General features: G+C 71.6%; 83 protein-coding genes and 3 tRNA genes. 53 read left to right on the plus strand and 33 right to left on the minus strand.

What is annotated here, in order from left to right:
- The first annotated feature begins 129 nt into the window (after positions 1-129).
- The 6 genes from ACYVIP_RS26745 to ACYVIP_RS26770 all read left to right on the plus strand — a co-directional run bounded on the left by ACYVIP_RS26745 (position 130) and on the right by ACYVIP_RS26770 (position 6091).
- Entirely contained in the window at positions 130-666 is a 537-nt protein-coding gene (locus ACYVIP_RS26745) for a hypothetical protein (RefSeq protein WP_460401128.1), read from the plus strand.
- 82 nt (positions 667-748) lie between these two features.
- Positions 749-1921, plus strand: coding sequence for an efflux RND transporter periplasmic adaptor subunit (locus tag ACYVIP_RS26750; protein WP_460401130.1), 1173 nt, complete (start codon positions 749-751; stop codon positions 1919-1921).
- Entirely contained in the window at positions 1921-2592 is a 672-nt protein-coding gene (locus ACYVIP_RS26755) for an ABC transporter ATP-binding protein (protein WP_460401132.1), read from the plus strand. Before ACYVIP_RS26750 ends, ACYVIP_RS26755 begins: the two co-directional genes overlap by 1 nt.
- Positions 2589-3803, plus strand: a complete 1215-nt coding sequence (locus ACYVIP_RS26760) for an ABC transporter permease (RefSeq protein WP_460401134.1) — start codon at positions 2589-2591, stop codon at positions 3801-3803. Before ACYVIP_RS26755 ends, ACYVIP_RS26760 begins: the two co-directional genes overlap by 4 nt.
- Before the next feature lie 11 nt (positions 3804-3814).
- Positions 3815-5254 carry an efflux RND transporter periplasmic adaptor subunit gene (locus ACYVIP_RS26765; RefSeq protein ID WP_460401136.1) on the plus strand — a complete coding sequence of 480 codons (1440 nt, stop codon included), beginning with the start codon at positions 3815-3817 and terminating at the stop codon, positions 5252-5254.
- Positions 5255-5347: 93 nt separating this feature from the next.
- A complete protein-coding gene (locus ACYVIP_RS26770) occupies positions 5348-6091 on the plus strand; it encodes an AraC family transcriptional regulator (RefSeq protein ID WP_460401138.1) in 744 nt (247 codons plus the stop codon).
- Here the strand turns inward: ACYVIP_RS26770 and ACYVIP_RS26775 are convergent.
- Positions 6085-6996, minus strand: a complete 912-nt coding sequence (locus ACYVIP_RS26775; RefSeq protein ID WP_460401140.1) for a helix-turn-helix transcriptional regulator — start codon at positions 6994-6996, stop codon at positions 6085-6087. The two genes, ACYVIP_RS26770 and ACYVIP_RS26775, sit on opposite strands and share 7 nt — an antisense overlap.
- Positions 6997-7056: 60 nt before the next feature.
- On the minus strand, positions 7057-8277 hold the full coding sequence (locus ACYVIP_RS26780; protein WP_460401142.1) for a L,D-transpeptidase: 1221 nt from the start codon (positions 8275-8277) through the stop codon (positions 7057-7059).
- Between the two features lie 354 nt (positions 8278-8631).
- On the opposite strand from ACYVIP_RS26780, the gene ACYVIP_RS26785 reads away from it, so the two are divergent.
- On the plus strand, positions 8632-8835 hold the full coding sequence (locus ACYVIP_RS26785; RefSeq protein WP_075127229.1) for a cold-shock protein: 204 nt from the start codon (positions 8632-8634) through the stop codon (positions 8833-8835).
- 111 nt (positions 8836-8946) lie between these two features.
- On the opposite strand, the gene ACYVIP_RS26790 is transcribed toward ACYVIP_RS26785, so the two are convergent.
- Both ACYVIP_RS26790 and ACYVIP_RS26795 read right to left on the minus strand, forming a co-directional pair.
- Positions 8947-9282, minus strand: coding sequence for a hypothetical protein (locus ACYVIP_RS26790; RefSeq protein WP_460401145.1), 336 nt, complete (start codon positions 9280-9282; stop codon positions 8947-8949).
- Positions 9283-9596: 314 nt separating this feature from the next.
- Positions 9597-9809 (minus strand): heavy-metal-associated domain-containing protein, encoded by a 213-nt coding sequence (locus tag ACYVIP_RS26795; RefSeq protein ID WP_460401273.1) that lies wholly within the window; start codon positions 9807-9809, stop codon positions 9597-9599.
- 747 nt (positions 9810-10556) lie between these two features.
- Between ACYVIP_RS26795 and ACYVIP_RS26800 the strand changes: the two genes are divergently transcribed.
- The 4 genes from ACYVIP_RS26800 (at position 10557) to ACYVIP_RS26815 (ending at position 12757) form a co-directional block, all read left to right on the plus strand.
- A tRNA-Glu gene (locus ACYVIP_RS26800) sits at positions 10557-10632 on the plus strand.
- A 441-nt stretch (positions 10633-11073) separates the two neighbouring features.
- A complete protein-coding gene (locus ACYVIP_RS26805; RefSeq protein ID WP_460401147.1) occupies positions 11074-11355 on the plus strand; it encodes a sigma factor in 282 nt (93 codons plus the stop codon).
- A gap of 66 nt (positions 11356-11421) precedes the next feature.
- Positions 11422-12078, plus strand: coding sequence for an antibiotic biosynthesis monooxygenase (locus ACYVIP_RS26810; RefSeq protein WP_460401149.1), 657 nt, complete (start codon positions 11422-11424; stop codon positions 12076-12078).
- Positions 12071-12757: a hypothetical protein gene (locus tag ACYVIP_RS26815; protein WP_460401151.1), complete on the plus strand. Its 687-nt coding sequence runs from the start codon at positions 12071-12073 to the stop codon at positions 12755-12757. The genes ACYVIP_RS26810 and ACYVIP_RS26815 overlap by 8 nt, the downstream gene beginning before the upstream one ends.
- Here the strand turns inward: ACYVIP_RS26815 and ACYVIP_RS26820 are convergent.
- Positions 12730-13149 (minus strand): hypothetical protein, encoded by a 420-nt coding sequence (locus ACYVIP_RS26820; RefSeq protein ID WP_460401153.1) that lies wholly within the window; start codon positions 13147-13149, stop codon positions 12730-12732. The two genes, ACYVIP_RS26815 and ACYVIP_RS26820, sit on opposite strands and share 28 nt — an antisense overlap.
- Positions 13150-13306: 157 nt before the next feature.
- Between ACYVIP_RS26820 and ACYVIP_RS26825 the strand changes: the two genes are divergently transcribed.
- The gene (locus ACYVIP_RS26825) at positions 13307-13678 is read left to right on the plus strand and encodes a YciI family protein (RefSeq protein WP_460401155.1); all 372 of its coding nucleotides are present in this window, start codon (positions 13307-13309) and stop codon (positions 13676-13678) included.
- Positions 13675-14901 carry an RNA polymerase sigma factor gene (locus tag ACYVIP_RS26830; RefSeq protein ID WP_460401157.1) on the plus strand — a complete coding sequence of 409 codons (1227 nt, stop codon included), beginning with the start codon at positions 13675-13677 and terminating at the stop codon, positions 14899-14901. Before ACYVIP_RS26825 ends, ACYVIP_RS26830 begins: the two co-directional genes overlap by 4 nt.
- Here the strand turns inward: ACYVIP_RS26830 and ACYVIP_RS26835 are convergent.
- Positions 14872-16338 carry an MFS transporter gene (locus tag ACYVIP_RS26835; protein ID WP_460401159.1) on the minus strand — a complete coding sequence of 489 codons (1467 nt, stop codon included), beginning with the start codon at positions 16336-16338 and terminating at the stop codon, positions 14872-14874. The genes ACYVIP_RS26830 and ACYVIP_RS26835 overlap by 30 nt on opposite strands.
- Positions 16339-16396: 58 nt before the next feature.
- Complete coding sequence (locus tag ACYVIP_RS26840) at positions 16397-17293, minus strand: ABC transporter substrate-binding protein (protein WP_460401161.1); 897 nt, start codon at positions 17291-17293, stop codon at positions 16397-16399.
- 202 nt (positions 17294-17495) lie between these two features.
- On the opposite strand from ACYVIP_RS26840, the gene ACYVIP_RS26845 reads away from it, so the two are divergent.
- Genes ACYVIP_RS26845 through ACYVIP_RS26860 form a run of 4 tightly spaced genes read left to right on the plus strand, consistent with a single transcriptional unit; the run spans position 17496 to position 22519 of the window.
- Positions 17496-19061, plus strand: a complete 1566-nt coding sequence (locus tag ACYVIP_RS26845; RefSeq protein WP_460401163.1) for an ABC transporter substrate-binding protein — start codon at positions 17496-17498, stop codon at positions 19059-19061.
- Positions 19058-20035 carry an ABC transporter permease gene (locus ACYVIP_RS26850; protein ID WP_460401165.1) on the plus strand — a complete coding sequence of 326 codons (978 nt, stop codon included), beginning with the start codon at positions 19058-19060 and terminating at the stop codon, positions 20033-20035. The genes ACYVIP_RS26845 and ACYVIP_RS26850 overlap by 4 nt, the downstream gene beginning before the upstream one ends.
- A complete protein-coding gene (locus ACYVIP_RS26855) occupies positions 20028-20891 on the plus strand; it encodes an ABC transporter permease (protein WP_460401167.1) in 864 nt (287 codons plus the stop codon). The genes ACYVIP_RS26850 and ACYVIP_RS26855 overlap by 8 nt, the downstream gene beginning before the upstream one ends.
- Positions 20888-22519, plus strand: coding sequence for an ABC transporter ATP-binding protein (locus ACYVIP_RS26860; RefSeq protein ID WP_460401168.1), 1632 nt, complete (start codon positions 20888-20890; stop codon positions 22517-22519). Before ACYVIP_RS26855 ends, ACYVIP_RS26860 begins: the two co-directional genes overlap by 4 nt.
- Before the next feature lie 3 nt (positions 22520-22522).
- Here the strand turns inward: ACYVIP_RS26860 and ACYVIP_RS26865 are convergent, their stop codons facing one another.
- The 3 genes from ACYVIP_RS26865 to ACYVIP_RS26875 form a co-directional block, all read right to left on the minus strand.
- Positions 22523-22966, minus strand: a complete 444-nt coding sequence (locus ACYVIP_RS26865; RefSeq protein ID WP_460401170.1) for a hypothetical protein — start codon at positions 22964-22966, stop codon at positions 22523-22525.
- 95 nt (positions 22967-23061) lie between these two features.
- On the minus strand, positions 23062-23415 hold the full coding sequence (locus ACYVIP_RS26870; protein WP_460401172.1) for a transposase: 354 nt from the start codon (positions 23413-23415) through the stop codon (positions 23062-23064).
- Between the two features lie 74 nt (positions 23416-23489).
- On the minus strand, positions 23490-24431 hold the full coding sequence (locus ACYVIP_RS26875) for a peptidoglycan-binding protein (RefSeq protein ID WP_460401174.1): 942 nt from the start codon (positions 24429-24431) through the stop codon (positions 23490-23492).
- 298 nt (positions 24432-24729) lie between these two features.
- Between ACYVIP_RS26875 and ACYVIP_RS26880 the strand changes: the two genes are divergently transcribed.
- The 6 genes from ACYVIP_RS26880 (at position 24730) to ACYVIP_RS26905 (ending at position 28565) form a co-directional block, all read left to right on the plus strand.
- Entirely contained in the window at positions 24730-25848 is a 1119-nt protein-coding gene (locus ACYVIP_RS26880) for a sensor histidine kinase (protein ID WP_460401176.1), read from the plus strand.
- Positions 25841-26956 carry a hypothetical protein gene (locus tag ACYVIP_RS26885; protein ID WP_460401178.1) on the plus strand — a complete coding sequence of 372 codons (1116 nt, stop codon included), beginning with the start codon at positions 25841-25843 and terminating at the stop codon, positions 26954-26956. Before ACYVIP_RS26880 ends, ACYVIP_RS26885 begins: the two co-directional genes overlap by 8 nt.
- Positions 26935-27609: a response regulator gene (locus tag ACYVIP_RS26890; protein ID WP_460401180.1), complete on the plus strand. Its 675-nt coding sequence runs from the start codon at positions 26935-26937 to the stop codon at positions 27607-27609. Before ACYVIP_RS26885 ends, ACYVIP_RS26890 begins: the two co-directional genes overlap by 22 nt.
- An 89-nt stretch (positions 27610-27698) precedes the next feature.
- Positions 27699-27772 (plus strand) — tRNA-Asp (locus ACYVIP_RS26895).
- Positions 27773-27786: 14 nt separating this feature from the next.
- A tRNA-Phe gene (locus ACYVIP_RS26900) sits at positions 27787-27860 on the plus strand.
- Between the two features lie 126 nt (positions 27861-27986).
- On the plus strand, positions 27987-28565 hold the full coding sequence (locus ACYVIP_RS26905; RefSeq protein WP_460401182.1) for a VOC family protein: 579 nt from the start codon (positions 27987-27989) through the stop codon (positions 28563-28565).
- 126 nt (positions 28566-28691) lie between these two features.
- On the opposite strand, the gene ACYVIP_RS26910 is transcribed toward ACYVIP_RS26905, so the two are convergent.
- Positions 28692-28964, minus strand: a complete 273-nt coding sequence (locus ACYVIP_RS26910) for a hypothetical protein (RefSeq protein WP_460401184.1) — start codon at positions 28962-28964, stop codon at positions 28692-28694.
- Between the two features lie 596 nt (positions 28965-29560).
- On the opposite strand from ACYVIP_RS26910, the gene ACYVIP_RS26915 reads away from it, so the two are divergent.
- The 11 genes from ACYVIP_RS26915 (at position 29561) to ACYVIP_RS26965 (ending at position 41376) form a co-directional block, all read left to right on the plus strand.
- Positions 29561-31051, plus strand: coding sequence for a sugar transferase (locus tag ACYVIP_RS26915; RefSeq protein ID WP_460401186.1), 1491 nt, complete (start codon positions 29561-29563; stop codon positions 31049-31051).
- On the plus strand, positions 31048-32283 hold the full coding sequence (locus ACYVIP_RS26920; protein ID WP_460401275.1) for a class I SAM-dependent methyltransferase: 1236 nt from the start codon (positions 31048-31050) through the stop codon (positions 32281-32283). Before ACYVIP_RS26915 ends, ACYVIP_RS26920 begins: the two co-directional genes overlap by 4 nt.
- Complete coding sequence (locus ACYVIP_RS26925; protein WP_460401188.1) at positions 32280-33065, plus strand: glycosyltransferase family protein; 786 nt, start codon at positions 32280-32282, stop codon at positions 33063-33065. Before ACYVIP_RS26920 ends, ACYVIP_RS26925 begins: the two co-directional genes overlap by 4 nt.
- Positions 33062-33706, plus strand: a complete 645-nt coding sequence (locus tag ACYVIP_RS26930) for a PIG-L deacetylase family protein (RefSeq protein ID WP_460401190.1) — start codon at positions 33062-33064, stop codon at positions 33704-33706. Before ACYVIP_RS26925 ends, ACYVIP_RS26930 begins: the two co-directional genes overlap by 4 nt.
- A gap of 3 nt (positions 33707-33709) precedes the next feature.
- The gene (locus ACYVIP_RS26935) at positions 33710-34735 is read left to right on the plus strand and encodes an NAD-dependent epimerase/dehydratase family protein (protein ID WP_460401192.1); all 1026 of its coding nucleotides are present in this window, start codon (positions 33710-33712) and stop codon (positions 34733-34735) included.
- Entirely contained in the window at positions 34732-35997 is a 1266-nt protein-coding gene (locus ACYVIP_RS26940) for a DUF4910 domain-containing protein (RefSeq protein ID WP_460401194.1), read from the plus strand. Before ACYVIP_RS26935 ends, ACYVIP_RS26940 begins: the two co-directional genes overlap by 4 nt.
- A gap of 196 nt (positions 35998-36193) precedes the next feature.
- Positions 36194-37390, plus strand: coding sequence for a hypothetical protein (locus ACYVIP_RS26945; RefSeq protein WP_460401277.1), 1197 nt, complete (start codon positions 36194-36196; stop codon positions 37388-37390).
- Positions 37387-38337: a glycosyltransferase family 2 protein gene (locus ACYVIP_RS26950; RefSeq protein WP_460401196.1), complete on the plus strand. Its 951-nt coding sequence runs from the start codon at positions 37387-37389 to the stop codon at positions 38335-38337. The genes ACYVIP_RS26945 and ACYVIP_RS26950 overlap by 4 nt, the downstream gene beginning before the upstream one ends.
- Positions 38334-39509 (plus strand): polysaccharide pyruvyl transferase family protein, encoded by a 1176-nt coding sequence (locus ACYVIP_RS26955; protein WP_460401198.1) that lies wholly within the window; start codon positions 38334-38336, stop codon positions 39507-39509. Before ACYVIP_RS26950 ends, ACYVIP_RS26955 begins: the two co-directional genes overlap by 4 nt.
- Complete coding sequence (gene rfbC, locus ACYVIP_RS26960; RefSeq protein ID WP_460401200.1) at positions 39506-40060, plus strand: dTDP-4-dehydrorhamnose 3,5-epimerase; 555 nt, start codon at positions 39506-39508, stop codon at positions 40058-40060. The genes ACYVIP_RS26955 and rfbC overlap by 4 nt, the downstream gene beginning before the upstream one ends.
- Positions 40057-41376 (plus strand): glutamate-1-semialdehyde 2,1-aminomutase, encoded by a 1320-nt coding sequence (locus tag ACYVIP_RS26965; RefSeq protein ID WP_460401202.1) that lies wholly within the window; start codon positions 40057-40059, stop codon positions 41374-41376. The genes rfbC and ACYVIP_RS26965 overlap by 4 nt, the downstream gene beginning before the upstream one ends.
- Before the next feature lie 84 nt (positions 41377-41460).
- On the opposite strand, the gene ACYVIP_RS26970 is transcribed toward ACYVIP_RS26965, so the two are convergent.
- Genes ACYVIP_RS26970 through ACYVIP_RS27025 form a run of 12 tightly spaced genes read right to left on the minus strand, consistent with a single transcriptional unit; the run spans position 41461 to position 58380 of the window.
- The gene (locus ACYVIP_RS26970) at positions 41461-42105 is read right to left on the minus strand and encodes a phosphatase PAP2 family protein (RefSeq protein ID WP_460401203.1); all 645 of its coding nucleotides are present in this window, start codon (positions 42103-42105) and stop codon (positions 41461-41463) included.
- A gap of 59 nt (positions 42106-42164) precedes the next feature.
- On the minus strand, positions 42165-43373 hold the full coding sequence (locus ACYVIP_RS26975; RefSeq protein ID WP_460401205.1) for a glycosyltransferase family 4 protein: 1209 nt from the start codon (positions 43371-43373) through the stop codon (positions 42165-42167).
- 1 nt (position 43374) lies between these two features.
- Positions 43375-44043: a class I SAM-dependent methyltransferase gene (locus tag ACYVIP_RS26980; protein ID WP_460401207.1), complete on the minus strand. Its 669-nt coding sequence runs from the start codon at positions 44041-44043 to the stop codon at positions 43375-43377.
- A complete protein-coding gene (locus tag ACYVIP_RS26985) occupies positions 44040-45275 on the minus strand; it encodes an O-antigen ligase family protein (protein WP_460401209.1) in 1236 nt (411 codons plus the stop codon). Before ACYVIP_RS26985 ends, ACYVIP_RS26980 begins: the two co-directional genes overlap by 4 nt.
- Position 45276: 1 nt before the next feature.
- Complete coding sequence (locus ACYVIP_RS26990) at positions 45277-46791, minus strand: right-handed parallel beta-helix repeat-containing protein (RefSeq protein WP_460401211.1); 1515 nt, start codon at positions 46789-46791, stop codon at positions 45277-45279.
- 14 nt (positions 46792-46805) lie between these two features.
- Positions 46806-48752 (minus strand): alginate lyase family protein, encoded by a 1947-nt coding sequence (locus ACYVIP_RS26995; RefSeq protein WP_460401213.1) that lies wholly within the window; start codon positions 48750-48752, stop codon positions 46806-46808.
- A 3-nt stretch (positions 48753-48755) separates the two neighbouring features.
- Positions 48756-51038 carry a bi-domain-containing oxidoreductase gene (locus tag ACYVIP_RS27000; RefSeq protein ID WP_460401215.1) on the minus strand — a complete coding sequence of 761 codons (2283 nt, stop codon included), beginning with the start codon at positions 51036-51038 and terminating at the stop codon, positions 48756-48758.
- A 15-nt stretch (positions 51039-51053) separates the two neighbouring features.
- Positions 51054-52967: an asparagine synthase (glutamine-hydrolyzing) gene (gene asnB, locus ACYVIP_RS27005; protein ID WP_460401217.1), complete on the minus strand. Its 1914-nt coding sequence runs from the start codon at positions 52965-52967 to the stop codon at positions 51054-51056.
- An 11-nt stretch (positions 52968-52978) separates the two neighbouring features.
- Positions 52979-54511: a Wzz/FepE/Etk N-terminal domain-containing protein gene (locus ACYVIP_RS27010; protein ID WP_460401219.1), complete on the minus strand. Its 1533-nt coding sequence runs from the start codon at positions 54509-54511 to the stop codon at positions 52979-52981.
- Positions 54508-55869: an exopolysaccharide biosynthesis protein gene (locus tag ACYVIP_RS27015; protein ID WP_460401279.1), complete on the minus strand. Its 1362-nt coding sequence runs from the start codon at positions 55867-55869 to the stop codon at positions 54508-54510. Before ACYVIP_RS27015 ends, ACYVIP_RS27010 begins: the two co-directional genes overlap by 4 nt.
- Before the next feature lie 2 nt (positions 55870-55871).
- Positions 55872-57068, minus strand: coding sequence for a glycosyltransferase family 4 protein (locus ACYVIP_RS27020; protein WP_460401221.1), 1197 nt, complete (start codon positions 57066-57068; stop codon positions 55872-55874).
- Positions 57049-58380: a nucleotide sugar dehydrogenase gene (locus tag ACYVIP_RS27025; RefSeq protein WP_460401281.1), complete on the minus strand. Its 1332-nt coding sequence runs from the start codon at positions 58378-58380 to the stop codon at positions 57049-57051. The genes ACYVIP_RS27020 and ACYVIP_RS27025 overlap by 20 nt, the downstream gene beginning before the upstream one ends.
- A gap of 248 nt (positions 58381-58628) precedes the next feature.
- Between ACYVIP_RS27025 and ACYVIP_RS27030 the strand changes: the two genes are divergently transcribed.
- The gene (locus tag ACYVIP_RS27030; protein WP_460401223.1) at positions 58629-59933 is read left to right on the plus strand and encodes a UDP-glucose dehydrogenase family protein; all 1305 of its coding nucleotides are present in this window, start codon (positions 58629-58631) and stop codon (positions 59931-59933) included.
- Between the two features lie 89 nt (positions 59934-60022).
- On the opposite strand, the gene ACYVIP_RS27035 is transcribed toward ACYVIP_RS27030, so the two are convergent.
- On the minus strand, positions 60023-60847 hold the full coding sequence (locus ACYVIP_RS27035; protein WP_460401225.1) for a hypothetical protein: 825 nt from the start codon (positions 60845-60847) through the stop codon (positions 60023-60025).
- A gap of 62 nt (positions 60848-60909) precedes the next feature.
- Here ACYVIP_RS27035 and ACYVIP_RS27040 point away from each other — a divergent pair, with 62 nt between their 5' ends.
- A complete protein-coding gene (locus tag ACYVIP_RS27040; protein WP_460401227.1) occupies positions 60910-61119 on the plus strand; it encodes a helix-turn-helix domain-containing protein in 210 nt (69 codons plus the stop codon).
- A 2-nt stretch (positions 61120-61121) separates the two neighbouring features.
- Positions 61122-61664, plus strand: a complete 543-nt coding sequence (locus ACYVIP_RS27045) for a Clp protease N-terminal domain-containing protein (RefSeq protein ID WP_460401229.1) — start codon at positions 61122-61124, stop codon at positions 61662-61664.
- A gap of 32 nt (positions 61665-61696) precedes the next feature.
- Here ACYVIP_RS27045 and yczE read toward each other — a convergent pair whose 3' ends face one another.
- Positions 61697-62341: a membrane protein YczE gene (yczE, locus tag ACYVIP_RS27050; protein WP_460401231.1), complete on the minus strand. Its 645-nt coding sequence runs from the start codon at positions 62339-62341 to the stop codon at positions 61697-61699.
- Positions 62342-62394: 53 nt separating this feature from the next.
- Between yczE and yczR the strand changes: the two genes are divergently transcribed.
- The gene (yczR, locus tag ACYVIP_RS27055) at positions 62395-63843 is read left to right on the plus strand and encodes a MocR-like transcription factor YczR (RefSeq protein ID WP_460401233.1); all 1449 of its coding nucleotides are present in this window, start codon (positions 62395-62397) and stop codon (positions 63841-63843) included.
- 337 nt (positions 63844-64180) lie between these two features.
- Here the strand turns inward: yczR and ACYVIP_RS27060 are convergent, their stop codons facing one another.
- Positions 64181-65032, minus strand: a complete 852-nt coding sequence (locus ACYVIP_RS27060) for a hypothetical protein (RefSeq protein WP_460401235.1) — start codon at positions 65030-65032, stop codon at positions 64181-64183.
- A gap of 263 nt (positions 65033-65295) precedes the next feature.
- Here ACYVIP_RS27060 and ACYVIP_RS27065 point away from each other — a divergent pair, with 263 nt between their 5' ends.
- The gene (locus ACYVIP_RS27065) at positions 65296-65835 is read left to right on the plus strand and encodes an RNA polymerase sigma factor (RefSeq protein ID WP_460401237.1); all 540 of its coding nucleotides are present in this window, start codon (positions 65296-65298) and stop codon (positions 65833-65835) included.
- A 29-nt stretch (positions 65836-65864) separates the two neighbouring features.
- Here ACYVIP_RS27065 and ACYVIP_RS27070 read toward each other — a convergent pair whose 3' ends face one another.
- On the minus strand, positions 65865-67037 hold the full coding sequence (locus ACYVIP_RS27070; protein ID WP_460401239.1) for a pyridoxal phosphate-dependent aminotransferase: 1173 nt from the start codon (positions 67035-67037) through the stop codon (positions 65865-65867).
- Between the two features lie 98 nt (positions 67038-67135).
- Here ACYVIP_RS27070 and ACYVIP_RS27075 point away from each other — a divergent pair, with 98 nt between their 5' ends.
- On the plus strand, positions 67136-68344 hold the full coding sequence (locus tag ACYVIP_RS27075) for a DUF445 domain-containing protein (RefSeq protein ID WP_460401283.1): 1209 nt from the start codon (positions 67136-67138) through the stop codon (positions 68342-68344).
- A gap of 60 nt (positions 68345-68404) precedes the next feature.
- On the opposite strand, the gene ACYVIP_RS27080 is transcribed toward ACYVIP_RS27075, so the two are convergent.
- Positions 68405-68887, minus strand: a complete 483-nt coding sequence (locus ACYVIP_RS27080; RefSeq protein WP_460401241.1) for a CGNR zinc finger domain-containing protein — start codon at positions 68885-68887, stop codon at positions 68405-68407.
- A 71-nt stretch (positions 68888-68958) separates the two neighbouring features.
- On the opposite strand from ACYVIP_RS27080, the gene ACYVIP_RS27085 reads away from it, so the two are divergent.
- From ACYVIP_RS27085 to ACYVIP_RS27130, 10 genes are all read left to right on the plus strand, one after another.
- The gene (locus tag ACYVIP_RS27085; RefSeq protein WP_460401243.1) at positions 68959-69330 is read left to right on the plus strand and encodes a VOC family protein; all 372 of its coding nucleotides are present in this window, start codon (positions 68959-68961) and stop codon (positions 69328-69330) included.
- Between the two features lie 68 nt (positions 69331-69398).
- A complete protein-coding gene (locus ACYVIP_RS27090; protein WP_460401245.1) occupies positions 69399-69923 on the plus strand; it encodes a PadR family transcriptional regulator in 525 nt (174 codons plus the stop codon).
- The gene (locus ACYVIP_RS27095; RefSeq protein WP_460401247.1) at positions 69920-70594 is read left to right on the plus strand and encodes an ABC transporter ATP-binding protein; all 675 of its coding nucleotides are present in this window, start codon (positions 69920-69922) and stop codon (positions 70592-70594) included. Before ACYVIP_RS27090 ends, ACYVIP_RS27095 begins: the two co-directional genes overlap by 4 nt.
- Positions 70591-72906 (plus strand): ABC transporter permease, encoded by a 2316-nt coding sequence (locus ACYVIP_RS27100; RefSeq protein ID WP_460401249.1) that lies wholly within the window; start codon positions 70591-70593, stop codon positions 72904-72906. Before ACYVIP_RS27095 ends, ACYVIP_RS27100 begins: the two co-directional genes overlap by 4 nt.
- A 55-nt stretch (positions 72907-72961) precedes the next feature.
- Positions 72962-73330, plus strand: a complete 369-nt coding sequence (locus ACYVIP_RS27105) for a TFIIB-type zinc ribbon-containing protein (protein WP_460401251.1) — start codon at positions 72962-72964, stop codon at positions 73328-73330.
- 31 nt (positions 73331-73361) lie between these two features.
- Positions 73362-74000 carry an AAA family ATPase gene (locus ACYVIP_RS27110; protein WP_460401285.1) on the plus strand — a complete coding sequence of 213 codons (639 nt, stop codon included), beginning with the start codon at positions 73362-73364 and terminating at the stop codon, positions 73998-74000.
- A 95-nt stretch (positions 74001-74095) separates the two neighbouring features.
- The gene (locus ACYVIP_RS27115) at positions 74096-74554 is read left to right on the plus strand and encodes a helix-turn-helix domain-containing protein (RefSeq protein ID WP_460401253.1); all 459 of its coding nucleotides are present in this window, start codon (positions 74096-74098) and stop codon (positions 74552-74554) included.
- A gap of 5 nt (positions 74555-74559) precedes the next feature.
- On the plus strand, positions 74560-75222 hold the full coding sequence (locus ACYVIP_RS27120; RefSeq protein ID WP_460401255.1) for a hypothetical protein: 663 nt from the start codon (positions 74560-74562) through the stop codon (positions 75220-75222).
- A 106-nt stretch (positions 75223-75328) separates the two neighbouring features.
- Positions 75329-75622 carry a DUF2516 family protein gene (locus tag ACYVIP_RS27125; RefSeq protein ID WP_460401257.1) on the plus strand — a complete coding sequence of 98 codons (294 nt, stop codon included), beginning with the start codon at positions 75329-75331 and terminating at the stop codon, positions 75620-75622.
- Positions 75616-76161, plus strand: a complete 546-nt coding sequence (locus tag ACYVIP_RS27130) for a YbaK/EbsC family protein (RefSeq protein ID WP_460401287.1) — start codon at positions 75616-75618, stop codon at positions 76159-76161. The genes ACYVIP_RS27125 and ACYVIP_RS27130 overlap by 7 nt, the downstream gene beginning before the upstream one ends.
- Here ACYVIP_RS27130 and ACYVIP_RS27135 read toward each other — a convergent pair.
- The 5 genes from ACYVIP_RS27135 to ACYVIP_RS27155 form a co-directional block, all read right to left on the minus strand.
- Positions 76158-76532 carry a hypothetical protein gene (locus tag ACYVIP_RS27135; protein WP_460401259.1) on the minus strand — a complete coding sequence of 125 codons (375 nt, stop codon included), beginning with the start codon at positions 76530-76532 and terminating at the stop codon, positions 76158-76160. The two genes, ACYVIP_RS27130 and ACYVIP_RS27135, sit on opposite strands and share 4 nt — an antisense overlap.
- 32 nt (positions 76533-76564) lie before the next feature.
- Positions 76565-77512 (minus strand): isopenicillin N synthase family dioxygenase, encoded by a 948-nt coding sequence (locus ACYVIP_RS27140; RefSeq protein ID WP_460401261.1) that lies wholly within the window; start codon positions 77510-77512, stop codon positions 76565-76567.
- Positions 77512-78378, minus strand: coding sequence for a formyltetrahydrofolate deformylase (gene purU / locus ACYVIP_RS27145; RefSeq protein WP_460401263.1), 867 nt, complete (start codon positions 78376-78378; stop codon positions 77512-77514). The genes ACYVIP_RS27140 and purU overlap by 1 nt, the downstream gene beginning before the upstream one ends.
- Complete coding sequence (locus tag ACYVIP_RS27150; protein ID WP_460401265.1) at positions 78375-79121, minus strand: maleylpyruvate isomerase family mycothiol-dependent enzyme; 747 nt, start codon at positions 79119-79121, stop codon at positions 78375-78377. The genes purU and ACYVIP_RS27150 overlap by 4 nt, the downstream gene beginning before the upstream one ends.
- Positions 79122-79188: 67 nt before the next feature.
- Positions 79189-79962: a MerR family transcriptional regulator gene (locus ACYVIP_RS27155; protein ID WP_460401267.1), complete on the minus strand. Its 774-nt coding sequence runs from the start codon at positions 79960-79962 to the stop codon at positions 79189-79191.
- 100 nt (positions 79963-80062) lie between these two features.
- Here ACYVIP_RS27155 and ACYVIP_RS27160 point away from each other — a divergent pair, with 100 nt between their 5' ends.
- The 3 genes from ACYVIP_RS27160 to ACYVIP_RS27170 form a co-directional block, all read left to right on the plus strand.
- Entirely contained in the window at positions 80063-80359 is a 297-nt protein-coding gene (locus ACYVIP_RS27160; RefSeq protein ID WP_460401289.1) for a DUF6403 family protein, read from the plus strand.
- Positions 80352-81695 carry a hypothetical protein gene (locus ACYVIP_RS27165; protein ID WP_460401269.1) on the plus strand — a complete coding sequence of 448 codons (1344 nt, stop codon included), beginning with the start codon at positions 80352-80354 and terminating at the stop codon, positions 81693-81695. The genes ACYVIP_RS27160 and ACYVIP_RS27165 overlap by 8 nt, the downstream gene beginning before the upstream one ends.
- A partial coding sequence (locus tag ACYVIP_RS27170) for a hypothetical protein (RefSeq protein ID WP_460401271.1) occupies positions 81692-82311 on the plus strand: 620 nt, incomplete at its 3' end. The genes ACYVIP_RS27165 and ACYVIP_RS27170, both read left to right, overlap by 4 nt.

Consider the following 82311-nt stretch of genomic DNA (forward strand, 5'->3'; position numbering starts at 1 on the left):
GGCCGCGCGGCCGGCCGACCCGCCGGCAGGCGCGGCGGGCGCGTTCGCCGGCGCCATGGCCGGCGGGTTGCGCCCGGCCGGTGAGCTGATCGTGTTCGGCGAGCGGCCGTTGCGCCAGGGTGGGGGCTCGTGAGGCTCGCGGCGGTCCCGGGAGTCACGCCGGTGCCGGTGGGTTCGGTCGACCAGACCGCGCGGGCGCTGGCCGACCTGATGGTCCAGCGGCGTGGCCAGGACTTCGCGCACGATCCCGGGATCGCCATCGCCGCCAGGGACGCCGCGGAGCTGGCGCTGGCCGGCGGCGCGGGCCTGGTCGCGGTCGTCAACCACCAGCAGGCCGACCCGGCGACGCTCGTCGGTCAGGTGCTGACCACCGACAACCCGCTCGGCGACCCCGATGGCGACGAGTTGGCCGCCCACCTGTCGGCAGGCGCGGAGCTGCGGGAGGTGACCAGGTCGCGCACCGAACGCGGGTATCCGGTGGTGCTGGCCGAACGGCTCCTGCTGGCCGGCTGTCAGCTACAGGCCGTGGTGATCGACCCGTCCGGGCGCAGGCTGGCGGTGTTCACCCTGCACTCGACCACCGGCCGCGGCTGGCTGGAGCTGGCCGCGGTCCTCGGCCACCTGGTGTCCTCAGTGGACTTCGAAGTGGTGCCCGCTCATAGGTAATCCATAGGTTTCCCGTAGGTCCAGCACAGCCCGGCGCTCCAGGCTCACGACAGGACGGCGTCGAGCCGGGAGGAGCGTGCTGGTGGGATTTCGGTTGCCGCGCAAGCGAAGGCGGGTGGTGTGGCTGGTCGTCGCACTGGTGGTGCTCGCCGCCGGGGGGACGGGCGGGTGGCTGCTGTTGGCGCCGGCCGAGGAACCGGCGGCCGAGCCGGTCACCGCGACGGCCACCGTGGACACCCAGCGCGAGACGGTCGCCGCGACCGGCACGGTCGAGCCGGCGGCGCAGGCCGACCTCACCTTCGCGGTGTCCGGCGAGGTCACCGACGTGCGGGTGGCCGAGGGCGACCAGGTCACCGCCGGCCAGGTACTCGCGGTCATCGACGACGAGCTGCTCGCGGCCGAGGTCACCGCCGCCGAGTCCGAAGTGGACGCCGCGGCGGCCAGGCTCGCGGACGAGACCGCCGCCGGCGCGGCCGACACCCAGCTCGCCGCGGCGAACGCGCAGGTGACCGCCGCGCAGAGCAGGCTGACCACCGCGCGGGACGCGCTCGAGGACGCCGAGCTGACCGCCACCATCGCCGGCACCGTGGTCGCCGTCGAGCTCGCGGTCGGCGACCAGGTCGGCGGCGGCGCGGACACCGGGTCGGACACCGGCGACCAACCGCAGCAGGACGACTCGACCGGCGCGATCACCGTGGTGTCGACGAACAAGTACCAGGTGTCGGCCAAGGTCGCCGGCGCGGACCTGCGGCGGATCAAGGCCGGCATGGCCGTGGAGGTCACCACCGCCGACGCGACCGAACCCGTGCCGGGCACGGTCACCACCGCCGGGCTGGTGGCGCAGGCCGACGAGTCCGGCGCGGTGACCTTCCCGGTGACCATCGCGGTCACCGGCGAGCAACAGGACCTCTACGCCGGCTCGTCGGCCACCGTGACGATCGTCGTGGCCGAGCGCGCGGACGTGCTCACCGTGCCGACCTCGGCGGTGCGCGAGGACGGCGACACCACCTATGTCGACAAGATCGTGGCCGGCAAGCCGGTGCGGACCGAGGTCGAGCTCGGCACCACCTACGGCCCACTGACCGAGATCACCTCCGGCCTCGCCGAGGGCGACCAGGTCGAGCTGCCGGCCTTCATCCGCCGGCCGGGTGGCGGCGACAGTGGACCGGGTGGTGGCGACGTGATCCGGATCCCGTCCGGCGGCGGTGGTCCAGCGCCTGTGGGCCCCGGCGTCGTCCAGGGCGGTGGCCGGTGATGGGCGCGCTCATCGAGCTGACCGACGTACGCAAGACCTACAACACCGGCGCGCTGGCGGTCGAGGCGCTGCGCGGCGTGTCGATCGCGATCGACCAGGGCGAGTTCGTCGCCATCGCCGGCCCGTCCGGGTCCGGCAAGTCGACCCTGATGCACATCCTCGGCTGCCTCGACGTGCCGACCTCGGGCAGCTACCTGCTCGCCGGCGGCGATGTCGGCGCACTGCCGGCCAGCCATCTCGCGACCATCCGCAACCGGCGGATCGGCTTCGTGTTCCAGCAGTTCAACCTGTTGGCGAGCATGACGGCGCTGCGCAACGTCGAACTGCCGCTCGCCTACGCCGGGGTGTCCAGGTCACGGCGCCGGGAACGCGCGGCGGCCGCGCTGGACCGGGTCGGCCTTGCCGACCGGCACGCGCACCGGCCCGGCGAGCTCTCCGGCGGCCAACAGCAACGGGTGGCGGTTGCCCGCGCGCTGGTCACCGACCCGGCGCTGCTGCTGGCCGACGAGCCGACCGGCAACCTCGACTCCGCGTCCTCGGCCGAGGTGCTCGGGCTGTTCACCCAGCTGCACGCGGCCGGGCGGACGATCGTGCTGATCACCCACGAGCCGGACGTGGCCGCGCTGGCGCAGCGCACGGTGGTCATGCGCGACGGGGCGCTGGCGTCGTGAACTGGTCGGACACCTTCGCCAGCGGGCTGGACGCCATCCGCGCGCACCGGCTGCGCTCCGCGCTGACCATGCTGGGCATCGTGATCGGCGTGTCGTCGGTCATCCTCACCGTCGGCCTCGGTCTTGGCGCCCAGGACCAGGTGCGCAAGGAGATCGACGCACTCGGCAGCAACCTGCTGATCGTCTCGCCGGGCAGCAGCACGTCGGCCGCCGGCATGCGCGGCGGCCTCGGCTCGGCCTCGACGCTGACCGTCGGCGACGCCGCGGCACTGGCGGATCAGTCGGTCGCCCCCGACATCGCCGAGGTCGCGCCGGTGACCGGCGGCCAGCTGTCACTGGTCGCCGGCACGACGAACTGGACGACCAGTGTCGTCGGCACGACCACGGCCTGGACCTCGGTGCGCGGCCGGACGTTGTCGACCGGCCGGTTCCTCACCGAGGACGAGGTGACCGGCGCGGCGGACGTGGTGGTGCTCGGCCCGGACACCGCGGCGGAGCTGTTCGCGGTCGGCAACCCGGTCGGCGCGACGGTGACCGTCGGCGGGGCGCCGATGACGGTGGTCGGGGTGCTCGAGCCGACCGGGGCCAGCGGCGACAGCGCGGACGAGGACGACGTCGCGGTGGTACCGATCGGCACCGCGAAGCGGCTGTCCGGCTCGGCGACCGCGTCGGTGTCCACGATCTACGTGCGGGCGGCGTCCTCGGAGGTGCTCAGCGCGGCCCACCAGGAGATCAGCGCGTTGCTGACCGTGCTGCACGAGGAGGAGGACTTCACCATCGCCAGCCAGGAGTCGTTGCTGGAGACCGCCAATGCGACCAACCGGACGCTCACCGTGTTGCTCGGCGGGGTGGCGGCGATCTCGCTGCTGGTCGGCGGGATCGGGGTCATGAACATCATGTTGGTCGCGGTCACCGAACGGGTGCGCGAGATCGGTCTGCGCAAGGCACTCGGCGCGACCTCACGGGCGATCCGCCGGCAGTTCCTGGTCGAGGCCGGGGTGCTTGGCGCGGTCGGCGGGGTGGCCGGGGTCGGGGTCGGGATCGCCGGGGCGTTGCTGCTGCCGGGGCTGATCGACCAGCCGGTGAGCGTCTCGGTGGTCGCGGCCGTGGCGGCGATCGGGGTGGCGCTGGTGATCGGGCTTGGTTTCGGGGTGTATCCGGCCGGGCGGGCCGCGCGGCTGACACCCATCGACGCGCTTCGCGGCGAGTGAGAAGAGGGCAGATGCGTTCGGTGTACGGGTGGGTCGCGGGCGTGCTGCTCGTCGGGGTCGGCAGCGCGGTGGTCGTGCTGTCGCCAGCGGACTCCGCGCAGCGGTACCGGCTGGCGGCCGCGGCGGCCGGCGACGTGGCGCAGACGGTGTCCACCAACGGGACCGTGGATTTCGTCAACCGGGCGGACGTGTCGTTCGGCGTCGGCGGCACGCTGGCCGAGCTGACGGTGGCCCAAGGCGACCAGGTGACCGCGGGGCAGCGCCTCGGCACGGTGGCCGACGCGCAGGCGCGGGCCGCGGTCGACGCCGCCGAGGCAGACCTGGCCGAGGCGCGGGCGACGTTGGCGAAAGACCAGCAGTACCAACAGGAATCGGTCGACTCACCGGACTCGTCTGCCGGGCTGAGCAAGCAGCAGGGCGCGGTCAGCGCCGCCCAAACCGCGGCCAGCAAGGCCATCGCGGCGGCGAAGACGGCGTTGGCCGCACAGAAACAGGCCTGCACCGGCGAAACCCCACCCGACCCGACCCCGGACCCACGCGCGGCACCAACCGAGTCCGCGCCCGCGACCGACCAGGCGCCGGCGGACTCCGCGCCGGCCGCCGACACCGCCGCCTGCACCGCGGCGCTTGCCACCGCGATGTCCACCCAGGACAAGGTGGCCGCCGCGCAGACGACCCTCCAGCGCCAGATCGACGCCCTCGCCGCCACACTGTCCGAACAGGACAGGGCAGCCAGCCCGCCGGCACCGGAGGCGCCAACCGCGGCCACCATCGCCGCCGACCAGGCGGCCGTCGACCGCGCGTCGGCCGACCTGCTCACCGCCAAACGGTCCCTCACCCAGGCCACGCTGACCGCCCCGATCACCGGCACCGTCGCCTCGGTGACCGCCGCCCCCGGCGACCAGGTCACCGCGGCCGACCCCGTCCTCGTCCTCATCGGCCCCGGCGCCGCGCTGGTCGAGACCACCATCCCGGTCGACCAGATCGACACCGTCGAGGTCGGCCAGCGGGCCACCGTCACCCCGACCGGCTCGGCCACCTCCGTCGAGGGCACCGTCACCCGCATCGGCCGCCTGGTCGACGCCTCGGCCGACCCGGCGGCCTACCCCGTCACGGTCACCGTCGAGGAGCCGCCCGCCGCCATGCCCGCCGGCACTCCCGCCGGCGTCGACATCGTGATCAGCACCGCCACGGACGTGCTGACCGTGCCGACCTCGGCCATCAGCAAGGACCCCGCGCCGTCGGTGACCATCCTCGCCGGCACCGAGACCACCGTCCGCGAGGTCGAGCTCGGCGCCGTCGGCAGGCTGCGCACCGAGATCCGCGCCGGCCTGACCACCGGCGACCAGGTCGTCCTCGCCGACCTGGACGCGCCACTGCCCACCGAAGACCAGCCGATCGGCCCCCGCGGCGGCATCATGCCCGGCCAGGTGATCCGCATGGCCGGCTGAGCACCGCGCCCACCAGCCGCAATGCCCTGAATGAGGCATTGGCGACGTTCAACGTCCCGAATGGGGCATTCAGGGCCCGCGTAGACTCGCGCCGTGCCTCGGGACACGCGCGAGCTCGCCGGGGCGTGGACGCGGTACCAGCGGCACGCCTCCGTGCGCCCGTCGCCCGATCTGGCCGACTGGGTCGAGAAGTACTGGATCGTGTCCTGGGACTACGCCGAGCCCTACCGGCAGAAGATGGTCCCGTTTCCGAACGTGCACCTGACCTTCCGCGAGGGCGTCGCCCAGGTACGCGGCGTCAGCTCCGGTCACCGGATCGAGGTACTGGCCGGCGCGAGCGGCGTGTTCGGGGTGGCGTTCCGCCCTGGCTGCTTTCGCCCGTTGCTCGACGCCCCGGTCGCCACCATCACCGACCGCGCCGTGGCCGCCGCCGAGCTGTTCGGCCCCGGGCTGCCCGACCAGCTCGAGGTGCCGGCCGTCGAGGACTACCTGCGCGCCCGGTTGCCCGATCCCGACCCGCGCGGGCTGGCGGCAGCCGAGATCGTCGCCACCATCGCCGCCGACCAGCGGATCACCCGGGTCGACCGGCTCGCCGCCGACCTCGGCACGAGCATGCGGCGACTGCAGCGCCTGTTCGCCGAGTACGTCGGCATCGGCCCGAAGTGGGTGATCCGCCGCTACCGCCTGCGCGAGGTGACCGAACGCCTCGCCGCCGGCACGCCGACCGACCTCGCCCGGCTCGCGGCCGACCTCGGCTACGCCGACCAGGCGCACTTCACCCGCGACTTCCGGGACATGTTCGGCGAGCCGCCCGCCTGGTACGCCAAGCGCTACTGAGCGCGGGCCAGCGCGCGGTCGCGGTACTCGCGCGGGGTCTGGCCGACCGTCCGGCGAAACGTCCTGGAGAAGTGCGCGGCGTTGGCGAAGCCGCACTGGCGGGAGATCTCGCCGATGCCGCGTACCGCGTGCGCCGGGTCGCCGAGCAGCTCCCTCGCCAGGTCGATACGCAGCGCGCGGATCCGGCCGGAGACCCCGTCGCCGTCGTCGAACAGCTGGTAGAGGCGGCGGCGGGAGATGAACAGCGCGTCGGCGATCCGGTCGGCCGACAGCGCGGGATCGGCCAGGTTCTCCTTGATGAACTCCACCGCGTCCCGGCGCCTGGTGGCGATCGTGTCGGCCCGGTTGAGCTCGGTGTGCAACGCGCTGCGCAGTACCAGCTCGGCCAGGCCGGTGAGGTAGGGCTTGATCCCGTGCTGGTCGAGGGAGTCCGACACCATCAGCAGGTGGGCCACCGCCGAGCCGAACAGCGCCTGCAGCGGCCGGTCCACCGGGACCGGGCGGAACAGCAGCGGGCGCAGCTCACCGAAGCTGATGGACAGCTTCGCGGTCGCCACGGTCAGCACCACGGCGCCGGCGCGCTCGCCGGGCACCGCCCGCAGCGCGCACTCCGGGTAGGTCAGCGCCACCCCGCCCACCGGCAGGTACTTCGGCAGCGTCGCGCGCATCACCAGCTGGAGTTGGTCCGGTTCGGCCCTCGGCCTGGCGAGTGCGGGCTCCCGGATCGCGTCCATCGCCATCCTGGCGGCGCTGGCCCCGGACGCGCGGACGACGAGATGGCCCGCTGCCACCTCGTCGCCCGCTGGCGGCTCCGGCTCAGCCAAGGCCCCGGACTGGCCGAGCACGGAGTAAAGCGCGGCGAACCCGCCGTCGGGTTCGGCTCGCTGCTGGGCCCCTCCCCGCATCGACGCACCCCCGTACACCCAGCTGTTCCGCGTCAGCTTATGCCGGTAAGGCGCAGGTCACTAGGCGATCGCGGACATGGTGAGCCACTTGTGCCACGGCACCGCCCAGTCGTAGTAGTCGCCGTCGGTCGGGTCGAGTTGCTTGTTGCTGCCGGTGATCTCCACCGGGTCGCCGACCAGCGCGGTGTCGAAGTACTTCCTGGCGTTGTCCGGGGAGAGGTTCACGCAGCCGTGGGACACGTTCTCCTTGCCCTGCGACGGGATCGACGGCGCGTAGCCGTGCACGAACTCGCCGTTGTTGGAGATGCGCACCGCCCAGGGCACCACGACGTTGGAGTAGTTGTACTGCTCGCTGGACATCGCGTAGGACTCGTGCTTGGACATCACCACGTGGGTGCCGCTGTTGGTCACCCGGCCAGGGTCGGACTCGAGGCCGAAGCTCGCCGGGAAGTCCGCGGTGAGCTTGCCGTTCTGGAAGACCTGCAGCCGGTGGGTCTGGGTGTTGCCGCGCACCACCTGGTTGCGCCCGATGGTGAACTGCGAGGTCAGGTCGTTCTGGCCGTAGACGCCGTCGCCGAGGTGCACGCCGTAGAGGCCCAGGTCGACGTTCACCGTGGTGTTCGGCGGCCAGTAGGCCTTCGGCCGCCAGTGCGCGCGGGTGTCGTCCAGCCACGCCCAGGTGCCCTCGACCGGCACCGAGGTCTCCACGATCATCGCGCGCTGGGCGGCCGCCCGGTCGGGGACCGGGGAGTCGAAGGTGACCGCGATCGGCATCGCGACGCCGTAGGTCTTGCCGTCACCGGTGTTGATCTGCGCGCCGATCGTGCCGCTGGGGGTGGCCGTGGTGAACGCGCCGGTGATCGGCTGCTGCTCGCCGTTGGTGCCGAGCGCGGTGCCCGACCAGGTGTAGGTCTTGCCGAAGCCGAGTGGCTCGCCGACGGTCCAGGTCGTCCGGTCGGGGGTGAGCTTGCCGATGACCTGTTTGCCGGTCGGGTTGGTCAGCGTGAGTGCCTCGATGGTGCCGTCGGTGACCTTCACCGAGATCGGCGCGACCGGGCTCACGTCGGTGAGCGCGTCGGCGGGCGTGAGCGCGATCTTCGCCGGCGGCTTCGGCGCGGCCTGTGCGCTTGGACTGTGCCCGCCCGTGCCGGGCGCCTTCGGCTCGCCCGCGAGATCGGCGCTGCACGCGGTCAGCCCCACTGCCGCGACGAGCCCCGCCGCGAGTACGCCGAGCCGCCACCGCGACCGGCCGTGCCCCCGCCCCGCTGGACGTGCACCCATTGGTGTTCCCCCTGTCGATACCCCTGCCCGTACTCCCACACCCATTCGACGCCGTGGGTAGGTGTGACGTTGGCTCGATCGAGTGTGGTACGGATCACATTCGATCATCCACGTCCAGCCTGCGGAGATCGTTCGGCGGGTGTAATCAGTCGAGTGCAGGTGGTAGTGCCGGGGTGCTTTTTCGCGCTAGGCTTTGCCGCGCAGGCCGCAGTTTCTGTGTTCGTGCTTTCCACGCTCGCGGAACGAAAACGCGGGCGTGCAGCACTTTCGTCGCTGGTTGACGGAGGCAACGCCCGAGGGCTGCCGGGGTTGCACGGTGTAACCCCATGCTGATCCTGCGACGGAGGCAGGTACATGGCACAGGGCACTGTGAAGTGGTTCAACTCCGAGAAGGGCTTCGGCTTCATCGCGGTCGATGACGGCGGCGCCGATGTCTTCGTGCACTACTCGGAGATCCAGGGCAAGGGCTTCCGCACCCTGGAGGAGAACCAGCGCGTCGAGTTCGAGGTCGGTCAGGGCACCAAGGGCCCGCAGGCCACAAACGTGCGCGCACTGTAGAGATCTCAGCGTTTTACTAAGGGCCCCGGCCGGGTGACCGGCTGGGGCCCTGCTGGTTTGTCGGGGGGTCAGGTCGGGGAACCGGCTCTCCAGCCGGTGGTCAGCGTCGGCTCAGCGCCGGTTGAGGTGCTGGGACTCCCACTCGAGGCGCTGCAGGACCCATTCCTGGGCCAGTGCCATGGGCGAGGTCTGGTGATGGGCGGCCAGCTCACGGAGCTGTTCGTTCGCCATCAGGGAGAGGCGCAGTTGGTAGACCTCCGCGCCACCAAACCGGCGCCCGGAACCCGTGGTCTCGGGGTCGCCTTCTGGGGAGAGAGCCGCCAGGTAGGACTCGAGCTCGTGGTCGGGCAGGTCGGCCTGCTCCGGAGCTTCGGTCCGATGACGCCCAGCGTTGGCGAGCTCATCGCTCGCCTTGACAGTCGGTCGACTACGTCCGGTGAAAAGCACCAGCAGAGGATAACGAACCGATTGCGGTCGAGCTACCGAATGCCCGATATTTCCAAAGTAAGGGTATGGGCACTGTGGGTAGCGCGAACCGGGTGCCGGCATGGAGAGGCCCCCGCGCCAGGGGGAGGAACGCGGGGGCCGGAGGGGATCTCCACAGGCGCTGACCGGGGGTGTGTCAGCGAGTCGATTGTTGCACGCGCACGCGCTTCGTGGGAGTGGGTAAGCATGAAAAATTGAGAGAACTCTTCACCTAACCCGTCCGCGCGAGCTGACTTCTCCACGACAACGATCCTGGTGGCGGCCCCGGCGGGCGGTCAGTCGGCGAGTTGGTGGCCCGCGTGGGCCAGTGCCGCCGCGATGTGGCGCCGGTTCAGTTCGCTGGCGCTGGCGACGGTGACGTTGCCGGTGGTGAGGTTCACCGCGACGTCGGTGACGTGGTCGAGCTCGGAGAGGCCTTCGGTGACCGTGGCGGCGCAGCGGTCGCAGGTCATCCCCTCGACCCGGTAGACGTTGTAGATCGTGTGCATCGGCACTGCAGCGCTCCTCCTGGGGCGACTCGTGATCTTCTTTCCTGAGTCTTCGGACCGAGGGGTGCCGTGCTTGAGGGATGCCTGGTCGCTCATCCGGGTCGGCTTGCCTGATTTGACTGTTGTCGCAGGTCAGGGCCCAGATCGCGGGGTTTGCGGCCGGTCAGCCGCTCCCCTGAGTGGTCCCCGAAGGACTTGAGTGACCAAAGTGCGTCCGATCGAGTGATCACTGGCCCGCTACACGAATGGTCTCGGTCGCACGAGTGGCGATCCGCTCGGTCACGACTACTAAACGTGTGTACAGGATTCACTCCTCGGGGGGCTGTGGTTGGCGGCTTCTGGCTCATAGTCTCTCCGCCAACACCTGAAGGTCGGGGAGGCGAGACATGAGCGGACCGGTCGAAGTTCGTGACTTCCTGCTACAGCAAGAGACCCGAGACACCTCTCTCGGGTTCGGTGGGGTGCCGGCTCCTCGCAACGGTGAGACATCCCGGGTGACGGACGAGCAGGTGCGTCGCGCACAGCTCGCGGTCGCCCACAGCGCCCGAGATGTTGACGACTGCCGCGAGCTGCTGGAGATGCTGGGCCTGGTCCCGGGCGATGATGGCGAACCACCGGTGAGGAGGTAAGCCCCGAGCGGCGGTTGGATGGCCCGGCTTGTCCAAGCCAGGGCAGCACGCGATACCCGCTCTCGGGCGGGCGCGGGTGGTGTCCTATGCTTTGCGTGCTCCGAAGCGGGCAACCCGGGCTCCCATCGTCTAGCGGCCTAGGACTCCGCCCTTTCAAGGCGGCAGCGCGGGTTCGAATCCCGTTGGGAGCACCATCCCTGATCAGGCATTTTCTGCCGGTGGTGCGTTGTGAACGGCTACGGCGGACCGGTGGTGTCGGCTAGCCCGCCCATGTTGAGCCGAGTTCGATGGCGACTCCGTCGCCGCCAAGGAACAGGGACTCGGTATCCAGGGACTCGTGCCTCGGCGCAGGCGTAGTCCTCGCCATCCAGTGAGACCGTCTCTGTCTGGCGGGTCCGGAGGGCGTCCACCAGGGGCAGGTAGTACGCGAGTGTCAACGCTGCCGGGTGCACATAGGTCGCGGTCAACGGATGCCCGTTGATCGCCGGCACGCTCTGGGCTTGCTTCTTGGCCCGTTCGACCAACCCGCGCCTGAATCCGTTCGGAGAGCGCCCTTTCGCCTCGAAGCTGACTGCCCCCTTCTCCGATGGGTCCAATCGCGCATAGATCGTCCGTGGGCGAGGTCTTCAGTAGTGATGGCTGACTACGACGACTTCGTCCGAGCGCACCTGCCGCGGCTGCTGCGCTACGCGGCGATGCTCACCGGCGAGCGGGAGCAGGCCGCCGATCTGGTCCAGGACGTGCTGGTCAAGGTGTATCGCCGCTGGGCCCGGATCAGCGAGGTGGACCACCCCGACCGGTACGTCGTGCGCATGGTCACCAACGGCTACCTGTCCTGGCGACGCAGCAGGTCGGCGCGACTGATCGTCGCGGGTGACCTTCCTGACGAGGTGCGACCGGACGACTGCTTGACATGAACATATGTTGAAGTTTCATCCTTCGGTTGGCCGCGCTGATCCGGGACCGCAGGGAGACAAACCGACATGCCCATTGACCACGATGTGTTGCCCGACATCACCCGTCCCGACGCCGACACCGTCCTGGTCGTCGAGACGCAGGCCATGCCGGCGGACATGTTCGCCGAACTGGCGCGCGATCCGTGGCCGGCGGGGCTGGTCTCGGTCAGCGCGTTCGTCGACACCGACGGCGGCGAGACCGCGCTGACCTACACCCAGTGGTCGGCCGGCGCGGTCGACCGCGCGTTTCTTCGTGCGCGCACCGGCGCCGAGCCGGTGGAGTATCGGCGATACCGCAGCGGAACCCGGGAGAACCCGCCGGTCCCCGGATGCGTTGTCGTCGTCAGTGTCGAGTTCGACGGACCTGATCACCAGCGGCAACGACGCTGGGTGGACACCGTGTTCGAGGCGCTGGCAAGCGAGACCGAACCGCATCCCGGCGGGATCTCCGCCCACTTCCATGCCAGCACCGACGGCACCCGGGTGCTCAACTACGCCGAGTGGACCGACGCGCAGGCGCATCGCGACGCGCTGGCGAACTCCGGTCAGGGCACCGTGGGATCCGCGCCAGAGTGGCGAAAGGTCATCGACTTCCCCGGGGTGGCCGACAGCGGATTCCAGCGTTATCGCCTGCTGCGAAGCCTTTCCAGCACACCGGCTCCTTATGATCACGCCCATGCGTGACTGGGAGCGGTTCAGCGAGCGGGTTCCGTGGTTCACCGGACCCGGGGATGTCGTTGTGGTCGGCGACGAGGGTCCGTGGACGCGCGGGTCGCTCGACGGGCTGCCTCGGCTCTCCGCCCTGCTGACCGGCGCGCGCGTCACCCCGGTGTCCGTGTCGGGCCGGGCCTACGAACTGCTTGCCTGGGGACCGGCCGACAACCGGCGGGGCTGGCTGTGCGAGCCGCCGCCGGTGTCCCCGCCGGGCGAGGTCCCCGAGATCCACCGCCTGTTCTGGTCGGTGTGCGGCGGCATCGTCGAGCGGTTCGGCGAGCCCGCCAGCTGGTGGCTGAACCAGGACGACGTGCTCACCGTCGAGGCCGCTGGCCACCGCGTCGCCGGCCAGCTCGAGGACTACCGGTGGATCTGGGCGGACGCCGGGCTCGACGTACCCATCGAGCCCGACGCCTACTACCCGGTCGCGATCGAGGCCAACGGCAACCTCACCATCGCCGGCCGGCGCGGTGGGGAACTGCTGCTGTTCGCCCCGGACCACGCCTTCGCCGGGGTCAGGCCCCTGGCCGGCTGCCCGCCGGAGTCGCTGCTGACGATCGACGGCGTGCCCGACCTGGGGTCCTGGATCGAGGCGTGCGCCGGGGCCTGGCTGGACGCCGGTCAGCTCCGGGTCATCGTCGACTCGTAGCCGCCGCCACCGGGGTAGGTCCAGTCGCCGGTCATGGTGTCGCCGGCGGCGTTGAACGTCCCCTGGAAGTAGGCCGGGCTGCCCTTGGCGCCCGCCCAGATGGTCAGGGTGTCGCCGGTGAGCTCGTAGACGTAGTCGAACGTGTTGCCCGCCGAGTCGTAGAACCGCGACACCACGTCGGCGCCGACCGGCTCGCCGAACGGGTGCAGGTGGCCGATCACCTCCATGCCGGTGACCGACTCGCCGTACTGGCTCAGCTCGACGTGCTGGAGCAGGAAGAACCGGCCGGGCAGCCACTCGTACCGCACGGTCCCCTCGGCCCCGCCGGTCACCTTCCAGGTGCCGACCAGGCGGTCCAGGGCCGTCAACTCGGTGCTGGGGATCTCAGTCATGTCGTCTCTCCGTTTCTCGGTGTGTGCCGGTACCTCGGAGGCGGGCGACGCGCTTTGACACCTGATCAGAGTGTCCTGGGTCACATTTCGGGTCGGCGGATCGGTCGGGGCGCACGTACGTTGTTGCCAAGCGGACGATCACATCGAGGGGATCGAGATGAAGTACCTGCTGCTCGGCTACACCCCGGCGGCCGAATGGGACGCGGCCACCGCCGACACCATGAGCGAGGAGGCGCGCACCGCGTTCGTCACCTACCAGCGGTTCGAGCGCGAGCTGGTCGAGAGCGGCGAGTTCGTCGGCAGCGAGGGCCTCGGCCACCCGGCGGTCAGCACCACCGTCCGCCGGACCCCAGACGGCGTGGTGGCCACCGACGGACCGTTCGCCGAGCTCAAGGAGGTGCTGGCCAGTTTCGCGATCATCGACGTCGCCAGCCACGAACGCGCGGTCGAGATCGTCGCCAGGATGGTCGCCGTGCTCGGTGAGCCGATCGAGATCCGCCCGATCATGGGCGGGGACTTCTCGGCATGACCGCGCAGGTCGAGCACCTGCTGCGGACCGAGGCGCCGCAGGTCCTCGGCGCGCTGACGCGCCGCTTCGGTCGGTTCGACCTGGCCGAGGACGCGGTGCAGGAGGCGCTGCTGGCCGCCAGTCAGACGTGGCCGGCCGCCGGCCTGCCGGACAACCCCCGCGGTTGGCTGATCCGCATCGCCTACCACAAGATGGTCGACCTGCTCCGGTCCGACCAGGCCCGGCATCGCCGTGAGCACGCCGTCGGCGTGGCCGAGCTGGCCATGGGCGAACCGGCGCGTCGACCGTCCACACAGGACGCCGATGACAGCCTTACCGTGCTGCTGCTGTGCTGCCATCCGGCGCTGAGCGCCACCTCCCAGGTCGCGCTCACCCTGCGCGCGGTCGGCGGGCTGACCACCGCCGAGATCGCGCACGCCTACGGCACGACCGAGGCCACCATGGGCGTGCGCATCAGCCGCGCCAAACAACAACTGGCCCGCGCGGGCGCCCGGTTCCACCCGCCCATCGACGCCGACCGGGACGCGCGGGTGGCCGCGGTGCTCCGCGTGCTGTACCTGATCTTCAACGAGGGCTACACGGCCACCGAGGGCACCGAACTCGTCCGGGCCGACCTGACCGGCGAGGCGATCCGGCTTACCCGCATGCTGCACGACCGCTTACCCGACCCGGAGGTCACCGGCCTGCTCGCGTTGCTGCTGCTCACCGAGTCGCGCCGGGCCGCGCGCACCGACGACGACGGCCACCTGGTCCCGCTGGACGACCAGGACCGCGCCCGCTGGGATGCCGGCCTCATCAGCGAGGGCACCGCACTGCTGGCGCCCCAGCCCGAGCCAGGCCCCTACCGGCTGCAGGCCGCGATCGCCGCGGTGCACGCCGCCGCCGCGTCGGCCGACCAGACCGACTGGCACCGGATCGCCGCGCTGTACCGGTCCCTGGAGCAGCGCACCCCCACCGCCCCGGTCCGGCTGAGCCGCGTGGTCGCGGTGGCCAAGGCCGACGGGCCCGCGCACGGTCTCGCCCTGCTCGACGCGTACAACCGCGAGTACGGGCTGGACCGGGAACCCCTTACCCGCCAACGGGAACGCGCGGTGCGCGGCCATCTGCTCGACCTCGTCGGCGATGCCGGCGGCGCGGCCGCCAACTATCGCGCGGCCGCCGGCCTGACCAGCAACGAGGTCGAGCGGCGTTACCTACTTGACCGCGCCGACCGCCTCGGCTGACGCGGGCGTCCTGCGCTGGCGGCGCAGATCAACCACCACCACGGTGACCGCGGCGGCGAGGAACAGGCACGCGACCGTGGTGGCCAGGTCCAGCGCGTCGCGGTGCAGCGCGCCGGGCGCGTCGGTCAGCGTGAACCCGGTGCCGTAGATCGTCGAGTAGTACGCCATCGACGCGGTCGCCACCCCGACGCTGTTGCTGATCCGCTGCCCGAGCTGGCCGATCGCGCTGGCCGCGCTGCCCTGCGCGGCCGGCACGTCCATCAGCATCATCGAGTGGTTCGGCGAGACCACCAGCCCGCCGCCGAGGCCGTAGGCCAGCTGCAGCACCGGAATGCCCACCAGCACCGCCGCGGTCGGCAGGTCGGTGTGCAGCAACGCGAGCGTGCCCAGCGTGGCCGCCAGCACCAGCACCATGCCCGACCCGGTCAGCACCCGGCCGAGCCGCTGCACGTACCGGCCGCCGAGCCAGGCGCCGAGCACCGAGGTCGCCGACGCCGGCAGCAGCACCACCCCGGCCACGAACGGGCTGACCCCACGCGCCTCCTGCAGGTAGATGGTCAACGCGAGCGCGATGCCCGGCCCGGCGGCGAACCAGGTCAACGACACCAGCACGCCGTTGCGGAACGACCCGACGCGCAACAGGTCCGGGTCGATCACCCCGGAGCGACCGGCCGCGACCCGACGCCGGCTGCGGGCAACGAACAGCACCGCGAGCCCGGCCGCCGGGACCAGCGCCAGCCAGCGGGCGTCGAGGTCGCCGGGGCGGCCGGTGGTGAAGATGAACGGCGTCAGCAGCGCGACCAGGGCGAGGCTGCCGAAGGCCAACCCGACCACGTCGATGTCCGGTCGCCGCCGGTCACCCTGCTCCTGGCCGGCCGGCAGCAGCGCGTGCGCGGCGACCAGCACGGCCACCCCGACCGGCACGTTCATCACGAACACTCCCCGCCAGCCGAGCAGCGGTGTGCTGACCAGCAGCCCGCCCATGCTCGGGCCGAGTGCGGTCGCCAGGCTGACGCACATGCCGTAGACGCCGAAGGCCCGGCCGCGCTCCGGCGGGGCGAACAGCTGCTGCACGAGGCCCATCAGCTGCGGCATCAGCAGTCCGGCGGCCACCCCGAGCACCGCCCGGCCCGCGATGACCAGCCCGGCGGTCGGCGCGACGGCGCACAGCACGCTGGCGGCCAGGTAGAGGTACATGCCCGCGAAGGTGAGCGTGCGTCGTCTGCCGGCGTCCCCGATGCGGCCGGCGGGCACCAGGGTGACCGCGAAGCAGACGACATAGGCGGCCTGGATCAGCTGGATGCCGGCCGGGCCGGGGTGCAGCGCGCGCTCGATCGACGGGATGGCGATGGCCACCTTGTGGATGTCCAGCAACAGGAACCCGGCCGTGGTGCCGCACAACAGCAGTACGGCCCGGCGGTTGGTGGCGGCGGGCATGACGGGAACGGGCGACGGCGGCGCGACCGGGATCGCGCCGCCGGTTCGCCGAGGTTCCTCAGGCCCCCTGGAGGATCTTGGTGGAGTCGACCAGCGTGCCGAACTCGTTGTCCGACTCGATCAGGCCCCAGCTGGCCACCCAGTCCATGGTCCGGTTGAAGTGGTCCTCGGGGTAGGGCCCGGGGTGGATGTAGCGCAGCCGGCCGAGCGTGAAGTCCGCCGGGACCAGCTCGGCGACCGGCGCGGCCTGCTCGATGAAGTACTTCAGGTAGGGCCGGATGTCCTCGTGGATCCGGTCGACGCCCCGGGTGACCGCGCTGTTGATCCTGGTGAACGTCTCCGCGTCGAGTGCGTCGTTGGCGATCTCCGCGCCGTAGTAGTGCCCCTCGGCGAGCACCTTGAAGCCCTGCTTCTCGGCCACGGTGATCCACGGCTCCATCACCGCGACCGCGTCGATGTCCCCGTCGCGCAGGGCTTCCAGGCGTTCCTTGCCCTTGATGCCGACCAGGTTGATGTCCGCGCGCGGCAGGAAGCCCTCCAGCGTCTGCAGGACGAGGTAGTGCGAGCCGTGGTGGAAGTTCACGCCGACGCGCACGCCGGCCAGGTCGCCCGGCACGTTGTGGGGCGAGTCGGGGCGCACGATGATCGCCTGGCTGGCGACCGCGGCCCGGCGGGCGACCACCTTGCCGTTGACCTGGCTGTCCTGGGATCGGCGCAGCTGACCCCACTCACACGCGTTGTACAGCTGCGACCCGCCGGACTCGAACAGCTTGAAGCTGCTGAACGAGGAGACCCGGCGCGGGTCCTCGATGAACCGCAGCCCGGTTTCCTCGGCCTGCCGGTAGCGGATGAGCTCGACGTCGAGCCCCTCCTCGGTGAACAGGCCCTCTTCCTCCGCCACGTAGTACGGCAGGTAGAAGACGGCGCTCGTCGCCTCGATCTTGATCTTTGACATGCGGACTTCCTCGTGGCCGGCTATTAGAAGTTCTACGTAGAGCTATGGCATCACAGTAGGTTCTCGAACGGCTCCGTCGTAGAAGTTTCACATAGCGGGACGCTATCCCACACTAGTGGTTGGCGACTTAACGTGAGGACCACACGCGGTCCGAGACGAGAGCGAGCCACCAACGATGAAGCGCCATCCACGTGCCACGGCAATGCTGACCGCCCTGGTGGCGGCCGGCATCGCGCTCAGCGGGTGCGCCGCTGGTGCCGCCGGCGGTACCGAGAGCTCCAGTGGTCCGCCGGAGCGGGGCGGGGTGCTGAAGTACCGGGCGGCCGGCGGCGGCAAGTCCTTCGACCCGGCCACCACCACCGGCTACGGCCTGGCCGTGCCGGTGCGCGGGCTGGTCGACTCGCTGGTGTTCAACAAGGAGGACGGCTCCTTCGCCCCCTGGCTGGCCACCGAGTGGACGGTCAACGACAACGCCACCCAGTACACCTTCACGCTGCGCGAGGACGTCACCTTCAGCAACGGCGAGAAGCTCGACGCCGCCGCGGTCGCCCTGAGCTACCAGGCCCTGCGCGACGGCGGCGCCAAGTACGCCGTGGCCAACCAGTGGATCGGCGCGCTGCGCCAGATCACCACCCCCGACCAGCACACCGTGGTGTTCGACCTGGCCAAGCCCAACTCCTCGTTCCTGCAGGCGGCGTCGAGCACCGTGCTCGGCATCGTGGCGCCGGAAACCGCCAAGCTGCCCTACGAGAAGCGCCAGGAAGGGCTGGGCATCATCGGCTCCGGCCCGTTCGTGGCCGACGAGAGCCGCGGCGAGGAGGGCTACACGCTCGTGCGCCGGGACGACTACGAGTGGCCGCCGGCGCCGGCGGAGAACCAGGGCCCGGCCTACCTGGACAAGATCGAGGTACACAACATCCAGGACAACAGCATCGCCGCCGCCGAGCTGCGCTCCGGTGGCCTCGACCTGTTGCACAACACCGAGCCCGCGGACAAGACCGAGTTCGCCAACAGCGCGGAGGTCACCATCCGGCGCGAGCCGCTGCCCGGCTCCGCGTTGGGCTTCGCGGCCAACATCGAGGCCCCCGGCCTGGACGACGTCGAAGTCCGGCGCGCGCTGTCGCTGGCCATCGACCGGGACGCGGTGATCGCGCGGGCCTCGGCGATCGACATCGCGCCCAAGGGCGCCTACACCGCGAGCAACCCGTACTTCACCGACCAGTCCGACAAGATCAGGACCGACGTCGAGGACGCGAAACGACTGCTCGACGCTGCCGGCTGGCGGCCGGGCGAGGACGGCGTGCGCGCCAAGGACGGCCAGCGGCTGTCCTTCGAGCTGGTCTACAGCCCGTCGACGATCTCCCACGAGCCGAACATCGCCGTGGTGCAGTCGCAGTGGAAGGACATCGGCGTCGAGCTGACCTTCGGCAGCCTCACCCAGGCCGAGCTCAACCAGCGCCTGCAGTCCGGCGACTACTCCTTCTCTTGGGGCTCGGGCACCCGGCCCGACGCCGACGTGCTGCGCTCCACCTACGGCGGGCTGGACGAGGAGCTGGACGCGGTCTTCGAGCAGATCCTGGCCGAGCCGGACATCGCGCAGCGCAAGACGCTGGCCGCCCGGGCCTCGGAGATCATCCTGGACGAGGCCTACTACCTGCCGCTCTACGACTTCATCCAGCCACTGGCCTACCGCAACAGCACCCACCTGCCGCTGCTGGAGGCCACCCACATCCCGTGGCTTGGCGACGCCTGGGTCGAACAGCGGTGAAGGCGGCGGTCAGGCCGGTGGCGGCCAAGCTCGGGCGCGCCGTGGCGGTGATCCTCGCGGCATACTCGGCCTCGTTCTTTCTGCTGTTCGTGCTGCCGGGCGACGCGGTACTGGCCCGCATCGGCACCACCGACACCATCGGCACGGCCGACGTCGCCGACCTCAACCTCGCCGCGCTGCGCGACGAGGTCGGCCTGTCGGACAGCCTGTGGACCCAGTACCTGGACGGGGTCACCGGCCTGCTGCGCGGGGACCTCGGCCGGTCGCTGGTCACCGAGCAGCCGGTCACCGAGATGCTGGGCGAGGTGCTGCCCAACACCATCACGCTGGCGGCGTTGTCGCTGGTCATCTCGGTGCCGCTGGGCTTTCTGCTGGCCGTGCTCGCGGTCAACCCGCGCTCACGGGCGATCCGGTCACTGGCGTCGCTGGTGCCCTCGGCCTACGTGAGCCTGCCGGTGTTCTGGGTCGGCATCCTGTTCGTCTACCTGTTCGCGATCACGCTGGGCTGGTTCCCGTCCAACGGCAGCCAGGGCGCGGCCTCGCTGGTGTTGCCCACGGCGGTGCTCGCGCTGCTCGGCTCGGCGCAGTTCGCCCAGGTGCTGATCAGCAGCCTGCGCACCGAACTGGGCAGCACGTACGCGGCGGTCACCGCACCGGCCAAGGGCGCGGGCCGGTTCTACACCCTCTACCGGCACTGTCTGCGCAACGCCGCGTTCCCGTTCCTCGCGGTGTTCGGCCTGCGGATCGGCCAGCTGCTCGGCGGCGCGGTGGTGGTGGAGATGGTGTTCTCCCGCGTCGGGCTCGGCCGGCTGATGGTCGACTCGGTCAAGGCGGTCGACCTGACCGTCGTGCTCGGGCTGGTGGTGGTGCTCGCCGTGGTCTACGTGGTGATCAACGCCCTGGTCGACATCGGCTACGTGCTGCTCGACCCCCGGCTGCGCCGCCGCGACGTGGTGGAGGCCGGGAATGACTGACCTGGTCACCGCCACCCGGCCCGCACCCGCCGTGCCGGCCGCCCCCGTGCGCGCCACCGGCCGGCGGCGGATCCGTGAGCTGCACGTACACCTGGTGATCCTCGCGCTGCTGGTGCTGATCGCGATCGTCCCCGGCCTGGTGACCTGGCACGACCCCTACGAGCTTGACGGGCTGCCGTTCACCGCGCCGACCGGCGACTTCTGGTTCGGCACCGACGAGATCGGCCGCGACCTGTACTCCAGGGTGGCGCACGGGCTGCGGATCTCGCTGTTCTCCGCGCTGCTCGCGGTGGCCGTCGCGCTGGTCGGCGGCGCGGTGATCGGCGTGCTGTCCGGGCTGCGTCCCGGCGGGCTGCTCGACCGGGTGCTCGGCGTGCTCACCGAGGCGGTGATGGCCATTCCGGCGGTGCTGCTGGCGCTGGCGGTGATCACCACCTACGGGCGGGGCGCGTTCGTCGCGGCGATCGCCATCGGGGTCGGCGAGGCCACCGGGTTCGCCAGGCTGATCCGCGGCTGCGTGATCCAGTCCGGCACCCTCACCTACGTCGAGGCGGCGCGCACCTGCGGCGCCGGTCCGCTGCGGGTGATCGCCCGGCACATCGTGCCGAGCGTGTTCCACCCGGTGCTGTCCTACACCGCGCTGCACTTCGGCCTGGCCATGCTCGCCATCGGCTCGCTGAGCTACCTCGGGTTCGGCGAGGCGCCGCCGTCGGCGGAGTGGGGCGTGCTGATCGCGGGCGGCCAGAAGTACCTGGCACACGCCTGGTGGGTCGCCATCATCCCCGGTCTCGCGCTGACCGCCGTGGTCGTGCTGCTCAGCCGGATCGCCTACCTGCTCCAGGAGGACCACACGTGACGCCACTCGTGCGGGTCACCGACCTGACCGTCGGCTACCGCAACACCCGCGACACCAGGGACACCGTGCTGGACACCGCGCTCGACTCGGTGTCCCTGGACATCCCGCGCGGTCAGGTGACCGCGGTGATCGGCGAGTCCGGCTCCGGCAAGAGCACCCTCGCGCACGCCATCGTGCGGCTGCTGCCGCGTGCCGGGCACATCGCCGCCGGCCGGATCGAGCTGGCCGGCGAGGACGTGCACCAGCGCGGCGACAAGGCCTTCCGCGCACTTCGCGGCCGGCACATCGGGTTCGTGCCGCAGGATCCGATCGCCTCGCTCAACCCGACCAAGTCGGTCGGCGCCCAGCTGCGCGAGGCGTTCACGCTGGCCCGCTCGCCGCTCTCGCCCGCGCAGGTGCAGGAGCAGCTGCGCCAGGACCTGCGCGACGTCGGGTTCGCCGACCCGGACGCGCTGCTGGCGCGCTACCCGCACGAGCTGTCCGGCGGGATGCGCCAGCGGGTGCTGGTGACCATCGCGTTCTCCCAGCGGCCGGAGCTGGTCATCGCCGACGAGCCGACCAGCGCGCTGGACGTGCTGGTCGGCCAGGAGGTGCTCGGCGCCATCCACGCCGCGCGCGCCAGGCACGACACCACGGTCGTGCTCATCACCCACGACCTCGCGCTGGCCAGCCGCAATGCGCAGACCGTGGTGGTGCTGGAACGCGGCACGGTGGTGGAGACCGGGCCGATCGCCGAGGTGTTCGCCGATCCCCAGCACGACTACACCCGGGCGCTGCTGGCCAGCTCCGCACGGGTGGCCAACGGGCGGGTGCTCAGCATCGCGCAGGCCTACCGGGAGCGGGCCGGCCGGCGGGTCGCCGAGCCGGCCGACGAGGAGGATCCGGCGATCGAGCTGACCGGGGTGGCCAAACGGTTCGGCACGGCCAACCGCGGCACCCAGGCCGTGGACGACGTGTCGCTGACCGTGCCGCGCGGCACGACCTTCGCGTTGGTCGGCGAGTCCGGCTCCGGCAAGACCACCACCAGCAGGCTGATCCTTGGCCTGGAACGGCCGGACCGCGGCACGGTCCGGGTGCTCGGCCAGGACGTGTCCGGGTTGGGGCGGACGGGAACGCGGGCGCTGCGCCGGGAGATGCAGGTGGTGTACCAGAGCCCGTTCGACTCGCTGAACCCGCGATTCTCCTTGCGGGGCATCGTGCGCGAGCCGCTGGACGCCTACCGGATCGGCACCCGCGCGCAGCGGGAGGCCCGCGTCCGCGAGCTGTTCGACCTCGTCCGGCTCCCACAGTCCTATTTGGACAGAAAGCCGGGCGCGCTGTCCGGCGGTCAGCGGCAACGGGTGGCCATCGCCAGGGCGTTGGCGCTCAACCCGAAGCTGCTGGTGCTCGACGAGCCGGTGTCCGCTTTGGACGCCACCATCCAGGCCGCGGTGCTCGACCTGCTGACCGAGATCCAGCGCGCGCTGAACCTGACCTACTTCCTGGTGACCCACGACCTCGCGGTGGTGGCCGACGTGGCCACCCGGGTGGCGGTCATGCGGGCCGGCCGCATCGTCGAGGACGGCCCGACCGCCGAGGTCGTACTGACACCGAAAGCGGACTACACCAAGGCGCTACTGGCGGTGTGAACCTCAGGCGGCCACTGTGGTGGACGCGACCGCGCGGATGTCCACGTCCAGCACGGTCGACAGCGCGGGCAGCACCCGGCAGCCTGCGCGGTACTGCTCGATCAGGACGTCGACGTCCGGCTCGGCCAGGCCGTCGATCCGCACCTCGACCAGCGCCCGGCCGACCTTGACCCGGTTGGGCGGGTAGCGCGAGGTGCGCGCCCGGACGTGCACGGCGCGGGCGTTCGGGTTGTCCGCGTCCGGGTCGCCGTCGGCGCGTAACACGTTGAGCAGGTTCACGACCATGGCCGAGACCAGCAGATCCAGCGGGCCGGGCGCCCGGCCGGGCCCACCGGTGGCGACCGATCCGTCCGCGAGCAGTTCGAACGACGGGCCACGCACGGCGAACCGGCCGCGGACCTCGGTGGTGCATCCGGTGATGGCACTGATGTAGTCGTATCCGGTCATCTGCGCTCCAGCAGGCATGAGGTGGCGCGTTCAGTGTGCGCCGGGCGCCGGGCCACGAGCAGTGCCGTACCGCCATCTGGACACTGTGGACTTGCTCACCTCTTGGCGAGCTCGGCGGCGAAGATCGCGGAGGCCTTCTTCAGCACCTCGATCTCCTCCCGCATGGTCTCGATCAGCCCGTTCGCGGAGTCGAGCTCGGCCTCCAGCTCGGCGATGCGGGCGAGCAGCCGCTCCCGGGGCGCCTGGCGCAGCGCGGCCACCTGACCGGCGGTGAACATGCCGTCGTCCAGCCGTTTCACCCAGATCCGCAGCGACTGCTCGCCGACCTCGAACTGCTCGGCCACCTCACGCAGGATCGACCGGTTGCCGGGTTCGGCCTGGCGACGCTCGACCACCCGGCGGACAGCGGCGTCCCGCACCTCGTCGCTGTACTTCCGCTCGAACGCCATGGCCGCCCCCCTTCCGCCGTTCGGACACAGCGTAACGACCACGGAGCACGATCACCGGCCCGCCGGTGCCGGGCTCAGCCCACCAGCGCGCGCCAGGTGACCGGACCGGCGTTGCCGTCGACCGCCAGCCGGTTGACGGTCTGGTAAGCGCGGACCGCCGTGGTGGTCACCGAGCCGAAGTCGCCGTCCACCACCAGGCCCGCGCTGCGCTTGTTGAGCGCGACCTGGAGCCCGCGGACGTGGTGGCCGTTGTGCCCCTGCCGCAGCGAGTACACCAGGTGCGGCCAGGTCAGCGGGCCGATCTGGCCGTCGGCGACCAGGCCGTTCGCGGTCTGCACCCGCTTGACGGCGGCCACCGAGAGCGCGCCGTAGGCGCCGTCGACCACCAGGCCGGAGCCGCGCTGGTTGAGCAGGTGCTGGCAGGCCGACACCGTCGCGCCGCCGGCGCCGGGATCCAGCCGTGACCAGCCGCCGCCGAGGTCGACACCGCGGGCGGTCAGGTAGGTGACCGGGTTGACCGTCGAGCCGAGCGCGCCGGTGTGCGTCTCGAAGTGCAGGTGGGGCCCGGTGACGTTGCCGGTCGCGCCCATGTCGGCGATCCGCTGGCCGGCGGTGACCGCCTGGTTGAGCGCGACCCGGTAGACGTTGAGGTGGCCGTAGTAGGTGTAGACGCCGCCGCCGTGGGAGATGACCAGCGCGTTGCCGGTGCGCCCGCCGAGCCCGCCGCCCCACTGGCGACGTACGACGGTGCCGGCCGCCGCGGCGTAGACGCCGGTGCCGGTCGAGTTGGTGACGTCCTGGCCGGCGTGCGCGCCACCGGGCCGGGACGCGCCGTAGTGCCCACCGGAGGGGAAGTAGCCGAGCGCCGGGTTGCACCACGCGCCGTTGCGCGCCGTGGCGGCCGCCGCGGGCGCGGCCATGGCCGCCGTCCCGACCAGGGCCGCGCCGAGGCCAAGTCCGAGGCCGGCGAACAGCTTCCGCCGGGACAGTCCCGGGGTCACGCACGATTCACACATGTCGCTCCTCAATGGACCGTGGAGAACTGGACGGGCGTACCAACGGTCGCTTGTGGATGCTGACAGTGCATGTGAGAAAAGGCCAGAACCCTTGGGTAACTGGTAATAGATTGACCAATTTGGCCGATGCGCCGCTACACCGGGGTGGTCGGTAACGGTACGGTCACCCCGGTGCTCCCCCCTGCGGTCCAGGCCACGTTAAGGGGCCGGGAAACGAGGTGGGGTCAGGCGAATACCCGACAACGACAGATTGGCCCGACTGTTGGTTCCGGTGAGGTGACGGGTGGCGGGTGAAGCCGTGCGGGTCCTGGATCGGTTCGGCCGTCGGTACGCGGCCGCGGTCCGGGTCGTGACCCTGCCGCCGATCGCCGCCATCGCCCTGCTTCGCGCGTCCGGGGACGAGTTCACGGCCGTCGCGCCGACCGCGGTCGCCGTCGCGGTGGCGGTCGTCTGGTCGGCAGGCTACGCGTGGTGGCTGCACCGGGCGGAGATTCCGCGTACGGGCGCGCTTCCGGTCGCGTTGGACGTCACCGTGCTGATCGCGGTGTGCCTCAGTGTCTTCTGGACGGATCCGGCGGCGAACACCAACACCGGGTGGATCCGGCTGCTGATCACCTTCGCCTGCGTGACCATGCAGTGGCACACCGCGCCGGTGACCGGTGCGGTGGCGGCGTTCGCGGTCTGCGGCGTCATGGTCGTCGTGTTCCTGGCCGTCGACGTGTCGCTGACCATGTCGCATGGCTGGGTGCTGGTGGCGGCGGTGCTCTCCAGGGCGGTGTGGGTGCTGGTCGCCAGGGCGGCCGCGCGCGCCGACCGGATGGCGCTCGAGGCCGAGCAGGCCCGCCGGGACTCGGCGGTGGCGGCGGCCGAGCGCGCCGAGGAGCGCGAGCTGGCGAACTCGTTGCACGACACCGCGGCCACCACGTTGCTGATGGTCGGCACCGGCCAGGTGCCGCCCGGCGCTGACTGGCTTGCCCCGCAGGCCCGCCGGGATCTGGCCAGACTGCGCGCCGACGGCGGACCGGTGCCCGAGCGCGCCGACCTGATCGACCTGCTGCGCGCCGACCTGGACGCCACCCACCTGAACGTCGAACTCGAAGCCCCGCAAGCACTTCCGCTGCCGTTCGAGGTCGCGTCCGCGCTGGCCGGCGCGGCCGGCGAGGCGCTCAACAACGTCCGCCGGCACGCCGGCACCGACCGCGCGACCGTGCGCGTGCGGGGTGACGCGGGGTCGGCGCGGGTGGAGATTGTCGATCAGGGCAAGGGATTCGCCGCCGCCGACAGCTCGGCGACGCGCCGCGGGCTGCGCGAGTCGATCCACGGCAGGCTGAGTCGGATCGGTGGCCGGGCGACGGTCTCGTCCACCCCGGGGTCGGGCACGACGGTAAGTCTGGAATGGCGGGCGCCCGGTGAGTGACGACGAGATCGACGCGCAGACCAAGGCGCAGCTGCAACGCGGGCTGCGGATCGCGACGACGATCGTCGCGGTGGCGATCGTGTGCGGGCTCGGCCTGCTGAACCTGTTACGCCGCCGCGACTCCTTCGATCTCCTTGCCGCCCAACTGATCGCCTTCGCGGCACTGGTCGCGGTGCTCGCGGTGACGGTGGTGCTGGTGGTCCGGCGCACGCAGTGGGGGCCGATGCGCCGGGTGGCGATCGGCGTGGTGTTCGCCGCGGCGGCGCTGTCGTACCTGACCCTGCCCGATGGCCGGACCTCGACCGCGACGGACTGGATCTTCGGCGCGGCCAACTGGGTCGGCCTGGTCGTCCTGCTGGACCGTCCGTTCCGGACGACGGTGGCGTTCCTGGCGGCCCACGAGCTGCTCGCGTTCGCGAACCTGTTGCTGTTCCACGACGTGACCAGGTCGTCACTCGCGCGGTTCGCCACCGGTTCGGTGTCCGTGCTCGGTTTTCCGTTGTGTGTCGCGGTGGTGGCGGCGGTGCTCGGCCGGATCGGCAAGGAGGCCGCCGCGGCCACCAGGGAGCTCGAACGGGTGCGGACCGAGGAGGCGGTGGCGGTCGCCACCCATCGCCGGCGCGGGCAGCGGTTCGCCGAGCTCGCGGACACCGCGGTGCCGCTGCTCGAGGGCCTGGCCGACGGCTCGCGCGCGCCGTCGGACCCGGTGGTGCGGCGCGACTGCGCGATCGAGGCGTCCAGGATGCGCAGGCTGTTCGCCGAGACCGACACCGTGGAGAACCCGTTGCTGCATGAGCTACGCCACTGCGCCGACATCGCCGACCGCAAGGGCGTCGAAGTCGAGCTGGACGCGCGGGGGCAGGCGCCGCGGCTGCCGGTGGCCGTGCGGCGTGACCTGACCGACGCCGCGCTCACCGCGCTCGCGACCGCGAGCTCGTGGGCCAGGGTGACGTTGGTCGGCAGTGCCGACCTGGTGTCGGTCAGCGTGGTGGCCGACTGTGCGGAGGAGCGCGTGCCCGTGCCGGTGACCCCGGACGTGCGGATCGAGACCTTCGGGAGTGGCGGGACGATCTGGACGGAGGCGCAGTGGCAGCCAACGATGACCTGATCACCGCCGTGATCGTGGACGATCACGCGGCGATCGCGGCCGGTGTGCGGTACTGGTGTGACCAGGCGGTGCCGCCGATCACCCTGATCGACGCCGGCGACCGGATGGCCGGTGTGTGGACCGGACCGGGCGCGGACGCCGACGTGGTGATCTTCGACCTGGAACTGGTGCCGAGAAACCCGGACTTCGGCGAGTTACGCCGGCTGGTGGACAGCGGCCGGCGGGTGGTCGTGTACTCCCAGCACGCCGACAACGCGACCGCGATCAAGTGCATCGACCTCGGTGCGCTCGCGTACCTGACCAAACGCGAGGGCCCGGACCATCTCGTGCCCGCCATCCGGGCGGCGGCACAGGGGCTGCCCTACACCGCGCCGTCGCTGTCCGGCGCGCTCGCCGCCGACGACGCCCCGGACCGTCCCCGCCTGTCGCCGAGGGAGACCCAGGTGTTGCGGGCGTGGTTCGCCTCCTCGTCCAAGGAGCTGGTGGCCACGAAGCTGCACATCACGGTCAAGACGGTCGACACCCACATCGCCAGGGTGCGGGTGAAGTACGCCAATGTCGGCCGGCCTGCCCGCACCAAGAGCGAACTGGTCACCCGTGCCCTGGACGATGGCGTGATCACGTTAGCCGAGCTGAACGACGTCGCACTGTAAGGCGTTCACCCGACATCGGTGCTGGTTGGGCGAGGGCAAACCCCAGTTAGGGCGGGGGTTGGCGTCTGCTAGAGTTCCCCACGTTGCAAGGCCCAGTGGCGCAGTTGGTTAGCGCGTCGCCCTGTCACGGCGAAGGTCGCGGGTTCGAGTCCCGTCTGGGTCGCTTTCCTTTTCTTTGGCCAGGTAGCTCAGTTGGTATGAGCGACCGCCTGAAAAGCGGTAGGTCGGCGGTTCGATCCCGCCCCTGGCCACTGTCCTGAACAGCGTAAGCGCCCCGTCCATGATCACGGACGGGGCGTTTTCGTCTCTGTAATCCCCTGTTCGCATGAGCAAATAGCTCCGTGTCGTTTCGGCAGGTCCGGGCTTAGCTTCGGGCGGTGGCGAACGAACTGACTATTCCGCTCCTGCCCTGTCCATCCATCGACGAGATCTCGTCGTTCTACGAGATGCTCGGCTTCGAGATCACCTATCGGCAGACGCGGCCGAACCCGCACGTCGCGGTGCGACGGGAGGACATCAACCTGCACTTCTTCGGGATGGACGGCTACGACCCGGCGCAGTCGTACAGCTCGTGCCTGGTCATCGTGGCGGACACCAGCGAGCTGTTCGAGGCCTTCGCGGCGGGGATGCGGTCCGTGCACGGAAAACTGCTCATCTCCGGCATCCCGCGCATGACCCGGCCGCGGCTGCGCAACGACCGGTACACCGGGTTCACCGTCATCGATCCTGGCGGCAACTGGATCCGGATCCACAAGGCCGCCAAGGAACCCGAGGCACGGACCAAGCTCGCCAAGGCCATGGAGAACGCCGCGAGGCAGGCGGACGCGCACGGCGACGAACGCCAGGGACTGAAGATCCTGGAAGGCGCGCTGAAGCGAGCGACCGGCGACGAACCGGAGTTCCAGGAGGTACGGGACTACCGCGACGAACTCGTCGAACGGATCAAGGGGGTCTGAGCCGGGTTGTATCCAGTCCTGTACCGGGTTGGCCTTCGCGGAGGAGCCGCACCCTTGACGGATACCGTCCGACGCGTTGACCGCGACCCGGCAGCGCTGACTCGGCGAGCACGCTGCCCACTTCGGTCAGCGCGTCGGCAAGAACGCGACCACCCCGGACGGCAACACGGTCTCGACCTCGTAGCCGTTGGCGAACCGGATCGCGTACTGGTGGCCGGCCCCGCTCACGGTGACCAACTCGATGACCTCCCCGACGTCGTCGGGACGTAGCTCCAACAGCTCCGCTGGCTGAGGCGGTCGTCGAGCCCCGCTGATGATCGCGCGGCGCTGCTCGGGAGGTATGAACCCGCGCTGAACGGGACCACGCCAGGCCACCCGCCGACCCACGAACGTCGGCACGGGGTTGTCTCCTGTCGGTGGTGAGGTCGTCGTGGAGTACGTCACATGATCTGGCCTCGGAGAGTTAGCCATGCTGTCCAAGCGTAATCAGCGCTTGGACAGCATGGCAGTGGGCTCGGCGCCGTTCGGGTGGCTGGGCGTGCCGTCGATCACCCCCATGTGACATGTCACGGTGCTGCTTGGTGCGAATGTCCTAGGCGGTGTTGGGCTGGTTGTCGGCGCGTCGGATTGGGCCGTCGGTAGGCAAAAGCCGTCGTCGCGGTCCGTGATCGATCGTTCCTGAGTCCGGAAACGACACCCGGTCGACGCAGGTCCGGGGTGCGGTCTTCCCCTGCGCGGGGGAGGTCGGTCTCACTGTCCGTGTAACGGTCCGCGTGAGGGAAGCGAATCAGTGAACGCGGCCACGGCTCGGCAGGGGCAATCCGATTCGTTGGGTCGCAAGCGAATCGGTCACACCACGGGCTCTCGGGGATGCCCTCAATCCCGTCGCGCGCGTCTGCGCGCGGCCGGGAGGGACTCACAATGTGCGAGCTTGCGAGCGAATCCAGGTCACCGGGCGACCGCGAGCGCCGACACCAGGCCTGCGCGGGGTCATCATGAGCGATCAACAGCTACATGCCCGCCGCCGGAGACCGGTGATCTGGCGCGGACTCACCAACCGTGACCACGGCACGGACGCCCAGTTACCCGTCGCGGTCTGGGAACCCCGCTATCGGCGCCTGGTGATCGTCAGCGACGTCACCGTCACCATCCTCACCTCCCTCATCCTCGGCGGCATCCTCAGCGTCAGCGGCGCCGCCCTCTTCAAGGACCTCACCCTCGGCTTCCTCACGGTCCTCGTCATCCTCTGCGCGCTCGCGGCCAGCCGGGCGTGGCATCCGGTCGTGCTCGGCCAGGGCGCAGAGGAGTACGTCCGGCTCGGTCGCGGGATGTTCGCCGCGGCGGTCACCATCGCCCTGGCCGGGCTGGCGACCGGGGTCGTGTCCACTCGGCCATGGGTGTTCATCGTCATCCCGGCGACGGCGCTGGTCGCGCTGTTCGCCCGCTATCTGCTCCGCCAGGTGCTGCACCGTGCCCGGCGGGTCGGCCGGTGCCTGCTGCCGGTAATGGCCGCCGGCGATCCGAACACCGTCCGTGACCTCATCCGACGCACCCGCGACAACCCGCACATCGGCTGGCAGGTCGCCGCCGTGTGCACCGTTGACGGCACCGGCGACTCGCTCGACGGCATCGGCGGGGTCTCGGTCGTCGGCCGGCTCGACGAGCTCGCCGAGCACGTCCGCCGGGGCGGCTACCGCATCGTGGCGGTCACCGCCGACCCCTACTGGACCCCGCGCCGCCTCCAGCGCCTGGCCTGGCGGCTCGAGGGCAGCGGCGCGGAGATGGTGGTCGCGCCGACGCTGATGGAGGTCGCCGGGCCCCGGCTGCACGTCTCCGGGGTGCTCGGGATGCCGATGCTGCGGGTCAGCGCGCCGGTGTTCACCGGTATGCGGCGGGTCGTCAAGGGCGTGGTGGACCGGGTCGGCGCGGTCGTGCTGCTGCTGGCCGCACTGCCGGTGATGGTGCTCGCCGCGCTCGCGATCACCATCGACAGTCGAGGGCCGGTGCTCTACCGGCAACGCCGGGTCGGCAAGTCTGGGCGGGAGTTCACCATCCTCAAGTTCCGCACGATGGTCCGCGACGCCGACCGGCTCAAGCAGCGGCTCGCCGGCGCCAACGAGGGCGCGGGCGTGCTGTTCAAGATGCGCAAGGACCCGAGGATCACCCGGGTCGGCGCGATCCTGCGGCGCTACTCGCTCGACGAGCTGCCGCAGCTGTTCAACGTGCTCTCCGGCGCCATGTCCCTGGTCGGTCCCCGGCCGCCGCTGCCGGAGGAGAGCGCCCGCTATGAGCCGGACATGCGGCGCCGGCTGCTCGTCAAACCTGGATTGACCGGATTGTGGCAGGTCAGCGGTCGAAGCGACCTGTCGTGGGAGGAGGCGGTCCGGTTGGACCTGCGCTATGTGGAGGACTGGTCGTTGGCCATGGACGCGATGATCCTGTGGAAGACGTTCCGCGCGGTACTCGGCGGGCAGGGGGCCTACTGATGAACTGCCGCCTGTGCGGGTCGACGTCCATGGTGAGCGTGGTCGACCTCGGCGCGACGCCGCCGTGTGAGCTGTTCCTCACCGCGGCCCAGCTCGACGAGCCGGAGACCACCTACCCGTTGCACCTGCGGGTCTGCACCTCCTGCTTGCTCGCCCAGCTGCCGCCGCTGATCACCCCGGAGGAGACGTTCACCGAGTACGCGTACTTCTCGTCCTTCTCCACCTCGTGGGTCGAGCACGCGCGCCGGTTCGTCCTGGGCGCGGTCGACCGGTTCGGGCTCGGCGTGGACTCGTTCGTCGTGGAGGTCGCCAGCAACGACGGCTACCTGCTCCAGCATGTGGCCGCCGGCGGCATCCGGTGCCTTGGCATCGAGCCGTCGGTCAACGTCGGCGCGGCGGCCAGGGAGCGGGACGTGCCGACGCTGACGGCGTTCCTGTCCCCGGAGACCGGCGCCGAGGTGCGGGCCGAGCACGGACCAGCGGATCTGGTGGTGGCCAACAACGTCTACGCGCACATCCCGGACGTCGTCGGGTTCACCACCGGCCTGCGCAACCTGGTCGCCGACGACGGCTGGGTGTCCATCGAGGTGCAGCACCTGCTCACGCTGATCGAGCAGAACCAGTACGACACGATCTACCACGAGCACTTCCAGTACTACACGGTCGCCTCCGCGCAGCGGGCGCTGGCCAGCGGCGGACTGTCCCTTGTGGACGTCGAGCTGGTGGCGACGCACGGCGGGTCGATCCGGCTGTTGGCCAGGCCGGCCGAGGTGGCCGGGCAGCCGAGCGCCGCGGTGCTCGACGTGCTCGCCAGGGAGAAGGCCGCCGGGCTGCACGAGCTGGCCGGCTACGCCGAGTTCGCCCGCCGGGTGGCCACCGTGCGCCGCGATCTGCTGAGCTTTCTCACCACGGCCGCGGCCGGCGGGAAGACCGTGGTCGGCTACGGCGCGCCCGGCAAGGGCAACACGCTGCTCAACCACTGCGGCATCCGGCCGGACCTGTTGGCGTACACGGTCGACCGCAACCCCTACAAGCACGGCCGGTTCACCCCGGGCACCAGGATCCCGATCCTGCCACCGGAACAGATCGCACAGGACCGGCCGGACTACGTGCTCGTCCTGCCGTGGAACCTGCGTACCGAGCTGACCGGCCAACTGTCCTATGTGGGCGAATGGGGCGGCCGGCTCGTCTTCCCGATTCCCAGTCTCGAAATCGTCGAGGTGAACCCATGAAGGTCGTCCTGTTCTGTGGCGGATACGGGATGCGGATGCGCAACGGCGCGGCCGACGACGTGCCCAAGCCGATGGCGATGGTCGGGCCGCGACCGCTGATCTGGCACGTGATGCGGTACTACGCCCACTTCGGACACACCGAGTTCGTGCTGTGCCTCGGTTACGGGGCACACCACATCAAGAACTTCTTCCTCAACTACGAGGAGACCATCTCCAACGACTTCGTGCTGCGCGGCGGCAAGGCCCACCTGCTGTCCACCGACATCGCCGACTGGTCGATCTCGTTCGTGCAGACCGGCATCTCCGCCGCGATCGGCGAGCGGCTGCGCCGGGTGCGGGATCACCTCGACGGCGACGAGATGTTCCTCGCCAACTACGCCGACGTGCTCACCGACGCGCCGCTGGACCTGATGGTCGACCGGTTCACCGAGTCCGGCGCAGGCGCGTCGATGATGGTCGTGCCGCCGCAGTCGTCGTTCCACTGTGTACAGATGGGCGAGGACAACCGGGTGGGCGCGATCACCGCGGTCAGCGAGCTGCCGCTGTGGGAGAACGGCGGCTACTTCGTGCTGCGCCAGGAGGTCTTCGACCACATCCCGGAGGGCGGCGACCTGGTCGCCGACGGCTGCGCCGAGCTGGCCAAGCGCGGTCGGCTGCTCGCCTACCCCTACCGCGGGTTCTGGAAGCCGACCGACACGGTCAAGGAACGGCACGCCCTGGACGAGGGCTACGCCCACGGCGAGCGGCCGTGGGCCCTGTGGGAACAGCGGGCACTGGTGTGATCGCACTGGGGGGCGACGTCGGCCGGATCGTGGCGCTCGGCGCGCACTGCGACGACATCGCGATCGGCGCTGGCGGCACGCTGTACTCGTTGTGCGCGGCCAGACCGGGCACGCGGGTGGACGCGCTCGTGCTCTCCGGCGGCGGCACCGACCGCGAGGCCGAGGAGCGTGCCGCGCTGGCCGCGTTCTGTCCAGGCGCGGAACTCGACGTCACCGTGCTGAAGCTGCCGGACGGCCGGCTGCCGGCGCACTGGGACGAGGCGAAGTCCGCACTGGAGGAGCTGCGCGCGCGCACCGACCCCGACCTGCTGCTCGCGCCGCGCACCGACGACGCGCACCAGGACCACCGGGGGCTGGCCCAGCTGGTGCCGACGGCGTTTCGCGACCACCTGGTGCTCGGCTACGAGATCGTGAAGTGGGACGGCGACCTCGCCCGGCCCAACGCCTACCAACCGCTGTCGGCCGAACTCGCCGGGAAAAAAGTCGAGTTGCTGCAACAACACTACCCGTCGCAGCGACATCGTCCGTGGTACGACCGGGAGGTTTTCCTCGGGCTGGCCAGGATTCGCGGCATCGAGTGCCAGTCCCGTTACGCCGAGGCGTTCCACGTCACCAAGCTGATCCTCGACCTGAAGGGCTGAACGATGCGAGTGCTGCTGACCGGCCACAAGGGCTACCTCGGCACCGTGATGGCGCCGGTGCTCCTGGCCGCCGGGCACGAGGTGGTCGGGCTGGACTCCGGCCTGTTCGACGCGTGCGTGCTCGGGCCGGCACCCGCCGACCCGCCCGGCCACACCGTCGACCTGCGCGACGTCACCGCCGCCGAGGTGTCCGATGTGGACGTCGTGGTGCACCTGGCCGCGCTGTCCAACGACCCGCTCGGCGCGCTCGCCCCCGAGCTGACCTACGACATCAACCACCGGGCCGCGGTCCGCCTGGCCCGGCTGGCCCGCGACGCCGGGGTCAGCCGGTTCCTCTACGCCTCGACGTGTTCGGTGTACGGCGCGGCCGGCGGCGACGGGCTGGTCGACGAGGACGCGCCGTTGCGCCCGGTCACGCCGTACGCCGAGTCGAAGGTCCGGGTCGAGGACGACCTGCACGACCTGGCCGACGACGACTTCACCCCGGTTTACCTGCGCAACGCCACCGCCTTCGGCTTCTCGCCCCGGCTGCGCGCGGACATCGTGCTGAACAACCTGGTCGGCCACGCCCACCTGTCCGGCGAGGTGCTGGTGCTCTCCGACGGAACGCCGTGGCGGCCGCTGGTACACGCCAGGGACATCGCGGCGGCGTTCCTCGCGGCCATCGAGGCGCCGAGGGAAGCGGTGCACGACAAGGCGTTCAACATCGGCACCGAGCGCAACAACGTGACCGTGGCGGAGATCGCGGCCGAGGTGGTCGAGGCGGTGCCCGGCTCCCGGCTGCGGATCACCGGCGAGGCCGGCGCCGACCCGCGCTCCTACCGGGTCGACTTCGCCCGCTTCCGCGCGGCGGTCCCCGGGTTCGAGTGCGCCTGGTCGGTCAAGGACGGCGCGGTCGAGCTGATCGAGGCCTACCAGCGGCACGGCCTGACCCGGCAGACCTTCGAGCAGCGGTACACCAGGCTGGCCTGGCTGCGGTCGCGCCGGGCCAGTCGTTCGGTCAGCGACACGTTGCGACACACCCGATGACCGCCGGCGCCGAGATGCACGCGCTGGTGCGGCGGCTGTATCCGTTGTGCCGCAGCATCACCGGCGACGGGGTGCGCGCGACGCTCGCGATCATCCGCGAGCACCTGCCGCTGACCGTGCACGAGGTGCCGACCGGTAGCCAGGTGCTCGACTGGACCGTGCCCCAGGAGTGGAACATCCGCGACGCCTATGTCGCCGATGCCAGCGGGCGCCGGGTGATCGACTTCCGGGAGTCGAACCTGCACGTGGTCGGCTACAGCGTGCCGGTGCACGCCAGGATGTCGCTGGCCGAGCTGCGACCGCACCTGCACACCCTGCCCGACCAGCCGTCGCTCGTGCCCTACCGCACCAGCTACTACGCGCCGAACTGGGGATTCTGCCTCGCACAGGACACATTGGACTCGTTACCGGACGGCGAGTACGAGGTGCGCGTCGACTCGACGCTGGCCGACGGCTCGCTGACCTACGCCGAGCACGTGGTGGCCGGCCAGGTCGAGGACGAGGTGATCATCAGCTGCCATGTCTGTCACCCGTCGCTGGCCAACGACAACCTGGCCGGGATCGCGGTGGCCGTGCGGTTGGCGCTCTCGCTGGCGAACCCGTACTACACCTACCGGTTCATCTTCGCGCCGGGGACGATCGGCGCGATCACCTGGCTGTCGCGCAACGCCGAGCGGATCGACCGGGTGCGGCACGGGCTCGTGCTGGCCTGTGCCGGTGACCGGGGGCCGTTGACGTACAAGAAGAGCCGGCGGGGCGACGCGGCCATCGACCGGGTGTTGGCGCACGTGCTGCGCGACCGTCCACACGAGATCCGCGAGTTCTCCCCGTACGGCTACGACGAGCGGCAGTACTGCTCGCCCGGGTTCGACCTCGGGGTCGGCTCGCTGACCAGGACGCCCTACGCCGGCTACCCGGAGTACCACACCTCCGGCGACAACCCGGACTTCGTCACCCCGGAGTCCATGGTGGACACCCTGGACGTGCTGCGGGCGGCGGTCGCCGTGCTGGACCGGGACCGGACCTACGTCAACCTCAGCCCGTACGGCGAGCCGCAGCTCGGCCGGCGGGGGCTCTACGAGTCGCTCGGCGGCCGCAGCGACGCCCAGGACGCCCAGCTGGCCATGCTGTGGGTGCTCAACCTCGCCGACGGCACCCGTTCCCTGCTCGACATCGCCGACCGCTCCGGCCTGCCCTTCACCGCCGTCGCCACCGCCGCCGACGCCCTGGAAGCCGCCGCCCTCCTCAAGGAAACCGGGTGACCACCCCGCCGCCCCCACGCAGCGAAGGGCTCCTTCACTGCGCTGGACGCAGCGAAGGGACCCTTCACTGCATTGACCGCAGCGATGGGGCCCTTCGCTGCGGTGTGGGGCGGGCGTGGGCTGGGCGTGGGGGGTGGCGGTGAGGGGGGTGGTTGGGCGGTTGAGCTGGGGGCTGGGGGACCAGGCGCTGTCGAGCATGACCAACTTCGTGGTCGGGGTGTTCGTCGCGCGGGAGCTCGGGGTGGCCGGGTTCGGGGTGTTCAGCCTCGCCTGGGTCACCTACGGCGTGGTGCTCAACGTCTCCCGGGGCCTCGCGACCGACCCCTTGGTGGTCCGGTTCTCCGGCGTCGACGCCGGCCGGTGGGGCGGCGCGACCGCCAACGCCGCCGGCACCGCGCTCACCGTCGGGGTCGGGTTCGGCGCGCTGAGCGTGTTCGCCGGGCTCGCGCTCGGCGGGCAGCTCGGGTCGGCGTTCGTCGCGCTCGGGGTGGTCGCGCCCGGCATGCTGCTGCAGGACAGCTGGCGGTTCGCGTTCTTCGCCAACGGCCAGGGGCGCAAGGCCTTCGTCAACGACATCGCCTGGGCGGCGGCGATGGTGCCGGCACTGCTGGCGGCCACCGCGCACGGCAGCGTCTGGGCGTTCGTGCTCGCCTGGGGCGGTTCCTCGATCGTCGCCGCCGGTTGTGGCTGGTGGCAGAGCGGGATCCGGCCGCGGCCGGCGGGCGTCGGCGACTGGCTGCGCGGGCACCGGGAGCTCGGGTCGCGCTACCTGGTGGAGAACGTCAGCAACTCCGGCGCGAGCCAGCTGCGGATGTACGGCCTCGGCGCGATCGCCGGCCTGTCCGAGGTCGGCGCGATCCGCGGCGCGGAACTGCTGCTCGGACCGTTCCTCGCGCTGCTCATGGGACTGAACCTGGTCGCCGTGCCGGAGGCCGCCCGCGTACTGCGCGATGCCCCGCACCGGCTGGCCCGGTTCTGCCTGGCACTGGGCGGCATCCAGGCCGTGGCCGCCGCCGCGTGGGGCGCGGTCCTGCTGTTCGCCGTGCCGGACGCGCTCGGCCAGGCCGTGCTCGACGACGTGTGGGGCCCGGCGTCGGAGCTGATCCTGCCGGTCTCGCTGTCGGTGACCGGGGCCGGCGTGTTCGCCGGCGCGACCGCCCGGCTGCGCGCGCTCGGCGCGGGCGGCCGGAGCCTGCGCGCACAGCTGCTCGCCTCGGCCGGCTACCTCGGCGGCGGGCTCGCGGGCGCGTTCGTCGCCGGCGCGCTCGGCGCGAGCTGGGGCTCGACCATCGCCATGTGGTGCGGCGCGCTTGGCTGGTGGCTGCACCTGCGGGCGGCGCTGCGCGAGCACACACCGGAACGACAAGCACTTGCCGAAGTGGGGACGACATGAACTTTGTGCCACGGCTGAGCATCGGCCTGCCGGTCTACAACGGCGAGGAGTTCCTGGCCGAGTCGCTGGACGCCCTGCTCGGCCAGACCTTCCACGACTTCGAGCTGATCATCACCGACAACGCGTCGGTGGACGCGACCGAGGAGATCGCGCGGAGCTACGTCGCGCAGGACTCCCGGGTGCGCTACGTCCGGCTGCCACGCAACATCGGCGCCGCGCCCAACCACAACCACGTCTTCACCCTCGCCAGGGGTGAGCTGTTCAAGTGGGCCTCGCACGACGACCTGTACGGCCGGGAGCTGCTCGCCCGGTGCGTGCGCGAGCTCGACGAACATCCGGACGCGGTGCTCGCGCACGTCGGCCAGGCGATCATCGACGGGGACGGCGCGGTGACCGTGCCGTTCGACTACCGGCTGGCCACCGCCTCCCCGCACGCGCCGGAACGGTTCGCCAGCCTGCTGTTCGAGCCCGGCGGCGACGACTTCTACGGCGTGCTGCGGACCGAGGTGCTGCGCCGGGTCCGCCCGCACGACAGCTACCACCACGCCGACCGCACGTTCGTCGCCGAGATCGCGTTGCACGGCCCGTTCCGCCAGGTGCCGGAGCTGCTGTTCTTCCGGCGCGACCACCCCGACCGCGCCGAGCGGGCCAACCCGACGATCCGCGGCCGCTGCGCCAACCTGGACCCGCGCCGGGCCAACCGGTGGCGGCACCCGACCGTGCGCCTGCTCGGTGACTACGTGCTCGGCTTCGTCGGCGCGATCCGCCGCGCGCCGCTGACCGCCGCCGAGCGCCGCGAGTGCTACGGGCACCTCGCCTCCTGGCTGGGCAGCCGGGCCCGGCCGCACCGCACGCACCGGGTCGAGGACCGGGCGCCGGTCGACACGTCGGCGGAGTCCTTCGTCGTCGACACGATCGTGGCCGGGCGGGAAGGGCGGCGCGGGTGACCAGGATCGGCCTGTTCGGCCTGCTCGGCTCGGGCAACCTGGGCAACGACGGCTCGCTGCGGGCGATGCTCGACCACCTGCGCGCCGCGCACCCGCACGCGCGGATCGACGCGCTGTGCGGCGGCCCGGAGTCGGTGCGCGCCAACTACGGCATCGACGCCACTCCGCTGTACCGGTCCGCCGAGTTCACCACCGCGTCCGGGCCGCGCCTGGCCGCGGCGAAGATCATGGGGAAGCTGGGCGAGGTGGTGCGCACCGCGGCCTGGGTGCGCCGCCACGACATCGTGATCGTGCCGGGGATGGGCGTGCTGGAGGCCACGTTGCCGTTGCGGCCGTGGGGTTTCCCGTACTCGCTGTACCTGCTGTGCCTGGCCGGCAAGGTGTTTCGTACCCCGGTGGCACTGGTCAGCGTCGGCGCCGGGCCGGTCGCGCAGGCCGGGATCCGGTGGTTCATGGTGCGGGCGGCCAGGCTCGCCGCCTACCGGTCCTATCGGGACGGTCAGTCACGGGATGCCATGGCCGCCATGGGGGTCGACGTGACCAGGGACCGGGTCTACCCCGACCTCGCGTTCGGGCTGCCGACGCCGGACTCGGCCGCCGGCAACGGCCGGGTCGGGGTCGGCGTGATGGCCTACCGGGGCGGGCCGGCCGACCGTGCGCGGGCCGACGACCTGCATCGTGCCTACGTGCGGAAGCTGACGCAGTTCGTGCGCAGGCTGGTCGAGGACGGCAGGCGGGTGCGGCTGTTCACCGGCGACCGGATGGACGCCGCGGTGGCCGACGAGATCATCGCCGCGCTGCCGGGGGCGCCGGTCACCGCCGCCGAAGTGTCCACTCTGGACGACCTGCTCGCGGAGATGGCGTTGGTGGACGTGGTGATCGCCAGCCGCTACCACAATGTGCTGTGCGCGCTGAAACTCGGCAAGCCGACGATCTCCGTCGGCTACGCGGCGAAGAACGACGTGCTGATGGATGCCATGGGGCTGGGCGAGTTCTGCCAGTCGATCCGCACCTTCGAGGTCGACCGGCTGGTCGAGCGGCTCGCCGAACTGGAGCGCAGGGCACCCGAGTTGACCGGGACGCTGCTCGTTCGTGCCAAGGAGCAGCGCAGGCTGCTCGACGAGCAGTTCACGGCGCTGTCCGCGCTCGTGCGCCGGAAGGGGGCGGCGTGAAAGCCAGACCGGTACCCGAGATCGCCGGGGCGTTGCTGTTCGAGCCGACGCCGCACGCCGACGAGCGCGGGTTCTTCTCCCGCACGTTCGACGCGGACGTGGTGCGCGCGGCCGGTCTCGACCCGGACGCGTTCGTGCAGGACAGTGTGTCCCGCTCCCGCGAGGGCGTGCTGCGCGGCATGCACCTGCGGTCGGGCCTCGGCGAGGCGAAGCTGGTGCGCTGTTCGGCCGGCCGGGTGTTCGACGTCGTGGTCGACCTGCGGCCGGGCTCGCCGACCTTCCGCAACCAGGTGCACGTGGTGCTCTCCGGTGACACGCAGGTGTCGCTGTACGTGCCGGCCGGGTGCGCGCACGGGTTCCAGGCGCTCACCGACCCCGCCGACGTGTCCTACCGCATCGACCGCCGGCACGATCCGGCCGACGACGTGGCGATCGCCTTCGACGACGAGGAGCTCGCCATCCCCTGGCCGCTGCCGGTGGCCTTCGTGTCCGAAAGGGACAGACAGGCCCGCTCGCTCGCCTCGGTACTGAAGGACCTGGAACAGCCATGAAGACACCGGATCTGACGAACTCCCGCGCGGCCAACAAACGGCTGCACGACCTGGTGCCCGGCGGCGCGCACACCTACGCCAAGGGCGACGACCAGTATCCGGCGGGCCTGGCGCCGGTGATCTCGCACGGGCGCGGCGCGCACGTCTGGGACGTCGACGGGCACTCCTACGTCGAGTACGGCTCCGGGCTGCGCTCGGTCAGCCTCGGGCACGTGCACCCCAAGGTGACCGAGGCGGTGCGCGCCCAGCTGGAGCTGGGCGCGAACTTCGCCCGGCCGAGCATGCTCGAGCTCGAGGCCGCCCAGATGTTCCTGGCCACGGTGCCGACCGCGGAGATGGTGAAGTTCGCCAAGAACGGCTCCGACGTGACCACCGCCGCGGTGCGCCTTGCCCGCGCGGCCACCGGCCGGGACCTGGTCGCGCTCTGCGCCGACCAACCGTTCTTCTCCACCGACGACTGGTTCATCGGCACCACCGCGATGCCCGCCGGCATCCCACGGTCCACTTCGGACCTCACGGTCACCTTCCCCTACGGCGACCTGCCGGCCGTCGAGGAGCTGTTCGCCCGCCACGACGGGCGGATCGCGTGCCTGGTGCTGGAGGCGGCCACGCAGACCGACCCGCCGCCCGGCTACCTGCGTGGCCTGCGCGAGCTGTGCACCCGGCACGGCGTGGTGCTGGTGTTCGACGAGATGATCACCGGGTTCCGCTGGTCGGAGTCGGGGGCGCAGGGCGTGTACGGGGTGACGCCGGACCTGTCGACGTTCGGCAAGGCGCTGGGCAACGGGTTCGCGGTGTCCGCGCTCGCGGGGCGCCGGGACCTGATGGAGCTCGGCGGGTTGCTCGACCGGCGGGAGCGGGTGTTCCTGCTGTCCACCACCCACGGCGCCGAGGGCCACTCACTGGCCGCGGCGATGGCCGTGATGGAGACCTACACCAGGGAAGGCATCGCCGAGCGGTTGCACGTGCTCGGCACCCGCCTGGCGGCCGGGGTCCGGGCGGCCGCGCGGTCGGCCGGGGTGGCCGAGCACGTGGTGCTGCGCGGGCGGGAGTCCAACCTGGTGTTCGGCACGCTGGACAACGACGGTCAGCCGTCGCAGGCCTACCGCACGCTGTTCCTGCGCCAGCTGGTCACCGGCGGGGTGCTCGGGCCGTCCTTCGTGGTGAGCAGCGCGCTGTCCGAAATGGACATCGAGTACACGGTCGACGTGGTGGCCCGCGCGTGCGCGGTCTACCGCAGGGCACTGGACGTGGACGACCCGACGCCGTGGATGGGCGGCCGCCCCGTCCGCCCGGTGTTCCGCCGCCACGCCTGAACGGTCAGCAACGCCCCCACCCCGCGAGTCCAACGCTCCCGCGACGCGAGTCCAACGCTCCGGCCGGGTGCACGTGCTGGCGGGTTACGGCGCTCGGTGGTCGGTCACCCGGTCGATCACCATGCCGACCGCCGGCACGACCGCCAGCGCGGCGGCGAACCCGCCGAGGGTGTCGGTGGCGTAGTGCGCGTTCAGCAGCACCTGCGCCCACGCCATCGAACCGGCCGCACCCACCGTGACCACCGCGAGCAGCCCGACCCCACGCCCGCGCCGCTGCGTGCACACCAGCATCGCGACCAACGCGACCGCGGTCGCGGTCGCCGTGTGCCCGCTGGGAAAAGCGAGAAACCCACCGTTGATCTCCCGGCCGACCAACGGTTTCAGCGCCGTGGTCACCGCGATACTGCCGCCGGTGCCCACCACCGCCAACACCGCGGCCCGCCGATGACCGAGCGCCAGACACCCGAGCACCAGTGCGCCGATGGTCAACGCCCCACCGACCGGCTCCGCGGTGTAGTCGACGACCAGCGCGAGTTGGTACCACGGCGTGCCGGCCCCGGTGAGCGCGGACCGCAGCCACTCGTCGAACCCGGTGCCCGCGGTCTGGTTCGCGAACAGCAGCCCCAGCACCACGACGACCACCGCGGCGCACACCGAGGTGACGGCCAGCGGCACCCGCGCCGGCATCGGCAGCGCCGGCCGGATCCCGTCAACCGATTCGATTCGCACGCAAGGGGGATCGCCCCGCCAGGCCCGTTCGTTTCGCCCGAGAAAATGCCCTGAATGCCTCATTCGGGGCGTTCAACGTCCTCAATGAGGCATTCAGGGCTTTCCGGGTTGATCGCTGACTCGTAGCCGGACAGGAGACGGGTCAGGCCTACCTCGGGGGTGAAGTCCTGTTCGTAGCGGTGGCGGGCGGCCACGCCGAACGCGGCGTTGCGCTCGGGGTCGACGATCGCGCGCAGCGCGTCGGCGAGCGCGAGCGGGTCGTCCGGGCGGTGCAGCAGGCCGGTACGCCCGTCCTCGACCAGTTCGACGAACGCGCCGTGGGCCGGGGCGACCGCCGGCACGCCCGCCGCCATCGCCTCCACCACCACCAGCCCGAAGGTCTCCAGCCAGGTCGACGGCGCGACCACCGCGACCGCCCGCGCGGTCAGCTCCCGGCAACGCGCCCGGTCCGCGAGGCCGACGTAGCGCACGTCGTCCCGGCCGGCCGCCCACGAGGACACCACTGTCTCCAGTGGACCTGTGCCGGCGATGACCAGCGGCCGGTCGATGCCGGCCAGCTCCCAGGCGCGCATCAGCAGCCGCAGGCCCTTCTCCTCGGCCAGCCTGCCGAGGAACAGCACGTGCTCGCCGGCGCCGGTGCGCCGCACTCCGGTGTCCGGCACGAAGTTGTGCTTGACCACCAGCCGCTCCGCCGGCATCCCGGCGTCGACCAGCAACGCGCGTTGCGCCGCCGAGATGCAGAAGAACCGGGACACCCCGGTCCGCCACCGCCGCCGATTGACCACCTGGCTCAACGCGCCGGGCACGGTGGCCACGGCCGAGCCGCGATAACAACCGTGCCGCACGGCCGGTAGCGGCGAGCCGCCGACACAGTCGGTGCAGATCCGGCCGTCCCGGAACAGCGTGCCCGGGGTGCAGACCATCGTGTAGTTGTGCAGGGTGGCCACCGCCGGCACGCCCGCGTCCGCGCACGCGGCCACCACCGCGGGCGACAGCAGCGGGAACGTGTTGTGGAGGTGCACGACATCGGGCCGCTCGCGGGCAAGGCGCGCGCCGAGCGCGGCCCGCGCGGCCGGGTTCCACGGCACCCGCAGCGGCACCGACGCCTTGGCGGGCAACGACATCGACGCGATGTCGTCACTGTGCCGCTCGAACCGGGACACCTGGTGACCAGCGTCGGCCAGCAGCGCGACCTCCTGGTCGACCACCGCGTTCTCCCCGCTCGGCTGCCCGGAGCGGTAGCGGTTGTGCACCACGAGCACCCGCACGTCAGGCCGTCCGGACCGCGACGATCGACTTCGACAACCCGCCGAGCCGCTCGTGCCAGATGTCCGACCCGGGGAACAGGTGACGCAGCTCGGCCGTGCTGACCAGGTCGATCGTCAGCACCTGGGCGAGCGCGTCCTCGACGGTGTACACCCGCTCGTGGGCCAGCGGCCAGCGGCTGACCAGCCGGGCACGGGTGCGCACCGGCAGGAACTGGAACCCCGGCGCGACGTAGTGCGGCTCGACCGGGAAGTAGCGGTTGGGCGTCTGCACCCAGTGCGCGGGCGCGGCGGCGCGCACCACCTCGGCGAAGTCCCGCCGCCGCTGGTAGCCGCCGACGTGCTCGATGAGACTGTTGGACACCACCAGGTCGTAGTCGCCAGCGCAGCGCTCCAGCGTCGCGAGGTCGCACGCGTCGGCGACCACGTGGTCGAGCCAGATCTCCTCCGGGTCGTACTTGGGGTCGAGGTTGACCGTGGTCACGTAGGCCGGCCGCACCGGCGTCGCCCGCCAGAACTCCGGTGTGCCACCGAGATCGAGCACCCGCAGGTCGGCCAGATCGGCGAAGCGCCGCAGCAGTTCCTGGAACCGCACCGAGCGGCGCCTACTGGAGAAGGAGTTCTGCTGGTCGGGGTCGCCAAGCAGGTGGTGGATGCGCCGGGCGATGCTCATCTGGGCTCCGTTCTTGGTACGGGGAGGGGAGTGCGGCCGGTCGCCTGGCCGAGCAGGGACGCGGCGACCGCCAGGTGCAGCAGGTACGGCGACGCGTCGCCGAGGCCGACCTCGGTGTAGGAGGCCATCAGGCAGTACACGATCAGGAACACCGCGCACGCCCTGGCCGGCGACGGCGGGCGCAGGAACGCCACCGAGAGCAGGGTCAGCAGGAACGCGGCGACGATCACCACGCCGACCAGGCCCTGCTCCTGGTAGACGGCCAGCCAGCCGCTGTCGATCGGCAGCCCGTCGAAGGACTTGTTGGTCAGCCCGACGCCGAGCCACTGCTCGCTCGGCGGGCGCTCGGCGGCCAGCAGCGCGTCCCAGACCTTCTGCCGGCCGGTGAGGTTGGCGAAGTTCTCCTCGTCCTGCCCCCGGCGGAACCAGGTCTCCACCGCGGAGGCGAAGGCCACCGCGGCGAGCGTGCCCACCGCGGCGGCGACCGCGATGAACCGCCGCGCCCTGGACGTGGTGAGCGCCAGGCTGACGCACGCGACGACCAGCCCGACGACCAGCCCGAGTGTCGAGGTTCTGGTGTAGGACATCAACATCAGCGCGACGGCCGGTACCGCGATGGCCACCGTGCTCAGGTGGTCGGTCCGTCTGGACAGCCACAGCACCAGGGTGAGTCCGGCGATCACCGCCGCGTACTGGCCGACCTGCGGTGGGGTCAGCGGCCAGATCGCGCCGGTCAGCCGGCCGCCGTAGGTCTCCGGCATCGCGAGGCCGGGCGCGGCGACCAGGCCGATCGCCACGGTCGCCAACACCGCCGCGTAGGCCAGGATGTGGTAGCGGACGAACGCCAGTGTGCCGTTCCACCAGTAGGTCAGCAGCCACAGCGTGGCCAGGAACATCGCCAGCCGCCAGCAGCGGAACAGCCCGCCGAAGCCGGAGTCCTGGCCGACGGTGGACATGAGGCTGACCGCGAGCAGCAGCGTCAGCAGCAGCAGGTAGGCGTTGGGGCGTAACCGAATCCTCGGGTTGAGCAGCAGCGCGATGAGGAACGCGCTGAGCAACGAGCCCATGGTGACCAGCTGGTACACCGGCTGGGGCAACGGGATCAGCGTCTGCGCGCCCTGCGAGCCGAGGGTGTTCACCACCAGCAGTGCCCAGGCCGCGCCGACGAGCTTGGGCGGGTTCGCCGTGGCGCCCCGGCTCGGCGCCGTCACGGCGGCCTCGAGCCGGGTCACCTCAGCCACCGTCCTGCTGGACGAACGTGCTGCCGGCGTCCTGCCGGTAGGGCTCGCCGATCCACGAGGTGTAGGTCAGCACCTTGGCGGTGTCCTGCGCGACGAACGTCCACGGGCCGACGTAGTCGTTGTCGTGCCAGCGGTTGTCCTGGTCGAAGGTGATCGACTCGCGCACCACCTCACCCATGTACGGCGACCAGTCCGGGTAGGTGCCGTAGTTGGCCAGCACGGCCATCCTGGTGCACAGCGACTCGCAGGTGACCACCGTCGGGTCGAGCACGAACCGGTTGTCGTGGATGTCGACCCGCGTGGTCTTCCACCGGCAGTCGTCGTAGAGCGGTGGTTCGGCGATGCCGGGTTGGGCGCAGGATGCCTTGTCCTTGACCAGTGAGGTGCAGTCGCCGCTCGGGTTGGCCGGGCTGTTGCAGAAGCGGTCGGCGTTCTCCCACGCGGTGATCCCGGACCAGTTGTTCTCGAACAGGTTGCCGCCGATGTCGATCCGGTCGGTGCGCGCCGGGAGTCGTGGCTCGCCGCCGGACTCGGAGAGGTAGATGGTGGCCACCGGGAACGCGTCGCCCCGGCCGGCGAACTCCTTGCCCTCCACCCAGTTGTTCCTGCGGATGGTGTTGCCGCGGATGATCGCGTTGTAGCTGGCCTCGTAGATGATCGCGGCGCTGTCGTTGCCCTCGATCAGGTTGCCCTCGATCAGGAAGTCGTTGTTGTTGATGTCGCCCCACAGGCCGGGGCCCCGGTTGTCGTGCACCCAGTTGTCCCGCACGTCCGCGCCGTCGACCGCCCAGAACTTCACCCCGCCGGTGCAGCCGCAGCCGGGCATCTGCCGTTCCCAGTCGCCGGTGTTGTTGCCGACGATCTCGTTGCCCTCCACGATCAGGTCGGTGATCGTGTTGCCCTCGCTGTAGGCGTTGATGCCGTACTGGCCGTTCTCCCGCAGGCAGTTGCCGCGGATCCGCTGGCGGGCGCCGGCCATCATGGCCGCGCCCTCGTTGCGCTGGATGGTGTTGTGCTCGATCACCCAGTCCTCACCGGAGTCGTGGTTGACCACGCCCTGGTTGTGCGGTGCGGCGAAACCCTGGATGGTCAGGTACTTGACGGTCACCTCGCGCGCGGGCTGGGTGAAGGCGAACAGGTTCTTGCCCTGGCCGTCGAGCACCGCGCCGGGCGCGCCGAGATAGGTGTTGCCGTCCTTGGGAATGACCTGCCCGTACAGGTCGGTGGTCAGCGTGTGCCGGCCGGGGGCGAGCCAGAACGTGGTGCCCGGCGGGTTGGACATGGTCAGCTCGGACAGGCTGCCGTCGAGCGCGGGGTCGACGGCCACCGCGCCCGCCGGGGCCTGCTGTGGGCCGGGCTCGAGGTGGTCGCAGACCGCGGGCACCGCGCCTGCCGGGCCGTCGCCCGCCTCCGTCCTCGGCGGCACCGGGGTGGGCGAACAGGCTGACAGCAACAGGGAAAGCGCGCCGAGTAGCCCGACGACGCCTACCCCTGGGCGAGTGTCCACAGTAGATCCTCCGGCTAACGGTCGAAGCACAGCAGGGTGGTGAGCACCGCGTCGCCGCGCACCGTGCCCGAACCGAGGAGGGTCGTCGCCGGCACGCGGATGCCGAAACCCGGTGAGTACCAGCCGAGGGGCGGGTCCTCCGCGCCGCGGTGCGCGTGCCAGGTGAACTCCGGTGGCAGGGTGAGGGTCGCGCCGTTGCCGCGTGCCCAGGTGAGCCTGGCGGTCGCGCCGTCGAGCCGCGCGGTGACCGCCGGGCCGAGGTGGAAGGCTAGTTTGGCCGGGGTGCTGTCCTGGCCCCGGATCTCGTCGACCACGCGCAGCGTCGGCCCGGTCAGCGCCACCGTGCGGCGGTGGATCGCCGGCGCGTACCCGTCGTGCTCGGCGCTCCAGCGGTCGGGGTCGGCGGCGAGCACGGTCGTGCGCGCGTGTTTGGTCCACAGGAACGGGCCGCCGGAGACCGACTGGTCCCGGCCGGCCAGTTCGACGGTGTTGTGCCCGAGCGTGGAGCGGAAGTAGCCGCGCCACGCCGGTTCGCCGTGATAGCAGTAGGTGCCGGGGTCGGCGAGGATGTCCACGCCGTCGTGGCGGACCTCCACCGACAGCGCGTCGGCGTGCGCGTGCGCGGCGATGGACAGGAACCCGTGCGGCCCGCCGTCGCAGCGGCACCAGATCTCGCCGTGTTCGGTCCGCGAGCGCAGCACGGTCAGCCCGGCGTCGGCGAAGTGCGCCGGCCGCCTGGCCGGCCGCGCCGAGGTGGCCGGCACGCCCTTGCCGAGAGCGGCCAGCAGCGGGGTGCGCACGTCGGTGCCGGCGACCGCCGGCCACCAGTCCCGCCGGCCGAACAGCGCCGCACCGGTGGCCAGCAGCGACCCCCAGCGGTCGGTGCCCGCGCCGTCGAGCACCAGCCCGTTCCCGTCGTCGGCGTCGCCCTGCCGGGGCGGGCGTAGCCGGGTGTCGACGACCGCGGCGAGCGCGTCGCACATCCTGGTCAGTACCAGCCAGATGGTGTCCGGCACGGTGACGCCGGCCGCGTGCGCCTCCAGTGCCGCGGCCAGGCCGAGTTCCAGCACCAGCCCGTGGTACTCCGAGGCCAGCTCCCGGTTGAGGCCGGAGCCGAAGGTGTTGCGCCGCAACTGTTCGTCGAGGACGCGCAGCGCGGCCGCGCCCCAGCCGGCCGACTCGGGGAACCACGGCATCGCCGCCGAGGCTGCCAGCTGTCCGGCGGCCTCGGCGATCACGTGGTTGTTGGCCGACGAGCCCCGGCTGCCGAACGCGGCCAGCCACCGCTGGTGGTAGCGGATCTGGTGCAGGGCAACGGGGTTGTCCTCGAACAGCGCGGCGGCGCCCGGCCAGCCGTCGAGCAGCCTGCGGACCCAGACCCAGGACAGCAGCCGGATACCCAGCTCGATGCCGCTGACCCAGTGCACTCCGCGCAGCGGCGGGTTGGCTGCCCACCAGGAGGTGAGCTGGTCGCCGACCCTGGTGGCGTAGCGGTCATCGCCGGTCAGCGCGTAGGCGGCGGCGAGCACGGTGAGGTGCTGGTGGCGCGACGGTTCCCAGAGCTGCTTGATGTCGCCGACGGTGTCCTCGCTGCGGTAGGCGATGTCGAAGGCGTAGGCGTCGGTGGGCGCGCGGCGGCCGGTCTTCGGGTCGTAGGACCAGTCCGGGGCCACCAGATCGGTGCGCGGCACGCCGAAGTACTCCGCCCGGCCGGCGAGCAGCTCGTCGGCCGTCGCGGTCAGTCTGGCCACCGCGTCGGCCGGGATCGCCGCCAGCACACCGGGTTCGGGCACCGGGCCGACCGGCCGCCGGTCCAGCCAGGTGCGGCTGACCGGCTCGGTGAGCACCGCCCGCCAGCGCCGCTTGCGCAGCACGTCGCCCGCCCGGCCTACAACCTCCGCCGGCGCCATCCGCGACAGCCGGCGCACGTACCACAGTGTTGAATGGTCGCTCCCGCTCATCCGCTAGACCCCGTCTTCCCTCGTCACGTGCTCGGCGCTGGCGCGCCTGTGCGCGCTCCTCAGTCCAGACGGGGCCCGCTCCTGAGCTCCCGCTCCTGACATCCCCAGCCGAACCGTTGTCCCCGCACCGAGGCTGGTCTCCGCCGCGAGTGTGGCCAGCGTGGTGGTCGCCAGCGAGTCGACGGTCACCGGCATCGGGCCGCCGGTGGTCACGGCGGCGAGGAACGCGTCCAGCTCGGCGCGCTGGCCCTTGTCCCGGCCACGCGGCAGCCGCGGCGTCGCCCAGCGTTTCCTTGCCGGCGAGGAGAAGTGCACCGACGCGCGCACGAAGTCGTCCAGCCGCAACACCTTCCGGTCGGCGACCAGGTCGATGGTCTCCTTCGGGAAGCCGGGCGCGCCGGTGGTGAGGTAGGAGATCGTGGCCGTCGAGCCGTCCGGATAGCGCAGCAGCACCTGCAGGTCGGCGCCGTTCGGCGTCGCGCACGCGAAGACCGACGTCGGGTCGGCCTCCAGCAGCCAGCTCACCGTGTCCACGAAGTGCCCGCCCTCGCCGGCGAACCGGGTGCCCTCGGCGTCGGCCCGGTTGTACCAGGAGCCGTGGTCCAGGGTGCCGGCGTTGACCAGGTAGCGCACCGACGCCGGTCCGACCCGGGTGCCGAACTGGGTCCGCGCCTCGCGCAGCATCGGCGCGAACCGGCGGTTGAAGCCGACCTGCAGCCGGTCGTTGCCCGACTCGGTGACCGCCGCCAGCACCGTCGCCAGCTCCACTTCGGATAGTGCGAGCGGCTTCTCGACGAACACCGCCTTGCCCGCCCGCAGCGCCCGCGCGGTCAGCTCCGCGTGCGAGCTGTGCCTGGTCACCACGAACACCGCGTCGATGTCGTCGTCGGCGAGCACGTCGTCCAGGTCGGTGGACGCGGCCGCGAAGCCGAACTTGCGCCGTGCGTTCGCGCCGGACAGCGCCGAGGTGGTGACCACGTGCCGCAGCGCGACGTCCGCGCGCTCGGTCAGGTGCGGCAGCAGCATCGAGGAGGCGTAGTTGCCGGCGCCGACGAACCCGACGCGCACCGTGCCGACCCGGCGCTGCCACCCCGTGCGCCGGACGGAGCCGTTGGTGGCCGGCACCACCAGCGTCGGCGGTGCCGGCGCCGGCGCCGGTTCGGTGCCGGCGTACCGGAACAGCACCGCGACCGCCTTGCGCTCACCGGAGTCGAGCGCCTGGTAGGTGTCCTCGGCGTCGGCGAACTCGGCGACGTGCGAGATCAGCGGCTCCAGGTCGAGCTGGTCGCGGGCCGCGAGGTCCAGGAAACACGCCAGGTTGCGCCGCTCGGTCCAGCGCACGTAGCCGATCGGGTAGTCGTGGCCGTCCAGCTCGTAGGACGGGTCGTACCGGCCCGGCCCGTAGGAACGGGAGAACCGGACGTCCAACTCCTTCTCGTAGTAGGCGTTCCACGGCAGGTTCAGCGAGCACTTGCCGATGTCCACCACGGTCGCCCGGTCCCGGGCCAGCTTCGCCGCCAGCTCGACCGGCCCGTTGGAGCCGCCGCCGGCCGCCAGGTACACCTGGTCGACGCCGTGCCCGTCGGTCAGCTCGCCGATCGCGGCATCCACCACCCCGGAGTCCGGGTGCCCGCACGCCAGCGCGCCCATCCGTTGCGCCAGCTCGCATCGGGACGGGTCCGGGTCGACGCCGACCACCCGCACCCCGGACGCGCCGAGCAGTTGCACCACCAGCTGGCCGATCAGCCCGAGGCCGATCACCAGCGCGGTGTCCCCCAACCGCGGCTCACCCCGGCGAACCCCTTGCAGGGCAATGGTGCCGACCGTGCCGAAGGCCGCGTGCCGGGGATCGAGGCCGGCCGGCACCGGGGCGTAGAGGTTCTTGGGCACCCAGTTCAGCTCGGCGTGCAGCGCGTGCTCGTTGCCCGCGCAGGCAACCAGGTCGCCGACCGCGACGTCGTCGATGCCGGCGCCGACCGCCTCGACCACCCCGGCCAGCGAGTAGCCGAGCGGGGTGTAGGAGTCGAGCTTGCTGGTCACCTTGCGGTAGGTGGCCGCCAGCCCGTTGGTCGCCACGCTCGCGACGACCTTCGCCACCTGGTCCGGCCGGGCCTTCGCCTTGCCCAGCAACGACTTGCTCGCCTCGGACACCTTCATCAGCTCGGTGCCGGTGGAGATCAGCGAGTACGCGGTGCGCACCAGCACCCCGCCCGGCTTGCTCGCCGGCTCCGGCACGTCCAGCAGCGCGAGCTCGCCGCTGCGATAGTTCTGCACAACCTGCTTCACGGGATTCCCCTGTATCTATGCGGAAAACGTGCCGGTCTGCGCGGTGGCGCCCCGGTACCAGTGCTCCAACGTCAGTACGTGCCACAGGTGTTTGGCCCGGTCCTGCTGCCCGGTGGCGTCCTGCTTGACCAGTCGCCGCAACGCCTCCCGGCGCAGCAACCCGTCGCGCACCAACAGCCCGTCGTTGACCACCTCGTCCACCAGCGGCGCCAGATCACGGCTCATCCAGGCCCGCAGCGGCGCGCTGAACAGCCCCTTGGGCCGGTAGACGACCTCCTTGGGCAGCACCGAGAGCGCGGCCTTCTTCAACGCCGCCTTGCCCTGCCGGCCGGCGATCTTCTCCTTGCCGGACAACGCGAACGCGGCGCGCACCACCTCGACGTCGACGAACGGCACTCGCACCTCGGTGGACGCGGCCATGCTCGACCGGTCGGTGTAGGCGAGGTTGAGCCCTGGCAGGAACATCCTGGCGTCGGCAAGGCACATCCGGTTCACGTGGTCGGTCAACGCGTTGTCGTGGTAGGTGTCCGCGTGCTCGGCCAGCACGTCGTCCACTGTGGACGCAAGATCGGGGTGGACGAGGTCGAGCAGCTCGGCCCGGTCGTACATGGTGTAGCTGCGGCGGAACGCGGTCTCCTCCGGCATCCCGGCGAAGCTCAGGAACCGCTTGGCGAAGCGCACCGACCGGTACCCGCGCCGGGCGGTGGCCACCGGCAGCCGGTCGACGACCGTCTCGATCGGCCGCCGCAGCACCCCGGGCACCTGCTGGTAGCGCAACGCCAGCAGGTTGGCCAGATGCTTGCGGTAGCCGGCGAACAGCTCGTCGGCGCCCATCCCGGACAGCATCACCTTCACCCCGGCCTCGCGGGCCGCGGTGCAGATCAGGTACGTGTTGATCGCCGCCGGGTCGCCGATCGGCTCGTCCAGGTGGTAGGTCAGCTTCGGCAGCAGGTCCAGCACGTCCGGCGCGATCTCGATCTCGTGCAGGTCGACGCCGAACCTGGCGGCCACCTGCCTGGCGTAGCGCAGGTCGTCCGGCATTGCCTCGAACCGGGTGTCCTCGGCGCGGAAACCGATGGTGTACGCGGAGATCCCCGGCCGCAGCCGCGCGGCCAGGCCGGTCAGGTAGCTGGAGTCCAGGCCGCCGGACAGGAACGTGGCGACCGGCACGTCGGCGAGCAGGTGCGCCCTGGTCGAGTCCGCGATGACCTGTTCGAGGTCGGGCGTCGGCTCGTGCGCGGCCTGCTCGGCGACGTCCTTGATGGACCAGTACACGCCCCGGTCGGTCTGCCCGTCCGGCCGGATCCGCAGCCAGCTGCCCGGCGGCAGCTTCTCCGCCTCCCGGTAGGCACACCGCCGGTCGGGCACCCAGTAGTACAGCAGCGAGGCCACCATGGCCCCCTCGTCCACCGCGAGCGTGTCGCCAAGCTCGGCGGCCAGCGCCTTGAGCTCGGAGGAGAACACCAGCCCCCGGTCGCGGCGCACCAGGAACAGCGGCTTGATGCCGAGCTGGTCGCGAACCAGGGTCAGCTCGCCGGTGCGCTCGTCGAACACGCCGAAGGCGAACATGCCGCGCAGGCGGGGCAGACACTCGACGCCCCAGCGCCGCCAGGCCGCCAGCAGCACCTCGGTGTCGCTGGTGCCCCGGAAGCGCACCCCGGCCGCGGCCAGCTCGGCGCGCAGTTCCGGGGCGTTGTACAGCTCGCCGTTGTAGGTCAGCGCGAGCCCGTCGGCGACCATCGGCTGTGCCCCGGTCGCCGACAGGTCGATGATCGACAACCTGCGGTGTCCTAAGTGGACTTCGCCGGTGCCGGCGCGGTGCCGGTAGCGGCCGGCGCCGTCCGGGCCGCGGTGGGCGAGGGTCTTGGTCAGCCGGTCGGTCAACGGACCGCCGTCCGGCCACAGATAGGTGCCCGCGATGCCGCACATGGGGTTGCCTCTCAGCCCTTGGTCTCGGTGAGCTTGCGCAGATGTGGCTGGACCGCCGGCCGGGCGCCGTTGGTGCCGGTGGCCGCCACGCCAGCCGTGGCGCGGCCGCGGCCGCGCAGCGCGGTGTGCAGGCCGTCCCAGAGGGTGCCGTCGGTCCGGTCGCGCGGGTCCGGGTCGACCAGGACCACGCCGACGATCGGGATCCGCGCGTCGGCGAGCTGGCGGGCCACCGTGTGCAGCCATTCGGTGTTCGCGAACCCGGCCCGCACCACCAGCACGGTCTCCGCGCCGAGGTGGGCCAGGTCGGTCCAGGCCGTGCCGGGGGTGACCGAGCCGAGGCCGATCCGCACCCCGTCGGGCCTGCCGGGGTCGGGGTCGTTCGTGCCGACGACGCGTACCGAGGGGGTGCGGGACTCCACCCGGCCCGGCGGATCGGTCACCACCAGCACCGCCCGGTCGGTGGCCATGGCGGCGGCCACGTCGAGGGTGAGCGCCGAGGCCAGCCGGGGAGCGCCCAGCTCCAGCACGGACACCGGCCAGGAGCCTGCGCGCATCAGGCGCACCAGCGTGCCGGCCACCCGCCCGCGCTCCCTGGTCGCGCGCCGGCCGCGCCACAGCCGTGACGGGCCGCGCCGGGGCGATGGCAGCTGGGCGATCACCGACGCGCCGAGGTGGGCGGCGATGTCCCGGCGCAGCACCGGCTTGTCCCGGACCACTCCGGTGACGACGGCCAGCGCGAGGCCGGCGACCAGCCCGAGCACGAAGCCGAGCGCGCCGTTGGTCGCGCCCGCCATGACCACCGGCACCGGCACCGGCTGGGGCGTGTCCACGATCAGCGTGCCGTCGGCCACCCTCGGCGCGCCGATCGCCGCCTCCTCGGCCTGCTGGCTGAGGTCGGAGACCCGGGAGGTCAGCTCGGCCCGGCGGGCGTAGAGCGTGTCCAGCCCGGCCGCGTCTGGCTGCGCCGCGCCTTCCTCGGTGCCTTCTTCGGCGTCCTCGTCGGCGTTCTCGCTCCGCGCCTCCAGCCGGGTGATCTCGGCGTTGGTGGCGGCCAGGTCGGCCTGGATCTGGTCGCGCTGGTTGAGCAGCGCCTTGGCCTCGGCCTGCGCGGCGGACCTGCTGCGGCCGACGTGGTCGGCGATGAACGCCTTGGCCAGCGCCTCGGCTCGGCGCAGCGCCTCGGTCGGAGTGGCCCCCTCGACGCTGATCTCCAGCACGTTGTTGGTGACCCCGGTGACCGTGTACTCCTCGAGGAAGTCCTCCGGCCGCTGGCCGGAGCCGAGTTCGGTCAGCGCGGCCGAGGCGATCCTGGTGGTGGCCACCAACGCGGCGTCGGTGCGGATGAGGCTGCCGGTGTCGGATGGCTGGTCCTGCTCGTGGGTCACCAGGATCCTGGTCACCGCGGTCGGCGGGGCGGGCAGCAGCACCGCCACCAGCACGCCGCCGATCAGCCCGAGCAGCGCGCAGGCCAGCCACAGCCGCCGGCCGCGACGGATCGCGACGAACAGCCGGCCGAGGTCGAGCAGTGGTTGCTGGGTGGTCATGGCGTGCCAGCCGTCACCGCGTCGGCCGGCACCGAGTCGGCCGGCACCGCGGCCGGCGGGCCTGCCCGCGACGGCCCGGCCCGGTTGGCCACCACGGCCCCGAGCACGGCCTGGCCGGCGTCCGCGCACGCCTGTGCGATGCCGACCAGCTCCCAGGCCGTCCGGGTGCCGGCGGTGAGCACCATCAGCACCCCCGCCTCGGCTCCGGTCCGGTCGGGCACGACCGGATGCGCCGCCGACACCTCGGCCACCCGCACCCGGCCGCCGCCAGAGGTGTCCGCGAGCCGGGCCGCCGCGCGCGCGGCCGGCGGGTCGTCGTCGGCGACCACGGTGAGCAGCCCGTCGGGCGTCCGCTCGGCCAGCCGGGCGAGCACCCTGCGGTAACGGACCTCCAGGCTGTGGTCGTCGCCGGCGGGCAGCGGTTCGGGCGCGTGCCATTCCGGCGCGCCGCGCGCGACGAGACCCAGCAGCCGGCGCAGCCGCCCGGCGGCCGGCTGGTCGTCCGGCTCGACCGGCACGTCCACCGAGCCGAGGACGGTCGTGCCGAGCGCGGCGGCGATCTGGGACTCCGCGCGCAGCCGCTTGTCCACCCGGGTGGACAGCAGGTGGCCGAACAGGCCGAGCACCAGGAACAGCAGCGCGCCACCGCAGGCGAGGTGGAGCATCGTCGGCGCCGCCGGCCCGGTCGGCCGCTGCGCCGAGCCCATCACGACCATCTTCGCCTGGCCGGTCACCGCGTCCAGCTCGTCCAGCTTGGTCACCGCCTGGGCGAGCGAGGTCCGCAGCGACTCCAGCCCGGTGCGCACCCCGACGCTGTCGATCGTGCCGCCCTGGCCGGTGGAGTCGTGCAGCTCGGAGATCCGCTGCATGGTCAGGTTCACCTGCTCGCGCAGGGCCTGCTGCTGCTCCTGGGAGACCCGCGCGGCGGCGTCCTCGGTGTCGCCGAGCAGCTGGGTGGAGAACGCGACGTACTCCTGGGCCACCCGGTCGGCGAGCGCCTGGGCCCGCTCCGGGCTGTCGGCGACCACGGTGACCTCGATGATGTTGCCGTCGGCGACCGCCGCCTCGACCGCCTTGGCCAGCTCGCTGCCCGGCACCCCCCAGCCGAGGGTGGCCGCCGCCCGGTCCAGCACCACCGAGCTGGCCGCCACCTGCGCCTCGGTGCGCAGCTCGTCGGTTTCCCGAGGTCCCTGGAGCAGCACGCTGACCGAGGTCTGGTAGCCGGGGGACAGCAGCGGCGAGACCGCCGCGCCGAGGACGGCCCCGGCCAACGCGAACCCGACGAGCAGCCGCCACCGCCGGCGCACCACCCGCCCGACCAGCGACAGCCCGACCGTCTCCGTCGTCCCCTGCTCCATGGTCACCGGATGGCCTCCGCGTACGCGGCGAGCAGCGCGGTGCTGGAGTTGGCCCAGGACAACGGTCCCTCGACCCGCGCCTGGCCCAGCTCGCCCATCCGGGCGCGTTCGGCCGGGTCGTCGAGCAGGGTCGCGGTCAGCTTCGCGAACTCGGAAACGTCGTTGGCCCGCGCGTACACCGCCGCGTCCCCGGCGGAGACCCTGGCCTCGCGCAGGTCGAAGGACACGATCGGCTTGCCCATCGCCATGTACTCCATGACCTTGTTCATGGTCGACACGTCGTTGAGCGGGTTGCGCGGGTCGGGCGAGAGGCACACGTCGGCGGTCGACAGGTAGCGCACCAGGTCCTCGTCGGGGATCCGCCCGGTGAACTCCACCTGCTCGCCGAGCCCGAGCCGGACCGCGAGCTCGCGCATCTGGTCGAAGGTGTCGCCGGCACCGACGAACACCGCGTGCCAGTCGGTGCGGCCCTGCTCGTCACGCAGCGCGGCGAGCGCCCGCAGCGCGTAGTCAACGCCGTCCTGCGGGCCCATCACCCCCAGGTAACAGAGCAGGTGTCGCCTGCCCCGCCTGAGCTCCGGCTCGGCCGGCACCCGCCGGAACCGCTCGACCGCCGGCGCGCTGCGCACCACGAACACCTTGTCGGCGGTCAGTCCGCCGCGGGTCAGCGCGGCCCGCCGGTAGCTCTCGTTGGTCGAGATCACCACGTCGGCCGCCCGGTAGGTGGCCCGCTCCAGCCGGCAGACCGCCCGGTAGAGCAGGTCCTCGCCGCGGTCGAAGCGCGACAGGTACAGCTCCGGGACCAGGTCGTGCTGGTCGAACACGAACCGCGTGCCGTGCCGGCGCAGCATCCTGGCCACCAGGAACAGCAGGTCCGGTGGGTTGCAGGCGTGCACGACGTCGATCCGGCCCTCCTTGGCGATCCGGCGCGTCAGCCGGGCGGTGTGCCACAGCGCCGAGCCGTACTCCTTGAGGTAGCCGGCCGGCCCGTCGGTCGCCGCGCGCAGCGGGTACCGGTGGATGCGCACGCCGGCCAGCTCGACGTAGGGCTCGGTGTCCCGCTTGCTCCCCTGTGGACAGATGACGTGCACCTGCCACCCGGCGTCGCGCAGGGTGGTGGCCTCCTGCCACACCCTGCGGTCGAACGGCACGGACAGGTTCTCCACGAGGATCAGCGCTCTACCAGGCAAGGCCCACATACCCCGGTTCGGCCCGGCGCGCCCGCGCGTCGGGAAGGCGGACGAGATCGACGATCGTCTGCGGACCGCCGTGCGGCAGCTTGGCCAGCACCGCCGGATCCGTGCAGCCGACCAGGATCACCTCGGCGTGCTCGAGCACCTCGTCGACCGAGCCGAGCAGCAGCTGGCCGAGGTGGGGCAGCCGGGCCTCGATGAACTCCCGGTTGGCGCCGAGCAGCCGCGACAGGCTCACGTTGGCGTCGTGGATGCGTAAGTCGTAGCCCTTGCCGAGCAGCCGCTCGGCCAGCTCGACCAGCGGGCTCTCCCGCAGGTCGTCGGTGCCCGGCTTGAACGACAGGCCGAACAGCCCGACCCGGCGCTTGCCGGTGCGCGCCACCAGGTCGAAGGCCCGCCGTAGGTGCTCCTCGTTGGAGGGCAGCACGTGCGACAGGATCGGCACCGCCACGTCCGCGCGGTGCGCGGCGTGCACCAGGCCGCGCAGGTCCTTTGGCAGGCACGAGCCGCCGAAGGCGAACCCGGGGCGCAGGTAGGCGGGGCTGACGTTGAGCTTGCGGTCGGCGAGGAAGACGTCCATCACCGCGTGCGAGTCCAGGCCGAGCGCGGCGCAGACCGCGCCGAGCTCGTTGGCGAAGCCGACTTTCAGCGCGTGGAAGGAGTTGTCCGCGTACTTGGTGATCTCCGCGACCGGGATCGGCACCCGGAACACCTCGCCCGGCAGACCGTCGTAGAGCGCGGCCACCGCGTCTCCACTGGCCGCGTCCAACTCGCCGACGACGGTCTTGGGCGGGGAGAAGAAGTCCCGCACGCTGCTGCCCTCGCGCAGGAACTCCGGATTGACCGCGACGCCGAAGTCGACGCCCGCGGTGAGTCCGGAGGACTTCTCCAGGATCGGCACCAGCAGGTCAAGGCAGGTGCCGGGCAGCATGGTGCTGCGGAACACGACGGTGTGCCTGGTCGGTCGCGCCCCGGCGGGCGTGGCCGCCAGCGCCTCGCCGAGCTGTTCGGCCACCCGTTCCAGATAGGTCGTGGACAGGCTGCCGTTGGGCGCAGACGGGGTGCCGACACACACCAGCGACACGTCGGTCGCGGCCACCGTCGCGGCCACGTCGGTGGTCGCGCGCAGGGCGCCGGCGGCCACCACGTCCGCGGTCAGCTCCCCGATCCGCTCCTCGACGACGGGCGCCTGCCCCCGGTTGACCAGCTCGACCTTCGTCGGGTTCACGTCCACCCCGACCACCTGGTTTCCGCGTGCGGCAAGGCAGGCGGCGGACACGCAACCGACGTAGCCCAGGCCGAAGACGCCGATTCGCATGCCGGTCATCTGACGTCTCCCGCCGGTTCGCGGGCAGCACAAAACAAGCGTGACATAACCACGCGTTTCCTCTCGGACTTGTGCTCCGGTCCCCGATTCCGGAGATTGGGTGCGGGCCTCCTGCGCACCTGACTCCGTGAAGTAGGTCGGCCGATCGCGGCCGGCTGTTACCGGGAGTGGCGAGAATTGCCGTGGTAGGCCCCTGTAGGTTCCGATGGGGATGCTCGTTGGCACGAAGGGGAGTGGCCGTGTTCGTACGACGGATCGCGGTGGTCGGGACGGGTTATGTGGGTCTCACCACCGGCGCGTGCCTGGCCTCACTTGGCCACCAGGTCGTCTGCGCCGACGTCGACGCCGACAAGGTGAAGCGGCTGTGCGCGGGTGAGGTGGACATCCTGGAGCCCGGTCTGGCCGAGCTGGTGGCCGAAGGGCTGGCCGCCGGCAGACTGTCGTTCGTGCTCGGCGCGCCGGCCGCGGTCGAGGGCTGCGAGGTGGTGTTCCTCTGCGTGCCGACCCCGATGGGCGTCGGCGGAGTGGCCGATCTCTCCATCGTCGAGTCGGTGCTCGAGGAGGTCGGCGGGCTGCTGCCGCCGGGGTCGGTGGTGGTGAACAAGTCGACCGTGCCGGTCGGCAGCGCCCAGCGCACCTCGGAGCTGATCGATCGGGACGACGTCGCGGTCGTGTCGAACCCGGAGTTCCTGCGCGAGGGCTCCGCGGTGCACGACTTCCTGAACCCGGACCGGATCGTCGTCGGCTGTGACCAGCAGGACGCCGCCGAGCGGGTGGCCGCCCTCTACTCCCGCCTCGGCGCGCCGACCGTGCTGACCGACGCGGCGAGCGCGGAGCTGGTGAAGTACGCGGCCAACTGCTTCCTCGCGATGAAGCTGTCCTACGTCAACGCGATCGCCGAGCTGTGCGACCGTCTCGGCGCGGACGTCTCCGACGTCACCGAGGGCATGGGCTTCGACAAGCGCATCGGGCAGGCGTTCCTGCAGCCCGGCCCCGGCTGGGGCGGCTCCTGCCTGCCCAAGGACACCTCGGCCATGCTGCAGTTGGCCGACGCGGCCGACTTCGAGTTCCGGCTCATCCGGGCCACCATCGACACCAACAACCGGCAGCGCCAGCGGATGGTGGAGAAGGTGCGCCTGGCGGTCACCGGCAAGCGCGGCGGCTCGCTGTCCAAGGTCCGGCTGGCCGTGCTCGGCCTGACGTTCAAGGCCGGCACCGACGACCTGCGCGACTCACCGGCGCTCGCGGTGGCCGCGCTGCTGCGGCAGGCGGGCGCGAAGCTGGTCGGCTACGACCCGGCGCTGCGCTCCGGGGACACCAGGGCCGACCTCGACGGCGTCACCGTGGTCGACGACCCGTACCAGGCAGCGGAGGGCGTCGAGGCGATCGTGGTGCTCACCGAGTGGCCGGAGTTCCGGACGCTGGACTGGTCCAAGCTCGCCGGCGTGGTTGCCCGGCCGGTCGTGGTCGACACCCGCAACCTGCTCGACCCGGACGTCGTGCGCCGCGCCGGGTTCGAGTGGGAGGGCCTCGGCCGCCGTTAGCAACTGCCCTGAATGCCCCATTCGGGACGTTGAGCGTCGCCAATGCCTCATTCAGGGCATCGCAGCTGGGGCCGCGCGGGGGGAAGGGGCTAGGCCTTTTTGAAGTCGATTACGGCTAGGGCCTGGTCGTCGTGCGGTTTCGGGCGGGGCCACCTGGCGCCGTCCGGATCGCCTTCCTCGGCCGCGCGGACCAGGTCGAGCATGGCCTGGGCGCCGCCGGCGAGGACCAGGTCGACCGCGGTCGACCAGTCCAGGAGGTGGTAGTCGTCGACGCCGCAGGACACGCCGTCGCTGGCCAGCAGCACCTGCCGGACCTCGGCGCGCGGCCAGCTGGCGCGCACCGCGTGGTAGGCGGCGTCCGGGTCGGCCTCGGCGATCCAGTAGCCGCCATCGACGTTGCGTAACCGGTCGACGTGCGTCGCCGAGGTGCGCAGCGCGGCGACGTGCGCGTCGCCGTAGCCGCCGCCGTCGCGCAACCGGGCGCGGTAGCCGGGGCCGGTGCGCGGCAGGGACGCGAGCCGGTCGTCGGCCAGCAACCGCGGGCCGTCGTCGGTGACCGCGACGACCGGGCTGTCGCCGAGCACCAGGGCATCGACCGTCTCGTCGTTCCAGCGCACCAGCGCGACCGTGCTCGCCGGGGCCTGCCCTGGCTCCAGGCCGTGTTCCCTGGCCAGCGCCTGGATCGCGGCGGCCAGCAGGTCGGCGAGCTCCATCGTGGGGTAGCCGGTCAGCCTGCCGGCGAGGTGGCCGGCCAGGTGGCTGGCGTACCAGCCGCCGCTCCTGCGGCCGGGCAGCAGGGTCGTGGCCCCGTCCAGCAACGCCACCGCGTTCGGCAGTACGACGACGACGTCCTCGCTCGGCCTCGGCTGCCCGTCCAGGCCGACACCGGGCCGTTCGGCCACGTCGATTTCCATGATCGGGATGCTACGCGTCAACGTGGGTTGACATGACCGTTCTGTCAACGTAGGTTGACGTCATGAACGAGGCGGCACAGCTGGCCACCGCGGCGGGCGACCGGGACCCACGGGTCGGCCTGCGGGCGGTGGCCGCGCTGCGCAGGTTGCTGGAACGGCTCGAGGCCGTCCAGGTGCGCAGCGCGCGAGCCAACGGCTGGTCCTGGCAGGAGATCGCCACCGAACTGGGCGTCAGCCGGCAGGCGGTACACAAGAAGCACGGAAAGGCGTGATCATGTTCGAACGATTCACCAAGGTGGCCAAGCGACTCGTGCTCGACGCGGTCACCGAGGCCGAGCACGCGCGGGCGGACACCATCACCGCCGAGCACCTCATGTTGGCGCTGTTGCGCGATGGCACCCGCTCCGGGCCGCTGCTCGCCGACGCCGGCCTCACCCGCGAGGCCATCCGCGCCGAGTTCGCCAGCGCCAACCGCCGCGCTGGCCTGACCGAGTCGGAGGCCAAGGCCCTCGGCGACCTCGGCATCGACCTGACCGCCATCGTCGACCGCGTGGAGGCCACCCACGGCAAGAACGCCCTGGCCCCCACCCCACGCCCCCGGCGCCTCCTGCTGAACCACATCCCCTTCTCGCCAGAAGCCAAGTCCGTCCTGAACAACTCCCTCGCCCAGGCCCGCGAACACGGCGCCCGCCACATCGCCGACGAGCACTTCCTGCTGGCCATGGCCGCCGCCAACACCCGCCTACCCGCCACCATCCTCGCCGCCCATGGCCTACCCCACGCCACCATCAAAACCCGCCTGGCCAAAGCCAGCTAACCCCGCGAGTCCAACGCTCCCGACACGCGAGTTCAACGCTCCCGCACGGCCACGCGCCGCCAGGTCACGTACGGCAGGAACGCCTGCGTCAGCGGCCCGATGCACAGCGCGTACACCACCGTGCCGACGCCGACCGTGCCGCCGAGCAGCCAGCCGGTGGCCAGCACGGTCAGCTCGATCCCCGTCCGCATCACCCGGATCGAGATCCCGGTCCGCGCCGCGAGCCCGGTCATCAGGCCGTCGCGCGGGCCGGGGCCGAGGCGCACGCCGAGGTAGGTCGCGGTGGCCAGCCCGTTGAGCAGCACGCCGCCGAGCAGCATCGCGATCCTGGCCGCCATCGCCGACGGCGGCTCGACCACGGCGAGCGTCAGGTCGACCGCGACCGCGATCAGCACGATGTTCGCCACCGTGCCGATCCCCGGCCGCTGCCGCAGCGGGATCCAGCACAGCAGCACCAGCGCGCCGACGATGCCGGTCACCGTGCCGAAGGTCAGCCCGGTCCGCTCCGCGATCGCGTCGTGCAGCACGTCCCACGGGTCGAGGCCGAGCGTGCCGCGCACCATCAGCCCCATGCTCGCGCCGTAGAGCGCCAGCCCACCGGCGAGTTGGGCCAACCGGCGCACCGGGCTGGCCCGTACCGAGACCGGTTGTAAGTCCACTTGTGTCACAACACCCATCCTGAAGACGTCCACGCTTGGATATCAATGACCAATCTGGAAATATTGGTCACATGAACACGGCTGGTCGGGTCAGCGCCCGACGACTCGCGGAGCTACTCGGCACCTGGCGGCGGCACGGCACCCGGCACGGCGCGGCCGACCTGGCCGCCGGCATCCGGCTGCTCGTGCTGGACGGGCGGCTGCCGGCCGGCACCGGCCTGCCCCCCGAGCGCGAGCTGGCCACCGCGCTCGACATCAGCCGCACCATGGTCGCCGCCGCCCTCGACCGGCTGCGCGCGACCGGACTGGTGGCCAGCCGCCGCGGCGCCGGCTCGTGGACCGCCGTCCCGCGCGGCTCGACCGCCGTCGGCGACCACCCGTCCGCCGCCGACGGGCCACCGGTGATCGACTTCGCCCGCGCGGTGCCCTCGGCGATTCCCGGTATCGCCGAGGCGGCCGAGGCGGTCCTGCCCCGGCTCGCCACCGAGCTGACCGGTCACGGCTACTACGAGCAGGGCCTTCCCGAGCTGCGCGACCGCATCGCCGAGCGGTACACCGACCGTGGCCTGCCGACCTCGCCGGACGAGGTGCTGGTGACCAACGGCGCGCACCACGGGCTGGCGCTGGCGCTGCGCCTGCTGGTCGGGCCGGGCGACCGGGTGCTGATCGAACAGCCGACGTACCCGAACGCGATCGAGGCCGTCCGCGCCGCGCACGCCATCCCGGTGCCGGTCGCGATGACCGACGACGGCTGGGACCCCGACGGGATCGAGGCCACGCTGCGACAGGCCGGCCCCCGCCTGGCGTACCTGATCATCGACTTCCACAACCCGACCGGCCACCAGCTCGACGCCGCCGGCCGCGAGCGGCTGGCCGCCGCGCTGCGCCGGGCGCGCACCCCGGTGGTGATCGACGAGACCCAGGTGGAGCTGGACCTGCGCGCGACGCCCGCCGCGCTGCCACCACTCGGCGCGTTCGCCGGCGACCTGGTGCTGGCCAGCGGATCGGCCGGCAAGTCGCACTGGGGCGGCCTGCGGATCGGCTGGGTACGCGCGTCGGCCGACCTGGTCAACCGGCTGCTGGCCGTGCGCAGAGGGCTCGACCTCGGCTCCCCGGTGTTCGAGCAGCTGGTGCTGGCCGAGCTGCTGGCCGCCGGACCGGAGCCGTTGCGGCAGCGCCGAGCCCTGCTCGCCACGCAGCGGGACACGCTGGTCGGCGCGCTCCGCGAGCACTGCCCGGACTGGACGTTCCGGGTGCCGGACGGCGGGCTGTCGCTGTGGTGCCGGCTGCCGGCGCCGGCGAGCACCCGGATCGCGGCGGTGGCGCAGAACTTCGGGGTACGGGTGGCGCCCGGCTCGTTCTTCGCCCCGACCGGCGGGTTGGAGCGCTGGCTGCGGTTGCCGTACACCCGACCGGGACCGGATCTGCTGGAAGCGGCCCACCGGCTGTCCCTCGCGGCCGCCTCGGTGGCGGAAACCCGGTCTCCCGCCGCGGACAACGGGTTGATTCCGGTCACGTGACTAGCGCGGCAATCGCTATCCACGGTAGAAAGCAGTGCGCTGGATGGCCTAGCCAATTCGGCCATCCAGCGCACTGGTTGCCTCTGGTCTGCTCGGCCGGCACAGCCCCTCGTTGTGCCGACCAGACGAGTTGCCAGAGGGGAGAGCCCCGGCGCCGCGGGGGCATCGCGGCGCCGGGGCCATGCCCCGACCTGACCGGGCGCGGTCGGCAGGTCGGGTGGTTTGTGTTGTGCTGTTCGGCCGATCGGACGTTGACGCACGATGGCCAATTTGTTAGGCCGAATGGAGTACACGCGGCTGCTTTGAGGTAAACCAGTCCTAGCGGAGCTGGTTGGAATCAATCAGGTGACGTCGCTGGTAGGCCGGTTATCCGGCCGTGGATGCCGGTGGACCGGCCACGGCAGGAGAGTTCGGCCGCCGACGGCTCGACCGTGGCCTGCACGGCGAGCACACCGTGCGTACCGCGGGCGCCGCCCGAGGTGTCGTGGACCGTGGTCGCGGTGGTACCGCTACCTGGCAGCGACGCGGGAGCGTTGTCCGGCCGCGGAGACGTGTTGGCGTGCTCGGCGGCGGTCCGGCCGGTGTCACCGGGCGGACTGGACGGGTGGTGGTGCGGCTGCTGCCATCCGGGGCTGGTCGGCGCCGGCCGGCCGGGAGTGTGCTCCGGCTTCGTGGCGGTGACCTCGGCAGTGACCTTGGCGGTGACCGGCGGTGCGCGGGTGGCCGGGGTGTGCGGCTCCACGCGGGCGACGGGCGCTTCGGCGGCGATCGCTGGGGGCGACCAGTCGACCACCGGCAGCAGTTGGGGTAGTTCCGGCATGGTGGCGACCGGCTCGTCCGGCGGCGGGACGAACACGGTCGGCAGGTCGGCGATGGCGGCATCGAGCGTGCTGGCGACGGACTCGGAGAGGGTGTTGACCGTGTCGGCGAGCAGGTCGGCGGACGCGGCCAGCGGGGCGATCAGGCTGGCGGACGGCGACGAGGGGTGACCGGTGTCCGGGTGCTCGCCGACCGAGGGCGTCTCGATCGGCGGCTCGGCTGGCTCCGGAGTGGCGGAGGCGCCACCGGCGAAGATCAACGCCAGTAGCCACCCGGCTCCGGTGAACGCGGCGAGCAGCACGCTACGGCGCAGCATCCGGCGAACCCGGCCGCTGGTTGGCGTCCGCACGCCGTTCACCGCGACCACCACCCGTCCATGCTCCGCCCGTGTTACCGGGTGCCCCTATGACAGTCCACACTATCTAGCACCCCACCGACAATGTGCACCCTAGCCGCGTCGATTCCACCCGGAAAGACCGCAAAAGCGCACCTTATCGGCCGTTTGGGCCAATGTTGATCACATGCCGTGAGCACCGTCGCGCTGCCGGGTAGCTCTTTTTCCCACGCTTTCTTGGATGGCACCGTGGCCGCCCCCTCTACGTCCGACTTCGCGACTCAGAAGGGGGAGCGAGCATGACTACCGAGGGCGACCTGATCGACCGCCTGGTGGCCGGGGACCTGACCGCGTGGCGGGAGCTGGTGTACCGGAACACCGCACTGGTGTGGGTGGTGGCCAGGTCCTACCGCCTGGACCAGGTCGACGCGGCCGACGCGGTGCAGCACACCTGGCTGGCGCTCGCCGAGCATCTCCCCCGGCTGACCACGCCGGAACGGCTGCACGCGTGGCTGGTGACCACCGCGCGCCGGGAGAGCCTGCGTATCCAGGAACGCCGTGCCAGGGAGCGCCCGGCGGCGGAGGTCCGGGAGCTCGTCGGCGAGCATCGGCCGGAGCGGCGCCCCGATCGGGACCCGGTGCTCAGGCTGGCCTTCGCCGCGTTGCCGGACCGCTGCCGGTGTCTGCTCGCGCTGCACGCCAACGCCCCTGACCTGAGCTACGACCAACTGGCCGCCGCGCTGGAGATGCCGCCGGGCAGCGTCGGCCACACGAAGAGCCGCTGCCTGGCACACCTGCGACGGCTGATCGCCGACTATGAGCTCGCCGAACCTGCCTGAGGGCCACCCGCGAGGGTTGGACTCGCGGGTCAGGCGAGTTTGTGGAGGCGTTCGATGGCCAGGTCGAGGACCTCGTCGCGTTTGCAGAAGGCGAAGCGGACGATGTGCTGCCAGCGGTCGGGGTTGTCGGTGAAGACCTGCACCGGGACGGCGGCGACACCGATGCGGCCGGGCAGCTCCCGGCACAGCCGCGCGCCGTCGGTGAAGCCGAGCGGGCGGACGTCGGCGCAGATGAAGTACGTGCCGGCGCTCGGGCGGACGCCGAAGCCCGCGGCGGTCAGGCCGCCGGCGAGCCGGTCGCGTTTGGCCTGGAGGTCCGCGCGCAGGGCGCTCACCCAGGCCGACTCGTGCGCCAGCGCGTGCGCGACGGCCGGCTGGAATGGCGCGCCGCCGACGAAGGTCAGGAACTGCTTGGCCGCCCGCACCGCCGACACCAGCTCCGCCGGCCCGCACGCCCAGCCGATCTTCCAGCCGGTGCAGTTGAACATCTTCCCGGCGCTGGAGATGGTCACCGTCCGCTCGGCCATCCCGGGCAGCGAGCCGAGCGGGACGTGCTCGACCCCGTCGTAGGTCAGCGACTCGTACACCTCGTCGGTCACCGCGATCAGGTCGTGCTCGACACACAGCGCCGCGATGCCGGCCAGCTCGGCGCGGGTGAACACGGTGCCGGTCGGGTTGTGCGGCGAGTTCACCAGGATCGCCCTGGTCCGCGGGCCGATCGTGGCGGCCAGCGCGTCCAGGTCGACCGCGAACCGGCCGTCCGGCGCCTCGACCAGCGACACCACTCGCCTGGTCGCGCCGGCCATGGCCACCGCCGCGGCATAGGAGTCGTAGTACGGCTCGAACAGCACGACCTCGTCGCCCGCCTCGACCAGCGCCAGCATCGCCGCGGCCACCGCCTCGGTCGCGCCGACGGTGACCAGCACCTCGGCGTCGGCGTCGAACGACGTGCCGTACCGGGCGCGCTGCGCCGCGATGGCCGCGCGCAGCTCGGGGCGGCCGGGGCCGGGCGGGTACTGGTTCACCCCGGTCGCGATCGCCTCCCGCGCCGCGGCGAGCATCGAGGGCGGGCCGTCGGTGTCGGGGAAGCCCTGCCCCAGGTTCACCGAACCGGTGCTGGTGGCGAGCGCGGTCATCTCCGCGAAGATCGTCGAGGTGAACGGCTCGAGACGGGGAACCAAGGCTTTCCGGGGCACGGTCATGCAGTCTCACGGACAATGGTCGTGTGCGGCAACTGACGGGTCCCCATCCCAGCGCTCCGATCCCCGGCGAGGCAGAGAAACAACGCGGCCTGCGCAAGATGAAGCTGGTCGCGCTGTCGTTCCTGCTCGGCGCGACGGTGGTGTTCCTCGCCACGGCGTTCTGGCAGTCGGCCGGCGCCCCCGGCTGGGTCGGCTACGTGAAGGCCGCGGCCGAGGCCGGCATGGTCGGCGCGCTCGCCGACTGGTTCGCGGTCACCGCGCTGTTCCGCCATCCGCTGGGGATTCGCATCCCGCACACCGCGATCATCCCGACCCGCAAGGACGCGCTCGGCAACAGCCTCGGTGAGTTCGTCGGCACCAACTTTCTCGCCGAGGACGTCGTGCGCGACCGGTTGCGCCGGATCGGCATCGGCGGGCGCCTCGGCGGGTGGCTGGCCGAGCCGGCCAACGCCGAGCGGGTGACCGCGGAGCTGGCGACCGTGGTCCGCGGCGCGGTCACCGTGCTGCGCGACGAGGACGTGCAGGCCGTGCTGGAGCAGGCGGTGGTGCGCCGGGTGGTCGCGGTGCCGTGGGGGCCGCCGCTGGGCAAGCTGCTGGCCGGGGTGTTCGCCGACGGGTCGCACCACAAGCTCGTTGACCTGATGTGTGACCGCGCCTACGAGTGGGTGAAGAACAACCACAACTCGGTGCTGCGTGTGGTGTCCGACCGCGCGCCGAGCTGGTCGCCCCGGTTCGTCGACTCGATGGTGGCCGACAAGGTCTACGGCGAGGTGCTGTCGTTCGCCTGGCTGGTCAAGACCGACCAGGACCACCCGATGCGGCTCGCGATCGACAAGTTCCTCGCCGAGTTCGCCGTCGACCTGCAGACCGATCCGATCACGATGGAGCGCGCCGAGCAGGTCAAGCACCAGATTCTGGAGCACCGCGAGGTGCAGAACGTGATCGGCTCTGCCTGGTCAACGGCCAAGGGCATGCTGCTCGACGCCGCCGAGGACCCGTCGAGCGAGCTGCGCAAGCGGGTCCGCGAGGGCCTGGCCGCCCTCGGCCGCCGGCTCGCCGGCGACGACGCGCTGCGGGAGAAGGTCGACAGCTGGGTGGAGGGCGCGGCCGCGTACGTGGTGCTCAACTACCGCGACGAGATCACCACGCTGATCACCGACACCGTCGGGCGCTGGGACGCCGAGGAGACCTCGCGCAAGATCGAGCTGCAGGTAGGCCGGGACCTGCAGTTCATCCGGATCAACGGCACGGTGGTCGGCGCGCTGGCCGGCCTGCTGATCTACGCGGTCGCCCAGCTCATCCTCTGACCCGGCCCGGGACCGCCCTGAATGCCTCATTCAGGACGTTGAGCGTCGCCAATGCCTCATTCAGGGCATCGCGGCGGGGCGGGACCGGCGTTCGCGCCAGGTGCGGGCCTTCTCCCGGTTGCCGCAGACCTGCATGGAGCACCAGGTGCGGGAGTGGTTGCGCGAGCGGTCGTAGAACGCCCACCGGCAGTCGTCGGCCGGGCAGATCTTCACCCGGTCCCACCGGCCGAGCACGGCCAGCCGGTTCGCCGCCGCCAGCACCGCGCCGACCACGTCGGGCGCCACCACGGTCGGCAGGCCGTCGACCATCGCCACGGAAACCGTCACGGTCACCGGCGCGGAGACCGGCGCCGCGCCGGCGTCCGGGTCGCCGACCGCCGCGCGCAGGGTCGTGCGCACCGCCCGCGGGGGTACCCCGCCACTTACCAGGCCTCGCTCGGTGAGCCAGCCGTCCCACGCCACGGGGTCGTCCAGCAGGTCGGTGCCCTGCTCCACATCGACCGTGTTCAGGAAGTCCAACACCAAGGTCACGTCCTCGGTCACCTCTCCACTCTAGGCCTGCCGCGTGATAACTTGTGTCCGCCAATTGATGGTTACGTCACGAAGGAGGCGGCATGTCCGTGCCACGCGTGCACGCGGTGGTGTTCGACTGCCCCGACCCGATCGCGCTCGGCGAGTTCTACGCCCGGCTGCTGGAGTGGACGATCCACACCGACCAGTACAACGACGGGTACGCCGACGGCGGCTGGGTCTCGATCGTCGGTGACCACGGCATGCGGCTCGACTTCCAGCGGGTCGAGAACTACCGGCAGCCGACCTGGCCGACCAGTGAGCTGCCCCAGCAACTGCACCTGGACTTCAACGTCGACGATCCCGACGCCGCACACGAGCGGGCCATCGGCCTAGGCGCGACGCTGCTCGACACGCAGAAGTCGTTCCGGGTCTACGCCGACCCGGCCGGGCATCCGTTCTGCCTCTGCGGCTGATCACCAGGTCAGAGCGCACTACACGGGGTGTATAGAGACCGGCTATACACCCTGTGTATTGTCGCGCCATGTCAGTCAGCCACACACTGTTGGGGCTCCTCGAACGCGGGCCACGACACGGTTACGAGCTCAAGCGCGCCTACGACGAACACTTCGGGCACGACCGCCCGCTGCACTACGGGCAGGTCTACTCGACCCTGTCCCGGCTGTTGCGCAACGGCCTGATCGAGGAGGACGGCGTCGAGCCGGGCGGCGGCCCCGACCGCAAGCGCTACGCGGTCACCGCCGAGGGCGTCACCGATGTCGAACGGTGGCTCGCCACGCCGGAGAAGCCGCAGCTCTACCTGCAGAGCACCCTCTACACCAAGGTCGTGCTCGCGCTGCTGTCCGCGCGCGACGCCGAGGACGTCCTCGACGCCCAGCGCGCCGCCCACCTCGCCCTGATGCGCGAGCTGACCGCCCGCAAGGTCCGCGGCGACCTGTCCGACCAGCTCATCTGCGACCACGCGCTGTTCCACCTCGAAGCCGACCTGCGCTGGCTGGAACTCACCACCGCGCGCCTGGCCGACCTGGGAAAGCAGGTCCGGTCATGAAGCCGCTGCTGCTGGCCCAGGGCGTGGCCAAGTCGTTCGGGCGGACCAAGGCGTTGGACGGTGCCTCGATCGCGGTGGCCGCCGGCGAGGTCGTGGCCGTCATGGGGCCCTCCGGCTCCGGCAAGTCGACCCTGCTGCACTGTCTCGCCGGCATCATCACGCCGGACGCCGGCACGGTCACCTATGCCGGCCATCCCCTGGCCACCATGTCCGACCAGCGGCGCAGTGCCCTACGCCGCACCGAGTTCGGCTTCGTGTTCCAGTTCGGCCAGCTCGTGCCGGAGCTGACCTGCCTGGAGAACGTCGCCCTCCCGCTGCGCCTCGGCGGCCGCCGGCGGCGCGACGCCGAGGCCCTGGCCACCGAGTGGCTCGCCCGGCTGGAGGTCGACGACATCGCCGGCAAGCGTCCCGGCGAGGTCGCCGGCGGCCAGGGTCAGCGGGTCGCGGTCGCCCGCGCGCTGGTCACCGGGCCGAAGGCGATCTTCGCCGACGAGCCGACGGGCGCGCTCGACACGCTCAACGGCGAGCACGTGATGCGCCTGCTGACCGAGACCTCGCGGGAGACCGGCGCCGCGGTCGTCCTGGTCACCCACGAGTCCAGGGTCGCGGCCTACTCCGACCGCGAGGTCATCGTCCGCGACGGGCACACCAGGGCGGTGGAGTTCGCGTGAGGGGGTGGCTTGGCGACCTCGCCCTCGGACTCCGGCTGGCGCTCGGCGGTGGTGCCAGCGCACTGACCCGGTTCCTGCTCAGCGCGGTCGGCATCGCGATCGGGGTGGCCGTCCTGCTGTTCGGCGCGTCGATCGGCAGTGTGGTCGCCGAGCACGAGGCGCGCTCGGCGACCGACTCGATCGGTGCGGACGTGCCCGTCGACGGGGTCGACCCGCTGTACTGGGCGATGAAGCCGACCACGTTCCACGGCGAGCGGGTCGAGTTCGTCTACGTCTACGCCGATGGCGAGAACTACCCGCTGCCCAATGGACTCGAGCGACTGCCGGCCCCCGGCGAGGTGGTCGCCTCGCCCGCGCTGATCGACCTGCTGGCCTCGCCGGCCGGGGAGTTGCTCCGGCCGAGGGTGCCCGGCGAGATCACCGGCACCCTCGGGCGGGCGCTGGTCACCGAGCCGGACGACCTGCGCGCCTACGTCGGCGCCGACCCGGCCTTCGCCGAGTCGAGCAACACCCAGCAGGTCTACGAGTTCGACGGGGTCAGCCGCGGCTCGTCGATCCCGCCGGAGCAGCTGCTGGTCCTGTTCGTCGGCACGGTCCTGCTGCTGGTGCCGGTGTTCGTCTTCGTCAGCTCGTCGAGCCGGATCGCGGGCGCGGAGCGCGACCGGCGGCTGGCCGCGCTGCGGCTGGTCGGCGCCGGATCGCGGCAGGTGCGCCGGATCGCGGCGGCCGAGGGGGTGGTCAGCGCGTTGGCCGGGCTGGTCCTCGGCGCCGGGGTGTTCCTGCTCGCCCGGCTGTTCGCCGAGGAGGTCGAGCTGTTCGGCCGGCGGGTGTACGTCGAGGACGTGGTGCCCGACCCGGTACTGACCGTGCTGATCGTGCTCGCCGTGCCGGTACTGGCGGTGGCGACCGCGCAGTTCGCGCTGCGGCGCACCATCATCGAGCCGCTCGGCGTGGTCCGGCATGTCTGGCCGGTCCGCCGCCGGGGCTGGTGGCGGTTGGGGCTGGTCGCGGTCGGGGTGGCGTTGCTGATCGTCGGCGGCGACGCCGGCTACGGGCCCGACCTCGGTCCGCTGGCGATCGCGACCGGGGCCATGCTGTTGGTGGTCGGGGTGCCGGTGCTGTTGCCCTGGCTGTTGGAGCTGGCCGTGCGGCGGATCAGGGGCGGGCCGACGTCCTGGCAGTTGGCCATCCGGCGGCTGCAGCTGGACACCGGCACGCCGGCGCGGGTCGTCGGCGGGATCTCGGTGGTGCTGGCCGGCGCGATCGCGTTGCAGGCGATCCTGCTGACCACCGAGGGCGATGTGCGCGTGTCTGGCGACGCCCGCCCCCGGGACCCGATGATCGAGGTGCGGATCGAGGAGTCCTCGATGGCACGGGACGTCGCCGCCGACCTCGCGGCCGTGCCGAGGGTGGCCGGCACGCACGTGCTCGGCGAACTGGCGGCCTACGCCCCTGGCACGGCCGACGGGCAGAGCCATCCGCTGTTGAGCGTGATGGACTGCGCGGCCGTGCGGGCGCTGGCCGGGGCGGCCGACTGCACCGACGGCGACGCGTTCGCCTGGCCGGGGGCCATACGCGAGACGCCGGCGCCGGGCACCGTGCTCGAGTTCCGTGACTACGGGCCGTCCAGCATGACCGGCGAGCTCGGCGACCACGAGGTCACCGACACCTGGACCGTGCCGGCGGTCACCGAACTGCCCGCGAACAGCTCTCCGGACCGCACCGGTTCGATGATCGTCACGCCGGGCGCGCTCGCCGGCCTGGCGCTGCCCGAGCACCGGACGACGGTCCGGGTGGACATCGACCGGCCGAGCGCCGATGACCTCGAGTCGGTCCGCAACGCGGTCAGCTCCTACACCTGGCGGACCCATGTCTTCGTCTTCCCGCCAGGTCAGTACTCGGGCGGCAACGAGCAGACCTTCGTCACCATCCGCAACGGGCTGTACGCCGGTTCGGTGTTCACGTTGCTGCTGGCCGGGGTGAGCCTGCTGGTGCTCGCACTGGAACACCTGCGCGAGCGCCGCCGGCCGCTGGCGGTGCTGGTGGCGACCGGGGTGCCGCGCGGGGTGTTGGCCAGATCGCTGCTGTGGCAGGTGGTGCTGCCGATCGTGCTCGGCGTGGTGACCGCGGTGGTGACCGGGCTGGGGTTGGCCTGGTTGGTGCTGCGGGCCACCACGGGCGGGCTGACCGTCGACTGGCTCGGTGTCGGTCTGCTGTCGGCGGGCGCGGTGCTGGTCGCGGTGCTGATGACCGCGCTGACACTGCCCTTCCTGCGCGGTGCGACCCGGCTGAGCGCACTGCGCACCGAGTGACGCGCCGGCAAACCCTGGTGGCCGGGGACACAGTGGTCTGCGTACTGTTGTCTGTGTGATTTGCCCGAAGTGTCAGAACACGATGCGCACCGTGGACCGCCAAGGCATCCACATCGACCAGTGCGACAGCTGTCGCGGGATCTTCCTGGATCGGGGTGAGCTCGAGTCGATCCTGAACGCCGAGCGTCAGTACTCCGCCCAGGCCGCGCCGCCGCCGTACCAGCCGGGTCCGGGTGGTGGCCCGCCGCCGCCACCGCGTCCCGGTGGCGGTGGCTACTACCGGGATTCCCCGCGTGGCCACGGCTATTCCGACTCGCCCCGCGGCCACGGCTACTCGGACTCGCCGCGTGGTTACGGCCACGGCGGTGGCCATCACGGCGGCCACCGCAGGCGGAAGAGCTTCCTGGAGGGTTTGTTCGACTGAGCGGCGAGTCCGTGCCACACCGATGAATCCCATGATCTGTGCCGGCTGCGGAGTGTGGACCGACGAGCCGGAACTCGTGCTCGACAGCGCCGGGACGGTGCTCGCGTGTGTCTCATGTGGACACCGGGAACCGTTCCGGCGTTTACCACTTTTCGCACTGACCGGCCCGAGCGGTACCGGCAAGTCCACCGTCGGCAGGCTGCTGGTCGACCTGCTGCGTGACCGGTGCGTCGTGCTGGAGCAGGACCTGCTGTGGGTCGGCGCGCTGCGCGACCCGACCGGGGACTCCGCGGCGTTCCGCCAGACCTGGCTGCGCCTGGCCGCGAGCATCCAGCAGAACGCCCGGCCGGTGGTGCTGTGCGGCACCGTCGCGCCGCCGCAGTTCGAGTACTGGCCGGAGCGGGTGCTGTTCACCGACATCCACTATCTGGCGCTGACCTGTGCCCCCGAGGTGCTGCGCGCGCGGCTGCGCGCCCGCCCGGCGTGGCGCGGCTGGGACGCCGAGCGCATCGAGGAGATGCTCGAGTTCAACGACTGGGTGCTGGCCAAAGGTGGCGAGACCACCCCGCCGATGCGGCTGCTGGACACCACCCAGCGCACCGTCGCGGACACCGCCACGGTGGTCGCCGACTGGGTTCGCGGCCTGCTACCGCCAGTCGCGTCACTGTGACCGCACCCACGTGACCTGCGCAAGCATCGCGCTTGCAACTGCTAGCAACCCGGCGTACGGTCGTTGGTGAGAGCAAACGAGGAGGTGCGGCCACGATGGGTTCGACCGGAGAGTCGGGAATCGACCAGGTCACCGGCAGGGTCGCCGACCTCGGACGGGACATCGGCGAGTACATCAAGCAGCAGCGGGCGTCGGCCAAGATCTCGCTGCGGCAGCTGTCCAAGCTCGCCGGGGTGTCCAACCCCTATCTCAGCCAGATCGAACGGGGCCTGCGGAAGCCGTCCGCGGAAATCCTCCAGCAGATCGCCAAGGGCCTGCGAATCTCGGCCGAGGCACTGTACGTGCAGGCCGGCATCCTCGATGTGGTCGCGGGTGGCCCGGTGGTCGACGCGGTGCGTGCCGACGACGCGCTGAGCGAACGACAGAAGCAGATCCTGCTCGACGTGTACGAGTCCTTCCGCGGGGAGAACGAGACAAGAGTCCCATCCACACCATCGGGGTCCGATGTGGACGGTGAACGACCAGGCCGAACGGACCCCGAATCCGAGGAGTGAGACAGATGGTCGCATTGCCCAAGACCGAGGATGTCCGCAAGGCGGGTGAGCAGGCCGCCGAGGTGCTGCGTACGCCGCTGCTGGCCGCGCTTGGCGCCGGTGACCTGGCCACCCAGGCTGTGCGGGACGCGGTGAACCGCACCCGCGACCGGGTCAACGACGGTGCCGGTGCCGCCAAGGGCGCGGTCGACGAGCTGCCCCGTGACCTGGCCGGCGTGCGGGAGAAGCTGGACCCGTCCGAGCTGCGCAAGCTGGTCGACGAGTACACCGAGGCCGCGCAGAAGCTGTACCAGAAGCTGGCCGACCAGGGCGAGGACACGCTGACCAAGCTGCGTGCCCAGCCGCAGGTCCGCAAGTCGTTCGACCAGGTCGAGGAGGCCATCGCCGCCCTGCAGACCAGGCTCGGCGACGCCGCGGGCGACGCCCGCGAGCTGGCCGACGAGGTACTGGCCAAGGTCACCCGCCGCACCCGCTCGGTCGGCGAGAAGACCGCCCGCGCCGTGCAGCAGCGCTCGACCGAGGCCGCCGAGACCGTGGAGCGCCTCGGCGACGAGGTCGCACACGAGGCCCGCAGCGTGTCCCGCAAGGCCGCGAACCGGACCGCGCCGCGCAAGCCGGCGACCGGCACCCGCAGGAACAACGCGGTCCGGCCCAAGACCGACAAGTAGCCCTGTTCCGTCCGGGCGCGCCCCGCACCAGCACGGTGCGGGGCGCGCCCGCAGGTCGTTGGCGGTCCGCTGGTCACCCGCTCGGGTGCGCACGTAGTCTGGGGTCGTGCCAGACGAAGCGCTGTTGATCCTGCAGATCATCGACTGGGCCGCCGTGCCAGTCGGGGTCTTCGCGTTCATCCACGCCCTGATGCAGCGTCCGGACGCGTATGCGGCGATCGATCGGTTCACCAAACCCGCTTGGCTCGGTATCACCGGCGGCGCGGCCGTCGCGCTGCTGCTGTTCAGCTTCGCCGGGATCGGGTGGATCTTCTGGATAGCCGGTCTGGTCGCGGCGCTGGTCTACATCGTGGACATCCGCCCCCGGCTGATCGAGGTCCAACGCGGGCAACGCTGGTGAGCTGGACGATCGCGGGCTCGTTGGCGGTCGAACCAGCCGCCGACCGCCCGGACCTGCTCGGCGACCCGGTAGCCAAGGCGCTGGCCGCGCTCGCCGACGCCGACCGCCTCGGCGTGGCCGCGATCGACCCCGAGCTGGCCGACACCGCCGAGTTCTGCGCGCACTACGGCTCACCGCTGTCCGCGTCGGCCAACTGCGTGGTGGTCGCCGGCAAGCGGGCGGGCGAGGAGCGGTTCGCCGCATGCCTGGTGCTTGCCACGACCAGGGCCGACGTCAACGGCGTCGTGCGACGCAGGCTCGACGTGCGCAAGGCGTCGTTCGCGCCGATGGACACCGCGGTCAAACTAACCGGGATGGCCTACGGCGGCATCACGCCGATCGGCCTGCCCGAGGGCTGGCCGATACTGGTGGACGCGGCCGTCGCGGCGGCGCCAGAACTGATCATCGGCAGCGGGATCCGGGGCAGCAAGCTGCTGGTCCCCGGCGAGGTACTGGCCACCCTGCCGGGCGCCGAGGTCGTCGAAGGGCTCGCCCGCTAGGTGCAGGCCTTGGTCAGGGCCTCGATGCGTTCTGCGTTGCGTTTGGCCCAGCCGGCGATCACTGACAGGTCCTCGAAGCGTTCGTGCTGTACCTCGACGTAGGAGTCGGCCAGGGTGAGCAGGGAGCTCTGTACGTCCTGGTCGCCGACGTTCTCCGCCAGTTCGCGTAGGCGTTGTTCCTTGTCCTCGGCGCGGGCGCGGAGTTTCTCCGGGTCCACCAGGGGGTTCAGGTCGGTGAGGCCGAGTGCCTCGGTGCACACCGACGCCTTGTCGGTGACCTCGGCTGCCTGGTCGACCGCTTCGCCTACCTCGGAGCAGCCGGTGACGAGTAGCGCGGCAGCGAGCAGCATGCCGGGGACCAGCGGACGCATGGTTCCAACCTACCGTTGCCCGCCCGGCTCGTTCAGGTGAGATTCTCTCGCAGCTGGGGGAATACCTTCGCCACCTTCGCGGTCAGGTAGTCACCGTAAGTGCCGGTGAACGCCAACGGGTTGGCGCCGTCCCAGCGTCGTCGCCCGCCGGCGTCGGTCGCGGCGCGGTCGGGCAGGGGCGGTACCTCGGCGAGGAAGTCCGGGTCGAGGAAGAACGGGAACGACAGCCGGTCGCGGCCGCTGGTGTTGCGCACCCGGTGCGGGGTCGACCGGTACCAGCCCGCGGTCAGCCGTTCCAGCATGTCGCCGATGTTGCACACGAACGTGCCGGGCAGCGGTGGCGCGTCGAGCCATCCGCGTGGGGTGTGTACCTGTAGGCCGCCGTTGTCGTCCTGGCCCAGCAGGGTCAGCAGGCCGTAGTCGGTGTGTTCGCCGACGCCCCAGCCGGGATCCGTGGGGGGCGCCGGTGGGTAGTGGAAGATCCGGAACAGCACGGTCGGCGCCGCGGTGTAGCCGGCGGCGAAGTACTCGGCCGGTAGGTCGAGGCTGAGCGCTATGCCGCGCAACACCTGCTGGCCCGCGGCGGTCAGGGAGTCCAGATAGGACAGTACGAGCGGGCGTAGTTCCGGGACCTGACTGGGAAACAGGTTCGCGCCGTGCAGTGCCAGCCCGGCGCGGGGGTGGTCCTTGGCCAGTTCGGCGCCGAAGTACAGGCCCTCCTTCAGATCCCGTTGGCCTGAGGTCAGTTCGGCGCCGACGGGAAAATAGCCCCGCCATGCCCGGCCGCCGCGGGACATGGCGATCTCCAGTTTCTGCCGCTCCGGTAGCGCGAAGAACCGTCTGCTGGCGGCGTCCAGTTCGGTCCGCAGGTCGGCTGGCACGCCGTGGCCGGTGACGTAGAAGAAACCGGTGTCCCGGCAGGCGTCCGCGATCGGCGCGGCGGCGGCCGCCGGGTCGGTGATGTCGATGACCGGCAGCATCAGAAGATCACCGTCTTGTCGCCGTGGACCAGGATCCGGTTCTCCAGATGCCAGCGCAGGCTCCGCGCGAGCACCACCTTCTCGATGTCCCGCCCCCGGCGCACCATGTCGGTGATCGAGTCGGCGTGCCCGACGCGGATCACGTCCTGGTCGACGATCGGGCCGGCGTCCAGGTCGGCGGTGACGTAGTGACAGGTCGCGCCGATCAGCTTGACGCCTCGGCGGTGCGCCTGGTGATAGGGCCGCGCGCCGGCGAACGAGGGCAGGAAGCTGTGGTGGATGTTCAGCGCCCGGCCGGCCCACGCCGCGCACAGCTCGGCCGGCAGGATCTGCATGAACCGGGCGAGCACGATCGCGTACGGGTCGTGCCGGTCGACCAGGCCGGCCACCTCGGCGAACGCGGCCGCCCGCCCGTCGGGGTCGCCGGCGGGGAAGGGCACGTGGTGGAACGGGATGCCGTGCGCCTCGGTGATCGCGGCCAGGTCGGGGTGGTTGCCGATGACCGCCGGCACGTCGACGTCCAGCTCGCCGGAGGCCACCCGGCCGAGGATGTCGTAGAGGCAGTGGCCCTCCTTGGACACCAGGATGACCACCCGCCGCCGCCACGCGGTGTCCATGATCCGCCAGTCGCTGTGCGCGGCCAGCCCGGCGGCCAGCTCGCCGAACCGGGTCCGCAGCTCGTCGACGTCGACGGACAGGGTGTCCGCGTCGATCACCTGGCGGGTGAAGAACCAGCCGGTGTCCTGGTCGGTGTGGTAGGCCGCCTCGACGATCGTGCCGCCGAGCTCGGCGAGGAAGGTCGTGATGCCGGCCACGATGCCGATCCGGTCCGGGCAGCCGAAGGTGATCACGTAACGGCGGCTCATGGTGCGCGCAGCGCCTCGACCAGTGCGCGGTCGCCGGTGGTGATCGCGGTGCTCGGCCGGTGCCAGGCTGCGCGGTAGACCGCGTCGGCGGTGCCGACCACCGAGGCGTCGGTGTCGATCTCGGTGGCCGGGCCGATCTCGGGTGGCGCGCCCGCCGTCAGCCGCACCTGCCAGGCGCGGCCGGCGTCGGCGGCGTGGAACAGCACGGTGCCCTCGACCTCGACCGGCCGGCGACGGAGCTGGGGCGGCACCATCAGCACGACCACCTCGTCGATCCCGTCGGCGGCGAACTCGGGCGCGAACACCAGTGACGGCAGGGCGTCCGGGCGGTCGGAGCGGGCGCGGGCGTGTTCGGCGTCGAGCCGGTGGATGGCGGTCTCGTGTGCCTGGCGGCGGGCCCAGAACGCCGCGGTCGACTCGACGTCGGGGTGGAAGACCCAGGCCGGCCTGTCCGGATCGCTGGTACGCAGGCGGTCGAGCATCGTCGCGACCTGCTCGTCCCACCACGGCAGCAGGTCGTCCCACAGCGGCGGCGCCTGGTCCGGGTGGATCTCCGGCGCGGAGGGCACGGAGCCGAGCGCGTGGGTGACCCAGTTGTGCACCTTCGCGATGTGCCGGACGAGGTTGCGCACTGTCCACTCAGGACAGGTGGGCACCGGCTCGTCGGGGCCGGCGGCGACCGCCGCGGCCCGCATGGCGGACGCCTGGTGCTCGATCTGCTCGAGGAAATCGCCGTACTCCACGCGTGGAGGATAGGCCAGCCGGCACCACCGGTCGGGAGATCCGCGGCGCTCCCGCCCGGTGGTACGGCTAGTCGAGCCTGGTCCTGGCGAACTCGGCCATCGCCGCGCGCAGGAACTCGGCCAGGCGCGGGTCGGTCCGGTCGAAGTTCTTCCGGAACCTCGGGTCGTCGGCGTAGACGTCGCCGAGACCGGTGTAGGACTCCCGGTTGGGCGTCCACATCCCGGACAGCCACCGGTGGTGGCCCTCGATCACCGTCTGCACCTCGGCGTCGGCCGGGGTGTGGCCGGCGTCGATCAGCTCGACCAGTGCGCCGAGTTGCTCGGCCCACTGCTGGCCGTTCTCCTGCCACCACTGCTTGGCGCCGCCGGTCTGCTTCGCGTTGGCGGCGTCCACCTGCTCGGCGCCCCACCGCTGCCGGGCCTCCTCCTGGAGGGCCTCCTGACGACCGGGGTCGTCGAAGCCGTCGAACCAGTGCGCCATCGATTTCGCGTTCATTCGCTCACCTCCTCTCGGTTCTGCCAGCTCGTCGATCGTTCGCGAGACGGTGTTGGCCAACCGCTGGAACCGGTCGCGTTCGGCGAGCAGCCACGAGCGGTGCATGCGCAGTACCTCGACCCGGTCACGGCCCTGGTGCACGATCTCCGCGATCGCGTCCAGCCCGACCCCCAGCTCACGCATGACCAGGATCTGCTGTAGCGCCAGCAGTTGCTCCTGCTCGTAGTAGCGGTATCCGTTCGCGCCGACCCTGGCGGGCGGCAGCAGCCCGATCTCGTCGTAGTGCCGCAGGGTCCGGGACGTCACCTTCGACATCCGGGCCACCTGCGCGATCGACCAAGCCATGACCCCAGGATAGAAGTTGACGTAACGTCAAGGTCAACTCTTCAAGGGAACCGCCCAGTGATACCGCGCGTCGATCTGTAACAGTGTGCGGGTGACCTGGATGATCTGGCTGTTCGGCTCGTTGCTGCTGGTCGCGGCCGGGTTCGCCAGCGCGTATCTGCCGCGGTTGCGTGCTCGCGACCTGCGGCGGCGCGCCGCGTGGTCGACCGCGCGGGCGGCCATCGACTCAGCAGGGGTGAGTCGAGACGCCTGCGCGGTCGACCTGCCGGCGGCCGAGGAACTGCTGCGCGGCGCCGAGCTGCTGGCCGCGGCCGGCGGTGGGACCGACGCGGCGCGGGAGGCGACCGAGTCCGCGGAGCGGGCCGACCGGTTGTGGCGGGAGGCCACCGATGAGTAAGGCGATAGCCAAGCAGTACCTGCGCTGGGGCCTGCTCGCGGTCGCGGTGACCGTGCTCGTGGTCTTCGTGATCTCCCAACAGCAGAGCGCCGACATCAGCTACGGCCGATCGCCATCGGACGACTCCTCGGTCAAGGAGGGCTCGGCGGGCGAGCTGTCCGACACGACGCTGCCGTCGGTCGAGGAGATGACGGCCATGCTCGAGCGGGACCGCGTGGTCCGCCTCCCCGGCGCGATCGCCGACTTCGACGAGCGGGTGCTCGCCGAGGACCTGGCCGGCGAGATCGACGGCGATCCGGTACGGATCCTCGTCGCGCCGCCCGGTCTCGACAAGGAACAGCGCGCGCGGGTCAACGAGGTCGAGATCGCCACCGTGCGGATCATCGGCACCCAGGTGAGCGGCGGGATCTACGAGGTCACCAACGACGACCTCGCCGGCTGGCGGTCGCAGTTCGTCACCGGGGACGTCACCGGCATGATCCGGGCGCTGCTCGCCGGGATGCGCGACCAGGAGTCGCCAACCGACGAGGACGAGGTCACCTGGCGGCCCCCGACCGAGGCCGAACTGGCCCCGGTGGCCGCCGACCTGCGCGCGGGCCGGTTACACGCCGCGCCCGGCGCGCGGATCGACACCCTGCCCAAGGTCGCCGACGAGGACGGGCTCGAGGGCGCGCTGTTCGCGGTGTTCCCCCAGCAGCCCATCGGCCAGCCGGTGCCCGAGTACGGCCCGGCGCTCACCAAGCTGTTCCCGGACACCCAGCTCTACGTGATGTACGGCAACTGGATCTCCTACTACGGCCCGCACGCCGCGGAGTTCGCCGACGTGGTGAACGGCAGCTACTACGGCCAGTTCGCCAGCAGGCTGAGCGGGTTGGCCTACCCGCAGGAGAACGTGCTGCACGCCTACCTCGGCCGGGTGCTCGACGTGCGCTACGCGGGGCTGTTCGACCGGCCGCTGCCCTACCAGCCGTTCGACCCGCTGCGGGTCGCGTTGCCCGCGCTGCCGTGGCTGTTCGCCGTCTGCGTGCTCGGCTTCCTGGTGCTCTCCACCCGATCGCTGTTCGGCGGTGCCGGTGGCGGGTCGCGGCGGCCGCCCGCTCGTCTGGCCGGGCTGACCACGCTGGCCATCGAGCTCTCGGCGCTGTCCCGCGACCCGGCACTGGTCCGCGGCATGGGCAAGCTCGAGGCCGCGCGTTCGGCGCTCGTCGAGCAGCTGCCGGCCAGACAGGTGTCCCGGCTGCTCGGCGACGCGGAGGCCGAGCTGGACACGGTCGCCCGCAAGCTCGGCCGGGCCGACTACCGGCCGGCCACCTACCTCGCGGGGGGCGTCTCGTGATTCCGCTGCTGTCCCAGCTGGCCCGTTCGGTGTTCGCGTTCGCGGTGCTCGGCTGTGTGGTGCTCGCCGGCTGGGCGCTGTGGTCCGCCGGCCTGCTCGAGGGCAGGATCGCCAGCGAGGTCCGCACCTCGTCGGTGTACGCGGCCCCCGGGATCGAGCTGGACGAGCAGGCGGCGGAGCGGATCATCGGCAACCGCAGGCTGGTGGCGGTATTCCTGGACGAGGGCACCGACGCGGCGGACGCCTGCGACGACGTGGCGCGGGCGGCCGACGGCACCGTGGTGATGTTCCTGACCCCCAACGACGAGGGCGAGTTCAACCGCTACGGCTGCGCCCAGTTCGGTGGCGAGGACGACTTCGGCAACCAGTACGTCGCCGAGGCGATCATCGGCAACGGGGTCGACCAGTTCGCCGCCGAGCCGCTCACCGCGATCAAGGTGATGGCGGTGAACTACGACCAGCTGGTGCGTGCCGGCATCGCCCCCGACGGCGGCCGGTCCATCACGCCGTCGCTGCCCCGGTACCTGGTCGCGATCGCCGCGGTCGGCGCGGTGCTCGCCGGTGCGGCGTTCGCCTACCTCGGTGCCCGCGCGGCCGGCAGGCTGGCCGCGGCCCG

The sequence above is a fragment of the Actinophytocola sediminis genome (genome assembly GCF_054779715.1).

What these genes read in the sequence shown, in the direction of transcription:
- ACYVIP_RS27135 (WP_460401259.1), bottom strand. Translation starts at nt 76,532, where the DNA reads ATGCGTCCGCTGGTCCCCGGCATGCTGCTCGCTGCCGCGCTACTCGTC.
- ACYVIP_RS26935 (WP_460401192.1), top strand. Translation starts at nt 33,710, where the DNA reads ATGCGAGTGCTGCTGACCGGCCACAAGGGCTACCTCGGCACCGTGATG.
- ACYVIP_RS26840 (WP_460401161.1), bottom strand. Translation starts at nt 17,293, where the DNA reads ATGTCAAAGATCAAGATCGAGGCGACGAGCGCCGTCTTCTACCTGCCG.
- ACYVIP_RS27120 (WP_460401255.1), top strand. Translation starts at nt 74,560, where the DNA reads ATGGTCGCATTGCCCAAGACCGAGGATGTCCGCAAGGCGGGTGAGCAG.
- ACYVIP_RS27045 (WP_460401229.1), top strand. Translation starts at nt 61,122, where the DNA reads ATGTTCGAACGATTCACCAAGGTGGCCAAGCGACTCGTGCTCGACGCG.
- ACYVIP_RS26755 (WP_460401132.1), top strand. Translation starts at nt 1,921, where the DNA reads ATGGGCGCGCTCATCGAGCTGACCGACGTACGCAAGACCTACAACACC.
- yczE (WP_460401231.1), bottom strand. Translation starts at nt 62,341, where the DNA reads ATGGGTGTTGTGACACAAGTGGACTTACAACCGGTCTCGGTACGGGCC.
- ACYVIP_RS27110 (WP_460401285.1), top strand. Translation starts at nt 73,362, where the DNA reads ATGATCTGTGCCGGCTGCGGAGTGTGGACCGACGAGCCGGAACTCGTG.
- ACYVIP_RS26845 (WP_460401163.1), top strand. Translation starts at nt 17,496, where the DNA reads ATGCTGACCGCCCTGGTGGCGGCCGGCATCGCGCTCAGCGGGTGCGCC.
- ACYVIP_RS27115 (WP_460401253.1), top strand. Translation starts at nt 74,096, where the DNA reads ATGGGTTCGACCGGAGAGTCGGGAATCGACCAGGTCACCGGCAGGGTC.
- ACYVIP_RS26855 (WP_460401167.1), top strand. Translation starts at nt 20,028, where the DNA reads ATGACTGACCTGGTCACCGCCACCCGGCCCGCACCCGCCGTGCCGGCC.
- ACYVIP_RS27140 (WP_460401261.1), bottom strand. Translation starts at nt 77,512, where the DNA reads ATGCTGCCGGTCATCGACATCACCGACCCGGCGGCCGCCGCCGCGCCG.
- ACYVIP_RS26865 (WP_460401170.1), bottom strand. Translation starts at nt 22,966, where the DNA reads ATGACCGGATACGACTACATCAGTGCCATCACCGGATGCACCACCGAG.
- ACYVIP_RS26915 (WP_460401186.1), top strand. Translation starts at nt 29,561, where the DNA reads ATGAGCGATCAACAGCTACATGCCCGCCGCCGGAGACCGGTGATCTGG.
- ACYVIP_RS27160 (WP_460401289.1), top strand. Translation starts at nt 80,063, where the DNA reads ATGATCTGGCTGTTCGGCTCGTTGCTGCTGGTCGCGGCCGGGTTCGCC.
- ACYVIP_RS27015 (WP_460401279.1), bottom strand. Translation starts at nt 55,869, where the DNA reads ATGGAGCAGGGGACGACGGAGACGGTCGGGCTGTCGCTGGTCGGGCGG.
- purU (WP_460401263.1), bottom strand. Translation starts at nt 78,378, where the DNA reads ATGAGCCGCCGTTACGTGATCACCTTCGGCTGCCCGGACCGGATCGGC.
- ACYVIP_RS26815 (WP_460401151.1), top strand. Translation starts at nt 12,071, where the DNA reads ATGCGTGACTGGGAGCGGTTCAGCGAGCGGGTTCCGTGGTTCACCGGA.
- ACYVIP_RS26780 (WP_460401142.1), bottom strand. Translation starts at nt 8,277, where the DNA reads ATGGGTGCACGTCCAGCGGGGCGGGGGCACGGCCGGTCGCGGTGGCGG.
- ACYVIP_RS26940 (WP_460401194.1), top strand. Translation starts at nt 34,732, where the DNA reads ATGACCGCCGGCGCCGAGATGCACGCGCTGGTGCGGCGGCTGTATCCG.
- ACYVIP_RS26945 (WP_460401277.1), top strand. Translation starts at nt 36,194, where the DNA reads ATGACCAACTTCGTGGTCGGGGTGTTCGTCGCGCGGGAGCTCGGGGTG.
- ACYVIP_RS26785 (WP_075127229.1), top strand. Translation starts at nt 8,632, where the DNA reads ATGGCACAGGGCACTGTGAAGTGGTTCAACTCCGAGAAGGGCTTCGGC.
- ACYVIP_RS26870 (WP_460401172.1), bottom strand. Translation starts at nt 23,415, where the DNA reads ATGGCGTTCGAGCGGAAGTACAGCGACGAGGTGCGGGACGCCGCTGTC.
- ACYVIP_RS26995 (WP_460401213.1), bottom strand. Translation starts at nt 48,752, where the DNA reads ATGAGCGGGAGCGACCATTCAACACTGTGGTACGTGCGCCGGCTGTCG.
- ACYVIP_RS27165 (WP_460401269.1), top strand. Translation starts at nt 80,352, where the DNA reads ATGAGTAAGGCGATAGCCAAGCAGTACCTGCGCTGGGGCCTGCTCGCG.
- ACYVIP_RS27065 (WP_460401237.1), top strand. Translation starts at nt 65,296, where the DNA reads ATGACTACCGAGGGCGACCTGATCGACCGCCTGGTGGCCGGGGACCTG.
- ACYVIP_RS26830 (WP_460401157.1), top strand. Translation starts at nt 13,675, where the DNA reads ATGACCGCGCAGGTCGAGCACCTGCTGCGGACCGAGGCGCCGCAGGTC.
- ACYVIP_RS27035 (WP_460401225.1), bottom strand. Translation starts at nt 60,847, where the DNA reads ATGGAAATCGACGTGGCCGAACGGCCCGGTGTCGGCCTGGACGGGCAG.
- ACYVIP_RS26795 (WP_460401273.1), bottom strand. Translation starts at nt 9,809, where the DNA reads ATGCACACGATCTACAACGTCTACCGGGTCGAGGGGATGACCTGCGAC.
- ACYVIP_RS26925 (WP_460401188.1), top strand. Translation starts at nt 32,280, where the DNA reads ATGAAGGTCGTCCTGTTCTGTGGCGGATACGGGATGCGGATGCGCAAC.
- ACYVIP_RS27040 (WP_460401227.1), top strand. Translation starts at nt 60,910, where the DNA reads ATGAACGAGGCGGCACAGCTGGCCACCGCGGCGGGCGACCGGGACCCA.
- ACYVIP_RS26980 (WP_460401207.1), bottom strand. Translation starts at nt 44,043, where the DNA reads ATGAGCATCGCCCGGCGCATCCACCACCTGCTTGGCGACCCCGACCAG.
- ACYVIP_RS27070 (WP_460401239.1), bottom strand. Translation starts at nt 67,037, where the DNA reads ATGACCGTGCCCCGGAAAGCCTTGGTTCCCCGTCTCGAGCCGTTCACC.
- ACYVIP_RS27010 (WP_460401219.1), bottom strand. Translation starts at nt 54,511, where the DNA reads ATGACCACCCAGCAACCACTGCTCGACCTCGGCCGGCTGTTCGTCGCG.
- ACYVIP_RS26835 (WP_460401159.1), bottom strand. Translation starts at nt 16,338, where the DNA reads ATGCCCGCCGCCACCAACCGCCGGGCCGTACTGCTGTTGTGCGGCACC.
- ACYVIP_RS26775 (WP_460401140.1), bottom strand. Translation starts at nt 6,996, where the DNA reads ATGCGGGGAGGGGCCCAGCAGCGAGCCGAACCCGACGGCGGGTTCGCC.
- ACYVIP_RS26820 (WP_460401153.1), bottom strand. Translation starts at nt 13,149, where the DNA reads ATGACTGAGATCCCCAGCACCGAGTTGACGGCCCTGGACCGCCTGGTC.
- asnB (WP_460401217.1), bottom strand. Translation starts at nt 52,967, where the DNA reads ATGTGCGGCATCGCGGGCACCTATCTGTGGCCGGACGGCGGTCCGTTG.
- ACYVIP_RS26805 (WP_460401147.1), top strand. Translation starts at nt 11,074, where the DNA reads ATGGCTGACTACGACGACTTCGTCCGAGCGCACCTGCCGCGGCTGCTG.
- ACYVIP_RS26825 (WP_460401155.1), top strand. Translation starts at nt 13,307, where the DNA reads ATGAAGTACCTGCTGCTCGGCTACACCCCGGCGGCCGAATGGGACGCG.
- ACYVIP_RS27025 (WP_460401281.1), bottom strand. Translation starts at nt 58,380, where the DNA reads ATGCGAATCGGCGTCTTCGGCCTGGGCTACGTCGGTTGCGTGTCCGCC.
- ACYVIP_RS27090 (WP_460401245.1), top strand. Translation starts at nt 69,399, where the DNA reads ATGTCAGTCAGCCACACACTGTTGGGGCTCCTCGAACGCGGGCCACGA.
- ACYVIP_RS27020 (WP_460401221.1), bottom strand. Translation starts at nt 57,068, where the DNA reads ATGTGGGCCTTGCCTGGTAGAGCGCTGATCCTCGTGGAGAACCTGTCC.
- ACYVIP_RS26875 (WP_460401174.1), bottom strand. Translation starts at nt 24,431, where the DNA reads ATGTGTGAATCGTGCGTGACCCCGGGACTGTCCCGGCGGAAGCTGTTC.
- ACYVIP_RS26950 (WP_460401196.1), top strand. Translation starts at nt 37,387, where the DNA reads ATGAACTTTGTGCCACGGCTGAGCATCGGCCTGCCGGTCTACAACGGC.
- ACYVIP_RS26765 (WP_460401136.1), top strand. Translation starts at nt 3,815, where the DNA reads ATGCGTTCGGTGTACGGGTGGGTCGCGGGCGTGCTGCTCGTCGGGGTC.
- ACYVIP_RS27075 (WP_460401283.1), top strand. Translation starts at nt 67,136, where the DNA reads ATGAAGCTGGTCGCGCTGTCGTTCCTGCTCGGCGCGACGGTGGTGTTC.
- yczR (WP_460401233.1), top strand. Translation starts at nt 62,395, where the DNA reads ATGAACACGGCTGGTCGGGTCAGCGCCCGACGACTCGCGGAGCTACTC.
- ACYVIP_RS27085 (WP_460401243.1), top strand. Translation starts at nt 68,959, where the DNA reads ATGTCCGTGCCACGCGTGCACGCGGTGGTGTTCGACTGCCCCGACCCG.
- ACYVIP_RS27095 (WP_460401247.1), top strand. Translation starts at nt 69,920, where the DNA reads ATGAAGCCGCTGCTGCTGGCCCAGGGCGTGGCCAAGTCGTTCGGGCGG.
- ACYVIP_RS26810 (WP_460401149.1), top strand. Translation starts at nt 11,422, where the DNA reads ATGCCCATTGACCACGATGTGTTGCCCGACATCACCCGTCCCGACGCC.
- ACYVIP_RS26965 (WP_460401202.1), top strand. Translation starts at nt 40,057, where the DNA reads ATGAAGACACCGGATCTGACGAACTCCCGCGCGGCCAACAAACGGCTG.
- ACYVIP_RS27155 (WP_460401267.1), bottom strand. Translation starts at nt 79,962, where the DNA reads ATGGCTTGGTCGATCGCGCAGGTGGCCCGGATGTCGAAGGTGACGTCC.